Annotated in this window: 110 protein-coding genes and 1 pseudogene (1 of these 111 cut by a window edge); 68 read left to right on the top strand and 43 right to left on the bottom strand. The window is 63.8% G+C overall.

Going from position 1 to position 113,098, the window contains the following annotated elements; all coding sequences use genetic code 11:
* Positions 1 to 307 precede the first annotated feature (307 nt).
* The gene (locus tag FN976_RS23880; protein WP_255440785.1) at positions 308 to 1,024 is read right to left on the bottom strand and encodes a LysR substrate-binding domain-containing protein; all 717 of its coding nucleotides are present in this window, start codon (positions 1,022 to 1,024) and stop codon (positions 308 to 310) included.
* Between the two features lie 291 nt (positions 1,025 to 1,315).
* Here FN976_RS23880 and FN976_RS29020 point away from each other — a divergent pair, with 291 nt between their 5' ends.
* From FN976_RS29020 to FN976_RS23925, 10 genes are all read left to right on the top strand, one after another.
* The gene (locus FN976_RS29020) at positions 1,316 to 1,657 is read left to right on the top strand and encodes a hypothetical protein (protein WP_186511132.1); all 342 of its coding nucleotides are present in this window, start codon (positions 1,316 to 1,318) and stop codon (positions 1,655 to 1,657) included.
* A gap of 279 nt (positions 1,658 to 1,936) precedes the next feature.
* Positions 1,937 to 2,578 (top strand): DsbA family protein, encoded by a 642-nt coding sequence (locus FN976_RS23885; protein ID WP_145895641.1) that lies wholly within the window; start codon positions 1,937 to 1,939, stop codon positions 2,576 to 2,578.
* Complete coding sequence (locus tag FN976_RS23890; RefSeq protein WP_222432876.1) at positions 2,575 to 3,162, top strand: hypothetical protein; 588 nt, start codon at positions 2,575 to 2,577, stop codon at positions 3,160 to 3,162. The genes FN976_RS23885 and FN976_RS23890 overlap by 4 nt, the downstream gene beginning before the upstream one ends.
* Positions 3,163 to 3,348: 186 nt before the next feature.
* Entirely contained in the window at positions 3,349 to 3,744 is a 396-nt protein-coding gene (locus FN976_RS23895; protein ID WP_145895645.1) for a cobalt-zinc-cadmium resistance protein, read from the top strand.
* A gap of 57 nt (positions 3,745 to 3,801) precedes the next feature.
* Positions 3,802 to 5,076 (top strand): TolC family protein, encoded by a 1,275-nt coding sequence (locus FN976_RS23900; RefSeq protein WP_145895647.1) that lies wholly within the window; start codon positions 3,802 to 3,804, stop codon positions 5,074 to 5,076.
* 35 nt (positions 5,077 to 5,111) lie between these two features.
* The gene (locus FN976_RS23905; protein ID WP_222432877.1) at positions 5,112 to 6,263 is read left to right on the top strand and encodes an efflux RND transporter periplasmic adaptor subunit; all 1,152 of its coding nucleotides are present in this window, start codon (positions 5,112 to 5,114) and stop codon (positions 6,261 to 6,263) included.
* A 13-nt stretch (positions 6,264 to 6,276) separates the two neighbouring features.
* Positions 6,277 to 9,426, top strand: coding sequence for an efflux RND transporter permease subunit (locus FN976_RS23910; protein ID WP_145895650.1), 3,150 nt, complete (start codon positions 6,277 to 6,279; stop codon positions 9,424 to 9,426).
* Entirely contained in the window at positions 9,423 to 9,761 is a 339-nt protein-coding gene (locus FN976_RS23915) for a P-II family nitrogen regulator (RefSeq protein ID WP_145895652.1), read from the top strand. Before FN976_RS23910 ends, FN976_RS23915 begins: the two co-directional genes overlap by 4 nt.
* A 46-nt stretch (positions 9,762 to 9,807) precedes the next feature.
* Positions 9,808 to 10,179 (top strand): hypothetical protein, encoded by a 372-nt coding sequence (locus tag FN976_RS23920; RefSeq protein WP_145895654.1) that lies wholly within the window; start codon positions 9,808 to 9,810, stop codon positions 10,177 to 10,179.
* Between the two features lie 82 nt (positions 10,180 to 10,261).
* Positions 10,262 to 10,630 (top strand): hypothetical protein, encoded by a 369-nt coding sequence (locus FN976_RS23925; RefSeq protein ID WP_186511134.1) that lies wholly within the window; start codon positions 10,262 to 10,264, stop codon positions 10,628 to 10,630.
* A 259-nt stretch (positions 10,631 to 10,889) separates the two neighbouring features.
* Here the strand turns inward: FN976_RS23925 and cadR are convergent, their stop codons facing one another.
* Positions 10,890 to 11,384 (bottom strand): Cd(II)/Pb(II)-responsive transcriptional regulator, encoded by a 495-nt coding sequence (gene cadR / locus FN976_RS23930; protein WP_145895658.1) that lies wholly within the window; start codon positions 11,382 to 11,384, stop codon positions 10,890 to 10,892.
* A gap of 73 nt (positions 11,385 to 11,457) precedes the next feature.
* On the opposite strand from cadR, the gene FN976_RS23935 reads away from it, so the two are divergent.
* From FN976_RS23935 to FN976_RS23945, 3 genes are read left to right on the top strand one after another with little or no spacing between them, the layout of a single operon-like run.
* A complete protein-coding gene (locus FN976_RS23935; RefSeq protein WP_255440789.1) occupies positions 11,458 to 13,749 on the top strand; it encodes a heavy metal translocating P-type ATPase in 2,292 nt (763 codons plus the stop codon).
* 1 nt (position 13,750) lies between these two features.
* The gene (locus tag FN976_RS23940) at positions 13,751 to 14,365 is read left to right on the top strand and encodes an SIS domain-containing protein (protein WP_145895660.1); all 615 of its coding nucleotides are present in this window, start codon (positions 13,751 to 13,753) and stop codon (positions 14,363 to 14,365) included.
* Positions 14,362 to 15,297 (top strand): cation diffusion facilitator family transporter, encoded by a 936-nt coding sequence (locus FN976_RS23945; RefSeq protein WP_145895662.1) that lies wholly within the window; start codon positions 14,362 to 14,364, stop codon positions 15,295 to 15,297. The genes FN976_RS23940 and FN976_RS23945 overlap by 4 nt, the downstream gene beginning before the upstream one ends.
* A 25-nt stretch (positions 15,298 to 15,322) precedes the next feature.
* On the opposite strand, the gene FN976_RS23950 is transcribed toward FN976_RS23945, so the two are convergent.
* Positions 15,323 to 15,652 carry a DUF4148 domain-containing protein gene (locus FN976_RS23950; RefSeq protein ID WP_145895665.1) on the bottom strand — a complete coding sequence of 110 codons (330 nt, stop codon included), beginning with the start codon at positions 15,650 to 15,652 and terminating at the stop codon, positions 15,323 to 15,325.
* Between the two features lie 170 nt (positions 15,653 to 15,822).
* Between FN976_RS23950 and FN976_RS23955 the strand changes: the two genes are divergently transcribed.
* The 15 genes from FN976_RS23955 to FN976_RS24025 all read left to right on the top strand — a co-directional run bounded on the left by FN976_RS23955 (position 15,823) and on the right by FN976_RS24025 (position 26,769).
* Positions 15,823 to 16,500 carry a heavy metal response regulator transcription factor gene (locus FN976_RS23955; protein WP_145895667.1) on the top strand — a complete coding sequence of 226 codons (678 nt, stop codon included), beginning with the start codon at positions 15,823 to 15,825 and terminating at the stop codon, positions 16,498 to 16,500.
* Complete coding sequence (locus tag FN976_RS23960; RefSeq protein WP_222432878.1) at positions 16,497 to 17,843, top strand: heavy metal sensor histidine kinase; 1,347 nt, start codon at positions 16,497 to 16,499, stop codon at positions 17,841 to 17,843. Before FN976_RS23955 ends, FN976_RS23960 begins: the two co-directional genes overlap by 4 nt.
* Before the next feature lie 50 nt (positions 17,844 to 17,893).
* The gene (locus tag FN976_RS23965) at positions 17,894 to 18,304 is read left to right on the top strand and encodes a DUF3703 domain-containing protein (RefSeq protein WP_145895669.1); all 411 of its coding nucleotides are present in this window, start codon (positions 17,894 to 17,896) and stop codon (positions 18,302 to 18,304) included.
* Between the two features lie 373 nt (positions 18,305 to 18,677).
* A complete protein-coding gene (locus FN976_RS23970; RefSeq protein WP_145895671.1) occupies positions 18,678 to 19,037 on the top strand; it encodes a DUF4148 domain-containing protein in 360 nt (119 codons plus the stop codon).
* 86 nt (positions 19,038 to 19,123) lie between these two features.
* On the top strand, positions 19,124 to 19,537 hold the full coding sequence (locus FN976_RS23975; RefSeq protein ID WP_145895673.1) for a hypothetical protein: 414 nt from the start codon (positions 19,124 to 19,126) through the stop codon (positions 19,535 to 19,537).
* A 36-nt stretch (positions 19,538 to 19,573) separates the two neighbouring features.
* Positions 19,574 to 19,993 carry a hypothetical protein gene (locus FN976_RS23980; protein WP_145895675.1) on the top strand — a complete coding sequence of 140 codons (420 nt, stop codon included), beginning with the start codon at positions 19,574 to 19,576 and terminating at the stop codon, positions 19,991 to 19,993.
* A gap of 12 nt (positions 19,994 to 20,005) precedes the next feature.
* Positions 20,006 to 21,430 carry a TolC family protein gene (locus FN976_RS23985; protein WP_145895677.1) on the top strand — a complete coding sequence of 475 codons (1,425 nt, stop codon included), beginning with the start codon at positions 20,006 to 20,008 and terminating at the stop codon, positions 21,428 to 21,430.
* A 34-nt stretch (positions 21,431 to 21,464) separates the two neighbouring features.
* Entirely contained in the window at positions 21,465 to 22,880 is a 1,416-nt protein-coding gene (locus FN976_RS23990) for a multicopper oxidase family protein (RefSeq protein ID WP_145895679.1), read from the top strand.
* Positions 22,881 to 22,922: 42 nt separating this feature from the next.
* Positions 22,923 to 23,420, top strand: coding sequence for a cupredoxin domain-containing protein (locus FN976_RS23995; RefSeq protein WP_145895681.1), 498 nt, complete (start codon positions 22,923 to 22,925; stop codon positions 23,418 to 23,420).
* Positions 23,421 to 23,425: 5 nt separating this feature from the next.
* On the top strand, positions 23,426 to 23,917 hold the full coding sequence (locus FN976_RS24000) for a DUF411 domain-containing protein (RefSeq protein ID WP_145895683.1): 492 nt from the start codon (positions 23,426 to 23,428) through the stop codon (positions 23,915 to 23,917).
* Positions 23,914 to 24,258, top strand: a complete 345-nt coding sequence (locus tag FN976_RS24005; protein WP_145895685.1) for a copper-binding protein — start codon at positions 23,914 to 23,916, stop codon at positions 24,256 to 24,258. Before FN976_RS24000 ends, FN976_RS24005 begins: the two co-directional genes overlap by 4 nt.
* 366 nt (positions 24,259 to 24,624) lie before the next feature.
* On the top strand, positions 24,625 to 24,960 hold the full coding sequence (locus tag FN976_RS24010) for a four-helix bundle copper-binding protein (protein ID WP_145895876.1): 336 nt from the start codon (positions 24,625 to 24,627) through the stop codon (positions 24,958 to 24,960).
* Positions 24,961 to 25,012: 52 nt separating this feature from the next.
* A complete protein-coding gene (locus FN976_RS24015; RefSeq protein ID WP_349291411.1) occupies positions 25,013 to 25,423 on the top strand; it encodes a DUF305 domain-containing protein in 411 nt (136 codons plus the stop codon).
* 7 nt (positions 25,424 to 25,430) lie between these two features.
* A complete protein-coding gene (locus FN976_RS24020) occupies positions 25,431 to 26,156 on the top strand; it encodes a HupE/UreJ family protein (RefSeq protein ID WP_145895687.1) in 726 nt (241 codons plus the stop codon).
* Between the two features lie 34 nt (positions 26,157 to 26,190).
* Positions 26,191 to 26,769, top strand: coding sequence for a transmembrane anchor protein (locus FN976_RS24025; RefSeq protein WP_255440791.1), 579 nt, complete (start codon positions 26,191 to 26,193; stop codon positions 26,767 to 26,769).
* Between the two features lie 10 nt (positions 26,770 to 26,779).
* Here FN976_RS24025 and FN976_RS24030 read toward each other — a convergent pair whose 3' ends face one another.
* Together FN976_RS24030 and FN976_RS24035 are read right to left on the bottom strand one after the other, a co-directional pair.
* Complete coding sequence (locus tag FN976_RS24030) at positions 26,780 to 28,162, bottom strand: heavy metal sensor histidine kinase (protein ID WP_255440793.1); 1,383 nt, start codon at positions 28,160 to 28,162, stop codon at positions 26,780 to 26,782.
* Positions 28,163 to 28,208: 46 nt separating this feature from the next.
* Entirely contained in the window at positions 28,209 to 28,883 is a 675-nt protein-coding gene (locus FN976_RS24035; protein WP_145895692.1) for a heavy metal response regulator transcription factor, read from the bottom strand.
* A 147-nt stretch (positions 28,884 to 29,030) separates the two neighbouring features.
* Here FN976_RS24035 and FN976_RS24040 point away from each other — a divergent pair, with 147 nt between their 5' ends.
* From FN976_RS24040 to FN976_RS24070, 7 genes are all read left to right on the top strand, one after another.
* Positions 29,031 to 29,384, top strand: coding sequence for a copper-binding protein (locus FN976_RS24040; RefSeq protein ID WP_255440795.1), 354 nt, complete (start codon positions 29,031 to 29,033; stop codon positions 29,382 to 29,384).
* Positions 29,385 to 30,189: 805 nt separating this feature from the next.
* Positions 30,190 to 31,311, top strand: a complete 1,122-nt coding sequence (locus tag FN976_RS24045; RefSeq protein WP_186511136.1) for an efflux RND transporter periplasmic adaptor subunit — start codon at positions 30,190 to 30,192, stop codon at positions 31,309 to 31,311.
* Positions 31,311 to 34,409, top strand: a complete 3,099-nt coding sequence (locus FN976_RS24050; RefSeq protein ID WP_145895695.1) for an efflux RND transporter permease subunit — start codon at positions 31,311 to 31,313, stop codon at positions 34,407 to 34,409. Before FN976_RS24045 ends, FN976_RS24050 begins: the two co-directional genes overlap by 1 nt.
* Positions 34,402 to 34,716, top strand: coding sequence for a DUF3240 family protein (locus FN976_RS24055; RefSeq protein ID WP_255440797.1), 315 nt, complete (start codon positions 34,402 to 34,404; stop codon positions 34,714 to 34,716). The genes FN976_RS24050 and FN976_RS24055 overlap by 8 nt, the downstream gene beginning before the upstream one ends.
* An 8-nt stretch (positions 34,717 to 34,724) precedes the next feature.
* Positions 34,725 to 36,005 carry a TolC family protein gene (locus tag FN976_RS24060; protein WP_186511138.1) on the top strand — a complete coding sequence of 427 codons (1,281 nt, stop codon included), beginning with the start codon at positions 34,725 to 34,727 and terminating at the stop codon, positions 36,003 to 36,005.
* Between the two features lie 55 nt (positions 36,006 to 36,060).
* On the top strand, positions 36,061 to 36,456 hold the full coding sequence (locus FN976_RS24065; protein WP_145895699.1) for a hypothetical protein: 396 nt from the start codon (positions 36,061 to 36,063) through the stop codon (positions 36,454 to 36,456).
* The gene (locus FN976_RS24070; protein WP_145895701.1) at positions 36,449 to 37,762 is read left to right on the top strand and encodes an MFS transporter; all 1,314 of its coding nucleotides are present in this window, start codon (positions 36,449 to 36,451) and stop codon (positions 37,760 to 37,762) included. Before FN976_RS24065 ends, FN976_RS24070 begins: the two co-directional genes overlap by 8 nt.
* 236 nt (positions 37,763 to 37,998) lie before the next feature.
* Here FN976_RS24070 and FN976_RS24075 read toward each other — a convergent pair whose 3' ends face one another.
* The 3 genes from FN976_RS24075 to FN976_RS24085 are packed head-to-tail and all read right to left on the bottom strand — an operon-like array spanning position 37,999 to position 39,200.
* Positions 37,999 to 38,436 (bottom strand): YeeE/YedE family protein, encoded by a 438-nt coding sequence (locus FN976_RS24075; protein ID WP_145895702.1) that lies wholly within the window; start codon positions 38,434 to 38,436, stop codon positions 37,999 to 38,001.
* Positions 38,437 to 38,444: 8 nt separating this feature from the next.
* Positions 38,445 to 38,879, bottom strand: coding sequence for a YeeE/YedE family protein (locus tag FN976_RS24080; RefSeq protein ID WP_186511167.1), 435 nt, complete (start codon positions 38,877 to 38,879; stop codon positions 38,445 to 38,447).
* 3 nt (positions 38,880 to 38,882) lie between these two features.
* Positions 38,883 to 39,200: an ArsR/SmtB family transcription factor gene (locus FN976_RS24085; RefSeq protein ID WP_145895706.1), complete on the bottom strand. Its 318-nt coding sequence runs from the start codon at positions 39,198 to 39,200 to the stop codon at positions 38,883 to 38,885.
* A gap of 74 nt (positions 39,201 to 39,274) precedes the next feature.
* Here FN976_RS24085 and FN976_RS24090 point away from each other — a divergent pair, with 74 nt between their 5' ends.
* Both FN976_RS24090 and FN976_RS24095 read left to right on the top strand, forming a co-directional pair.
* On the top strand, positions 39,275 to 40,153 hold the full coding sequence (locus FN976_RS24090) for an MBL fold metallo-hydrolase (RefSeq protein WP_145895708.1): 879 nt from the start codon (positions 39,275 to 39,277) through the stop codon (positions 40,151 to 40,153).
* 5 nt (positions 40,154 to 40,158) lie between these two features.
* Positions 40,159 to 40,962 (top strand): TlpA disulfide reductase family protein, encoded by an 804-nt coding sequence (locus FN976_RS24095; protein WP_186511140.1) that lies wholly within the window; start codon positions 40,159 to 40,161, stop codon positions 40,960 to 40,962.
* 135 nt (positions 40,963 to 41,097) lie between these two features.
* Here the strand turns inward: FN976_RS24095 and FN976_RS24100 are convergent, their stop codons facing one another.
* Positions 41,098 to 41,694: a Crp/Fnr family transcriptional regulator gene (locus FN976_RS24100; protein ID WP_186511142.1), complete on the bottom strand. Its 597-nt coding sequence runs from the start codon at positions 41,692 to 41,694 to the stop codon at positions 41,098 to 41,100.
* A gap of 54 nt (positions 41,695 to 41,748) precedes the next feature.
* On the opposite strand from FN976_RS24100, the gene FN976_RS24105 reads away from it, so the two are divergent.
* Together FN976_RS24105 and FN976_RS24110 are read left to right on the top strand one after the other, a co-directional pair.
* Entirely contained in the window at positions 41,749 to 42,285 is a 537-nt protein-coding gene (locus tag FN976_RS24105) for a Spy/CpxP family protein refolding chaperone (protein ID WP_186511144.1), read from the top strand.
* 243 nt (positions 42,286 to 42,528) lie between these two features.
* A complete protein-coding gene (locus tag FN976_RS24110) occupies positions 42,529 to 45,441 on the top strand; it encodes a Tn3 family transposase (RefSeq protein WP_145895716.1) in 2,913 nt (970 codons plus the stop codon).
* 199 nt (positions 45,442 to 45,640) lie between these two features.
* Here the strand turns inward: FN976_RS24110 and FN976_RS24115 are convergent, their stop codons facing one another.
* Positions 45,641 to 46,132: a MerR family DNA-binding protein gene (locus FN976_RS24115; protein ID WP_186511146.1), complete on the bottom strand. Its 492-nt coding sequence runs from the start codon at positions 46,130 to 46,132 to the stop codon at positions 45,641 to 45,643.
* Positions 46,133 to 46,731: 599 nt separating this feature from the next.
* Positions 46,732 to 47,844 carry a helix-turn-helix domain-containing protein gene (locus FN976_RS24120; protein WP_186511148.1) on the bottom strand — a complete coding sequence of 371 codons (1,113 nt, stop codon included), beginning with the start codon at positions 47,842 to 47,844 and terminating at the stop codon, positions 46,732 to 46,734.
* Positions 47,845 to 48,000: 156 nt separating this feature from the next.
* Between FN976_RS24120 and FN976_RS24125 the strand changes: the two genes are divergently transcribed.
* Complete coding sequence (locus tag FN976_RS24125) at positions 48,001 to 49,338, top strand: sterol desaturase family protein (RefSeq protein ID WP_145895720.1); 1,338 nt, start codon at positions 48,001 to 48,003, stop codon at positions 49,336 to 49,338.
* Positions 49,335 to 49,796, top strand: coding sequence for a methyltransferase family protein (locus tag FN976_RS24130; RefSeq protein ID WP_145895722.1), 462 nt, complete (start codon positions 49,335 to 49,337; stop codon positions 49,794 to 49,796). The genes FN976_RS24125 and FN976_RS24130 overlap by 4 nt, the downstream gene beginning before the upstream one ends.
* On the opposite strand, the gene senB is transcribed toward FN976_RS24130, so the two are convergent.
* On the bottom strand, positions 49,766 to 50,791 hold the full coding sequence (gene senB / locus FN976_RS24135) for a selenoneine biosynthesis selenosugar synthase SenB (protein ID WP_145895724.1): 1,026 nt from the start codon (positions 50,789 to 50,791) through the stop codon (positions 49,766 to 49,768). The genes FN976_RS24130 and senB overlap by 31 nt on opposite strands.
* Here senB and senA point away from each other — a divergent pair.
* A complete protein-coding gene (senA, locus tag FN976_RS24140; protein ID WP_145895726.1) occupies positions 50,779 to 51,954 on the top strand; it encodes a selenoneine synthase SenA in 1,176 nt (391 codons plus the stop codon). The two genes, senB and senA, sit on opposite strands and share 13 nt — an antisense overlap.
* Before the next feature lie 19 nt (positions 51,955 to 51,973).
* On the opposite strand, the gene FN976_RS24145 is transcribed toward senA, so the two are convergent.
* The 14 genes from FN976_RS24145 to FN976_RS24210 form a co-directional block, all read right to left on the bottom strand.
* Positions 51,974 to 53,113 (bottom strand): cysteine desulfurase family protein, encoded by a 1,140-nt coding sequence (locus FN976_RS24145; RefSeq protein WP_145895728.1) that lies wholly within the window; start codon positions 53,111 to 53,113, stop codon positions 51,974 to 51,976.
* 82 nt (positions 53,114 to 53,195) lie between these two features.
* Positions 53,196 to 53,780 (bottom strand): NHL domain-containing protein, encoded by a 585-nt coding sequence (locus FN976_RS24150; RefSeq protein WP_145895730.1) that lies wholly within the window; start codon positions 53,778 to 53,780, stop codon positions 53,196 to 53,198.
* 103 nt (positions 53,781 to 53,883) lie between these two features.
* Positions 53,884 to 55,065, bottom strand: a complete 1,182-nt coding sequence (locus tag FN976_RS24155; RefSeq protein ID WP_145895732.1) for an MFS transporter — start codon at positions 55,063 to 55,065, stop codon at positions 53,884 to 53,886.
* A gap of 2 nt (positions 55,066 to 55,067) precedes the next feature.
* A complete protein-coding gene (locus FN976_RS24160; protein WP_145895734.1) occupies positions 55,068 to 56,402 on the bottom strand; it encodes an MFS transporter in 1,335 nt (444 codons plus the stop codon).
* Positions 56,377 to 57,120: an MBL fold metallo-hydrolase gene (locus FN976_RS24165; protein WP_145895736.1), complete on the bottom strand. Its 744-nt coding sequence runs from the start codon at positions 57,118 to 57,120 to the stop codon at positions 56,377 to 56,379. The genes FN976_RS24160 and FN976_RS24165 overlap by 26 nt, the downstream gene beginning before the upstream one ends.
* 27 nt (positions 57,121 to 57,147) lie before the next feature.
* Positions 57,148 to 57,819: an ArsR/SmtB family transcription factor gene (locus tag FN976_RS24170; protein WP_145895738.1), complete on the bottom strand. Its 672-nt coding sequence runs from the start codon at positions 57,817 to 57,819 to the stop codon at positions 57,148 to 57,150.
* Between the two features lie 87 nt (positions 57,820 to 57,906).
* Positions 57,907 to 58,128: a GDCCVxC domain-containing (seleno)protein gene (locus FN976_RS29570; protein ID WP_145895740.1), complete on the bottom strand. Its 222-nt coding sequence runs from the start codon at positions 58,126 to 58,128 to the stop codon at positions 57,907 to 57,909.
* Positions 58,125 to 58,403, bottom strand: a complete 279-nt coding sequence (merP, locus tag FN976_RS24180) for a mercury resistance system periplasmic binding protein MerP (RefSeq protein WP_145895742.1) — start codon at positions 58,401 to 58,403, stop codon at positions 58,125 to 58,127. Before merP ends, FN976_RS29570 begins: the two co-directional genes overlap by 4 nt.
* Before the next feature lie 8 nt (positions 58,404 to 58,411).
* On the bottom strand, positions 58,412 to 58,783 hold the full coding sequence (locus FN976_RS24185) for a mercuric transporter MerT family protein (protein ID WP_145895744.1): 372 nt from the start codon (positions 58,781 to 58,783) through the stop codon (positions 58,412 to 58,414).
* 52 nt (positions 58,784 to 58,835) lie between these two features.
* A complete protein-coding gene (gene merR, locus FN976_RS24190) occupies positions 58,836 to 59,243 on the bottom strand; it encodes a mercury resistance transcriptional regulator MerR (RefSeq protein WP_145895746.1) in 408 nt (135 codons plus the stop codon).
* A gap of 5 nt (positions 59,244 to 59,248) precedes the next feature.
* Positions 59,249 to 62,434 (bottom strand): efflux RND transporter permease subunit, encoded by a 3,186-nt coding sequence (locus FN976_RS24195; RefSeq protein ID WP_145895748.1) that lies wholly within the window; start codon positions 62,432 to 62,434, stop codon positions 59,249 to 59,251.
* Positions 62,431 to 64,053, bottom strand: coding sequence for an efflux RND transporter periplasmic adaptor subunit (locus FN976_RS24200; protein WP_145895750.1), 1,623 nt, complete (start codon positions 64,051 to 64,053; stop codon positions 62,431 to 62,433). The genes FN976_RS24195 and FN976_RS24200 overlap by 4 nt, the downstream gene beginning before the upstream one ends.
* Positions 64,050 to 65,336: a TolC family protein gene (locus tag FN976_RS24205; protein WP_145895752.1), complete on the bottom strand. Its 1,287-nt coding sequence runs from the start codon at positions 65,334 to 65,336 to the stop codon at positions 64,050 to 64,052. The genes FN976_RS24200 and FN976_RS24205 overlap by 4 nt, the downstream gene beginning before the upstream one ends.
* A gap of 69 nt (positions 65,337 to 65,405) precedes the next feature.
* A complete protein-coding gene (locus tag FN976_RS24210; protein ID WP_145895754.1) occupies positions 65,406 to 65,801 on the bottom strand; it encodes a hypothetical protein in 396 nt (131 codons plus the stop codon).
* An 892-nt stretch (positions 65,802 to 66,693) separates the two neighbouring features.
* Between FN976_RS24210 and FN976_RS24215 the strand changes: the two genes are divergently transcribed.
* Positions 66,694 to 67,008 (top strand): heavy-metal-associated domain-containing protein, encoded by a 315-nt coding sequence (locus FN976_RS24215; protein WP_186511150.1) that lies wholly within the window; start codon positions 66,694 to 66,696, stop codon positions 67,006 to 67,008.
* A 67-nt stretch (positions 67,009 to 67,075) separates the two neighbouring features.
* Positions 67,076 to 67,429, top strand: coding sequence for a hypothetical protein (locus tag FN976_RS24220; RefSeq protein WP_145895756.1), 354 nt, complete (start codon positions 67,076 to 67,078; stop codon positions 67,427 to 67,429).
* Positions 67,430 to 67,478: 49 nt separating this feature from the next.
* Here FN976_RS24220 and cueR read toward each other — a convergent pair whose 3' ends face one another.
* Together cueR and FN976_RS24230 are read right to left on the bottom strand one after the other, a co-directional pair.
* Positions 67,479 to 67,949 carry a Cu(I)-responsive transcriptional regulator gene (gene cueR, locus FN976_RS24225; protein ID WP_145895759.1) on the bottom strand — a complete coding sequence of 157 codons (471 nt, stop codon included), beginning with the start codon at positions 67,947 to 67,949 and terminating at the stop codon, positions 67,479 to 67,481.
* Positions 67,946 to 70,399 (bottom strand): heavy metal translocating P-type ATPase, encoded by a 2,454-nt coding sequence (locus tag FN976_RS24230; RefSeq protein ID WP_145895761.1) that lies wholly within the window; start codon positions 70,397 to 70,399, stop codon positions 67,946 to 67,948. The genes cueR and FN976_RS24230 overlap by 4 nt, the downstream gene beginning before the upstream one ends.
* A gap of 166 nt (positions 70,400 to 70,565) precedes the next feature.
* Here FN976_RS24230 and FN976_RS24235 point away from each other — a divergent pair, with 166 nt between their 5' ends.
* The 5 genes from FN976_RS24235 to FN976_RS24255 all read left to right on the top strand — a co-directional run bounded on the left by FN976_RS24235 (position 70,566) and on the right by FN976_RS24255 (position 72,481).
* Positions 70,566 to 70,760 (top strand): heavy-metal-associated domain-containing protein, encoded by a 195-nt coding sequence (locus FN976_RS24235; RefSeq protein WP_145895763.1) that lies wholly within the window; start codon positions 70,566 to 70,568, stop codon positions 70,758 to 70,760.
* 15 nt (positions 70,761 to 70,775) lie between these two features.
* Positions 70,776 to 71,111: a hypothetical protein gene (locus FN976_RS24240; protein WP_145895766.1), complete on the top strand. Its 336-nt coding sequence runs from the start codon at positions 70,776 to 70,778 to the stop codon at positions 71,109 to 71,111.
* A 146-nt stretch (positions 71,112 to 71,257) separates the two neighbouring features.
* The gene (locus FN976_RS24245; protein WP_145895768.1) at positions 71,258 to 71,593 is read left to right on the top strand and encodes a hypothetical protein; all 336 of its coding nucleotides are present in this window, start codon (positions 71,258 to 71,260) and stop codon (positions 71,591 to 71,593) included.
* A gap of 126 nt (positions 71,594 to 71,719) precedes the next feature.
* Positions 71,720 to 71,998, top strand: a complete 279-nt coding sequence (locus FN976_RS24250) for a hypothetical protein (RefSeq protein WP_145895770.1) — start codon at positions 71,720 to 71,722, stop codon at positions 71,996 to 71,998.
* Positions 71,999 to 72,073: 75 nt separating this feature from the next.
* Entirely contained in the window at positions 72,074 to 72,481 is a 408-nt protein-coding gene (locus FN976_RS24255; RefSeq protein WP_255440808.1) for a YkvA family protein, read from the top strand.
* Positions 72,482 to 72,970: 489 nt separating this feature from the next.
* Here FN976_RS24255 and FN976_RS24260 read toward each other — a convergent pair.
* The 4 genes and pseudogenes from FN976_RS24260 to FN976_RS24275 all read right to left on the bottom strand — a co-directional run bounded on the left by FN976_RS24260 (position 72,971) and on the right by FN976_RS24275 (position 75,822).
* A protein-coding gene (locus tag FN976_RS24260; RefSeq protein WP_145895772.1) for an IS3 family transposase occupies positions 72,971 to 74,118 on the bottom strand; the annotation gives its coding sequence in 2 pieces (ribosomal slippage) (positions 72,971 to 73,857 and positions 73,857 to 74,118; 1,149 coding nt in all).
* 194 nt (positions 74,119 to 74,312) lie between these two features.
* Positions 74,313 to 74,645: pseudogene (locus FN976_RS24265) on the bottom strand (EamA family transporter); the annotation flags it as partial.
* A 4-nt stretch (positions 74,646 to 74,649) separates the two neighbouring features.
* Positions 74,650 to 75,000 carry a DUF6488 family protein gene (locus tag FN976_RS24270; protein WP_145895774.1) on the bottom strand — a complete coding sequence of 117 codons (351 nt, stop codon included), beginning with the start codon at positions 74,998 to 75,000 and terminating at the stop codon, positions 74,650 to 74,652.
* 24 nt (positions 75,001 to 75,024) lie between these two features.
* Positions 75,025 to 75,822: a HupE/UreJ family protein gene (locus FN976_RS24275; protein ID WP_255440809.1), complete on the bottom strand. Its 798-nt coding sequence runs from the start codon at positions 75,820 to 75,822 to the stop codon at positions 75,025 to 75,027.
* A gap of 515 nt (positions 75,823 to 76,337) precedes the next feature.
* On the opposite strand from FN976_RS24275, the gene FN976_RS24280 reads away from it, so the two are divergent.
* Positions 76,338 to 77,474: a VWA domain-containing protein gene (locus tag FN976_RS24280; protein WP_349291414.1), complete on the top strand. Its 1,137-nt coding sequence runs from the start codon at positions 76,338 to 76,340 to the stop codon at positions 77,472 to 77,474.
* A 31-nt stretch (positions 77,475 to 77,505) separates the two neighbouring features.
* Here the strand turns inward: FN976_RS24280 and FN976_RS24285 are convergent, their stop codons facing one another.
* From FN976_RS24285 to FN976_RS24295, 4 genes are all read right to left on the bottom strand, one after another.
* Positions 77,506 to 77,898 (bottom strand): DUF202 domain-containing protein, encoded by a 393-nt coding sequence (locus tag FN976_RS24285; RefSeq protein WP_145895776.1) that lies wholly within the window; start codon positions 77,896 to 77,898, stop codon positions 77,506 to 77,508.
* 181 nt (positions 77,899 to 78,079) lie between these two features.
* On the bottom strand, positions 78,080 to 78,256 hold the full coding sequence (locus FN976_RS29025) for a hypothetical protein (RefSeq protein ID WP_186511155.1): 177 nt from the start codon (positions 78,254 to 78,256) through the stop codon (positions 78,080 to 78,082).
* Positions 78,253 to 79,596: an ATP-binding protein gene (locus FN976_RS24290; protein ID WP_145895779.1), complete on the bottom strand. Its 1,344-nt coding sequence runs from the start codon at positions 79,594 to 79,596 to the stop codon at positions 78,253 to 78,255. The genes FN976_RS29025 and FN976_RS24290 overlap by 4 nt, the downstream gene beginning before the upstream one ends.
* The gene (locus FN976_RS24295; RefSeq protein ID WP_145895781.1) at positions 79,593 to 80,282 is read right to left on the bottom strand and encodes a response regulator; all 690 of its coding nucleotides are present in this window, start codon (positions 80,280 to 80,282) and stop codon (positions 79,593 to 79,595) included. The genes FN976_RS24290 and FN976_RS24295 overlap by 4 nt, the downstream gene beginning before the upstream one ends.
* A 62-nt stretch (positions 80,283 to 80,344) precedes the next feature.
* On the opposite strand from FN976_RS24295, the gene FN976_RS24300 reads away from it, so the two are divergent.
* The 3 genes from FN976_RS24300 (at position 80,345) to FN976_RS29030 (ending at position 83,264) form a co-directional block, all read left to right on the top strand.
* Positions 80,345 to 81,034, top strand: coding sequence for a phosphatase PAP2 family protein (locus FN976_RS24300; protein WP_145895783.1), 690 nt, complete (start codon positions 80,345 to 80,347; stop codon positions 81,032 to 81,034).
* A complete protein-coding gene (locus FN976_RS24305; protein WP_145895785.1) occupies positions 81,031 to 82,731 on the top strand; it encodes a phosphoethanolamine transferase in 1,701 nt (566 codons plus the stop codon). The genes FN976_RS24300 and FN976_RS24305 overlap by 4 nt, the downstream gene beginning before the upstream one ends.
* Positions 82,732 to 82,943: 212 nt before the next feature.
* On the top strand, positions 82,944 to 83,264 hold the full coding sequence (locus FN976_RS29030; protein WP_349291415.1) for a phosphatase PAP2 family protein: 321 nt from the start codon (positions 82,944 to 82,946) through the stop codon (positions 83,262 to 83,264).
* Positions 83,265 to 83,275: 11 nt separating this feature from the next.
* Here FN976_RS29030 and FN976_RS24315 read toward each other — a convergent pair whose 3' ends face one another.
* A complete protein-coding gene (locus FN976_RS24315) occupies positions 83,276 to 84,172 on the bottom strand; it encodes a WYL domain-containing protein (protein ID WP_145895787.1) in 897 nt (298 codons plus the stop codon).
* A gap of 78 nt (positions 84,173 to 84,250) precedes the next feature.
* Between FN976_RS24315 and mblB the strand changes: the two genes are divergently transcribed.
* From mblB to FN976_RS24355, 8 genes are read left to right on the top strand one after another with little or no spacing between them, the layout of a single operon-like run.
* Positions 84,251 to 85,429, top strand: a complete 1,179-nt coding sequence (mblB, locus tag FN976_RS24320) for an anti-phage 6A-MBL system MBL-fold protein (RefSeq protein ID WP_145895789.1) — start codon at positions 84,251 to 84,253, stop codon at positions 85,427 to 85,429.
* 6 nt (positions 85,430 to 85,435) lie between these two features.
* Complete coding sequence (gene cap2-3 / locus FN976_RS24325; protein WP_145895791.1) at positions 85,436 to 87,700, top strand: anti-phage 6A-MBL system cap2_3 protein; 2,265 nt, start codon at positions 85,436 to 85,438, stop codon at positions 87,698 to 87,700.
* Positions 87,697 to 88,509, top strand: a complete 813-nt coding sequence (locus FN976_RS24330) for a ComEC/Rec2 family competence protein (protein ID WP_186511159.1) — start codon at positions 87,697 to 87,699, stop codon at positions 88,507 to 88,509. Before cap2-3 ends, FN976_RS24330 begins: the two co-directional genes overlap by 4 nt.
* 32 nt (positions 88,510 to 88,541) lie before the next feature.
* Entirely contained in the window at positions 88,542 to 89,201 is a 660-nt protein-coding gene (locus FN976_RS24335) for a hypothetical protein (protein ID WP_145895796.1), read from the top strand.
* A gap of 29 nt (positions 89,202 to 89,230) precedes the next feature.
* A complete protein-coding gene (locus tag FN976_RS24340) occupies positions 89,231 to 90,157 on the top strand; it encodes a zinc dependent phospholipase C family protein (RefSeq protein ID WP_145895798.1) in 927 nt (308 codons plus the stop codon).
* Positions 90,154 to 90,570 carry a hypothetical protein gene (locus tag FN976_RS24345; RefSeq protein WP_145895800.1) on the top strand — a complete coding sequence of 139 codons (417 nt, stop codon included), beginning with the start codon at positions 90,154 to 90,156 and terminating at the stop codon, positions 90,568 to 90,570. The genes FN976_RS24340 and FN976_RS24345 overlap by 4 nt, the downstream gene beginning before the upstream one ends.
* A gap of 20 nt (positions 90,571 to 90,590) precedes the next feature.
* A complete protein-coding gene (locus tag FN976_RS24350) occupies positions 90,591 to 92,069 on the top strand; it encodes a T6SS phospholipase effector Tle1-like catalytic domain-containing protein (RefSeq protein ID WP_145895802.1) in 1,479 nt (492 codons plus the stop codon).
* Positions 92,070 to 92,082: 13 nt separating this feature from the next.
* Positions 92,083 to 92,940: a hypothetical protein gene (locus tag FN976_RS24355; RefSeq protein ID WP_145895804.1), complete on the top strand. Its 858-nt coding sequence runs from the start codon at positions 92,083 to 92,085 to the stop codon at positions 92,938 to 92,940.
* A 395-nt stretch (positions 92,941 to 93,335) separates the two neighbouring features.
* On the opposite strand, the gene FN976_RS24360 is transcribed toward FN976_RS24355, so the two are convergent.
* Both FN976_RS24360 and FN976_RS24365 read right to left on the bottom strand, forming a co-directional pair.
* A complete protein-coding gene (locus FN976_RS24360; protein WP_145895806.1) occupies positions 93,336 to 93,926 on the bottom strand; it encodes a hypothetical protein in 591 nt (196 codons plus the stop codon).
* Complete coding sequence (locus FN976_RS24365; RefSeq protein WP_186511161.1) at positions 93,923 to 94,264, bottom strand: hypothetical protein; 342 nt, start codon at positions 94,262 to 94,264, stop codon at positions 93,923 to 93,925. The genes FN976_RS24360 and FN976_RS24365 overlap by 4 nt, the downstream gene beginning before the upstream one ends.
* A gap of 387 nt (positions 94,265 to 94,651) precedes the next feature.
* Between FN976_RS24365 and FN976_RS24370 the strand changes: the two genes are divergently transcribed.
* From FN976_RS24370 to FN976_RS24390, 5 genes are all read left to right on the top strand, one after another.
* Positions 94,652 to 95,503 (top strand): nucleotidyl transferase AbiEii/AbiGii toxin family protein, encoded by an 852-nt coding sequence (locus tag FN976_RS24370; protein ID WP_145895810.1) that lies wholly within the window; start codon positions 94,652 to 94,654, stop codon positions 95,501 to 95,503.
* Positions 95,500 to 96,219 (top strand): hypothetical protein, encoded by a 720-nt coding sequence (locus FN976_RS24375; protein ID WP_145895812.1) that lies wholly within the window; start codon positions 95,500 to 95,502, stop codon positions 96,217 to 96,219. Before FN976_RS24370 ends, FN976_RS24375 begins: the two co-directional genes overlap by 4 nt.
* Positions 96,220 to 96,272: 53 nt before the next feature.
* Positions 96,273 to 97,019 carry a hypothetical protein gene (locus FN976_RS24380; RefSeq protein ID WP_145895815.1) on the top strand — a complete coding sequence of 249 codons (747 nt, stop codon included), beginning with the start codon at positions 96,273 to 96,275 and terminating at the stop codon, positions 97,017 to 97,019.
* 210 nt (positions 97,020 to 97,229) lie between these two features.
* On the top strand, positions 97,230 to 97,649 hold the full coding sequence (locus FN976_RS24385) for a hypothetical protein (RefSeq protein WP_145895817.1): 420 nt from the start codon (positions 97,230 to 97,232) through the stop codon (positions 97,647 to 97,649).
* Between the two features lie 146 nt (positions 97,650 to 97,795).
* Positions 97,796 to 99,328: a hypothetical protein gene (locus FN976_RS24390; RefSeq protein ID WP_145895819.1), complete on the top strand. Its 1,533-nt coding sequence runs from the start codon at positions 97,796 to 97,798 to the stop codon at positions 99,326 to 99,328.
* Between the two features lie 1,182 nt (positions 99,329 to 100,510).
* On the opposite strand, the gene FN976_RS24395 is transcribed toward FN976_RS24390, so the two are convergent.
* Positions 100,511 to 101,821, bottom strand: coding sequence for a Fic family protein (locus FN976_RS24395; protein WP_145895821.1), 1,311 nt, complete (start codon positions 101,819 to 101,821; stop codon positions 100,511 to 100,513).
* A gap of 173 nt (positions 101,822 to 101,994) precedes the next feature.
* On the opposite strand from FN976_RS24395, the gene FN976_RS24400 reads away from it, so the two are divergent.
* The gene (locus FN976_RS24400) at positions 101,995 to 106,521 is read left to right on the top strand and encodes a tetratricopeptide repeat protein (RefSeq protein WP_145895823.1); all 4,527 of its coding nucleotides are present in this window, start codon (positions 101,995 to 101,997) and stop codon (positions 106,519 to 106,521) included.
* Positions 106,522 to 106,634: 113 nt separating this feature from the next.
* Here the strand turns inward: FN976_RS24400 and FN976_RS29035 are convergent, their stop codons facing one another.
* On the bottom strand, positions 106,635 to 109,868 hold the full coding sequence (locus tag FN976_RS29035; protein WP_186511163.1) for a tetratricopeptide repeat protein: 3,234 nt from the start codon (positions 109,866 to 109,868) through the stop codon (positions 106,635 to 106,637).
* A gap of 489 nt (positions 109,869 to 110,357) precedes the next feature.
* Positions 110,358 to 111,038 carry a hypothetical protein gene (locus FN976_RS24410; protein WP_145895826.1) on the bottom strand — a complete coding sequence of 227 codons (681 nt, stop codon included), beginning with the start codon at positions 111,036 to 111,038 and terminating at the stop codon, positions 110,358 to 110,360.
* Between the two features lie 164 nt (positions 111,039 to 111,202).
* On the opposite strand from FN976_RS24410, the gene FN976_RS24415 reads away from it, so the two are divergent.
* On the top strand, positions 111,203 to 112,882 hold the full coding sequence (locus FN976_RS24415) for a site-specific integrase (protein ID WP_145895828.1): 1,680 nt from the start codon (positions 111,203 to 111,205) through the stop codon (positions 112,880 to 112,882).
* Positions 112,883 to 112,951: 69 nt separating this feature from the next.
* Here FN976_RS24415 and FN976_RS24420 read toward each other — a convergent pair whose 3' ends face one another.
* Positions 112,952 to 113,098, bottom strand: partial view of a competence protein CoiA family protein gene (locus FN976_RS24420; RefSeq protein WP_145895829.1) — the 3' end only. The gene runs 951 nt beyond the window's last position; only the last 147 of its 1,098 coding nucleotides appear in the window; the start codon falls outside the window, past its right edge; its stop codon occupies positions 112,952 to 112,954.

The raw sequence follows: 113,098 nt of genomic DNA on the forward strand, positions 1-113,098 counted from the left end.
AACTTATCCACAACCGTCGGGCCGCGCGGGGTTATTCACAGTTGAAAGACCGTCTGAGGGTGATCAGCACGCCGAACATGGAAGTCAGAACATCCGAACAGCCTGATCAGATTGGTCGAATTCCGCAAAAACGGCCAATGCGCCACACCATCCAACCGAACTCGTGATGTGGGCGGTGAGCATCAGCGTGCGAATGCGAGGCGACATGTTCATGGCGGATCCTTCTTGATCAGGCGGCAGTCAACTATATCGATGGGGCCGCGGTTGCCAATCATTGTCCGGGCGATGCCTTCCAGCCTAGCCCGTTTCACGCGGCCTTCAGGTACTCCCGCAGCTTCTGATTGTCCGCCTGCAACTGCGCCCGCATGATCGCCAAGAAGTTTTTCGCGGTGCCTGACAAGACTTGGCCAGCGGGTATCGCCAGGAAACACGAGAACGTCACCTCCACGCTCAACTTGCGAACCACCAGGCCGCGGTCGGCGTAGTCGAGGGCGGTGATGGGATTGATGACGCCCACGCCAAGACCGTGCAGCGCCATCTCGCAGACACTGACGGCGTACGGCGTGTGGATCGACACCGACAAGGTGACGCCGTGTTCGGCGAGCTTGGCGTCCAGCCTGCGCCTGGATGCGTCTTCCGGGTTCAGCGCCAGAAAGGGCAGTTCTGCAAGCTGCTCCGGCCGGATCTGCTTGTGCCTTGCAAGGGGGTGCCCCTTCATCATCACGACCACGCCCGGGAACGTCGCGAATGTGGTCGGCTCCAAGCCGTCGACGGAGACCTCATCGGCCATCAGTCCGAAGTCAGCCAAGCCAGATACGACTCGATCCTTCACTTCCTTGGAGCTGAGAACCTGCAGTGAAACATGGGGCCGGGGGCCCTGCGCGGACGACGCCATCAGTTGCTTCAGGCACCGGGGCATGAACCCAAGCCCGAAGGCGGGGTAGCACGCCACTTGCAATTGATCGACACCAAATTCCCGCAGGCTCTTGACCCGATGCTCGATGGCACCCAGGCCGACGAACATGCGCTCGACCTCCACCAGTAAGGGGGGATCTCGGTTTCGGTGTAAATCACCGCGCTTTGACGCAGGGGTAAACCCTTGCATCGCAGCTCGACCCTGCACGCGCCTGACGGTCCTGACGCATGCAATAGCGTGACACTGATCCCTTAGAGCCCGTTCATCGACATTGCTGGCGACCGAACCTGCGAGCTTGACGCAGTCGCTGCACATCGGCTGTGGTGTCACATCGAAATCGGCTGTGGCCGCGACAGATATCATCCCGCTGCGAACGAGCTCAATCTCACGTAAGTTTCCATGAAGCCATCCACGAAAGCACCGCCCCGCAGCGACGTTCAGATCACCCTGGGAGACGGCTGGCAACGATTCGCGTTTAGGACGCCTGGCTTGGCCTTTCTGGGCACGATCAGGCGTGGCATGGAGATTGGAGCTCTGGCCAGGGATGAAGCCGGCGGCTACCTGCAAGTCAACGGCGACGTCCAGCAGGTATTGAACAAAAGCCGGGTGGCGGCGCACTTACGCAAGGCGGGCGTCCGGACCGATCCGATTGCGGCGACTTTTCAGCCAACGCAGACGCCACGCCCCCCGATTCCAGTGGTATTCAAGCGACGACGCCGCATGTTGGTGCCACAGGTTTAGCTCGCCCCCGCCAATCGCAGCCTTGTCGAAACACATTCTCAAGTCTCGCGGTTACGCCGAAGTCCACATCTGACTTCCGGATTACTCAATGCATTGGTATTTCGCAAGCACCGTGGCCCAACGGCTGGGATATGTTGCCGTCGCCAGCAACACTTCCGTGCCGCATGCATCGCGCATGCGGGGAACAGCCCGTTGGAATGGGGAGTCAAGATCGCATTCAACGATAGGGCCGCAACCGTCATTGTTGCTGGTCCCCGCGAAGCAGATTCGGAGGCAGAAATGACTCGCCAAAAGACCTGGCTGATCTCCATGGCCGTTGGAGCCGTGGTCGCCGCAGTTCTCGCGTATCTTTTCTGGCCCGCTACCCAGGATCCGTCAACGCAGCCTGTCCAGGCTTCCCTCGTGCGGCCACATTCTCCTGTTCTGGGTGCGGCTCATGCGCCGGTCACCGTCGTGGAGTTTTTCGACCCGTCCTGCGAGGCCTGCCGCGCCTTCCATCCGTTCGTCAAGAGGCTCCTCCTCGACCATGACGGAAAGGTCCGGGTCGTGATCCGCTATGCGCCCTTTCACAAGGGCTCCGACGAGGCTGTGGCAATCCTGGAGGCGGCGAGGGAGCAGGGCCGGTACGAAGCAGTGCTGTCGGCCCTTCTGGAGCGCCAACCGGAGTGGGCTGCTCATGGTGCGCCGGATCTTGCCCTGGCGTGGCAGATCGCGACAGAAGCCGGCCTGGATACGTCGCCGGAACGTCGGCAGTCGGCGACCGCCCGAGCGCGCATCGTGCTCGAGCAGGATGTGGCGGACCTGAATACGCTTGGCATCGAGAAGACTCCGACTTTCTTTGTGAACGGACAGCCTCTCGCACGCTTCCATCCGGACGAGTTGCGCGCGCAGGTCGAGCGCGAGTTGAAGGCGCAACGATGAATGCTTCGCGCCTGATGGATCCGGGCAAAGGTCGTGATTTTGCCGGCGGGCTCGTTCTGGCGCTGGGGTATCTGCTGCTCGGGATCGTGCCCACCGCGCTCTTCGCCACGGGCTACGTCGGCGGCTTCCTCCTGTGGGTCTGTACGCGCGGTAGAGAATTTGGTTTCGTGGCGGTGCGCGGTCCCTATTGGCTGACCATGGCGCTTTTCGTCGCTCACAAGGTTGAGGAAAGTCAGACTGACTTCTTCCCTGCGCTGTCCCAGTTGACTGGGCACCCGGTGCCTCAGGAGATCACGCCGGCAGGCGCGCTGCTTTACGCCTTGGCGGGCGCTTGGCTGTTGGTTCCGGTCCTGATGCCTCGGCGTATGCCGTTTGGGTCGTTCCTGGCGTGGTCCTTCTTCTGTGCGATGGGTATCACTGAGCTGGCGCATTTTGTGTTCCCGCTGTTCATGGCTGGGCCCTATGCGTACTTTCCAGGGATGGCCACAGTGGCTCTTCTTGCACCTTCTGCATGGTGGGGGCTATTCCGGATGGTGCGCCCCGTACCGGGATCGTCGAGTGGCGAAACGGGGAAGGCCACATGACCTCCGCGCCGCGGATGCGCTCATCCAGGCATGCCGTCTGAACGGCCGCGGAAGCGTCGCCTTGGCGATCGAGCCGCCGAAGATTGCGATCCCTTGGGCAGCCAGCATTACAGCGCCGTCATGGAGCAGGTCAAAATTGACAGACCCCTCCCGGGTTGACTGCGACTTGCCCTAGAATCCGCCCCAATGCGTCGTTGGCTCCTGATCCTGCTGCTGTGCTTGCTGCCATACCAGATGGTCTGGGCGGCTGCCGCGCCGTACTGCGCGCACGAGCCCGAGGTGAAGGTGCAGCATCTCGGCCACCACGAACACAAGCATCAAGCCGCGGATGCCCAGGCCGAGGGGGACGATGGGCCGGCCGGCAGTTTTCATGCGGACTGCGAAAGTTGCCACTTGGCGAATCCCGGCTGGGTTGTTGAGGATTTGCTGACGTTCAACCAATCAACGATGAGCGTGCAGATGTACGCCGCGCCGCGCTATTCATCGTGCGTTCCACCCGGGCCGGAGCGCCCGCAGAGGCTCCTCGCTTGCTCAGCCGTGCGATTCGGCAGCGTTGGCGTGCTCGACTCCTCTCCCATCTAGAGTCCTCCTCCTTCGCATTCCGAATCGCTTCTGTCTCGTGACAAGAAGGATGGTTCGATGCGATTCCCTTTGTTGGCGCTGGCCTCTGTGCTTTGCGCCGCGGTTGCCCAAGGGCAGACCCTTGGTGCCCCGACCTCAACGCCATTGACGCTGGGCGATGCCATTCGGCTGGCGGAAGTGGCCAGCCCGGCGTTGCGCGCGCGTGAGGCTCAGTTGGCCTCCGGTGAGGGCTTGCGCCAGGAAGCAGCGTCGCTGCTGGCCAACAACCCGGAACTGGGTTTCGAGCAATCGCGCAAGCGCCCGAGCAATACCGGTGAGTCGAGCTACTCCGAGCGCACCTTTCGCATCGCCCAACCGTTCGAAACCGGCGGGCAGCAGGGGCGGCGCCGTGAGGCCGCGGCGGCCACGCTGGAAGCGATCCGGGCCGAGATCGACGACGCCCGCAACCAGGCGCGCACCGACGCGGCGCTACGGTTCAACGGCGTGCTCGTCGCGCAACGGCGCGTGCTGATCGAACAACGTTCCCTCGCGCTCTTCGATAGTTCGTCGCAGGCCGTTGCCCGACGTCGCGCTGCGGGGGAGGACACCCGCCTGGATGCCAATGTCGCGCTGATCGAGGCCGAGCGTGCGCGCAATGCCCTGGCCCAGGCGCGCGAGCAATTGCTGGACGCGCGCACCGAATTGGCGACCGTCCTGCAGCTGCCGCCTGCCCAATTACCCGAAGTCGCTGGCGACCTCGGTCACGCCGGCGCCGTGCCCTATTCGCTCGACCAGTTGCTGCTCGCAGTCCAGACGCTGCCCCGCCAGAAGGCGCTCGCTGCACGTGAAGCCGCGGCCCGTGCTCGACTTGGCGTTGAACAGGCCAGCCGCTCGCCCGATCTCACCGTGGGTCTCGATGTTGGCCGCGAAGGTCCTCCCAATGGGCGGGAACAGGTCGCCACCCTCTCGTTGTCCCTGCCGCTGCCGATCTTCAAGCGCAACTCCGCCGCCATCGGCCAGGCGATGACCGACCTGACCCAGGCGGAGATCGAGCGAGCCACCGCGATTCGCGACGGCGAAGCGCAGGTTCGTCGCCTGTGGCTGCGGCTGGCCAGCCAGCGCGATCGGGTGCAGCGCCTTCAGCAAGCCATGGTGCCAGCCTCCGCGGACAACCAGCAACTGGCCACGCGCTCCCGCCAGGCCGGACAGATCGGCCTGCTGGACCAGCTCCTCGTCAACCGCCAGGCGCTGGACGCTGAGCGCGAACTGAATGACGCGCTGAACGATTTCCATACAACCCGAATTGAACTTGAACGTGCGGCTGGCTGGCCGCCGGAAGGAACTCCCCGATGACGACGAATAAATTCCGGCACGGTCGGCTGCCCCGGTTGACCTTGGCGATCCTGATGGCACTTGCGGTCTCGCTGACTTCCTGTGGGAAGTCAGGCGACAAGGCCGCAGGCAAGGACGAACATGGCGAGAAGGGCCACAAGGAAGAAGAAAAGGAACTCACGCTCACGACTGAGGAAGCAACCCGCGCGGGCGTGAAGGTGGAAGCGCTCAATGCGCAGAAGCTGGCGACCACCATCGTGGTGACCGCGACCATCCAGGCCGATCAAGACCGCATCGCGCGGGTTTCTCCGCGCACCGAAGGGAGGATCACTTCCGCGCCGGCGCGCCTGGGCGACCGGGTGGGGGCCGGCCAAGTTCTCGCGTCGCTGGACAGCGTGGGCGTTGGCGAGGCCCATGCCGCGCTGCTGCAAGCGCAGTCGGAGCTGAGGATTGCAGAGGCCGACTTCAAGCGAGCCGAAGCGCTGGTGGCCGACGAGATCATTCCGCGCAAGGATTTCCTGCGGGCACAGTCCGATCGGGAAAAGGCAGCCTCCAGTGTGCGTGCTGCCACTGACCGTCTGCGGCTGCTGGGTGGCAATCCCGCCGCGTCGGGCCGCGGCATCTCCGGCTTCGCGGTGAGTGCGCCGTTTGCGGGCACCATCATCGAAAAGAAGGCGACGCTCGGCGACCTCGCCAGCCCCAGCCAACCGCTGTTCACCATCGCGGACCTGAGCCGCGTATGGATCGTGGCCGACCTCCCCGAGGCCGCCTTGTCCCAGGTCCGTATCGGCGCAAACGCCAAGATCAGTGTTCCCAGCTACCCGAATGACGTCTTCGCGGGACGCGTCAGTCACATTGGTGCGGTCCTGAACAAAGAGACCCGGACGGTGGCCGCCCGCATCGAAGTCGGGAACAGCGATGGCCGGCTGAAGCCGGACATGTTTGCCACGGCAACGATCGAAGTTGCCGGCGACACGCGCGAGCTGATGACGCTGCCCGATCCGGCCATCGTGCTGATGGATGGCCAGCCGACCGTGTTCGTCTACGAACAGGGCGCCTACGTCGCCCGCGCGATCCAGCCGGGGGAACGAATGGGCGGACGCACCGTTGTGACCGGCGGCATCAAGCCCGGCGAACAGGTGGTCACCGCGGGTGCCTACGAGCTGAAGGCTCGCAAGCAGAAGTCCCAACTCGGCCACGGCCACTAGAGGGCCGCACGACATGCTCAACGCAATCGTAGACGCCTCGCTGCGCTACAAGGTGCTGGTGCTGGTGGCCTTCGGGGTTCTGGTGGGCCTGGGGATCATGGCGTTCCGGGCCGTCCCGGTCGACGCCTTCCCAGACGTCACACCGGCCCAGGTCAATATCTACACCGAATCGCCAGGCGTGGCCGCCGAGGACATCGAGCGCCTGCTCACAGTCCCGATCGAAGGCGCAATGGCGGGCCTGGCCAACGTGGAAGTCGTCCGCTCGGTTTCCCTGTTCGGTCTTTCCTACGTCGGCGTGTATTTCACCGACGACGTCGATATCTACTTCGCGCGCCGACTGGTTGGCGAGAAGCTGCAGGAGGTCAAGGAGCGCCTGCCGCAAGGCTATGGCGAGCCGGTGCTGGGGCCCAACAGTTCCGGTCTGGGGCAGGTCTTCTGGTACACGATCGAAGACGCCGACAAGAAGCTGAGCGCCATGGACCTGCGCACGCTGCACGACTGGACCGTGCGGCTGATCCTGCGAACAGCTCCCGGCGTAGACGACGTGACCACGTGGGGTGGGCACGAGAAACAGTACCAAGTGCAGATCGATCCGCGGCGCCTGGTGAAGTACGGCCTCTCATTCAAACAGGTGATGGAGGCCCTGGCCGCCAACAACAAGCAGGTTGGGGGTCAGTATCTCAACATTGGAGTTGAGCAGTACCTGGTGCGCGGGCTGGGGCTGGTCGCCAATTCGGCCGACATCGGGTCCATCGTGGTCGCCGAGCGCGCGGGCGCGCCGATCTACATCCGCGACGTCGCCGACGTGAAGGAGGCTCCGGCCGTGCGATTCGGCGCGGTGACCCGGGACGGCCGCGAAACCGTGCTGGGCATCGCTTTGGCTCGCATCAACGAGAACGCGGCCACGGTCGTTGAGGGCGTGAAGGCCAAACTCAAGATCGCTCAGGCGGCCCTTCCCAAAGGCATCGAGCTGAAGGCGGTCTACGACCGCACCGAGATCGTCGACAAGGCCATGAAGACCGCGTCGAGCGCGTTGCTGGAAGGCTCCATTCTGGTGGCGGTCGTGCTGTTCCTCTTCCTCGGGGAATTCCGCTCGGCGATCGTGGTGATCGTCACGTTGCCGCTTGCAATGTTGTTCGCCTTCATCATGATGTATCGGTTCGGCCTATCGGCCAACCTGATGTCGCTGGCAGGGCTGGCGATCGGCATCGGAATGATGGTCGATGGTGCGGTGGTGATGGTGGAGAACGCCTTCCGGCTGCTGTCGCACGCCCGGGAGTCGGGACGGCCCATCAACAGGACCCATGTGGTCCTGGAAGCCGCCCGCGAAGTGGCGAACCCCATTGCCTTCGCCATCATGATCATCATCGTGGTGTTCCTGCCCCTGTTCTCGCTGACCGGGCTGGAAGGCAAGCTGTTCAAGCCAATGGCGTTGACCATCACGTTCGCGATGGCGGGCTCGCTCCTGCTATCCCTCACGCTGGTGCCGGTGTTGGCGGCCATGATCCTCAAGCCCAAGGAAGAGAAGGACACCTGGCTGGTCGCTAAAGCCAAGGGCATCTACCTGCCCCTGCTGGACTGGGCGCTCGACCGCAAGAAGGTCGTGATCGGTGCCGCGGTGGGGCTCTTGCTCTTCTCGCTTGCGTTGTTCCCGTTCCTTGGCAAGGAGTTCATGCCGCAGCTTCAAGAGGGCGCGATCATGTTCCGGGTCGTCGGAATTCCGTCGACTTCGCTGGACGAGTCGATCCGGGTGGCCAATGTGATGGACGCCAGCCTGCGCAAGAAGTACCCGCAGGTGCGTTCTGTGCTGGCCACCATCGGCCGCGCGGAAAAAGGCGAGACCGCCGACGTCAACTACATGGAGGTGCTGCTCGATCTGAAACCGCAGGACGAGTGGCCGACCAAGCAGTCGTACTCGGCGCTGGGCAAGGAAATGCAGGAGTTCCTGGAAGGCGAGGTCCAGACGGCCGTCTTCGGAGCCACCCAGCCGATCCAGATGCGCGTGGAAGAACTGATCTCCGGCGTGCGCGCGACGCTCGCTTTGAAGGTCTACGGCGAGGATCTCGACCGGCTGGAAGAGCTGTCGGCGCAGCTGAAAGGGGTGATCGGTGCCGTCCCCGGCGTTGCCGACCTGTCCGCGGAGGCCAACAAGGGCAAGCCGCAGATGGTCATCAAGGTAGACCGGGCAGCAGCCGCGCGCTACGGGCTGAATGCCGATGACATCCTGGAGATCGTGCAGTCAGGCATCGGCGGCTCCACCGTGTCCACGCTGATCGACGGCACCCGCCGATTCGACATCGCGGTGCGGCTGGCAGACGAATTCCGCAGCAGCCCCTCGGCGATCGCGGCGATCCCGATCCGGACCAGCGAAGGGGCCCTCGTGCCGTTTTCGCAAGTGGCGAAGATCGAGCTCGCCGAGGGCTACACCTTCGTGCGCCGCGAAGCGCTGCAGCGGTATGCCGTACTGCAGATGGACGTGCAGGGACGCGACGTGGACAGCTTCGTGAAGGATGCGAATGCCGCGATCCAGGCGAAGGTCAAACTGCCGCAGGGGTACTGGGTGGAGTGGGGTGGGGCCTTCGAGAACCAGCAGCGCGCGATGGCCAGGCTGGCCCTGATCGTTCCGCTGACCATCGGCCTGATTTTCATCCTGCTTTACACGGCGTTCAACTCCGTGCGGCATGCGACCCTGATTATTGCCAACGTGCCGTTCGCCATCATCGGCGGGATCATCGGACTCTTCATCACGGGGCAGTACCTTTCCGTCCCATCGGCCATCGGGTTCATCGCGGTCTTCGGGGTGGCGATGCTCAACGGCATCGTGCTGGTGACCTTCCTGAACGAGCAACGAAAGCACGGCCTGTCGATCCGGGACGCGGTTCGGCAGGGCGCAGCGCTGCGATTGCGCCCTGTGCTCATGACCGCGTCCGTGGCCATCCTGGGCTTGGTTCCAATGCTGCTGTCATCCGGCGTTGGGGCCGAGACCCAGCGGCCGCTGGCAACCGTCGTGGTGGGGGGCCTCATCACTTCGACCTTGCTGACGCTTCTGTTGCTGCCTTTGATCTACGAATGGTCGGAGACCCGCGCCGAAGCCAAGCGCGTTCGCGATGACCCACCTGAGGAATCCGATCCACCTCTGCTCGCAGCCAAGGAGATGCCATGAAGGAAATCAAAGCCTATGTCCACCGTGACCGGGTTGCCGACGTGATCGCGGGCTTGAAGGATTCGACCATTTGGGGCGGACACAAGGGCGACGCCCGACACAACCTGGCGGTCTACCTGATCCGCGCCATGGTCGGGACCGCCAGTGCAGAAGACCGCCACTACTCCACCGAGCTCGGCGACGAGGTCGTCAACGAATACAAGCTCGAGCTCATCTGCCAGGACGCAGAGGCGGATGAGATCGTGCAATTGATCGTCGCCACGGCACGTACCGGAACCGCACTCGGCGGCTGGATCACCGTGAACGACTTGGTGCGCGTCGAACGCATTCACTGACTTCCCTCCCATCCCTACCCATTCATTCCAACCGAAAGGACACACCATGAAACGCTTCGTTCTGACCGCCCTTGCCGCCGTCGCCCTCGCGGGCCCCGCCTTTGCTGCCGGAGAGGATCACAAACCCAAGTTCGGCGGCGTCGTCGTTGAAACCAAAGCTGGGGATTTCGAGCTGGTCGCCAAGCCGGAGCAAGTCACCATCCACGTGAGTGACCACGGCAAGGCCATGAAGCTCACCAGCGCAACGGGCAAGGTGACCGTCTTCAACGGCACCGAGTCCAAGGAAGCGCCGATCGCCCTTGTGGGTGACAAGCTGGAAGCCAAGGGCCCGTTCAAGATCGCTGCCGGCACCAAGGTGCTGGCGGAGGTATCCGTGAACGGGAAGCCCGCCGTGGCCGCCCGCTTCACGCTGAAGTAGTCCTCGCCGCACTCGTTGCCCGAGGCCGCGAGGCCAGGGCGACGGCGGCGCCCATCCATCCACGTTTCTTGAGAGAGCTGCCATGACTACGCTAACAAGGGCTGCCGCAATTTTCCTGGGAATCTCGACTTCGCTGCTGTCTGGGTGCGCGACCGTCGACGAACACGGCCACAGATTCTCTGAGGGGTGGCGCAATGCCACCGTGGTGCGCCTGCTCAAGGGGTCAGAGATCGAGCGTCCGCGGTTCTGGACGTGTACCCGCGATGTACCCGAGGCGCAGCGTCTGGGCCGGGACTACGTCGTGGTGTCCTACCGGGGCGTCAACCGGCAGCAGCAACACCTGGCCGCCGTGGCACCGGACTTGTCCCTGCAGCCCGGAGAAAAGGTGCATGTGAACGTCACGGCCTGCGAGCAGGCCGTAGCCAAGCACAGTCCTGGCAAGCAAGGTTAGAAGGCGTATAGCGGATCGGGGGCTGGCTTGCACCTGCGCATTCCGGAAATGAGCATCGGTCTCACGATGCTGGTGATCTGGCTCGTCTTCGTCTTGGTGGCCGTCATCGTCTACAAGGTGGCTCAGCGCAGAAACAAGAAGGCCACCAAGGCGCAGACACATCAGCCTGGCTCTTCGACTCGCGCAACCCGAAAATCCAAGAAGACCGTCAGCCGGAACGCACGCAGCCGCGGTCGACGCCCGGGTCGGGCTGGGCGATTCAGCGCTTCTTCCTCGCCGACGCTTTCTTCCGTCCAGGACCCGCTCCATGGGCTCCTGCGATATGACGATGGGAAACCTTCGCCGCGTGGTCATGCCTCTGCGCGTCGCGCTCAAGGCCTCCAATCACGCCGCAGCTGGCGGGGTCGCTGTTCGGCGTGCATTCCGAACGTAGTGACCGCAGCTGCTTTTCCAGCGCCTTGAGCTCGCGAATGCGAACAACCACATGCTCAATGTGCTCGTCCAGGATCCTGTCCACGTCGCCGCAGTCACTTTGGGGATCGTCTTTGAACTGCAGCAGCAGCCCAATCTCCTCCAGTGTCATGTCCAGGCAGCGGCAGTGCCTGATGAATGCGAGCCTCTGGACGTGACTCTTCTCATAGACGCGGTAGTTGCCATCCGTGCGCAAGGGCTCCGGAAGCAGGCCTGCCCGCTCGTAGTAGCGGATGGTTTCAACCTGTGTGCCGGTGGCCTTCGCCAATTCGCCAATCTTCATGCGCAGGCCCATCCTTTGGGCCTGAACATACACCCTTGACTCTGAAGCCGCTACGGGGTTTCCAATCGACGCCATGGAACCGAAAAACTCACAACCCGGCCAGGACAACTGCGGCTCTGCCGCATGCGCAACGCCAGTGCTGCCCGCGGCGGCCGCGCCGGCGCCTCCCGGCGCCCAGCTCTACCGCATTTCGACGATGGACTGCAGCGTCGAAGAGTCGGAAATCCGGCGCGCCTTGGAGCCTATTGTGGGCATCCGGTCGCTGAGCTTTCAGCTCCGGGCACGCACTCTGGGCATCGATGCGCCCCTCGAGGTGTTGCCCGCCGCACTCGACGCCATCCGCAAGGCTGGCTTCGATCCCCAGGCCGTTCCAGCTCAGGCGAAGGTCGATGCGCAAGGCGGAGGTGTCCACACCGATGCCGACGGGCATGACCACGAGATAGGCGGCGGCATCGGGCGCATGGCCCTGGCGCTCGCCTTCGCGGTTGCCGCCGAGGCCACATCGTTCCTTGCGCCGGAAACACTGCCATGGAAGGTTGCAGGGATGGCTGTGGCCGCCGTTGCCATCTGGCTGGCCGGCCTGGATGTGTACAAAAAGGGGATGGCGGCCTTGCTTCGCGGCAAGCTGAACATCAACGCGCTGATGGCGGTGGCCGTGACCGGGGCGTTCGCGATCGGCGAATGGCCGGAGGCCGCCATGGTGATGGCCTTGTACGGCATCGCGGAGCTGATCGAAGCCCGTGCCGTCGATCGAGCCCGCAACGCGATCAAGGGCCTTCTTGAACTGGCGCCGGAAACCGCGCTCATCCAGACGGTTGATGGCAGCTGGGTCGAGACACCGGTGGCCGAAGTGCCGCTGGAAGCCGTCGTTCGCATCCGCCCCGGTGAGCGCTTTGCCCTGGATGGCATCATCGTTCGCGGCAACAGTGCCGTGAACCAGGCACCGGTCACAGGCGAGAGCATCCCGGTCGACAAGGCGCCTGGCGATCAGGTCTTCGCCGGCACCATCAACGAGACCGGCGAGCTGGAGTTCCGGGTCACCGCCGCCGCCAGCAACACCACGCTGGCCCGAATCATCGCAGCGGTCGAGCAAGCGCAAGGCACGCGCGCACCCACGCAGCGGTTCGTGGACAAGTTCGCTTCGATCTACACCCCCACCGTGTTCCTCATCGCCGTGGTTGTGGCCATCGCCGCGCCATTCCTGCTGGATCTCACCTGGCCGCAGGCGCTGTACAAGGCATTGGTGCTGCTGGTGATCGCCTGCCCGTGCGCGCTGGTGATCTCCACGCCGGTGACCGTCGTCAGCGGGCTGGCTGCCGCGGCGCGCCGCGGCATGCTGATCAAGGGCGGCATCTACCTGGAGTCGGCGCGCCTGCTGAAGGCGGTGGCCTTCGACAAGACGGGAACCGTGACCGAAGGAAAGCCCAAGCTGGTGGACTGGAAGACCTGGGGAGACGCTGACCAAGGCCAGGCGCATCAGCTGGCTGCCAGCCTGGCCGCGCGGTCGGATCATCCGGTTTCCAAGGCCATCGCTGCCGGACTCGACGGCGAGCGCCTGCCGGTCGAGGACTTTGTCGCCCTGCCGGGCCGGGGCGTGGAGGCCACGATCCAGGGTCGAAAGCTGCTGCTGTGCAATCACCGCCTGGTGCACGAACGTGGCCTTTGCGGTCCCGAACTGGAAGCACTCCTCAAGTCGCATGAGGAGCAAGGGCGCACTGTCACCTTGCTTGCGGAAGCGGACCGGGTCCTGGCCCTGTTCGCCGTGGCGGACACCATTCGGGAGACCTCCCGTCAGGCGATCGTCGATTTGAAGGCGCTCGGGGTGGTCCCCGTGATGCTGACTGGCGACAACGCTGCGACGGCCAAGGCCATCGCAGCCGACGCAGGCATTCCAGACGCACGCGGCGACCTGCTGCCGGAGGACAAGCTCGAAGCCATCAAGGAGATGCAAAAGCGGTACGGCGCCACCGGCATGGCCGGTGACGGCATCAATGATGCACCGGCGCTGGCGCAGTCCGATATCGGTTTCGCCATGGGTGGCGCCGGAACCGACACGGCCATGGAGTCGGCCGATGTCGTCATCATGAACGACAACCTCCAACGGGTCGCCGAGACCGTGAGGCTATCGCGTCGCACGCATGCGATCCTCTGGCAGAACATCGTTCTGGCCTTGGGCATCAAGGGGGTGTTCTTCGTGCTTGCTGTCTTCGGATCGGCAACCATGTGGATGGCTGTTTTTGCCGACATGGGAGCCAGTCTCCTCGTCGTGGCCAACGGCCTGCGGTTGCTGCGCGGCGCCCCGCTTCCAGCGGCCAGCGCCGGCGCCTCCAAGCATCCCGCCGGCGACCATGGTCATGCGCACTGACATGACCGACATTCCACGGCAGCACATCGACGCCGCGCTGCGCGAGGCGCGCGCCGCACTTGACAGCCTGATGGGCGATGAGGTGCTGCTTGCCGACATCGAACGGGCGGCCACTTTGCTCATTCATGCATTCGAACAGGGCGGGCGGGTCTACTCCTGCGGCAACGGCGGCTCGATGAGTGATGCCATGCATTTCGCCGAGGAACTGACCGGCCGCTACCGTGGCAACCGCGCCGGCTTGCCGGCACAGGCCATCAGCGATGTGGGGCACCTCACCTGCGTTGCCAACGATTTCGGCTATGACCAGGTGTTCGCCCGGTATGTGCTCAGTCACGGGAGAGCTGGCGACTGCCTGCTCGGAATCAGCACCAGCGGCGGCAGTGCCAATGTCGTGAACGCGGCAGTTGCGGCCAAGGATCGCGGCATGACCGTCCTGGCGCTGACGGGCAAGCCCACGTCGGCTCTGGGAGCGCTGGCGGACGTCTGCATCGCAACGCCGGGTGGCGCGTTTGCCGACCGGGCCCAGGAACTGCACATCAAAGTTATCCACATCCTGATTGAACTGGTCGAGCGGCACTTCTTCCCCGACAACTACGACCTGCCGGAGGCTTCATGAGCGGCTCGCACAACCACGCGCTGCCGAGTACGGGCAACGAAAGGTCACTCTGGATCGCGCTCGCGCTGACGACCGCGTTCATGATCACCGAAGTGGTCGCGGGCGTGATCACGAACAGCCTGGCATTGATCTCTGATGCGGCGCACATGCTGACCGACTCCGCGGCCCTTGCCATCGCCCTGGCAGCAGTGCGGGTAGCCAAGCGGCCCGCGGACGCCGCCCGCACCTATGGCTATCACCGGTTCGAGATCCTGGCCGCAGCGTTCAATGCGCTCATGTTGTTTGGCGTGGCCATCTACATCCTCGTCGAAGCGTACGGCCGCTTCAAGACGCCATCCGACGTGCAGACCGGCACCATGATGGTGGTGGCGATCGCTGGCCTCATCGTCAACCTGATCAGCATGAAATTGCTGCGTGCCGGCAAAGACTCCAGCCTCAACGTCAAGGGGGCCTATCTGGAAGTCTGGAGCGACATGCTCGGATCACTGGGAGTGATCGGCGGCGCGGTCCTGATGAGATTCACGGGGTGGACTTGGGTCGATCCCCTGATCGCGGTGGCCATCGCGCTGTGGGTGCTGCCGCGCACCTGGATTCTGTTGAAGGAGAGCCTGAACATCCTGCTGGAAGGCGTGCCATCCGGGATCGAAGTCGCGAAGGTCACGCAGGCGTTGCAGCGGGTTCCGGGCGTCACCGGCATCCATGACTTGCACATTTGGGCGCTGACCAGCGGCAAAGTTAGCCTGACGGCCCATGTCGTGCATGACCCCGTGCTTGCGCACGACGCGTTGCTTGAGCCGTTGAAGGCCGTGCTGGCAAAGGAATTCTCGATCTTTCACACAACGCTGCAGTTGGAGATCGAGGCGTGCCGGCACACGATCGACGGGGACAACTACGTCGGCCCCGTCAGCCCGCCGGAGCAACACGCGCACTGAGCGAATCGCAGTGCGGCGCGCTTCCTCAGTTCATCGTCACCGCTCCGCCAACGCGGCGGGTGCTCCAGCTCGGATGCTGTTGGGCGCGCAGCAGATCGGCCTCGACCTGCTCCCGCGTCAGCTGACTCGCGAAAGGCGTCGGCGTGACGCCGACGCGGATCGAGGCCCAGCTCGGGGACTGGCGGGCCTGCTCGAGTTCGGACTCCACCTGGGCCCGGGTCTTGCCGGGTCGTGCGTGATCGGGATGAACGGTGTAGCCCATTTCGTTGGTGGCCGGATGGACCACGTCGCCTGCGAGCGCGGGTGCGCTGACAGCGGCCATTGCCAACAGAGCGGCGAACATTCGAAGTGCCATTGCTTTCTCCTGGATCAAGTACGTGTGCGGCGTCCGGGGCCGATGGCCTCTGGCGACAACGCGACACAGGAGGTAGTGTGCGAACCACGCCCCAACAGAATCGGGACTGTTTCATTACATCTCGGTCATGTTGTCCTTGGAGGCAGACATCGCAGGTACGCTGCGCGACCATGAGGATTCTGGTTGTGGAAGATGAAGTGAAGCTGGCGGAGTACCTGCGCAAGGGCTTGAGCGAGCAGGGCTTCATCGTGGACCTTGCGCGAAATGGAATCGACGGCAGGCACCTGGCGACCGAAGGGCAATACGACCTGATCGTGCTGGATGTGATGCTGCCTGGCATGGACGGCTTCGCGGTGCTCGCCGCACTGCGCCTGACGCATCGGACGCCCGTGCTGATGCTGACAGCGCGCGATCGCGTCGAAGACAGGGTGCGTGGCCTCCATGGCGGCGCGGACGACTACCTGCTCAAGCCGTTTGCCTTCACGGAGCTGCTGGCCCGCATTCGCGCCTTGCTGCGGCGAAGCGGGCAGCCGCAAAGTGAAGCGACCACGCTGCGCCTGGCGGATCTGGAATTGGACCTGTTGCGCCGAAAGGCGACGCGGGCGGGACAACGGCTTGCGCTGACGGCCAAGGAATTCAGCTTGTTGTCGCTGCTGCTGCAACGCAGCGGTGAAGTGCTGGCCCGCACGACACTGGCCGAGCAGGTGTGGGACATGAATTTCGACAGCGATACCAACGTGGTCGATGTCGCGGTTCGCCGCCTCAGGGCCAAGCTCGACGACCCCTTCCCCACCAAGCTGCTGCATACAGTGCGCGGCATGGGCTACGTCCTGGAGCATCGGGATTGATCACCGCAGGCTCGCCCGGCGCGTATTCGCTAGGCAGGCGTCTGTCGTGGTTCTTTGCAGCTCTCACCGTGGCCGGATTCGGCGTTCTCAGCCTGGCGATCTATGTCGCGGCCGCCTGGAGCCTGGAGGCCAAAGCGGATGCCGAACTGGCGCGCAAGACCGATTTGGTGAAGCGCTTGGTGGCGGAGGCCGCCGGCAACGGCGACGTGCCAGCCATGCGGCACAAGCTGGACGAATTCTTCCTCGGGCACGAAGACCTGCACGTTGTCCTGCTTGATGCCCGTGGCGCGGTGCGCTATGAGGGGCCAGGTCGCGTGAACGCTGCCGTGCTCCGCCGGCGCTTTGAGTTTCCGCTCCCTCCGAGCCTGGCCACGGCCGACCTGTCGATGGCTCACATCACCATGGACCGCTCGGACGACGCGACGTTGTTGGCCGGGCTGGCCGCGGTACTGGCAACAGCCACCTTGTTGGGAGCCTTGGCCGTCTCGCTCTCCGGGTTCTGGCTGGTGCGCCGATCCATGGCACCGCTTCGCGGGCTGGCGGAGCGCACGCGAGCCCTTCGAGCAGACCGGCTGGACCAGCGACTAACCTTGGAGCCCCCAGTAGAGGAACTCCAGCCGTGGATTGACCAGTTCAATGCCCTCCTGGACCGCCTGGGGTACGCGTATGGACAGTTGGAGGGATTCAACGCCGACGTCGCGCACGAACTGCGCACGCCGCTCGCCACGCTGATCGGTCAAACCGAGGTCGAACTCTCGAGGGACCGCAGCGCCGCGGAACTGCGGGCGACCCTGGAATCGAACCTGGAGGAGGTGCGGCGGCTCGCATCCATCGTCAACGACATGTTGTTCCTGGCGCGAGCAGATCGGGGAGCGCAAGTGGCGGACGAGCCCCTGGCCAGCCTGCGGGAACAGGTCCGGCAAGCCCTGGACTTCCAGGAAGGCCCGATGGCGGAGCGCGAGGTGACCGCGCGGATTGCCGGCGACGCCCTGGCATCCTTCGACGCCGGGCTGGTCCGCCGGGCCGTTTCCAACTTGGTAGGAAACGCAGCACGCTACGCAACCCGGGGTAGCGAGGTGGTCGTGGTTTTGCGGGAGGAAGGTTCGCTGGCCTGGATCGAAGTATGCAATCAAGGCGAGGAACTTCCCTCGGCGGCGTTGCCGCGCCTGTTCGATCGCTTTTTCCGCTTGCAGACCGCGCGCGAGGGCAGCGCGGAGAATCACGGCTTGGGGCTGGCGATCGTGGCGGCCATCGCACGCATGCACGGAGGCACGACCCGGGCAACCAGCGTCGGCGGGTCCACAACAATTGGGTTCTCCATCTCCAACGCGCCAAAAGCTTGACTCTGAACTCGCTACAGGGTTTTCAATTGGGTTTTCAGTGGGAAAGCACCATGAAACTTGAGAAAACCGCGGCGACGGATGTTTATCTTCAACTCATTCGTGAGTTCGACGCCAGGACCTCTGAAAGTGTCGAAGCGCGATGGGAATACCTGACCGCGGCGCACATCGTCGGGCAGCACCATTTTGGCCTTCACCTTGCCAGTCATGGTGTGATGCTCGCCTTCGCGGCCAGAAACGGTGACTGGCCCGAAGTGGTCGGGCAACTGTTCAGACTGGCCTTGGTCCCGATCGGGCACCTCACGGGGAAGCTGCCGATCGGGAATATTGGGCGGGCTACTGTGAGCGCATTCGCTCCGATGCCGCTGGATGAGCGGTCCCGCGGACTTCTTGCGGAGACGTTCCGAACGAAGGCGGAACGCGGCGAACTTCAGCCTGCCAGCGGCCTGTCGAACGACGTGTAGGCGACGCTCGCGCGAAGTCCTGTGATGGCGCGCCCGGGAAGCGGCGCTAGCCGTCCTCGCTGAACCACCCAGCCACGCGCGAGCGCCTCAACACCATAGGCATCGACCTGAAGGGCTCGACCCGAGATGAGCTGCGCAGCTTCATGCGCAATGAGGTCGACCGGTGGGCGCAAGCGAAAGAAGGCGGGCGTGAATCCAGAATGAGGTGCGTGACAGGGGAGCTCCATGAAGACAAGGCGCACGGATAACCAATCTGTAATGTGTCTGTCGGGTTGCCGTGCGCTGGTTCTTCCTAGACTTTGTTCCGTGATGCAACGCCGTTGCCTCACCTGGCAGTGGCTACTGTGGTCCGCCAGAGTCTTAGGAGACCATCATGAAATTCCGCCATGTTCTGTTCGCCGTCAGTCTGGGTGCTGTCGCCTCCACGTCGTTCGCCACCCAGCTTTACCATCCCAGCAACGCCGAGGAGGGCGTGACCTTCTTGCCGCTGCACCAGGCCGGCGGCCTCACTCGCGATCAAGTGCGCACGAACGTGATGGGCGCCCAGCGCGACGGCACGCTCAGTTGGATCAGTCGCGGCTATCCGGGTACGTACCCACTGGTCCAGGGCCCCAAATTGGGCAACTCGAGGGACCAGGTCGAGGCGGAACTGCGCGCTTGGCAGAAGAGCCCCGTGACGCCGGACGGCATCCGGTTCATCCCCGGGGAAATCGGTTGGGTGGAAGCGCGCTAGTCGTCGCCGCCGAAAGACCGCAGCAAGTGTGCGCAAACGTGTCCCCTGACCACAAGCCCGACAAGTCTCAGTAGAATCCTCCGACCATGTCGCGTTTCCGTCTGTTCCTCGCCTGGCTCATCATGGCCGCTATCCCCCTGCAGGGACTGGCGGCCGCGTCGATGCTGTTCTGCGGGCCAAACCATGGTCCGGCCCCCGTGGCCGCGCAGCAGGAACGGCACGGACAGGACCGCGCCGATGCAGTGCACCACGATGAGCATACGAAGCACGTGGATGCTGGCGAGGTCGAGGCCAAGAAGGCCGACGACAACACAGGCAAGAAGTTGACGGACGCGTCGCGCAAGTGCGGCGTCTGCGCTTCCTGCTGCAACAGTGTGGCGGTCGCCGCATTCCACGAACTGGTCGCCTTCGGGCCAGTGCCTCAGGCTGAATTGGCCGAGCCCTTCGTGCTGATTCACGCCCGACCTTCCCAGGTCCCCGACAAACCACCTCGCGCCTGATTGCATCCAGGAGCGCCAGCTTGACTGGCGCCGTGGGTGCATTCGTTCGTCCGCCATGCCGTTTCGGCGATGGCGGTACATCCCCATGAACAACGCGAGGTTCCTATGTTTCAACCCATGCTGGCCCGGTGGCTGGCAGTCTCAGCGAGTCTGTTGACGCTGGCAGCGGTAGCCCAGACTCCCGCAGCTCCCCCGGCGCGTGCCGCCGCCTCCGCGCCCGTTTCGCAAACCCAGGCTGCGCCCGGCGAGTACCGATCGGCCCTGGAGGGCTACCAGCCCTATAGCGAGGGGAAGATGGTGCCTTGGAAAGAAGCCAACGACACGGTCGGCAAGATCGGCGGCTGGCGCGCCTATGCAAAAGAAGCGGCTGAACGGCAGGCAGAGCAAGGGCATGCCGGCCACACCGCGCCCGCGGCAACTGCGCCGAAGCCCGCCGCCAGCCAGACCAAACCCTAGAGGGCGAAAGAAATGCACAGAAACTTTCGAGTCTCCGGTTTGGGCGCGGCCGTGCTCCTGCTGGCCGGATGCGCGAGCGTCAACATCGATCAGGCGCTGCAGGAAACAAATCAATCGACCCAGGACTTCACCCAGGGCAAGCTGGAGCTCAGTCGAACCGAGCAGCAGCGCCAGTCGCGAGGCCAGCTCAGCGAACGGCTGTTGGCCAAGCCCTTGACCATGGACGACGCCGTGCAACTGGCGCTGGCGAACAGTTCGTCCATGCAAGCCCTGGTGGCGCAGAGCTGGGCCGACATGGCTGCCGCCAACCAGGCGGGGCGAATCAGCAATCCCGTCTTCACGTTCGAACGCATCCGCGCTGGGGACGAACTGGAGCTGGGGCGCTTGCTGTCCATCGGCCTGCTGGACCTCCTCACGCTCCCCCAGCGCCTGGTGATTTCCCGCAACCAGGTCGCCCAAGCCAAGGTCCAACTGAGCGGCACCGTGGTCGAGCAAGTGAGCCAAGTCAGGCAGGCCTGGGTTCGGGCCGTCGCCGCCCACCAGTTGCTGCAGTACGCCGACCAGGTCAACCGGTCGGCCCAAGCCAGCGCGGAGCTGGCCAAGCGCATGCAGGCGGTGGGGAACTTCACCAAGTTGCAGCGCATGCGCCAGCATGTCTTCTATGCCGATGCAGCGGCGCAGCTGGCTTCGGCGCAGCATGCGGTCACGGCCGCGCGTGAGGAACTGGTGCGTCTGCTCGGTTTGACGGACGCGCAGGCGATACAGCTGAAGCTGCCGGATCGCCTGCCGGATCTGCCGAAGGAACCCAAGGCGGCCGCCGACGTCAGCGCGTCGGCGCTCCAGCAACGGATCGACGTGCAGCTGGCCCGCCTGCAACTTGACGTGGCCGGGAAATCGCAGAACCTGTCCCTCCTGAACAGCCTGCTTGACGTCGAGGCTGGGGTCCGCCGCGACACCGTCTTTGACAACCACTCCGGCGAGAAAAGCCATCGCAGGGGCTATGAGCTGGCGATCCGGCTTCCGATCTTCGACTGGGGCGGGGCCCAGCGCGCCGGCATGAACGCGCAGTCCCTTGCAGCAGCCAATCGGTATGAGTCCGTGGTGCGCTCGGCGGCGTCGCAACTGCGAGAGAGCTACTCGGCCTACCGCACCGCCTACGACCTGGCCAGGCACTACCGCGACGAGATCGTGCCGCTTCGCCAAGTGATGGCCGAGGAGAACGTGCTTCGCTACAACGGCATGTTGATTGGCGTCTTCGAGTTGCTGGCCGACAGCCGGGACCAGGTCACAAGCGTCATGCAGGCCATCAATGCACAGCAGCAGTTCTGGCTGGCCGACGCCGGACTCGCCGCTTCGATCATCGGCAAGCCAGTGGCCATGGGCGCGACGCCAGTCTCCGCCAGCACCGCAGGCGGCTCGGAAGGGCCGGGCCATTGATGGCTCGCCGCGGACCACATACGGAATCAAATCAATGACTAGCAGACGCAATTTTTTATCCGGCGCCGGTGCGATCACGGGTGCCATCGCTGCAGCCTCGGTCAGCAAAGTCGCCATGGCGGCGTTGCCCGAGCCGGTGCTGCAGACCAAAGCGGACACCATGCCGCCCCTGGTGCCCAACACCGGGCGGCACTACAACCCCATCGTCACGCTCAACGGCTGGACGCTGCCTTGGCGCATGAACAACGGCATCAAGGAATTTCACCTGGTCGCCGAGCCGGTGGTGCGCGAGATGTCCCCTGGATTCAAGGCGCACCTGTGGGGATACAACGGCCAATCACCGGGACCCACGATCGAGGTGGTCGAGGGGGATCGGGTGCGGATATTCGTCACCAACAAGCTGCCCGAGCACACCAGCATCCACTGGCATGGCCAGCGGCTGCCAAACGGCATGGATGGCGTGGGGGGGTTGAACCAGAAAGCAATCGATCCGGGCAAGACCTATGTGTACGAGTTCGTGGCACGGCGCCCCGGCACCTTCATGTACCACCCACATGCGGACGAAATGACGCAGATGGCGATGGGGATGATGGGGTTCTGGGTGACCCACCCGAAAGCCAGGCATCCGCTCATCGACGAGGTGGACCGCGATTTCGTCTTCCTGCTCAACGCCTACGACGTGGAGCCGGGCGCCTACACGCCCAAGATCATGACGATGCTGGACTTCAACCTGTGGACGTTCAACAGCCGCATCTTTCCGGGCATCGATTCGATGAACGTTCGCAAGAACGACAAGGTGCGCATCCGCATCGGCAACCTGACGATGACCAACCACCCCATCCACCTGCACGGGCACGAGTTCCTGGTCACCGGCACCGATGGCGGCCCAACGCCCAAGAGCACACGCTGGTACGAGGTGACGACGGACGTGGCCGTGGGCCAGATGCGCCAGATCGAGTTCCTGGCCGACGAGGAGGGCGATTGGGCGTTCCATTGCCACAAGAGCCACCACACCATGAATGCGATGGGCCATGACGTGCCGACCATGATCGGTGTGGACCACCGCAAGGTGGTCAAGGACATCACCAACCTGGTACCGGATTACATGGTGATGGGGGAGCGCGGCATGGCCGACATGGCGGAGATGACGATGCCCTTGCCCGACAACACCGAACCCATGATGGGCGGACAGGGTCCGTTCGGTTCCGTCGAAATGGGCGGCATGTTCACCGTGGTCAAGGTCCGGGCCGACCAGAAGCCTCGCGACTACAAGAACACCGGATGGTTCAAGCACCCGCCCGGCACCGTGGCCTATGAGTTCAAAGGCGCACTTCCCGATCCTGCGCGCTTCCAGTCGGAAGGCAGCGGCTCAATGCCCCCCAAGGGCCGCTCAAGGAAAGACGTGGAAGTCCAGATCCGTAAACCCTCGTCCGGCCACTCCGGCCACTAACCCGGCGAATCCGCCAACCGTGTCATTGAAAGGACATTTGAGATGAAACTACTGAACGCACTGCTGGCAGCAGCGCTGATGGGCGTGTCGCTGGGAGCCGTGGCTCACGAAGGCGAAGATCACAAGAAGAAGGCCGGGCCGGTCAAGAAGGAACAGAAGGACTGGGGCATCGCAGGTGATGCGAAAGCCGTGAAGCGCACGATCGAGGTCGCGATGACCGACAACATGCGCTTCACGCCTGACAAGATCGAGGTCAAACAGGGCGAGACGATCAAGTTCGTCATCAAGAACAACGGCAAGTTGATGCACGAGATGGTCATCGGTACCAAGAAGGTGTTGGAGGAACACGCGGCTCTGATGGTCAAGTTTCCGACCATGGAGCACGAAGAGCCCTACATGACTCACGTGGCGCAGGGAAAGACCGGCCAGATGATCTGGAACTTCAATCGCCCCGGCGATTTCGACTTCGCCTGCTTGATCGCGGGTCACTACCAGGCCGGCATGGTCGGCAAGATCAAGGTGGTTGCGGGGGGAAAGTGACGAACATGGAACTGGTCACGAGCACTGAGCCCGCCGTCAGCCGGCGAGCGCTACTGACCGCGGCCGCCATGTTGCTCGCGGTGTGTTCCCCAGCCTCGGCGAAGTCCCTCTTCGCCGAGGTCTGGAAAGACCCGAACTGCGGGTGCTGCAAGGACTGGATAGCACACCTGGAGGCCGGCGGCTTCAGGGTCAAGGTCAACGACACCGGCAACGAGCGCATCCGCGAGCGGCTGGGCGTGGACCGCAAGTACGGGTCATGCCACACCGCCCTCATTGGTGGCTATGCCATCGAAGGTCACGTTCCGGTCAACGAGATTCAGCGACTTCTCAAAGAGAAGCCGACCGCCTTGGGACTGGCCGTGCCAGGCATGCCGGTCGGGTCTCCTGGCATGGATGGAGGCCTCTACGGGAACCGCAAGGATCCCTACAGCGTGATGCTGCTGACCAAGGACGGCGGCGCCACGGTTTATCAACGCTACGAAGGAAGCAAATCATGAAAGCCATCCAACACACACTGCTGGCCGCGGCCATCGTCGCTGCTGCTGCTTTGCCGCTGACGGTTCTGGCGCAGGCCGCTGCAACTGGCGCAGCCGCGGCAGCAAAGCCGGCGACGGGCGAAATGACCGAGGCCGAAGTGCGAAAGGTCGACAAGGACAGCAAGAAGATCACGTTGAAACACGGCGCGATCAAGAACCTCGACATGCCGCCCATGACCATGGTGTTCGGTGTCAGCGATGCCGCGCTCCTGGACAAGGTCAACGTGGGCGACAAGGTTCGCTTCACCGCCACCGGGGAAGGTGGCAAGTTCACTGTGACGGAGCTTCAGCCGGCCAAGTAGAAAGCGCGGCCGATGTCCCACGAAATGTTCAAGATTGCCAGCGCCTCGCGTGAGACGTTGAGCATCATCTTGGTGGGCGGCGGATTGACAGCGCTTTGCCTGGTGGCTCTGACAGGGTTTCTTTTCTGGCGCGACAAGCGCCGCAGCTTGGGACGCCCCAAGCAGCGCGGACTTCGCACACGCAAGTCTCGAAGACGGTGACAACGCCGCGGGGACTTGGCGACGAGTGAGTGACGAACGCCCGTCAGGGGCGCCTTCGTTCGAAGGGAGTTGGGGCAGCAGTCAGCGCCAAGTGGCGCTGGAACAGTCGCGGCGCCGTGCCGCGCAAGCCGCTTTACGGCGGTCTAACCTTTCTTGGAGAAAATCATGCCCCACCAAAAGCACCTCTCGTGCATCGAAGCCTGTCACGCATGCGCCGTCGCGTGCAATCATTGCGCCGCATCCTGCCTACAGGAGCAGGATGTGAAGATGATGGCGCGCTGCATCGCGCTCGACACGGATTGCGCCGCGATCTGCCAGCTGGCCGCTGCGGCGATGGCGCGTGGCAGCGAACATGCGAAGGCCATCTGCGGCTTGTGCGCCGATATCTGCCAATCGTGCGGCGACGAGTGCGCCCAGCACGACATGGAGCATTGCCAGCAGTGCGCGAAGGCCTGTCATCAGTGCGCCCAGGAGTGCCGCAAGATGGCGGCGATGGCCTAGAAGTCCCGAACAACCAACACACACCAGGAAAACCGAAATGACCCAACAACGCATGCACATCATGGCCACGGCCGCAGCGGTGGTCGCCCTGACCGCCGGCTTATTGCAAACGGCCGTTCAGGCGCAGCCGAGCAAGCCCGCTCACGCCGGCGGACACAGCACCGCTGCGAGCGCTGCACCAATGCCCTCTGGCGGCATGGACATGAAGGCGATGATGAAGGAGAGCAACGAGAAGATGGCGGGCATGTCCATGACGGGCAAGCCGGACGTCGACTTCGCGATGATGATGCGCATCCACCACCAAGGCGCGATCCAGATGTCCGAGGCCGAGCTCAAGGACGGGAAGGATCCGGAGATGAAGAAAATGGCCCGCAAGATCATCTCCGACCAGAAGAAGGAGATTGCGCAGCTCGACAAGTTCCTGGCGAAGCAGGGACATTCGATGGACATGATGAAGAAGTAGCAGACCCGTGTCGGCAGTCCCAAGCGTTTCAGTGGCATGCACCTGGCTGGCACGGCTTCTGGCCGGGTGCCTGGCTCTCGTTGCTTGCGCGACCGCGCTCGCGCATGGGGTTGCCAGCGGAGACAAGGGCTACATCCAGGAGATCAGCGGGGTTCACGTCATCCCGTTCGTCTACCTGGGCGCCAAGCACATGGTCACTGGCTACGATCATCTGCTCTTCCTGTTCGGCGTCGTCTTCTTCCTTTACCGGCTGCGCCATATCGCCTTGTACGTCAGTCTGTTCGCATTGGGACATTCGGCCACCTTGCTGATCGGTGTGTACTTCAACATCGGTGTCAGTGCCTACCTGATCGATGCGATCATTGGACTGTCGGTGGTCTACAAGGCTCTGGACAACCTCGGCGCATTTCAACGTTGGTTCGGGGTCCAACCCGACACCAAAGCCGCAACACTCATCTTCGGCTTGTTTCATGGCTTCGGCCTTGCCACCAAGATCCAGGAGCTTGAACTTGCACGCGATGGCCTCCTTGCCAACCTGGTGGCCTTCAATGTTGGAGTCGAACTGGGGCAGCTGCTCGCGCTGAGTGCCATCCTGATTGCGATGGGCTTGTGGAGACGCACCGAAGGCTTTTCCCGTCATGCCTACACCGCCAACGTGGCGCTCATGAGCGCCGGTTTCCTGCTCATGGGCTACCAGCTGACCGGCTGGTTCGTCTCCGGTCAAGGCGCCTGAAAGGTAACGCATGTACAACAGTGAAGTCCCTCCAATGTCCGAGCTGCCCAGCGCCTCCAGGCTTCTTCGGTCAACCGTCATCGCATTGCTTGTCGCGGTGGCCCTGCTTGTGACCGTCGTCATGCCGGCGGAATACGGGATCGACCCGACAGGCATCGGGCGGGTCCTGGGGCTCAAGTCGATGGGGGAGATCAAGATGGCCGCGCAGGCGAGCGCCAGCACCGTCCCACCTACGTCGCCAGCGGGTGCCTCAGCAGCGCCCGCTTCGTCCGTTGCTGCGGCGACGCAGGATCGCCGGACCGACCAGACGTCTGTGAAGCTGATGCCTGGCGAAGGCGTCGAGGTCAAGATGCAGATGGAGAAGGGCGCGACGGTGAAATACCGGTGGGTGGCCAGCGGCGGTGCGGTCACCTTCGATGCCCACGGCGAAGGGTCCGAGGTGAAGTTTTCCGTCAGCTACAAGAAAGGGCAGGAGGCGCTAAAGGACGAAGGAATTCTCGAGGCCGCATTCAAAGGCCAACACGGTTGGTACTGGAAGAATCGAGGCAAGGAGCCTGTCACGGTGGGCCTGACCACGGTGGGCCAGTACACCTCGATCAGGCGGGTGGAGTGAGCGGCGCTCTTCAGGCTGCGTCGGTGGGGATCGAGGGGAATTCCAGTTTGAAGATTGTCTCCCCGCCTGGCTCGCTCTGAGCCGTCACGTGTCCGCCGTGCGCGGTCATGATCGAGCGCACGATGGCCAAGCCGAGTCCGGTTCCTCCGTCGGTCCGGGCCCGACCCGAATCGACGCGATAGAAGCGGTCGAAGACGCGTTCCAGATGGGCCCGAGCAATGCCTTCACCGAGATTTGTCACGACAAGCAGAGTTCGCTCCGCCTCGCATTTGACGCTAACGTGAATCACTGAGCCGGCACGGGCGTGTCGGATGGCGTTGCTGACCAGGTTCGTTATCGCGCGCTCAACAAGGTTGCGATCCGCGCTGACCGGGGCAGTGCCGGCGACCTCAACGGAAACACCGCGGTCTTCTGCCACCAGCGACAGGTAGTCAGCGATCTTGCTCGCCTCGTACCCGAGGTCGATGGTTTCCAGCTGCATCGGGTTTTCCTGGCCGTCTGCTCTGGCAATGAACAACATGTCGGAGATGAGCCGTGACAGGCGTTCCAGCTCATCGACGTTGCCCTCCAGAACTTGCTGGAGATCGGCGACCGTGCGTGTATGGGACAACGCGACCTGTGTGCGGCCAAGCAAAGTCGCGACGGGGGTCCGCATCTCATGGGCCAGATCCCCGGAGAATTCCTGGAGACGGCGATACCCGGTATCGATGCGTTCCAGCATCGCGTTGAGTTCGTTGGCCAGATCAACCAACTCCGCCGGGAGGCCGGCTGTGGACACGCGTTGGCTGAGCGTCTGCGCTCCGATCGAGGCCGCGAGCCGATGGAAGCGGCGCAAGGGCGCCAGGCTGGTCCTCGCAATTAACCAAGCACCAAGCGCAATTACGATCAGCAGCAAGGGCAGACCGATCAAGGTCGCGTTGATGAACCCGGCCAGTAGCCGGCTGTCATGGCGCCTGTCGAGGGAGATGTAGTAGCGAATCGACTGCCCGTTCGCGACCCGGCCCATGCCCCTGATCGCGTTGAGGCGTGATCCGGCGAGAGCCGTCCACGACAGCATCGAGTTGGCGTCGTCGGGCGTGGACTCCAGGGCAGCCAGCGATAGCCGCGCAGTTTCGGAGAAGGCCAGCGTTGTGCCGGCCGCAGGATCGATCAGCATCAGGTGCAGTTCGTCGTGCCCGATCAGCAGGTCACCGAACCGGTGGCGGTTGTCCCGGATCGCGGCAGGCGACGGGATTTCGGACAGGACGTGCAGCAGCAGGTCCCTCTTCCCCCGTAGTTCGGCCGACGACCGCGCGTCCAGCTGCTGCGAGAGCGCGACGTATCCGACCACGATCGCCCCGCCCACCACAACCAAACCGAACAGGGCGCTGGCCAGCGCGATCCGCAGTGCCAACGAGGCCTGACGAAATGGGGCGAGCGAGGGTCTCTGACTCAAACGGTCACCCCCGCCGCTCCAGTACGTACCCGACCCCGCGCACCGTGTGGATCAGTTTCTCCTCGAACGGATCATCGATCTTGGCACGCAGCCGCCGGATGGCAACTTCGACGACGTTGGTGTCGGAGTCGAAGTGGATGTCCCAGACCAGGGACGCGATCTGGGTTCTGGACAGGACTTCGCCGGTTTTCTGCACCAGAAGCGTAAGCAGGGAGAATTCCTTGGCTGACAGATCGATGCGTTGGCCGGCGCGGGTGGCCCGGTGCCGCACGGGATCAATCTCAAGGTCTTCCACCCGCAAAACCGGGTCGACAGCCGCTGGCTGCCCGCGCTTGAGCAATGCCTTGACGCGGGCCAGCAGCTCCGGAAACTGGAAAGGCTTGACGAGGTAGTCGTCGGCCCCGAGGTCGAAGCCGCGTACCTTGTCGTCCGTTTTCCCCCTTGCCGTGAGCATCAAGACGGGGACCTCCCTGGATGTACGCAGGGCGGAAAGCACCGCAAAGCCGTCAATGCCCGGCAGCATGACGTCCAGCACGATCAGGTCATGGTCACCATTCGCCGCCGCGTGCAGCCCATCCGTGCCATTGTGGGCAACCTCAACCGCGTAGCCACTTTCGGCGAGGCCCTGCCGCAGGTAGTCGGCAGCCTTGGGTTCATCCTCGATGACCAAAATTTTCAATTTCGTTCTCAGTCCAAGATAACGGTTTTGTAATCTGGGGGTCAGCGCGCGGTTGTGTAGCGCCCACTAAAGTAGGAACCGTGATGCAGCTATTGCGTCCCGCTGTCCTCTTGGGCAGCTCTTGCAATCGATGTTAAAGGACTTTGAATGATGTCATTCCGTCAATTCCCATTCGCACCCGCGCTGTTCGCAGCCGCGGTCTTCTCGGTCGCCTCCGGTGTGGCGACGGCCGCTGCTGACACGCAGGCCAGCGCGTCTGCTTCGACGGCCACAGCGGCAAAGCTGACCTCAGGCGAGGTCCGCAAGGTCGACGTCGAGCAAGGCAAGCTGACGATCAAGCATGAAGCCATCGCCAACCTCGACATGCCCGCCATGACGATGGTGTTCAAGGCGGGCAAGCCTGATCTGTTGAAGAATATCCAGGCGGGGGACAAGATCGAATTCCGCGCCGAGTCGGTGGCCGGCGCGTTCGTGGTGACCGAGATCAAACCGGCCAAGTAACTTCAGGGCCTTGGTAAAGGGGTTCCGGCGTCCAGAGAGAGCGTCGGAGCTTTCCCCCTCTTTCTTGAGGGCGCTCATATCGGAATTGGCTGGGCAGCTTTGCTTGAAGCGAAGTCTTGCGGTCGATTGCGGCGCGTCCTGAATTTCAGCTGCGGTCCACGCCGGCTCAAATGCCGAGTACTTCCCGGGTAGGATAGGCAACTCCAGTGATGACATCTCCACCATCCACGCGACTCATCCGCAGTTCCGTGACCGGCTCAGGCCTGTGACGGCTGCCTCCTGACCGGACCAATGCCCGCTAGCGCCATCCAAGCCAGACAGCCCGCTGCAGTGGCCGCGCGGGCGCTTTGGCTTCTGCGCTGGATGTTCGTTCTGGTGTTGGTCTGGGACCAAGTCAGCTCGCCGCTGCATCACCACCGGCACGACTCAGGGGTTGACGCGCAATGGCTGAGCGCGCCCGCGCACGACGCACACGCGTCCGTGGTGGCCCACCTGGAACACGACGATCACGATCTGCGGGCCTCGCATTCCGTGCTCGCTGTGCGCCCCCAACTGGACCTGAGTCCGATTGCCCTGGGCGATGACGCTGACCACAGCTTGGCGTCTGGCCGGATTGCCGCTCCGGAAGAGCCCGTGCGGTCAGGAGCACACGGCGCGGGCATCGCCGCGCTTGCGCGACCACATTTCGTTCACCGAAGTTTGCCGCCCGCCGGCCGCGCTCCCCCTCTCCACACCTGAACCTCGCCCCCGGTTTGGTCCGGCCGCGTTGCCTGTGCGCAATGCGTGCCCTTTGTGGAGCTTTCGAATGCATGTCCGTCTTTCCTGGCGCGCGCTATGGCGCTGCGCTTTCGCTCTGGTTGCTGCGAGCCAGGCCTTGCCGCCCGCTCAGGCCGCCGATGAATTTGCGGTAACTCCCGCGCAGATGCAATCCCTGGGGGTGCAGCTGCAGCGGCTGGAACCGGGCGGCGGGACGGAGGGCCCGACCTATCCGGCGCGCGTCATGCTGCCGCCGCGCCAGGAGCAGGTGGTGAGCGCGCCGTTGGCCGGCGTTATCGACCAATTGCTGGTCGCCGAAAACGACCCGGTGCGGGCTGGCCAGCCGCTGGCTCGTCTGGCCAGCCCTGAGCTGGGGGAGCTGCAACTCAAGCTGATGGAAGCAGCCTCGCAGAACCGCCTTTCGGGCAAGACACTTCAGCGGGAACGCCAGCTCTTCGCCGAGGGAATCATTGCGCAGCGGCGTGTTCAGGAAGCCGAAGCCGCCACCGCGCAACACCAGGCTCGCCAGCATCAGAGCGAGGCGGCCCTGCGGCTGGCGGGAATGGACAACGCCACGATTCGCCGCGTTGCTGATGGTGGCACGGTGGACAGTGTCCTCGTCCTGCGGGCGCGTTCTGCGGGGCAGGTGTCCCAGTTGGCCGTCAAGCCCGGCCAGCGCGTCCAGCCCGCCGATGCTCTGGTGCGCATCGCGGACGCGAGCCGACTGTGGCTGGACGTTCAGGTCCCCGTCGATTGGCAAGGTGGGATCGCATCGGTCAAGGGATTGCCGATGACCGTCGTCGGACGGGAGAGCGTCGCAGCAGGTCAAAGCCTGGGGGCTACGGTGAGCGACAGCCAAACAGTGACGTTGCGAGCCGAGGTCACGCGTGGCGCGCAGCTCCTGCGTCCCGGCGAGTTCGTCCAGGTGCGCCTCCCCATGGCCGCGGCCAAAGGCTGGACGGTACCGTTGGCCTCGGTGGTTCGCCAGAACGACAAGGCATTTGTCTTCGTACGTACGCCCAAGGGCTTCGTGGCCATGCCCGTCACGGTCCTGGCGAGTGCGGGCCAGACCTTGCGGGTGGCCGGCGATCTGCAGGCCGGCCAGGAGATCGCAGCGACTTCGGTGATCGCCCTGAAGTCGGCCTGGCAGGGCAAGGGTGGGAGCAACTAATGCTCACGCGCCTCGTGCAATTCGCACTCGCTCAGCGCCTGTTCGTGCTTCTGGCCGGCGCACTGCTCGCCGGCGCCGGCTGGTACGCCTTCACCAACCTGCCAATCGATGCCTTCCCGGACGTCTCGAGCACCCAGGTCAAGATCATCATGAAGGCGCCCGGCATGACGCCCGAGGAAGTCGAGAGCCGCATCGCGGTTCCCATCGAAGTCGAGATGCTGGGCATTCCGAACCAGCGGATGCTGCGCTCAGTCTCCAAGTACGGCCTGGTCGACGTGACGGTGGATTTCCAGGACGGGACCGACATCTTCTGGGCGCGCCAACAGGTCGGTGAGCGCCTGAGCAACATCGCGGCCGACCTGCCCCAGGGCATCAGCGGCGGGATGGCGCCCATCACGACGCCGCTGGGTGAGATGTTCATGTTCACGATCGAGGCGCCGGCGATGTCGCTGGAAGATCGCCGTACCCTGCTGGACTGGGTGATCCGTCCAGCCTTGCGCTCGGTGCCCGGCGTGGCCGACGTCAATGCGCTTGGCGGCAAGGTACGAAGCTTCGAAGTAGTGGCCGACCCGACCAAACTGGCAGCCGTCGGGCTGTCCACGGCGCAGCTGAAAGCGGCCATTGAAGCCAACAACCGCAACGACGGAGCGGGGCGCCTGGGCGAAGGCGACGAGGTCCTGCTGGTGCGCAGCGAAGGCAGCATCAAGAGCCAGGATGACCTGCGCGCCATCGTCGTCAAGCGCGGCAACGGCGCCAGCGTGCGGCTGGGGGATGTCGCAGTCGTGCGTGACGGCAGCCTGACGCGCTACGGTGTCGTCACCCAGGATGGGAAGGCCGAAGCCGTCGAGGGCCTGGTGTTGGGCCTCGCCGGCGCCAACGCACAGCGTGTGGTCGAGGGCGTCACGCGCAAGCTCGAAGAGATCAAGCCGACCTTGCCTAAAGGCGTGGAGATCAAGGTTTTCTACAACCGCGCGGACCTGGTGAAGAAAGCCGTTGGCACGGTTTCGAAGGCCTTGCTCGAAGCGACCCTCGTGGTGCTGGTGCTGCTCGGAGCGTTTCTCGGCAATGTGCGCGCAGCTGTGACGGTGGCCGCGGTGCTGCCGCTTGCGGCACTTGCGACTTTTCTGCTGATGCGCATGGCTGGCATGTCGGCCAACCTGATGAGCCTGGGCGGCCTGGCGATCGCGCTTGGCATGCTGGTCGATGCGGCGGTCGTCGTGGTGGAGAACATCGTGCAGCACCTGGGCCATGACCGCTCCAAAGGGAAGCTGCCCAAGCTGCATGTGGTGTTTCGCGCGGTGCGCGAGGTGGCCGCGCCGGTGGCAGCGGGCATCCTCATCATCGTGGTGGTGTTTCTGCCACTGCTGACGCTGCAGGACCTGGAGGGCAAGTTCTTCGTGCCGGTGGCGATGACCATCGTCTTCGCGCTGGCCAGCTCGCTGCTGCTGTCCTTGACGGTGATCCCGGTGCTCTCGTCCTTCCTGTTGAAGAAGGTGGCCCACGAGGACCCGTGGCTGCCGCGCAAACTGCTGCGGGCCTACGAACCCGCACTTTCGTTCGCCATGCGCCGCGAGAAGGTCGTGTACGGCGTGGCCGCGGCGATACTTGTCGTCGCTGCCGTCGTCTACACCCTGGTGGGCAAGACCTTCATGCCGACCATGGACGAGGGCGACATCATCGTCGGCATCGAGAAGCTGCCTTCGGTGAGCCTGGAGGAAACCGCGGCGCTGGATCTGAAGATCCATCAGGCACTGATGCGCAATATCCCCGAGATCACCGGCGTGGTGGCGCGCGCCGGCTCCGACGAGATCGGACTCGACCCCATGGGCCTGAACCAGACCGACACCTTCCTCGTGCTCAAACCGCGCGAGGACTGGCAGCTTGCGGACAAGGAGGCCCTGATCGACAAGATCCGCAAGGTGCTCGATGACATGCCGGGCGTGAAGTACAGCTTCACCCAGCCGATCGACATGCGGGTCTCAGAGATGATCATCGGCGTGCGCGGAGACGTGGCGATCAAAGTGTTTGGTCCCGAGCTCGACAAGCTCAACGAGCTGGCCACGCAAATCGAAGCGTTGATCAAACAGGTTCCGGGCAATCAGGACGTGTACACCGTCGAGAACGATGGCGTGCAGTACCTACGCGTCGCGGTGGACCGTCTTGCGGCGGGACGCTACGGCCTGTCGGTGGAAGACGTGCAGGACGCGTTGCGTGTACAGATTGAGGGCCAGCGCGCCGGCACCGTGATCGACGGCAACCGCCGCATCCCCATCGTGCTGCGCGGTCCGGACAGCGTGAAGATTTCGCCCTCCGAATTCTCCGCGATGCGCCTGATGGCGCCCGACGGCCAGAGCGTTCCGCTGCAGGAGCTCGCGCAGCTCACGCGCGATAGTGGGCCGGTAAAGATCGACCGGGAGATGGGCAGCCGCTACAGCGTGGTGATCGCCAACGTGACAGGCCGCGACCTGGTCGGTTTCGTTGATGAGGCCAGGGCCAAGGTGGGCGAAGCGGTGAAGCTGCCTACTGGCTACCGCATCGCCTGGGGTGGCCAGTTCGAAAACCAGCAGCGGGCGGCGGCGCGTCTCGGCCTGGTCGTTCCTCTGTCGCTCGGGGTGATCTTCCTGATCCTGTTCTCGACCTTCGGATCGGTCCGCCAGGCGCTATTGGTGTTGAGCAACATTCCGTTCGCGTTGGTGGGCGGGATCGTGGCGTTGTGGGTCTCCGGCGAGTACCTGTCGGTCCCGGCCTCGGTCGGTTTCATTGCGCTACTTGGCATTGCCGTGCTCAACGGTGTGGTGCTGGTGAGCTATTTCAACCAGCTGCATGCTGAAGGCTTGTCTCTTGTGGAGTCGGTCCGGCAAGGCGCGATGCGCCGCCTGCGGCCGGTGCTCATGACGGCCTCGATCACCGCGTTCGGCCTGGTTCCGCTGTTGTTCGCCACCGGTCCGGGCTCCGAGATCCAGCGCCCGCTGGCCATCGTGGTCATCGGCGGATTGATCACGGCCACGGCGCTGACCCTGATCCTGTTGCCCCTGCTTTACCTGCGATTCGCCCACGCGAAGCCGGCCGCAAGCGCCAAGGAGTTGAGCCATGTCTAGCGTGATTCCCAAGGTGTGCCTGACCCTGCTGGCCGCGCCGTCGGTCGAAGAAAAACTACTGGACGTCCTGCTGGAAATGGTGGGCGACGAGGTTTTCACCAGCGTACCCACATTCAGCCATGGGACGTCGCATGGCCGTTTGAGCAGCGTCGAACAGGTGCTCGGCCGAAGCGCCGCGGTGCAGGTCCAGATCCTGGTGACGGAGGAAGGAATGAATCCACTGTTGGAGCGCCTGCGCGCGGAATTTCGCTGTACGGGCCTGCGCTACTGGGCCAGCGCGCTCACAACCGAGGGAGAGATGGCATGAGAGGACGGATGACTGTTGTGGGTGCGGCGATCGCGGTCAGCGCCTGGATGGCGCCGGCGCATGCTGCGGAAGCTGCGGGTGTCCCGCCTGTGACCTTCACATCGCAGGCGGCGCCGGCGGACCTGCCCTCCAACGACCGGGCCATGGCGCTGATCGACGCAGACCCCCGCGTGGTCCAGGCCCGCAGCTCCTTGGAGGCGGCGCGGCACCGAGCCGACATGCTCCGGGCCGGTCCGTATGAATGGACGGCGAGCGCTTCCACGCAGCGACGCCGCTACAGGACCGGCGCGCAGGATGCGAACGAGTGGTCAATCGGATTGGAGCGAGCAGTGCGGATCGGCGGCAAGGCGGCGCTGGATCGGCAGCTCGGTGAGACGCAGCTTCGGCTGGCCGAATCCCGGTTGGGCGAAGCGCGACACGAAGCCGCGCGGGAACTTCTTGATCTTTGGTTGAACGTGCTCGCAGCCGATCGCACAGGGCAGCTCTGGAGCGAGCAACTCGGTTTCGCGCAGACCAATTTCAACGCCGCTGGCGCCCGCCGCCGGGCGGGCGACGCCTCGATGCTGGAACAGAACGCCGCCCGTGCCGATCTCGCCGAGGTGCAGCGCCAGCTTGCCGGTGCCGCCAACGAGGAAGCGAAGGCCCGCGCGAAGCTGCGCGCACGCTTTGCGCCACTTCCCCTGTCTGGTCAGATCGCCACGCTTGGCGAGCCCGTCGCCATGGTGCCCGACGGCGCTCAGTGGCGCGAGCGGATCCTGGCCGTAAGCCGTGACCTGCGCATTGCGAAGGTTGAACTTCAACAGGCGGAATTGACCGCCGCCCGGGCGGGCGCTGACCGGCTGGCGGACCCGACCCTAGGAGTACACGCCACTTCGGAAGCCGGCGGGGCGGAGCGCATTGTGGGGTTGACCTTGAGCATCCCACTGGGCGGCACCTATCGCACTGCGCAATCGCGCGAAGCGCTGGCGCAGGTCGATGTGGCCCGCGCGGCCGTGGAGCGCGCCTTGCGCGAGCTCGAATCCGAAATTGCCGAGAGCCTGACCGATGCCCGCGGCAGCCTGGAGCGCTGGAAGTTCGCCGAGCAGGCACGCACCGCGGCCCAGGAGAACGCCCAGCTGACACAACGCGCCTACACGCTGGGGGAGGTCGACCTGCAGGGTGTGCTACTCGCGCGCCGCCAGTTGCTGGACGCCGCCCTGGGTGCCACGCAGGCCCGCGTCGATGCGTTGAAGGCGCGGTATCGGCTGCTGGTCGACGCGCATCTCATCTGGGGCATGCAGGAAGACTGAGTGTGTACGCATTTTTTGACAACGGCACCTCGCATTGAGCGAAAGGAGAATTGAGATGGACTATTCCCCGATGAAGTTGGCTGCACTGTTGACAGCGGGTTTCATTTCTGGATGTGCAAGCAACTCTGTCTACGAGGGACGCTATCCGTGGGACGCGGGCTGGCGCAAGGGTTCGGTGGATGCGGTGGGAGAGGATGATCAGATGAGAGCCAGGTACGCCCAGCGCTGCAAGGTCGAGGCGGCGCAGGCAGCCCGATTCGCGCGAATTCGGTACATCGAGATGGGCAAGGCGAGAATGCAGACAGTCGCCGTCCCGAAGGACTCCACCCTCACGGTTGGCGATCTGGTCTACGTGAAAGTGTTTGATTGCGCCGGTCAGGCCCTGCCCAGAGATGCACCGACTAAATCCGGCGTCCGCGCCGTAGCCGGAATGGCGAGACGCCATGCTTGATGTTCTGCGCAATCGCACCTACCGGCACCTGTTCTTCGCGCAGGTCATCGCGCTGCTAGGGACAGGCTTGGCCACCGTCGCGCTCGGATTGCTGGCGTACGACATCGCCGGGGCCGATGCCGGCGCCGTGCTGGGCACCGCGCTTGCGATCAAGATGGTGGCGTACATCGGCGTCGCCCCGATCGCGGCCGCTTTCGCAGAACGCCTACCCCGCCGGGTCATGCTCGTAGCCCTCGATCTGGTGCGCGCGGGCGTGGCCTTGTCGCTGCCGTTCATCACCCAGATCTGGCAGATCTATGTCTTGATCTTCTTGCTGCAGTCGGCCTCCGCAGGTTTCACCCCGACCTTCCAGGCCACGATCCCGGACGTGCTGCCGGCGGAAGAGGAGTACACCAAGGCACTATCCCTGTCGCGCTTGGCCTACGACATGGAAAGCCTGATCAGCCCGGCCCTGGCGGCGGCGTTGCTGACCGTGACTAGTTTTCACAGCCTGTTTTACGGCACGGTGGTCGGCTTCATCGGCTCGGCGCTGCTGGTGGTCTCGGCTGTACTGCCCAAGGCCAAGGCGCCACCGAAACGCGGCATTTACGAGCGCACCACACGCGGCACGCGGATCTATCTGGCGACACCGCGGCTGCGCGGCCTGCTCGCGCTGAACCTCACGGTGGCGGCGGCCAGTGCCATGGTCATTGTCAACACCGTCGTGCTGGTTCAAGGGCAGCTGAAGCTCTCTCAAAACGCGACGGCGATGGCCTTGGCTGCGTTCGGCGCAGGCTCGATGGTGGTGGCATTTAGCCTGCCGAAACTACTGAAGCGTCTGGCAGATCGCAGTGTGATGCTGGCCGGCGCAGCCATGTTGGTCGCCGGCTTAGCACTCGGCCCCCTGGCGACGGCGCAGCTGGCCAGTCTGCTGGCGCTGTGGTTTTTCCTGGGGGTGGGTTATTCGATGGTGCAGACCCCTTCGGGTCGCTTGTTGCGCCGCTCGTCGACTCCGGAAGATCGGCCGGCCCTCTTCGCGGCCCAATTTGCTTTGTCGCACAGCTGCTGGCTGGTGACATACCCGATGGCCGGATGGCTGGGCGCGAAAGCAGGGCTCAACATCAGTTTCCTCGCACTCGCCGCGCTCGGCGGAGTTTCCGCGATCGTCGCGACCCGGTTGTGGCCGCATTCGGACCCTGTGGAGCTCGAACACTCGCATCAGGACCTGGATGCGGACCATCCTCATGTCAGCGATGCCGTTCCGGCTGGGACACGCCATTCGCACGCGTACGTCATCGACGATGAACACCGCCGCTGGCCGCATTGAATCAACCTTGCAGTCGACGAAAAAACGAATCGTGACGCGCACGGATTGAGCTCTCGATACTGCCCCGCGCGGCGCGTGCGGGGGCTGTGGTCGCTGGTTCGAGCTTTTGACGAACGCTTCTGCTCGCAGCGCACTCGGCGGCGACGCGCTCGCTCTTCCTCGTGCGCTGCGAGCCGAAGGCAATTCAGACCTGCGACGCCTGTCGGGCGAGGCTCTTCACTTCTCGTGCATCGCTTTCACGTCGGACTCGGTTCAGCGGAGTGCTTCCGGCGCTCGATCCGCTCGAAGGCGGCCATACCGGCAAGCATGGCCGCTACAAAAACGGCGGCCTTGCTTTCGCCCATGCCAAGCGCAACGAGTGCGGGCCCTGGGCAAAAGCCGACGATGCCCCAGCCGATTCCGAACAGGAGGCCTCCCACAATCAGGTGGCGGTCGATGTGACGCGCCGAAGGCAACTTCATCTCTGCACCAAGGAAAGACAGGGTCCTCGTGCGGGCGACGGCAAAAGCGAAGAACCCGACAGCGATGGCTCCCGCCATCACAAGGGCCAGCGAAGGGTCCCATCGGCCGGCAAGGTCCAGAAAGCCGAGTACCTTGGCCGGGTTGGCCATGCCGGACAGGATCAGCCCGAAGCCAAACACAAGGCCAGCAAGCAGGGAGGTGACAACGTACATGGCGGGCCTCAGACTCCGAAAAGGTGACGGGTCACGTACACCGTCAGAAAGCCCGCGCCCATGAACGATGCCGTTGCGGCGAGCGACCGGGGAGAAAGACGCGACAGGCCGCAGACCCCATGGCCGCTGGTGCAGCCCGACCCGTAGCGCGTTCCAACGCCGACCAGCAGGCCAGCCAGAACAAGGGCCACGTAGCCCGCATCAATCTGCGCGCGCGGCACCTCGGCAAGAAGGAGGTACAGCAGGGGCGCGACCAGCAAGCCGGCCACAAAGGCGACGCGCCAGCCGATGTCACCCCTGACCGGCGTCAAGAGCCCGCCGAGCACGCCACTGATTCCGGCAATGCGGCCGTTCAACAAAGCCAACATGGCGGCCGCTATTCCGATGAGCGCGCCGCCGGCCAAAGAGGACCAAGGTGTAAAGGCGTTCCAGTCGACAGTCATCATCTATTCCTTGGGGCAGTAGAGGCGGTACAGCACGGAAAGCATTTCGAGCAGGCGCTGATCCGCGACGCTGTAGTAAATGTTCTTTCCCTCCCGACGGGTACTCACCACTTCCTCATTGCGCAGAACTGCCAGTTGCTGCGACAGGGTGGGTTGCCGGATGTCGAGGGCTTCTTCCAGCTCACTGACGCACATCTCTCCCTGCGAGAGCTGGCACAGAAGTAGCAGCCGATCCGTGTTGGCGAGCACCTTCAAAGCTATGACGGCGTCCGCAGCGCCGCCCCGCAGGAGCTCTGGAGTAATGACAGTTCGCTTCGGCATGGCTTTTTGAAAACTTGATTTTCATTATATCTAGACATATAATCAATGTCAATGAAGTAAAGCCGAGGTACCGCATGCCTTCCCGCACCCAGATACAAGCGTTCTTCGACCCAAAGACCTGGACTGTCTCCTATGTTGTCAATGACATCGCGACGAGGGAAGCGGCAGTCATCGACCCGGTACTGGACTACGACTTCAAGTCGGGCCACACGGACACCAACGCCGCTGACGCATTGCTTGAGTACGTGAGGGCCGAGGGGCTCACCGTCCAGTGGATTCTCGAAACGCATGCGCATGCTGACCATCTGTCAGGCGCTCGCTATCTGCACGAGCGAGTCGGCGGGCGAATCGCCATCGGCGAGCACATCCGCGAGGTGCAGGCGACCTTCAAGAAGCTCTATAACCTCGAGCGAACGTTTCTGCCGGATGGCAGCCAGTTCGACCATCTGTTCAAGGACGGTGAGGTGTTCAGGATTGGTGAAGTTGAAGCGACTGCATTGCTGGTGCCCGGCCACACGCCGGCGGACATGGCCTACCTGGTGGACGGCGCCGTCTTTGTCGGGGACACCTTGTTCATGCCCGATGTCGGCACCGCGCGCGCCGACTTCCCAGGTGGGGACGCGCACACGCTGTACCGGTCAATGCGCCGGCTTCTGACCCTGCCACCGGAAACCCGGGTCTTCGTCTGCCACGACTACCCGCCAAGTGGAAGGGAGCCACGATGGGAGACGACCGTCGCGGAGCAGAAGGTCAACAACATCCATGTGCGCGACGGCATCAGCGAAGAGGAATTCGTCGAGATGCGCAAAGCGCGGGACGCGACGCTGGAGGTGCCGACGCTCATCCTGCCTTCGATCCAGGTGAATGTCCGGGCGGGGCAGCTGCCTCCGGCGGACGAGAACGGGGTCGCGTACCTGCGAATCCCGCTGAACGCCTTGCCGACGCGGAAGTAGCTCTGGTGCCGAATGCGATTCAGATTGGGCCGCTCGCTCTGCCGGTGTCCCTGCTCTTCATGCTCGTGGCGGTGGCCGCGGCCACGTCCATTGGAAAATGGAGCGGCCGCAGAGTCGGCGTCGACGTTGAACCGATCCTGTTTTGGACTCTCGTCGTAGGCGTCGTCGTCGCGCGGCTCGCGTTCGTCCTTCAGTTCAGCACGACCTACCAAGCATCACCGCTTGCGGTCCTTGATATCCGAGACGGCGGATGGAGGCCCCTGGCTGGATTTGCAGCTGCATGGCTATTCGCTCTTGGCCGGCAATTCAAGAAGCCGATGCTGCGCAAACCCCTGCTGGCCGCCGTGATCGTAGCCACCGCAATCTGGGGCGGCGGCATCCTTGCTTTGTCTCTTCCAAGCGAGGAACAGAAGCTTCCGACGCTGGAGCTAGCCAGCCTCGAAGGGGCGCCCGTGGATCTTGCGCAGTTCGAAGGACGGCCGACGGTGGTCAACCTCTGGGCAACCTGGTGCCCGCCGTGCGTGCGTGAAATGCCGGTTTTGCGAGAGGCCCAGGCCGCGCACCCAGCGATGAACTTCGTTTTCATCAATCAGGGAGAGTCCGCGCAGCGCGTCGGCGGCTGGCTGGCGGCGCGCAACCTGCTACTACGCAACGTGCTTTTGGACACCAAGGGCCAGGCGCTCACAGCGTTCAATCAACGGGGACTCCCGACGACGCTGTTCTTCGATGCCAAGGGACGGCTGGTGAGCACTCGAACCGGCGAGCTTTCCGCTGCGTCGCTGGCGGAAAAGCTTGAGTCCATCGATTGACTTCGATCGCATCGGGCGAAGCACGTGACGGGTTCGCCATCCATCTTGCGTGCTGCGCCTGATCCAAGGGGCTGCGCGCAGCAGCGATGACCAACAGAATGTTGATTGCCCCCGCGCGTCATGCGGCGTGCCATCTCAAGCGGCCGCCTCGATGGACAGCTGGCCTTGGGCCTGCAGGTCAGCAAGACACCGGTAAAGAGCCTCAGGTGTGACCCCCAATTCGGCGGCAAGCTGAATCCTTGTCCCGGGAATTCGGTATCCGTTCTTTTCAGAGCCCTCGGCCAGGATCAGGTGCGCCAGGCGCTGGCGGATGGTTTTCAGGGATTGGCGCTCGATGCGCGCCCGCTGTGCGCGTGCCTGCGCGCTCAGCAGGCCGATCCAGGCCCAACGCGTTCCCTCGTCCTGGTCGATGGCCTCCCGCAGCGCACTCAGTGGAAAGGCGAGCAGGTCGCATTCGCTGCGACAGACGCCCTCACAGTGGTAGCGAGCACTGGCGAGGCTGGCCTCCGCGATGAAGCCCTGACTCGCGCGCTGGAGAATGACCGGCGCGCCCGCAGACGTGACACGCTGCATCACCGCCTCGCCGGCGCGCACGTAGTACATCCAGGCCGGTCGTTGGCCACTGCGAAATAGAACAGCGCCGGCGGCTCGGTGCGTGCCCTTCGCCGCACCCAGTAGTTGGTCGCTGAAACCCGCCAGATCCGCGTCCTGAGACAACATGATCAAGATCATAGGAGAAATCCCTGTGCGGTCGCAAACTGGCCGATCAACTTCTGGAACCAACCCATGCACAAGATGCTCGTCCTGGCGGCTATTGGATTCGCCATCGGCACCGCTTTCGCCCAGACTGCTCCATATGCAGGTGAGCAGCATCGGGAGATCAAGTCGCTGTCCTCATCGGAGGTCGCCGACTTGTTGGCGGGGCAGGGCACGGGCCTGGCCAAAGCGGCCGAACTCAATGGATACCCCGGCCCCGCCCATGTTCTCGAGCACGCGGATGCGCTTGCCCTCACCGCGGACCAGAAGCAGGGCAGCAAGGCTCTGATGGACCGGCACAAGGAACGCGCGCGACACATCGGTGCGGCGCTGGTGGCTTCAGAGCGAGCGCTGGACCAGACGTTTGCAACTCGAACGATTGAACCCGGCCGCCTGTCCCAGCTCACTGCGGAGATCGGCGAATTGCAGGCGCAACTGCGCGCGGAGCACCTTCGCACGCACCTGGCCCAAACCGCGCTCCTGAGCGCCGACCAAGTTAAGCGCTATGGTACGTTGCGCGGCTATGGTGGGGATGCCGCGCCCGCAGCGCACCAACGCCGGCATTGAAGCGTCCAGTGCCGGGCAATCATCAGCAGGTCTGTCTTGAGGCGAGAGGCGCTTCCATGGTCTGCTGCTGTCCGCGGCGCGAGCCTCGCCGGGGTCCATTTGATTTCAGTGTCAAAAGTGACGGTTCGCATCGCCAGCAACGGCGCGGACCTCGCGGCGTAAGTTGTTGATTTCGCGAGGATTGCTGTTCGGTCTGGCGCGGCGTATCTTTGACTGCTTTCCGAGTGACGAGGAGCGGCGGAGATGCAAGGCTGGCAGACACCGTACCTGGGCTTGCGCGACCTGCCGCGTGAACTCACTGAGTTCGAATTGCAGGCCTTCTTCAGCTTCAGTCATGCCGAGTTCGAACTGATCGCGCGCCGGCGAGGCGACAACCACAAGCTGGGCCTGGCACTGCACATCGGTTTCGTGCGCATGAGTGGCCGACCGTTGAACAGTGTGCGTGCGGTCCCGCCCGTGTTGCTGCGTCACCTGGGCCAGATGCTGGGCATCACCACACCCGACCTGGCGTCGCTGCGTGCGCTGTACGCCCGTGGCCGAACCCTGTTCGATCACCAGCAGCAGGCCTGCGAGGCGTTGGGCTTTGCTTGGATGACCGAGCACCAGCGCCGAGCGTTGGTGCGAGTCCTGCGCGATGAAGTGACCCACAGCGCTGATCGCGAGCGGCTGCTGCTGCATGCCCGGCATTGGTTGTACGAACACCGGCTACTCATCGTGCACGACCGCGTCATCCGCAGCCTGGTGGCGGTTGCACTGACCGAACTCGAGGCCGCCACTGCCCAGGCGATCCGAGCCGCAGTGCCGCCCGCCCTGCTCAAACGTTGGGCGTCGGCGCTGGACAGTGCGCGCCCGGATGGCCAGCACAGCCAGAGCTGGCTGTGGAGCGCACCGGCCAAGCACTCGACGCGCCAGATCACCGAGGTGCTCGAACGCATTGCCTTCCTGACGGATTTGGGCATCGATCAACACATGGGCAACCTCAACGACGTGCTGGTGCGCCGCTATGCGCGGCGCATGGCCAGCAGGCCGCCCTCGGTCAGCGCCCGGATCAAGGAGCCGGCGCGCACGCTCGAGATGGCCTGCTTCCTGCGCTATTGCCTGCTGACGGCCACAGATCAGCTCATCCTCATGTTCCAGCGTCGTGTGGCCGACCTCTGGCGCCAGTGCGCCGACGGCGTGACGGCAACCGTCGACTGGGCGCAGCAGTACCAGCAGTTGCTTCAGGAACTGACCGATCTTGCGGCCCAGGAGACGGTGCCGGATGCCGAACTGCGGTCGCGCTTGGTCAGTCTGGTCGCAGCCAAGCGTGCCCGGCGGCCACCCAGTCGGGCGTCGATCATCCGCCAGCACCTCATCGACGCCATTGCCCCGGTGCGCTCGCTGCTGGTGGCAGTGAGCGGGCTGGCCTGGCAAGCCACGGGCGAGCATCCGGCGATCGATGCGTTGGACAGGCTGCGCACCCTGTACGCTGCCGGCACCAAGAGCCTGCCGGGCGAGGTCACGGCAGCGCGCCTGGGCCCGGCATGGCGTCAAGCCATCGCTGACGTCGACCGTGAGCGGGCGTTCCGGGCATTGGAGGTGGCCACCCTGTTCGCCTTGCGCCGAGCGCTGCGCAACGGCTCGGTCTGGATTGAGCACTCCTTGAGCTTCCGCGGCCGCGAGCGGCTGTTCATCCCGGATGAGCGCTGGAAGACCGAAGCCCGGCGCCACTACGCCCGGCTGCAGCTGCCGGCCAAGGCCAGTGACTTCCTCACACCGTTGCTTGCACGCGTTCGCGCTGGTATCGATGCGGTGGCTGCTGCCACGCGCGCCGGATCGCTGCGCGTGGATGACGAGTTGCACTTGGCACCACTGGCCGCCGATGAAGAAGATCCCGAAGTCACCAAACTGCGCAGCCGGCTTGACCAGCGCATCGGCGAGGTGCAACTGCCCGAGGTCATCCTGGCCGTGGACGCCCAGGTGCGCTTCAGCTGGATCATGCTCGGGCGTGAGCCCAGATCGGGCCATGAGCTGCTGATGGCCTATGCCGGCATCCTGGCCCACGGCACCAGTCTGAGCGCCGCCGAGTGCGCGCGCATGATCCCGCAGCTGTCGGCCACCAGCATCCGCCTGGCCATGCGCTGGGCCGGCGATGAGCGGCGTCTGGCCCTGGCCTGCCAGGCGGTGCTGGAGTTCATGCAGCGCCATGCCATCGCAGCGACATGGGGCCGAGCCGATCTGGCCTCGTCGGACATGATGAGCCTGGAGACCAGCCGGCGGGTATGGCAGGCACGCCAGGATCCACGGCGCCAGACGGCCTCCATCGGCGTGTACAGCCATGTGCGCGACCGCTGGGGGATCTTCCACGCCCAGCCGATCGTGCTCAATGAGCGCCAGGCCGGCGCCGCCATCGAAGGGGTCGTGAGACAGGAGCGGGTGGAGGTGTCGCAGTTGGCTGTCGACACGCACGGCTACACCGACTTCGCCATGGCGCTATCGCGTCTGCTGGGCTTCGATCTGTGCCCGCGGCTGCGCGAACTGCGGCAACGCCACCTGTTCGTGCCGCGAGGAATGACAATCCCTGTGGAGATCGCCGCCGTGTGTGAGGCCAGCGTGGACACGACACTGATCGAAGCTCATTGGGACCAGCTGGTGCATCTGGCGGCCTCGGTGCAGACAGGTCACGCCAGCGCGGTGACGGCGCTGGCCAGGTTCGGGTCGGCCGCCAGAGGAGACCCGATCTACGACGCCGGTGTGCAGCTGGGCAAGCTGCTCAGGACGGCCTTCCTGGCGGACTACTTCGTCAATGCCGGCTTCCGCAGGGAGCTGCGCCGGGTACTCAACAGGGGTGAGGCGGTGAACGCACTCAAGCGTGCGATTTACACGGGCCGTGTAGGGCCGGCCCAGGCCCGGCGTGCGGACGAGATGCAAGCCGTGGCCGACGCCTTGAGCCTGCTGGCCAACATCGTGATGGCATGGAACACGGCGCAGATGCAGGCGGTACTGGACCGGTGGGCCAACAGGCGACAAATCGTGCCGCCGGAGCTGACCGGGCGCATCGCACCGACGCGGCTGGAGGGCATCAACCTGCGCGGGGTCTTCCGCTTCCCGCTGGAGCGCTACGCAGGCCAGATCCTGCCGTCACAAACTACAGCGAAAACGAGTGCTGGCGGCTGAAATCGACCACGCAAACAGGCCCTCAGCGGCCGATCGGGAGACCAACAGAAACTCAAGGCATGACAAGCACTTGCGCGTACTACTGGAGCAGACCCCGCGCCAATCCTCGCTCTCCAGGGAGGCACGAACCGTCACTTTCTGCACTGAAATCAAAAGGACCCCTCGCCGCGCCCGCCTTGCCTTCCAGCCCTGCAGAGGGTCAGCCGCAGCAGCCGTCCCTCGTGCGCGTCGGCTTCAAGGTTGGCCTGGCCGCAGGCCGGGCGTCCGCCGCCCCCAGGTCGCGCAGAATGCAGCACTCGGGGGCGGGGCCACCCGCGCACCCTTCATCGCACGCGGTGACAAAGGCCGAAAGGCTGCGTTCCAATGCATTGAGTTCCGAGAGCTTGGTGCGGACCGCGTCCAGGTGCGACTGGGCTAGGTCGCGCGCCTCCACGCAATCGCGCTCACTGCTGGAAGCGAGCGACGCCAGGGCCTTGGTGTCGTCGAGGGTGAAGCCGAAGTCCCGGCATCGGCGGATCAGCGTGAGGAGATCTTGCGAAGCCGCCAAGTAGACGCGGTGGCCGCTGGGTCGGCGCGTCGCTTTCGGGATCAGGCCGATCTCCTCGTAGTAGCGGATGGCAGAGACGGCCAGCCCGGTGCGGCTGGCCAAGTCACCGATGGCGAGCATTTCGGGGGCCTGGGTTGAACTCATCGCAAAAATCCTTGCATCTCAAGTGACTTGAGGTCCTAGAGTGAGTTTATGTCCACAACAGCCCAAGGCAAGACACTCGTGAAAAAAACCATTTATGGAGCTCTGGGCTTAGCCGGGGCGTGTGCCGCCTGCTGCGCGATCCCCATCGCCTTTCCAATGCTCGCCGGCGCGTCCCTGGCCGGGGCCGCCGGCTGGGTAGGCGCAGACTCGATGCTGATCGCCGGCACCGCCGCAGCGGTTGTTGGTGCAGCGATCTTCTGGAGGCGCAAGGCGCGCCAGGCGAGCGCGAATGCGGGCGCGAGCTGCCCGACGCCGACGACTCCGGTCGGTACGGGGCGCTGTGGCTGTTCAGGCGCAAGCGGCTCCGCGGGAGCTTGCCAAGTTTGAGCACGAGATCTCTCGTCTGGGAACAGTCTCGGCCACGACGTGAGGGCGACGGTCAACGCCGTCCTCCTGTCCTGGCAAGGGCCGTCGGCAGCACATGAGCAGGCAGGGCCTTGCGGAGATCGGACTGGCAGGCGCAGCTGCACCTGGAGCACCTTCGTGTCCGAAACCGCCCTCCTTGGCGCCGCCGCTTGAACTACCCGTCACTTCTGGGTTCATCCCAGTAGGTTCTCCTTTGGATTTGGAGGGGCCACTCCCGTGCCGCGTCGATCGCGAAACTCGGTAGGGGTCATGCCGTAGCGCTCCCGAAAAGCCCGGTTGAACGGTCCGATTGACCCGAAGCCCGCCTCCAGCGCCAGAGTAAGAATCGGACGGCGGTCGAGCGCAGGGTCCATCATCCGCGCGGTGACCTCGCGCAGCCGGTAGTCGTTGACGAAGGATGCGAAGTGGCGGTGGCCCAGGCGTACGAGGATCAGCCGCCGCAGCACGTATTCAGGTACGTTCAGAGCCGTGGCCAGCAGTTTGACCGAGAGCGCGGCGTCCCGGTAGAGATGCTTGTCCTGCATGAGGGCGGCCAGCCGGTCGATCAGCGCCGAGTCGCCTTCCGTTGAATCGCCCGGTGGCGCTTCTGGCGCTGCCGGCGCGTCTGGCTTGCTGGGCACTGCGGGCGGCTCGAAGAGTGCCTCCTGGGCTTGCGTCCTGACTCCGAGCAGAAACACCGCGCTGGACAGCAACGCCAGGTCGATCACCGTGACATTGAGCAGATCCACCCATGCGGGGGGTGCTGAGCGCTGCAGGTAGATCTCGACCAGCAATATCCCCAGGCTGTAGAACCCCAGCGCGCCAACCACGATCCAGCGCAGGCGACGGCGCGCGTCGACCAGATCGCCTTCGCGACTGCGCCAGGCCCTGACACCAGCGGCCCCCAGAAAACCGATTGCCACCAGCTTGTGCACGCCGCCCCATGCGCCCCGCCATGATTGCGACACTTGCAGGTAGTCCATCGCGGCCAGCAGGCCGCTGGCGATCATGATTGCCGCTCCAATCCAGGCTACACGGGGAACGTGTCGGTCGTCCTCCAGCACGATCGATGCAAGCCGCCAGAACGCGAATGGAAATGCCAGCGCCGCCAGCACCAGCGGAAGCAGGCCAGCTTCGGCACGGCACTGCAGTGCGGGAGAAGAGCACGCCAAATAGGCGGTCACACACGAGAGCACAACCACCAAGGCGGCTCGAAGGCGCCAGCCTCCGCGCGCTGCGGTCACCAGCAGCAGCAGGATCGCAATGGCGATGCCTGCACCGCGAAGAAGGGGCTCGATCGAATTCATGGCCGTCAGAAGCATGTCACGAGACGCGCGGGCGATCTCGCCATAACTTGCAAATTCTGGCCCTTTTGACGAAAGGGCAAGCATTCGCGGGAATCAGGGAGACGCCCGAACGTGCTTTTCCTAGATTGGCGCTCTTCAACGCCAAGGGACTTCTCCATGACCTGTTTCCAAGACTACTGGACAACCGCAGTCGCGGCTTGGCCAGGCATCTGGCTGTCCGATCTGTTGCGCTACCTGATCGTGGCCGGCGGTTTTGCTGTCGCCCTGGCCTGGGTGCCGGCCGCCTGGCGGGCACGCCGCACTGTTCGCATCCGCCAGGTCGCCGGAGGTCAGCAATTGCGCGAGTTCGGCCATTCCATGCTCACCGTGCTGGTCTTCTCGCTGGTGGGTACCAGCGTTCTGCTGGGTTACCACGCGGGCCTGATGAAGATTTACTCCGACCCGGAAGCCTTCGGCTGGCCCTGGCTGCTGGCCAGCTTCTTCGTCATGGTCGTGCTGCATGACACCTGGTTCTACTGGACGCACAGGCTGATGCATCACCGCATGCTGCTCCGCTGGACGCATCGCACCCATCACCAATCGCTGGCACCCACTCCCTGGGCTGCTTACTCGTTCGCTCCGGCCGAAGCGCTGGTGCAGGCCCTCTTCCTGCCGCTGTTCCTGCTGGCCGTGCCGGCACACCCTGTCGTCGCGTTCCTGTGGATGGCGCACATGATCGTGCGCAATGTGGCAGGCCATACGGGGGTGGAACTGGTGCCCCGGTCCTGGCTGGCGGGCTGGTGGGGCCGCTGGCTGACCACCACGCTGCACCATGAAATGCATCACGCCCATGGGCACGCCAACTACGGCCTTTACTTTACCTGGTGGGACCGCTGGTGCGACACCGAACATCCCCAATACGGCGACCAGCTATGGGCGCTCGCGGGTCGGCTGCACCAGCCGACTGCCGGCGCTGGCCCGGCGCAATCGCCACGAGAAGTGCTGGGCAAGACACCAACGGTGTTGCTGGCCCTGGTTGTCGCAGGTATGGGCGCATTGGCAACTCCAGAGGCACTGGCTTCCAGCGTGCACGGCGAGTGGGCGACCCAGGGCTACTCGGCCCGGGTGGACATCCGGCCTTGCCAGGCCGCGCCAGGGAAGCTGTGCGGGGCCATCACCTGGTTGTGGGAGCCGGTGGACGGACAAGGCAAGCCCATTCTCGACGCGAAACACCCCGATGCTTCGCGCCGCGGGCAGCCGCTGCTCGGCATGGAAATGCTCAGCGGCTTCAAGCCTGGACTTGTTGCCGGCTCCTGGGCGGATGGCCAGATCTACAACCCGGAAGACGGGCGGACCTACAGTGCGAGGATGAAGCTGCGTTCGCCCGAAGTGTTGGAAGTCGAAGGCTGCGTGCTCGTCTTGTGTTCCAGGCAGATCTGGCGCCGGGTGCCACGGCGTTGCGACAGCGAGTCCAAAGGCATCGGCCACGAGAAAGTTTCGGCTCAAACCCCATGAACGCACTCGAACTCAAGATTCCCCCACCGGCGTTGGCAGTGGGCCTCGCGCTTCTCATGTGGCTCACGTCCTTGCTGGTCGAGCCATTGCCGATGTCGTTCGGGGCTCGGCTGGGCGCGGCGCTGGCTCTTGCCGCCATCGGCCAGAGTATCAGCATCTCCGGCATGCTCGCATTTCGGCGAGCGAAAACAACCGTCAATCCGTTCAAGCCAGACACCGCGTCGGCGTTGGTCACCAACAGCGTCTATCGCTTCACGCGCAATCCCATGTACGTCGGGCTGCTGTTGACGCTCCTCGGTTGGGCGGCATTCCTGTCGAGCCCTGCAGCCTTGCTCTTCCTGATTGCTTTCGTGTTGTACATGAACCGGTTCCAGATTGAACCGGAAGAGCGCGTGCTTTCATCGCTCTTCGGTACCGACTTCACAGCCTACAAGGCGCGGGTGCGTCGTTGGGTCTGAGGCCCAGCCTGTAGGTCATCGACGAGGTGCATCAACGCCTGACGCTCTGCCCCAGGATCGAACAAGCCTGTCCGCAGGGCGCATTGCGCGCGCAGGCGCGCAAGCAGCGTGGCTGGCTGGTCCTGTGTCGCGGCTCGCTGGCCGGCGCGGCAGCACTCCAGCAACGTCGCCAGACCTGCCGCATCGCCGTGCTCGAAATACCCTTCATATTCCTTGCCAAGCATGCCGACGTTGCCGCCCACCCTCGAAGCGAGCACGGGTGTGCCGCTGCGGATGGCTTCCATGATCACGTGGGCACCGCCTTCCATGGCGCTGGTATGCACGAGCACGTGGGCGCGCTGGATCGCCTGGCGCGTCGCCGCGTGTGGCAGGGCGCCCAGCCAGTGGTAGTGCAGGCATTCACGCGCGGTCCGGCGCGCCAGCTCACCCAGAGCGGCCTCACTGGCTTCACCGATGTGGCAAATCTGGATGCCGCTACATGGGCCTAGCAGCCGTGCCGCGTCGAACAGTGTCTGTGGGCTCTTCACTTGGCGCAGGTGCCCGACCATGACGGCGCGCAGCGACCGGGTGGTTTTTGGCAGTGTCTGGCGCAGGGCAGCGGACTGATAAATCACGCGGGCCTTGGCTCGAGCCTGCGCCGGCAGCGCGTCCAGCCCCAGTTCCTGCAGTACGACAAGCAGCTGCGCAACGTCCAACGAGCGCTGAGCCGCCTGGTCGATCGTGATGTCGCGGTACAGATCAGTGCCGGTCAAAATCACGGCCAGTCCCCGAGGGCCATGTGCGTTGGCCCACGCCTGCACGGCTTCAGCTGACCGCCGGGCGTGTAGCGCCAGCATGATTTCATCGCTTTCGGCTCGGGCGTCGGGCCACTGTTGGGTGATCCGCACCGGATGCGTGGCACCCAGCAGCTGCCGCCAGCGTCTGGCGGTCTGCCAGTTGCCGTTGTTGGCGTCAGCCAGCGCCGGGCTTACGATGACGATCGATGGATACCGCATTCTCAGGTTATAGCGTGGCGCAGGCCTTGCGCAACGGCGGACGCGAGCCAGTGCGCGAGGCTTTGCTCGCGGCCCGGCAGCGCACGCTGGTACAAGCCGACGCTTTCGCCACGGCGCTGGAATCCAGCAGCATGTGCGTGCCCTATGACGCCACCCTCAATCCGCCGCTGTGGGAGCTAGGCCACATCGCCTGGTTTCAAGAGTATTGGATTGCACGCAACCGGGAGCGCTCCCGTGGGCTGCTCTGCGACCCCGATCATGTGCGGGCAGCATCGCTGCTGCCGCAAGCAGACGCTTGGTATGACTCAAGCCAAGTCGCCCACCGCAGCCGCTGGGAACTTCCTTTGCCCAGTGCAGGTGCGACGCGGGCCTATTTGGCGAGCACACTGGCGCAGACCCTTGAACTGCTCGACCGGCTTCCGATCGATGCCGCAGATAGCGAACTCTATTTTTTCCGGCTGGTGGCGTTGCACGAAGAGATGCATGCCGAGGCTGGGGCCTACATGGCCAGGACATTGGGCATTGCTTTGCCGATGCCAGTGCAATCGAAAGCCCGCGCCTCTGGCGAAACGGCACTGGCAGTTCCTGGACAGGTTTTTCGATTGGGCTACGACGGCCCGGGCTTTGCATTTGACAATGAACTGGGCGCGCACGACGTGGTGATCAACGCCTTTGAGATCGATGCAGCGCCAGTCTCCTGGTCGCGTTTCCAGAGCTTCATCGACGCCGGTGGGTACGAGCAGCCGCGATGGTGGAGCGACGATGGTTGGCGCTGGCTGCAACAGGCGCGGCTGACGCCGCCGGCCGGTTCGACGACGGCCACCGATGCGCCGGCCCTCCACCTGAGTGCCCATGAAGCCGAAGCCTGGTGCCGCTGGGCCGGGCGCCGCCTGCCGACGGAGGCGGAATGGGAGTGCGCAGCGCTCTCCGCACGGGGCTTTCTCTGGGGCAAGGCGTGGGAGTGGACCGCCACGCCGTTCCAGGCCTATCCCGGCTTCGTGCCCCATCCGTACCGCGATTACTCCGCGCCCTGGTTCGGCAGTCGCCGCGTTCTTCGAGGGGCATGTGAGGCCACTGCGGCGTCTCTGGCGCATCCACGCTACCGGAATTTCTTCGAGCCGCACCGCAACGATATTTTTGCGGGGTTTCGCAGCTGTTCTTGACGCGACATCCGATCAGATTTCAGGCCTCGCGCAGCTGCCGCCAAGCCTGAACAAGGCCTTGGGCTGCCCGCTGAACGTCTTCATCGGTAGTGTCGCGTCCGACCGACAGCCGCACGGCCCCACGGGCGGCCTCGTAACTCTTTCCCATGGCCGCGAGCACGCCGCTGGCTTCGCGCCGGCCCGAATGACAAGCCGAGCCCGTGGAGGCGGCCACCTGTGGCGCCCTGGCCAGTAGGTCCGCACCGTCAACGCCGGGGAAGGAAACGTTGAGCGTGTTGGGAAGGCGTTCGGCGAAGTGGCCATTGAGCTGCAATCCGGGAACCTGGGCAGTCAGCTGCTCGTGCAAAGCGTCGCGCTTCCTGCGCATCGCCCCTACCTGCGGCAGAAGCTTGTGCGCCAATTCAGCCGCGACACCCAAGCCGACGGACAGTGCAACGTTCTCGGTGCCGGGGCGCAGGCCCCATTCCTGGTCGGCACCGAAAAGGATCCTGCGCAGGGGCGTGCCCCGGCGCACATACAGCGCGCCGATACCCTTGGGTGCATAGAACTTGTGACCCGCCATGGTCAGCAGATCCACGCCGAGTGCATCAACGTTGACACCGATCTTGCCGATCGACTGCGCCGCGTCCGTGTGCACGAGAATTCCGAGGGCGCGGGCCCGGCGGGCAATCTCGGCGAGCGGCTGGATCGTGCCCACCTCATTGTTCGCGTGCATGATCGAAACCAAGGCGGTGTCTGGTCGCAAAGCCTCGTCAATCGCGGACATCAGAACGCAGCCGGCGCTGTCCACAGGCACAAGCGACACGTCCCAGCCTTGCGAGCGCAAATGCAGAACCGGTTGCATGACGGCGGGATGCTCGACGGCGCTGACCACGATGTGCCGCCTCGCGGTGTCGGCCAAGGCCGACGCGGCGCCGAGCAGGGCAGTATTGTTCGCCTCGGTCGCGGTGCCGGTGAAGACAATCTCGTCATCCTCGGCACCGATCAGGCGTGCAACCTGGTGCTTCGCGCCGGCCATCGCGTCCGCGGCTGCACGACCGTAGCTGTGCGACGACGACGGGTTGCCGAACAGGCCGTAAAGGAACGGCTGGATCGCCTCGGCGACTTCGGGTGCCACTGGCGTGGTTGCGTTGTAGTCCAGGTAGATCGAGGCGCTCATTGACACTATTTCAAGTATCGGCAAACGGGTTCAGGGTACTCGGCGTGTTGACAGCGCCGTATATGGTTCACTTGGTCCATCGTCAAATCAGAGTGATCTTGCGGATTTTCCGATTGCCCATGTCCGCCACGTAGAGAACCCCGTGCACATCGAAAGCCAGCCCCGCAGGGAGACTGAAAGTCGCTGTGGACGCGTCACCGTCCACGCCACCGGAGTGCCCCGTGCCGGCAAACACCGTGGTGTCTCCCGCCGGCGTCGTCTTCAGAATCCTGTTGCCGTACGTGTCAGCCACATACCGATTGCCACTAGCGTCGGTCGCGACATTCGCGGGGTGAGGGAACGAGATCGAGTCCTCTGACGGCGTCGAGACGCCGCCCTTCGAGATGAGGCGGGTGAGATTGTTGTTCCCGTAGTCGGCGACATGGACGTTGGATTCGGCGTCGATCGCCACCGAGTGCGGCATCCAGAACTGCGCGTCGTGTGTCGAACCATCGACATTTCCGGATTCGCCCGTTCCCGCCACTGTGGTGACGCAGGCGCTACCTGCGACGCAGGCCTTGGTGGCCTGCGGGGGCGACACGTTGTCGCCTCCGCCGCCGCAGCTGGACACCAACAGCGCGGACAGACCGGCGCCCGCGGCGTAAACAATGAACTTCCGCTTGACCATCGCTCATCCTTTTCTGCCCTGAACCTGGTTGTTGCTAGGAGACCGTCTCCAGGGGTAACGGCCTCCAGGAACTGCACACGTCGAATCGATTGAGAGCGGGCGTTCAGCGTGGTGCCAGACGGGCACGCACGATGCCGAATCCTGAAAGCGCGGCCGCGGCCACCGCGAGCCAGGGCAGCAACAGCAGATTCAAGGACTGCCAACCGAGCAGTTGCAAGAGCGGAGCCGCGACCAGCGAGGCCAGTAAACCGACGGCGAAGATCGTCATGTCGTTCGCCGCCTGGGCCCGGCCCTTTTCGGCGGGCGTGTAGGTGGTCGTGAGCAGGGTCGTTCCGCCGATGTAGAGGAAGTTCCAACCCACGCCCAGCAGCACCAAGGCGCCGGCGAAGGAGTGGAAGCCGGTTCCCGTGAGGCTGATCAGCACATGGCCTGCCAACAATGCCACGCCGGCGAGCATGATCCGCAGCACACCGAAGCGAGCGATCAGGGAGCCGGTGAAGAAGGACGGAACAAACATCCCCAGCACGTGCAATTGGATCACCATCGTCGCGTCGGAAAGATGGTGCTGGTGGTGAACCATGGCCAGCGGCGTGGCCGTCATGGCCAGGATCATCACGCCATAGCCGGTTGCCGCGCCGAACAGCGCCACCCCATAGGCCGGTTGGCGGACGATGTCGAGCAACGGCCGCCCGCCCTGGGCTGTCGCAGCCGGCGCGGGCGGGATCTTCAGCCCGAGAAGGACGCCTGCGGCAAGCAGCGAAGCGACTGACAGAAGCAGGAACGACCCCATGTATGTCGCGTTCAACAGAGGACCACCCCAGCGTCCAAGCAGCGGCCCCAGCAGTGCCGCCACCACCCCGCCGGCCAGCACCAGGGAAATCGCGCGGGGGCGGAATGCTTCATCGGCAACTTCGCCGGCGGCGAATCGGTAGAACTGGGCGAATGCTTGGTATGCGCCCACCAGGAACGTACCGGCGGACAGCAGCCAAAGCGATCCGAGCCAAAGTCCGAGTGCTGCCAGGAGCCCAGCCAGCACGCCGAGCAGGGAGCCGGCCAGGAAACCCGACCTGCGTCCCACCTTGGCCATCCAGGTCGACGCCGGCACCGTGGTCACAGCGGTTCCCAGGAACATCGCAGCAATGGGAAGCGTCGCCAGTTCCGGCGACGGCGCCACCAACGCTCCGGCCAGTCCGCCGATCGTCATCACCAGAACGGAGGCGGTCTGAAATAAGGCTTGGGCGGTGGCCAACACGAGGACCTGCCGGTGCATGGGTTTTGCAAGCATCTTCAGTTCTCGATCAGATTGGAAGGGTTCAGCGGGTCGGGCGTCGCGGGGTTGAGACGTGGATGGGTCTCTTCTCCGAACGCGAAGAGCAAGCCGCCGGAGAGCGCCATCGACACTGCAACGAAAGCGAATGCGGTTTCGATGCGGCCCGAGAAGTGGCTGGCCAGACCCAGCCCGAGAGCGCCGATGCCGTAGCCCAGATCACGCCAGAACCGATAGATGCCGATGGCGCTGCCGCGCCACGACGGATGGGAAATATCCGCCACGGCAGCGGAAAGATTCGGGTAGAGCAAAGCCATGCCGAAGCCGGTGAGCGCCGCTGAGGCCAGCCACCAGGTCACCCCCTCGCCGAGCATCATCATCGCTACCCCCGCGCCGCATAGCCACATCCCCCAGACGTTGGGCATGTGGCGACCCACCCGGTCGGACAGCCGGCCCGTGAACAGCTGCGAGCCTCCCCAGACGAAGCCATAGACCCCGATGATCCAGCCGATGTTGGGTAAGCTCACTCCCTTCTGGTACAGGAAGACCGGATAGAACACCCAGACCAGTGCATCCACGAACTTCTCGACCAGACCGGCCTGGCTGATCGCGGCCAATCGGCGGTCGCGCCAAGAGACCAACGCGAAGACCTCCCAGGTGGTGGGCTGTGCGGGCACATTGCGCGGATAGCGTGGCAAGAGGCGACTGGGATCGGCCCGCAGGTGAGCTGCGGTTTCGGCCTTCGCCCACGGCAAGGTCTCGCGCACCGCAAAGATGGCCAGCAGCAAAGCCGCACCCACCACAGTCAAACCGAATACCAACAGGCCGATGCGCGGACCCATGGCGGCAGCGAGGTAGGCCGTCGCGATCCCCGCGGCAGCCACGCCCACATACCCGGAGAACTCGTTCAAGCCCAGCGTCAGGCCACGCTCTTCCGGGCGGGTGATGTCGAGCTGGGCGGTCTGAGTCATCGACCAGCACAGGCCCTGGTTCACCCCCAGCAACACGGTGGCGAAGACGATCCAGTCCCAGCTGGGCGCGAGCCAGACGATCACGGGGATCGGTACGGCCACCACCCAGCCCATTAGCAGCACCTTCTTGCGTCCGATGCGCTCCGACAGTCTTCCAGCCACGAAATTCAGAACCCCCTTGACCAGCCCGAATGCCAGCACGAAGGCCGACAGCAGGACGAATGAATCGCGGGGCACGCCATACTCGGTTTCGGCCAAAGCCGGTACGACGGTGCGCATCATGCCAATCGTCAGGCCCACCAGCAGCACCTGAAGCAGCAGCTGTACGAACTGGGGGGCGTTGCCCCGGATGCCGTGTTCAAGAGGCATGCTGTAGGCCGGCATTGACGGCCGCGATCGCGGTCATTTCATCCGAGCGCGCAGGAAGATCGGCCAGGAGGTGCTCAATGAATTCGCCGCGGGGCAGCGACAGTGCCGTGTTCGACCGCTTCTCGAAGCCGATGGTCGAAGAGGGTTTTCCCGACAGGCCTGCCCCACAGGCACTGCCGGCCTGGTGGCCCGGGAAGATTTCCACCGCATCGGACAGGGACAGCAGCTTGCCGTGGATGCTGTCGAAGAGCAGGCCTGCCATCGCCCGTTCGTTGCCCAGCAAGTCAGGCCGGCCCACGGAGCCTACGAACAGGGTGTCACCGGTCACCAGGAACCATGGCGTCTCGCCGCGTCGGAAGTCGCTGACCATGAGACAAATGCTTTCCGGCGTATGACCGGGGGTATGCAAGACCGTGACCTTCACGTTTCCAATATCGAGCAGTTGCCCGTCGTGCAGCGGCTCGAACTCAAATCCGACGACGTCCTTTGTGCTTTCGTGGAGGCAATAGGGAGCGCCTGCCATCCCGGCGAGAGCGCGTCCTCCCGAGTAGTGGTCTGCGTGCAGATGCGTGTCGATGACGTGCGTGATCGTGACGCCGGCGCTCGCCGCCTCGCGAACGAACCAATCTTCGTCACCGGCCACCACGTCGACGGCGATCGCCTTGCCATGGCCAGCGCAGCCGAAAAAGTATGAAAGCGACGCTTCACGGGTGGGAAGTTGCTTGAAAAACATAGGGCCTCCAGTACTTGCCCAGCGCGCTCAGGCGCCGGCCCGGCGCTCCAGTGGGAGGCCGGCGGACTCCCACTCGCTGACGCCATCCAGAATCTTGCGGGCCTTGTAGCCCTTGGCATTGAGCAGCTTGAGCGCCTCGTCCGACAGCATGCAAAACGGACCGCGGCAGTAAGCGACGATTTCGCGCTTGCGGGGAAGCTCGGCCAGCCTGCGCTCGATTTCGGCCACCGGCATGGAACGGGCAAATGGGAGGTGGGCGGTGTCGTACTCCGCCTCGGGGCGAACGTCGATCACGATGACATCGCCGCGCCGGGCCTGCTCGAGCAAGTCCGCGCGGTTGACCTTGGACAGCTTGGCCGGGTCCGCCACCAGCTGGTCGATGGCCAGGCGCAGTTCGACCAGGTGCTCCTCCGCAACTTGGCGAAGCGTGACCCACAGCCCGGCCACATCCGTGCCACTCAGGCGATAGACGATGTACTTGCCGTCCCGGCGGCTATCCACCAGACGCGCCGCGCGCAGCGCCTTGAGGTGGGCGCTGGCAAGCTTGACGTCAATTGACAGTTCGGCGCTCAGGGCCTCGACGGTTTTCTCGCTCTGGGCCAGGACCTCAAGAAGCTCCAGCCGCTTCGGGCTTGCCACGGCCTTGCCGATGCGTGCCACCTGCTCATAGAGCAAATCCTTGATGTTGCGCTTGTCCATCCGAACATTCTAACGATAATTAGAATAATAGAGCAAGTTCGGACGAAGTCCCTCCATGGACCTCTTGGTCAGCCGAGCGTCAGCGAATCATCCGCAACAGCTGTTGAAGCCGGAGGCCTGGACTGGCGGACAGGGAACCGTTCCATACGAGCAGTAGACGCAGCAATCCCCCGGCTTGGGCTTCAACACGGCGCCGCAGCCCTCGCAGTCGTAGAACCACTGGCAGGCGTCCGTGGGCATCGTCTCACCCTTCGAGTGCCCGCACGCGGGGCAGGTCAGGGTCGAGGCGAGCTGGGGCTCGGCGATCATTTCGAGGCCGTCACAGGCGCGGACGGAAATCCGGCGTTGGCGGTCGCCCTGGACAAAGCCGCGAGGTCTGTCTTCGCATCGTCGTAGACAACCGTGGTCTGCCGCTTGGCCAGGTCGCTCTTGACGGTGGAGACGCCGGCGACCTTCGAAAGGGCGGCTTTGACCGTCACGGGACAAGAGGCGCAGCTCATCGTCGGCACCGACAGCGTCACCGTTTGCAGGGCGGCGAACGCATTGCTGGCGAGGAGCGCAAAGATCAGAAAGGCAGTTTTCATGTTTTTCCTCAATAGAACAACGGGGCTGCGAACGGAAAACCCAGCACGATGGCCAGCAAGCCGGCAACGAGCAGGAACGTGAACTTCTGAGCCCGCTTTCCCGCAGGTGCCGCGCACAGTCGGCCGTCGCCGCAATCCTGGGCGCGCCAGATCTTCCGCCACGCCAGGATCAACGCGAGGGCGGCTACCGCAAGGAAGATGGGCTGGTACGGCTCGAACGCGGCCAGCTGCCCGATCCACGCGCCGGAAACCCCCACCAAGACAAACGCGAGCGGCGCAACACAGCAGGCCGATGCGAGAAACGATGCGACTGCGGCGGCGCCGAGCGCGATCGAGCTCGAGCGCGGGGCGTCCTCGGAAGGCGGCGTTTGAACATTCATGTGCCAAGGCTAAGGCCGTACTCGACTACGGAGTCAAGCGAAACCAGTGGGGTCAGTTGGCGGAATGGAAGGCGCCGATGAGCGGACAGGACACCTTGCCCCGGCCGACGTGGCAGGCGTTGACCAAGCTGGACAAGACCGCTTCCATCCTCGAGAGTTCGGACAGCTTTTTGCGGATGCCGACCAGCTTGGCCTCGGCCAGGGAACTCGCCTCTTTGCAATGCGCACCGTCCTCCAGTTTCAGCAACTCGGCGACTTCGTCCAAGCTGAACCCGAGGTTCTGGGCCGACTTGACGAATCGCAGACGCTCGACGTCCGCCGACCCGTAACGGCGAATGCTCCCACCTCGCCGGGGGGGCTCGGGAAGCAGGCCCTTGCGCTGGTAGAACCGGATGGTCTCTACGCTGACTGCGGCCAAGGCAGCGAATTGCCCGATGGTAAGTTTGTCCGTTTGATCCATTCCGCTCAGACCTCTTTGCTTTTCATTGCCGCTTCGCGCTCGGAAGCAATTCCGCCAACGGCATTCTGCCGCCGCCGCCGCCGCCGCATGAGCAGGTACGCTGCCGGCACCACGAACATCGACAACAGGGGCGCCGTGATCATGCCGCCGACCATGGGCGCCGCGATGCGCTGCATCACTTCGGAACCGGTGCCGCTGCCCCACATGATCGGAAACAGACCGGCCAGGATGACTGCAACGGTCATGGCCTTCGGGCGGACGCGCAGCACCGCGCCTTCGCGGATCGCGTCGAGCAGGTCCTCATGGCTGGTCTTGCCTTCGGCCTGCCGATCGTTCCAGGCGTTCTTCAGGTACAGCAGCATGATGACCCCGAACTCGGCTGAGACACCGGCCAGGGCGATGAAGCCCACCGCGCCCGCAACCGAGAGGTTGTAGTCGAGCAGGTACAGCAGCCAGATACCGCCCACCAGGGCGAAGGGCAGGGTGGTCATGATCAGCAACGCTTCTCCAAACCGGCTGAAGGTCAGGTACAGCAGCACGAAGATGATCAGCAGCGTGAACGGCACTACCACTTTGAGTTTGGCTGTCGCCCGTTCCAGAAACTCGAACTGTCCCGACCAGGAGACGGAATACCCAGGCGGCAGTTTCACTTTCTCCGCCACCACGCGTTGCATGTCCTGCACGGCGGAGCGCAGGTCGCGCCCGCGGATATCGACATACACCCAGCCCGATAGCCTGGCGTTCTCGCTGCGCAGCATCGGCGGTCCGTCGGTGATCCGAATCTCGGCAACGTCGCCAAGCACCAGGCGCGCGCCGCGTTCCGTGACGATCGGCAGCCGGCGCAGCTCCTCCAGCGAGTCGCGAACCTCGCGGGGGTAGCGGACGTTGATCGGGAAGCGTTGCAGGCCTTCCACGGTCTCGCCGATGTTCTCCCCGCCCACCGCGGAGCTGATCACCGATTGAACGTCCGAAATGTTCAGGCCGAAGCGCGCCGCGGCATCGCGCCGGATGTTGACGTCCACATAGCGGCCGCCGGTCAGGCGCTCCGCCAGTGCGCTCGATACGCCGGGCACGTCCTTGAGCACGCGCTCGATCTCGGCCGTCGCCTTGTCGATCTCGGCCAGGTCCGTGCCGGCAACCTTGACGCCGACCGGGCTCTTGATTCCCGTGGCCAGCATGTCGATGCGGTTGCGGATCGGCGGCACCCAGATGTTGGAGAGGCCCGGGACCTTCACGATTTTGTCCAGCTCTTCAACCAGTTTGTCGGTGGTCATGCCGGCTCGCCATTGCTCGCGCGGCTTGAACTGGATGGTGGTCTCGAACATCTCCAGCGGCGCTGGATCCGTGGCCGTTTCAGCCCGGCCCGCCTTGCCGTAGACGCTGGCGACCTCGGGCACCGTCTTGATCAACCGGTCGGTCTGCTGCAGCAATTCGGCCGCCTTGCCCGCCGACAAGCCTGGCAATGCGGACGGCATGTACAGCAGGTCGCCCTCGTCCAGGTGCGGCATGAACTCGCCGCCGACGCGCATCAAAGGCCACAGGGCGGTGGCCAGCACCAGGCCGGCGATCACCAGGGTCAGCTTGGGCGCGCGCAGCACGGCATCCAGCAGCGGCCGGTAGCCGGCAATGAGAAGGCGGTTGAGCGGATTGCTCTTCTCGTCGGGGATGCGGCCCCGGATCAGGTAGCCCATCAGCACCGGGATCAGCGTGACCGAAAGGCCGGCAGCCGCGGCCATGGCATAGGTCTTGGTGAAGGCGAGGGGAGAGAACAGCCGCCCCTCCTGCGCCTCCAGCGTGAACACCGGGATGAACGACAGCGTGATGATCAGCAAAGAGAAAAACAGCGCCGGCCCCACCTCGGCCGCGGAGTCTCCGATCACCCGCCATCGCGCTTCTCCCTCCAGCTTCTCGTCGGGATGGTCGTGTTTCCAATGTTCCAGATGCTTGTGGGCGTTCTCGATCATCACCACCGCCGCATCGACCATCGCACCGATGGCGATCGCGATGCCGCCCAGCGACATGATGTTGGCATTGACGCCCTGGTAGTACATGACGATGAACGCCGCCAGGATGCCCAAGGGCAGTGAGACGATCGCGACGAAGGCCGAACGCAGGTGGAACAGGAAGACGAAGCACACCAGGGCGACCACCAGGAATTCCTCGAACAGCTTGAACCCGAGGTTTTCCACTGCGCGCTCGATCAGGCTGGAGCGGTCATAGACCGGCACGATCTCCACCCCCTTGGGCAGTCCGGCCTGCAGTAACTTCAGCTTCTCCTTCACGGCCGCAATGGTCTCCAGGGCATTCTTGCCCGAGCGCATCACGATCACACCGCCGGCCGCCTCACCCTGGCCGTCCAGCTCGCCAATGCCCCGGCGCATTTCAGGGCCGATCTGGATACGGGCCACATCACCGAGGCGCACGGACACGCCTGCAGGCGTGGTCATCAACGGCACCTGCCGGAAGTCGTCCAACGTCTTGAGGTAGCCGGAGGCCCGCACCATGTATTCGGCTTCTCCCAGTTCCAGCACCGAACCGCCGCTCTCCTGGTTGGCCTTCTGCAAGGCCTCGACGATCCTGGTGTGCGGGATGGAATAGGCGGCCAGCTTGTCAGGGTCGAGCACCACCTGGTACTGGCGAACCATGCCGCCAACCGAAGCGACTTCGGCCACATTGGCGACGCTCTTCAGTTCGTATTTCAGGAACCAGTCCTGCAGCGCGCGCAGCTGGCCGGCGTCCATCGAATTGCTGCGGTCGACCAGCGCGTACTGGTAGATCCAGCCTACGCCCGTGGCGTCGGGGCCCAGCGAAGGCTTGGCCGCGGCGGGCAGGCGCGACTGAACCTGGTTCAGGTACTCGAGCACTCGCGAACGGGCCCAGTACATGTCGGTGCCGTCCTCGAACAGCACGTAGACGAAGGAGTCGCCGAAGAAGGAATAGCCACGCACCGTCTTCGCACCAGGAACCGAGAGCATGGTCGTGGTCAGCGGGTAGGTGACCTGGTTCTCGACGATCTGCGGCGCCTGGCCGGGATAGGTGGTGCGGATGATGACCTGCACGTCCGAGAGGTCCGGCAAGGCATCGAGCGGCGTCTTGAGCAGCGCATAGACGCCCCAGGCGGCGATCATCACCGTGGCCAGCAGCACCAGGAAGCGGTTGACGATCGACCAGCGAATGAGCCGGGCGATCATTTCTTGCTCCCTGGGGCCTGCGCCGGCATGGGCGACACCCGCGTGAGCTGCGGCAGTCCATCCTTGTCCATGAAGAACTCGAAGGTGATGCGGTCGCCCGCCTGCAGGTTGCGGGGGATGTCCTTGGGCGGCGGGAGCTTGAAGTCCATCGTCATGGGCCCCCACTTGATCGAAGGGATCGGCCCGTGCGACAGGGTCACCGCCTCCCGGTTGAGGGCCTCGACCTTTGCTTCACCTTCATGCCGCGGCTGCGCAGCGGCCTGGCTGGGTTTGGGTGTCTCGTTCAACCGCGCCTCGACGCCTTTGAGGCTGGCTTCGGAGTCGATCAGGAATTGCGAGGACACCACCACCCGCTGGCCGGGCTGCAGGCCGCTCTTGATTTCCGTCTGGCCGCCGCTTTCGATGCCGGCCTGAACGTCCACCGGCCGGAACCTGCCGTTCTCTTCGGCCACCATCACCACGGTGCGCCGGCCCGTCTGGATCACGGCCTCCGTGGGGACCAGGATGGATTTTTCGGCCCGCGTGTCCATGAACTGCATGGACACGAACATGCCCGGGACCAGCAGGCCGCGGGCATTGGCAAGCTCGACCCGCGCCTTCAAGGTTCTGGTGGTCGCGCTCACGTCCGGCAACAGCGCCTGGACTTGGCCGTCGAATGTTGTTCCAGGGATAGCCGTGGTCTGCGCCTGGACTTTTGCGCCAGGCCTCACCAACGCTGCCTGACTCTCCGGGACTTCGGCGTTCGCCCAGACGGTCGAGAACCCGCTGATGCGAAACAGCGTGGCGCCCGGCATCACGGCCATTCCTTCGCGCACGGCCAATTCGGTCACCAGGCCACCGATGGGCGCGGTGATGCCGATGCGCGCGTCGGGCTTCCCGCTGGCTTCCACCTTCCTGATCTGCTCCTCGCTCATGCCCGCCTGTCGCATGCGGGCGCGAGCCCCGTCGATCACTGTGCCCAGGTTCGTGCCCTGCATCCGGCGAACTGCCAGGAATTCCTCTTGCGCCGCCACCCAGTCGGGCACATGGAGCTCAGCCAGCACCTGCCCTCTGGCAACCCGGTCCAAGGTGGCGCGCACGTGCAGCCGCTCCACGTAACCGGCGGCCCTGGCCTGCACCACCACCTGATCGCGCTCATTGAAGGCGATGCTTCCGACGGCGGAGACCTGGGGCGACAACATTCCCTCGGTCACCAGCGCCGTGCGCACGCCCAGGTTCTGCTGGATGCGCGGGCTCACGGTGATGTTGCCCTGGTCGCTGCCTCCATCCGCATAGACGGGCACCAGCATCATGTTCATGAAGGGCGATTTGGCGGGCTTGTCGAACTTGTTGCCCGGCACCATGGGGTCGTGGTAGTAGAGCACTTTCTTGCCAGTCGCCGGATCGACATCGCCGGCCTTGATGCCGGCGCTGATGTGGCGCCGGGTTGCGTCTTCCCCCTCGGCGATGCTCTGCGGCACCGCCGCCTGTGGCGCGGGTGCGGTTGGCCCGGCTGGCCCGGCCGGCGTGGTGGGCGCTGCGGCCATGCCGCGCCGCTCACCCAGCGCATAGAGGCCCCAACCGCTCGCCAGCAGTGCGGCGGCGATCAGCGCCACGCCAATGCGTTGTCTCTTGGTCATGGTTGCTCCTTCGAACCGGTTGCCGTGCCGCCGTCGGCGGTGAGGTAGTTCAATTGGGCCCAGAGCCGCGCGGTCTCCATCTCCAGTGAGAGCACCTGCATGCGGGCGTCGATTTCCTCGCGACGCGCGGAAAGCAGTGCGGCCAGGTCGCCTTGGCCCGTCCGGTAGCTCGTCGCGGCCGCTTCGGCACGCTGCCGCGCCGCCGGCAGGAGGTCGGCTGTCAGGCGGGCCACTCGGCCCTTGCCGGCCTCCCAGTCGTTGGTCAGGACCCGCACTTCTGCGTCGTGCGCGGCCAGTGCATCCTCGAACCTGGCGCGGGCCTCCGCGAGCGACGCGACCTTGGCGGCCACTTCGCGATCCTGCCGGTTCGCGCGATCCAGTTGCAGCGGGATGGACACTCCAATCGAGACCATGTCGGAGTAAGCCGATCCGCGCTGGCTGACCATCGCTTCAACCGTCCAGTCGGAGCGGGTGTTGGCCTGGGCCTGCCTCACCTCGATCTCGGCGGCCTCCACCTGCGCGGCGAGCACGCCCAACTGGGGCAATCGCTTGAGCTGGTCGATGTTGAGCAGGTGGGCTTGTGTGGTCTCCTTCCACGGGACGGCGCCGGCCAGGGGTCGCGTCGCTCCGTCAGGGCCGATCCAGCGGCCCAGCATCAGCGCAGCACTGCGAGACTGGCGCTCCGCCTGCTGCACCTTGTCTTGCAGATTGGCCACGGCGGCTCGGGCGCCGAAGATATCGGCCTGGCTTCCCTTGCCGGTGCGGTAGGTGACTTCGGCCCCTTGCACCTGCAGCTCGGTCTCCTGGACCTGCTGGCGCAGCAGATCCAGAATCGCCTGTGTGTAGTAGCGCTCGATCCAGGCAATGGCGGTATCGCGCTGGATATTGGTGACCACCAGTGCCCGCTCGGCCTGGACGCGCTGGGCGTCCCGCTGCAGGCGCTCCACCCTGAGTTGGCGCTTCTCGGCCCGCGGCAGCTCCTGCATGACGCCGACACGGCGCATGGTCATGAAATCGCGCGACAGGCTCAGGCGATCCGGCCCATTGATCGGGACGTTTTCGACGCCGAGCTTCAACACCGGGTCGGGCAACCGGCCCGCAGCGGCGGCCATCTCTTGCACGGCAGCAGCGGCCGCGTCCTGGGCCGTGAGTTGATTGGACCGGGCCAAGGCGATGCGCTGGGCATCGGGCAGGGACAGGCCTTGCTGAGCCAAGGCCGGCGCGGCCTGGAATGCGAGGAAAGAGGCGGCGAAAAGCCAGCAGCGAGCGAGAGACGAAGACATGGAACCTCCAGACAGCAAGACGAGCTGCCCGCGCGAAGCGCTCAGGCAGCGGCGACGCGGTCTAGGAGGTCAGATGCGGAAGCAGCAGTTGCGAACGGCCAAGGGTGGGGCCGTGGCACGCCGCAACAGAGAGGCCTGCAACAGGGGCTCGTCGCCGTTCACCGACGCGACAGTCACGGTCAGCACCGCACCGAGCTCGGCCAGGTTGGCCAGCGTCGGAAGCTGGTAGTTGTCGGCGCTTTGCTGGGCGGCCTGGCAATGCGCGTGACACAGCCCGGGTTGCTCGTCGTCCATGGCGCGCGACATCGACTCGGCGCAGGGCATGCCGGCCTGCATCATCTCCGCGACTTGCACTGCCTTGGCCGCGCCCGGGCAGACATACCCGGCCAACGCGGTTTGCGCAAACAACAATGCCCACAGTGAGAGCATCACGGTGAACAGGCGAGAGCGGCGGGTGAGAGTCATATCGGGCTGGAACTAGCCAGAGTTTAAAGGCAGCTGGAGATTTTCCGTTGCAATAGTCAGGTCAGCACGGCCGTACCGGCCTACGCCGCGCACGGCTAGCGCTGCCGGTCCTCAATTTCGAGGGGCAAGCTGCTCCAAAAGCTGGCCCAATCGACAGGTAGCCCCCGTGACAGGAATCATGGGTACAGCGTAAAGCATCCCGGCGCTTGCAAAAGGCAGTTCCAGGCCAGACGGCTTTGGTTGTCCGAAACTGTGCGGATCACGACAGTCCTGACCGCTACGACGGCGCCAGGGTTTCGCGAGCACGCCCGACAGCGCGTGAGCATCCCATCGCACTTAAAAATTCAGTACCTCTCCGGCGCTCGCCTGCAGCCCGTGCCAAACCCGCGCGGCCCTCAATCACTATTTCGCGCTATGCACGGTTGAGGGCAGACGCACCTCACGATTGGGTGCACCGTAAGGAGATGCCTACAGACTCCCAGCAGCTTGCCAGCGCTTACGCCGCCGAAACGCAGGCATGGGCGGCTCTGAAAGGACATATCCCCGGCCAGCTTGGGCACGATCAGGCAGCTTGGGAGACGTGGCTGCATGCGTTGCGCGCGGCAATCGCGCTCCAAGGTCCCATCGCAGACACCGCCCCAACACCGCCGCAGACTGGTCGTGACAGCGGTCCTCAGTGCTAGGACTGTGGCTTCCTGCCTGACGTTGGGAGTTGAGTACGGCTTGACAGCGGTGAGTTCCTGAGTCCCGATACGCTGCCTCTGACGGCTCGGCTCGTGGTCGCATCAGCAAGGCGACCAAATTGAACGCTGACGGGTTTGAAGAAAGTACTTGACCTTGTCACGATAGCAAGGTTGATGCTCGGTTCATCAACCCAGAATGGCACCATCCAATGATCAACTTTTCTATCCCTGACATGACGTGCGGACACTGCGCGAGCGCCATCGCCAGGGCCGTGGCGAGCGTCGACAAGGAAGCCCGCCTTGAAGTCGACATCCCGCAGAAACGGGTCTCCGTGCTCAGCACCGCCCCGGAAAGCGAGCTGGCCGAAGCCATCCAGGAGGCGGGCTACACCCCGGAAAAGTTCACCGCACCCGCGCTCCGCTCGGCACCCGCTGCTGGCGGATGCTGCTGCGGCACCCGGCAGCCACGTTCGCCGGATGCCGGTGTTGCTGGCCCGGCGCGCCGTAGCTCATGCTGTAGCTGACGGGTGAGGCCTTCAGGGTCCGCGAGCAAGCGCGACCAAGACGGCGAAGAGTTGACGAATCGTCAAGGTGGCGGAGCACGCCGCACTTTGCAGCCATCATGCCGCTGGCAATCCTGTTGCCGCTTGGGTTCGCGAACCTGCCTCGGCCTCCGTGATGCGGCTGCTTGCCGTCTTCGCAGTGGTGAACAGTGCCCTGTTCATCCTCAAGGGGTGCCAGAGTGAATGGGTCGGCCGGTTTGAAATCTCATGCTGGGTGCCGGCTGCGGGCACCCTCATCTGCCTGGTATTGATCGGCGTCCGGGTATACAGCAGTGACTTGCAAGCCCCCGTTTTGGCGGGGAGCCTCCTGTTGGGGATTCTGGCCCTGTATGCGTTGCTTCGCCCGTCGGGAGAACTTGCCCCGATAGCCGAAGCGACCTGAGGCGCAACCCTCGTCATGGACGGGCGTCTTCTACTCGCCGTTCCGCTGCTCACTTTGGCCGAGCCCTCGGTTCCTGCGGTCTCGACTTCGGCTTCTTCAGGGCAGGGGCGGCGAAGCGCTCCAGGTCTTCCAGGATCGGGCAGTCGGGCCGATCGTCGCCGTGGCAGCAGTGGATCAGGTGGCCGAGCGTCTTGCGCATTGACTGCAAGTCTTCGATCTTGCGGTCAAGCTCCTGCAGGTGCGCGGAGGCGACCTCCTTCACGCTGCTGCTTGGGCGCCTCCGGTTTTGCCAGAGCTTCACCAGTTCGCTGATCTCCGGAATCGAGAAGCCAAGGTCGCGCGACCTCTTGATGAAGCGCAGCGTGTGAACCTCGGACGCGCCATAGACGCGGTACCCTGACTCCGTACGCCGGACCTTGGGCAGCAGCCCTAGTGACTCGTAGTGACGCACCATTTTCGGAGTCACGCCCGCCTTCTCGGCAGCCTCTCCAATATTCATTCCCTCGGTAACCGTCCTCATGAGGCCCTGCCTTTCCAGCGGCGCAGCGTCAATGCGTTGGCGACCACGCTCACCGAGGAGAACGCCATGGCGGCGCCGGCGAGCATGGGATTGAGCAACCCGAACGCTGCGAGCGGGATGCCAACCACGTTGTAGATGAAAGCCCAGAAGAGGCCTTGGCGAATCTTCGCGTAAGTCATGCGCGAGATCTCGATCGCGTCTGCCACGAGGCGTGGATCACCGCGCATCAAAGTGACTCCTGCCGCGTGCATGGCGACTTCGGTACCGGTGGACATCGAAAAGCCCACGTCCGCAGCAGCCAGGGCCGGCGCATCGTTGATGCCGTCGCCGACCATGGCGACGGCTTGGCCGCCCGCTTTCAGCTCGGAGACGACCTGCGCTTTGTCCGCCGGCAGAACTTCGGCGCGCACCTCGTCGATGCCCAACGCCTGCGCGGCCACGCGTGCGGCGCCTTTGTTGTCGCCGGTGACCATGACGACCCTGATCCCCTGCTCTCGCAGGCTCTCCACCGCCTCCTTGGCGGTGGCCTTCGCCGCGTCGCCGAACGCAAGCAGGCCGATCAGCCGCGCGGGCCGCGCGCCCTCGGCCAGCCACGAGACGGTGCGCCCTTCGTCTTCCAGCTCTCGCGCGCGCAACGCCAGGGGCGCAAGATCGACGCCCAGCTCTTGCATCCAGCGAGAGCTTCCGAGGCTGAGCGCCTGGCCCTTCACATGGGCCGACATACCGCGGCCTGCGACGGCCTTGGCGTCCTGCACCGGAGCGACGCTCACCAGGTTCTCCTTGGCGGCGTCCATCACTGCGCGGGCCAAGGGATGTTCGCTTCCGGTTTGGACGCTCGCTGCAAGGCGCAGAAGGCCCGAGTGGTCTCCATCGGCCGCCTCGAAAGCGACCAGGTGCGGTTTGCCTTCCGTGAGGGTGCCCGTCTTGTCGAAGGCGACGACCTTCACGTTGTGGGCGACTTCCAGCGCCTCGGCGTCCTTGATCAGGATGCCGCGCCGCGCGGCAACGCCAGTGCCGGCCATGATGGCCGTCGGCGTGGCGAGCCCCAACGCGCAAGGGCAGGCGATGACCAGAACCGCGACGGCGTTGAGGATCGCGCTCTGCCAGTCTCCCGTGGCGAAGCCCCAGCTAAGGAGGGTGAGGAGGGCGATTCCCAGGACCACCGGCACGAAGACCTCGCTTACCTGGTCGACCAGGCGCTGGATGGGAGCCTTCTTGGCCTGCGCGGATTCCACCATTCGAGCGATCCGCGAGAGCGTCGACTCGGCGCCCACGGCGGTGGCGGTGGCTGTGAACAACCCTTCTGCGTTCACCGAGCCGCCGACGACCTTCGCACCGGGAGATTTCGCTACCGGAAGGCTCTCGCCGGTGATGAGCGATTCGTCGACGTGCGTGGACCCTTCCAGGATCTGGCCGTCCACCGGTACGCGCTCGCCCGGGCGCACAACGACCACGTCGCCCACCTTGACCTGGCCGGCGGGCACCTCGAATTCCTCGTCTCCCCGCCGCACGCGCGCGGTGTCGGGCCGCAGCGCGTTGAGGGCTCGGATCGCTTCGGTGGTTTGGCGCTTGGCCCGGTGCTCAAGCCACTTGCCCAGCAGGACCAGCGTGATGACGACTGCGGAGGCCTCGAAGTAGAGATGGGGTGCCTCGCCGTGACCCTCGTGGCCGATGCGGGCGATGAGCAGGTAGAGCGAGAGGCCATACCCGGCCGACGTTCCTAGCGCGACGAGCAGGTCCATGTTGCCCGCACGCGCCTTCACAGCCTTCCAGGCGGAGCGGTAGAAGCGTGCGCCCAGCCAGAACTGCACGGGCGTGGCCAGGGCCAACTGCCACCAGCCGGGGAGCCCCCAGTCGGCGCCGAACAACATGCCCAGCATGGGAAGGACAAGAGGCAGTGAGAGGGTGGCTGCAACTGCAACGGGCCACCAATCAGGCAGCGCCGCTGTTTCCCCACCCGCTTGCGCCGCCGCTTCCGCCGACTGCGCAAGCTTCGCCTGGTAGCCCGCCTTCTCCACCGCCGTGACGAGCCGAGGCAGCACCTCGTCGAGGTGGCCGACGAACTTGACTTCTGCCTTCTCAGTGGCGAGATTGACTTCTGCCGAAACGACCTCGGGGAGCTTGCGCAACGCCTTTTCCACGCGAGCGACGCAAGAGGCGCAGGTCATGCCCTCGATAGAGAGGCTCACTTGCTCCTCGCGCACCGAGTAGCCTGCATTTTCGACCGCTTTGCGCAGCGCGCCGAGATCCACCTGAGGCGAGGCCGCGACGCTGGCTCTCTCGGTGGCCAGATTCACGCTTGCGCTCTCCACCCCAGGCACCTTGGTCAGCGCCTTCTCCACACGGGCCACGCACGAGGCGCAGGTCATGCCCTCGATGGGCAGCTCAATGCCCAACTTCTCCAGATTCAAGTTCGCCAGCTTCACTGGCAATGTCGTTGTGTTCTGCATATCGGCTCCTTGCGCCCAAACTCGGGCGACAGAGGAATGTTCAAGCTTGACATCATGGCAGGGTCAAGTCCCTAAATCTTGTAGGGCTGTACCGCGCAATCGGGTTGACCTTGACACGGAGGCAAGCTCGACGATGCAGCCCTTCATCAAATTTCAAGGAGAAGGCGTGATTGAACTGAACCTGCCCGACATGAGCTGCGGCCACTGCGCGAGCACCGTTGCCCAGACCTGCAAGCTCGTCGATCCGGCCGCAAAGGTCGAGGTCGACCTGAACACCAAGATCATCAAGATCGACTCGAACGAAGACCGCAACGACTTCGCCGAGGCCCTGACCGAAGCCGGCTACCCGCCGGCCCGATGATCTGCGAGCGCGACGATGGACTTCGCATTTCCGCAGCGCCTGCCAATCGTCATCAAGCCGGCAGCGCGGTGTGACCTGATGCTCGGCGTTGCAGGGCATGCTCGTCCGCGCACACGGCTGGTTGGCTTGGCCACCAGTGCCGTTCTCGCGGCGATCCTGGCGGCATGGCTGGTCAACTCAATGGACTGGAGCTTCGGCAACCTTCGGCTACTGATCGCCGTTTGCTTGGGGAGTCTGGTGGCCGCCCTGGTACTGGCCGTGGGATGGGGGTTGGAGCCTCACAATATGGACAGTTGGATCCTGCGGGCCCTGGCTGCGACAGTGACATCCGTCCTTCCGCTTATCGCGTAGGCCTAGGCAACTCCATCGCCTTCACCGACCATCTGCTGGCCAGGTCGATCGCCGGCTCATCGGGGATTTCTCGGCGGCATTGTGCAGCAACGCTCGGGTACCCCGCTGGCGTTTGAGAGAATAGGGTGCATACCCAACGACGACCCATGGAACTCAAAACCAGACGCGCCAGAGACGACGTGCAGATTGTCCTCGGCGAAAGTTGGCAACGATTTGCTTTTGCGACGACCGGCCTCGTGTTTCTTGGGACGATCAGGCGCGGAATGGAGATCGGCGCATTGGCCGTAGACGAAAACGGGGCCTACAACCAAGTGAACGGAGATGTTCACCAGTCGCTCAACCTGAGCCGAGTCGCGGCGCATCTGCGCAAGGTCGGCGCTCTAGCCGGGCATACCCATGGGCTTTGGACAGCGGAGCAAGTGCGTTCCTCGGTTCCGGTGACTGTGAAGCGACGGCGCGTCTGGACTCGGGAGCCCACATAGCCAAGAGGTCCCGATTCGACGATGGTGCGGACCTCTTACAAGCGCACTACAGTTAAGTTGATGTTCGCGGGCGCCAAGGCGACCAAGCGGTTTGGCAAAGCGGGCTTGCGCGCGCAGAATTGCTGAATGGAACCGAAGGCTGTTCAAGCTTACAAGGGGTACTTCATCACCGCTTATGCACGGGAGATGATGCCGAAGACCTTCGTAGGATTCTGCGACATCAGCAACGAGCGGCCCAGCGATCAAGGCGCTGTCAACGTGCTTGAACGCGTTCAGAGCGTCGGCGCTTATGAATTGGAGCAGCGAGCGGTGCAGGCCGCGGAGTTCCAAGCGCGCCAGGTGATCGACCAGCTGAAGCCGAACTGGGATCCCTTCACTGCGCCAGGCGGCTTGACCTCCCGCTGAAGGCTGGCGGCCGCGGGAGAAAGTATCCCTCGTCCGTGTCAACTCCAACATCCCTGCGACGGGTAGACTGATAAGGTGTCAAATAGTGGCTTCATCGCGCGCACCAAGCAGTGGGCAAAAAAAGTCAAACGCGACGGCGTGACACTCTGGTTCGCCCGCAAGCATCCCGAAACGCCCTTGCTTGCCAAGGCTCTGGCAGTGGTTGTGGTCGCATATGCGCTGAGTCCTATCGATCTCATACCCGACTTTATCCCTGTGTTGGGTTACTTGGATGACGTGATCTTGTTGCCAATTCTCATTTGGCTCACTGTCCGCCTCATTCCGGAGCGAGTGATGGCCGAGTCCCGCATCCAAGCCGACGATTGGCTGACCACTCAGGGTTCAAAGCCACGTAGCTACGTGGGCGCGGTCGTCATCCTAGCGTTGTGGATTGCCACTGCTGTTTCAGCAGCATGGTGGGCGCGGCAACGGGGTTGGATCTAGGCTCGCGCTCGACGTAGTTGAACTCGAGTGTTCGCCAAGGTCGAGCGCGGACGGCAATGAGGAGCATCAAGCCGCTACGCCCAGCGCGGGATCAGAACCGATGCCCAGACGGAGCCGAAGGCCTACGGTCATTCGGCTGATTGCCCTGGGGCAGTGGGATTAGTCTTGAAGGCGCTGGTGCATATTTCGGTATTTCGGTTACACCGGACGCCCGGTTCGGTTCCAGGTGGACAACTGGTTCGGTCGCTGGTGGACGCTGAGATCAGCGCTCGCAGACGCGGCCACTGCCCGGCAAAGCAGTCAGCGATCTCGGCCACGTAGACACGGGCGCCAAGGCTCGGCCTCAATCACGGGTGACATACTCCAAGGCGAACATTGCCAACACGCCTGCACCCGCGAGAGTCGCTGCAATCACTGCTACGATGACGGCCCATCTCCTGCATCGGGTTTTTGTCATTCTGGGCTGCTGCCGGTTCCGTGGACACCGGCCTAAGCTTCTTGAGCTTTCTCAAAGTCTATCGGACTGACGTAGCCCACCGTCGAATGACGTCTCCTCGGGTTGTAGAACCGCTCGATGTAGTCGAACACGTCGGCACGGGCCTGCTCTCTGGATCGATAGACTTTTCTGGCAATTCTTTCTGTCTTCAGTGAACTGAAGAAGCTCTCCATCGCCGAGTTGTCCCAGACCTCGCCGGCGCGGCTCATGCTGCAGGTGATGCCTTGCTCCTTGAGCAATTCCTGGAAGTGCTCGCTGGTGTATTGACTGCCCTGATCCGAGTGATGCAGCAGTGCGGCCGGTTTGCCGCGGCGCCACACGGCCATCATCAATGCATCGGCCACCAACTGCGAGGTCATGCTGTCATGCATCGACCAGCCCACGATCCGGCGCGAGTACAGGTCCATCACTGCAGCCGCATACAGCCAGCCTTCGGCCGTCCAGATGTAGGTGAAGTCGGCCACCCACTTCTGGTTGGGCGCACTTGCCACGAACTGGCGGTCAAGGATGTTGTCGGCGATGGCGCTGCGTGCGCCACTGTCTTTGGGCAATCCCCGGCGGCGCGGCCTGGCGCGCAAGGCCTGCTCACGCATCAGCCGCTCGATACGGTGCAGTCCACAGCGATGGCCCAGGGCCAGCACGTCGTGCCAGACCCGGCGCGATCCGTAGGTGCGATCACTGCCCACAAAGCTTTGACGAACATGCGTTCCCAATACCTCGTCTTCCCGGCTGCGCCGGCTTCTGGGCCGCACCAACCAGGCGTAGAAGCCGCTTCGCGAGACACCGAGCGCCTCGCACATCAGATTGACCGGCCAGGCCACCCGGTGCTTCGCCACGAACTCGAACTTCACAGTGAGTCCTTGGCAAAGTAGGCCGCGGCTTTTTTCAGGATGTCGCGCTCCATCCGCAGCTTGGCAACTTCCTTCTTCAGCCTTTCGATCTCAGCCTGCTCGGGCTTCATCACCCCTTTGCCAGGGAAGGCCTGCTGCGGATCGACCTCCAGCTCGCGAACCCATTTGCGCAGCACGTTCTCGTGAACGTCCAGATCCTTGGCCGCCTGGGGCACCGATACCCCTCTGTCCTTGACCAGCCTCACGGCCTCAAGCTTGAACTCCCGGCTGAATTGCCTTCTCGTTCCCATGAACAACCTCCAGTTTCATTTTCCACCTTAACAAGGTGTCTATGAAACCGGCAGCAGCCCATTCGAAGGACTCCTTGGTTAAGGTTGAACGTCAATCAATATTCAGGAGTGCCGGTGCTGGTGATGCACATCGGGCACGTGACCGTGAGCACGCTGCACAGGGTCGTGTCGGAGCCGGTGACTGAGGGATCCGACACCGCCTCCAGAGTCAGCATCAGAGACGCTCTGGCGCCGCTGGTGTGCTGCAACCCCCAGGCCAGTGCGACCGGGCCCACGGCTGCGCCCATTGCGGCCATGGCCAGGAGCCGGGGAAGTCCGATCGTTGCAACCGGGCCTCCCGGGAACTTCGGCGGCGCAACAGCAACGCGACCACCGCGGCGCGGCCGTGGAGCCGCGCCGCTGTCGTAGAGGGGCCAAGGCCCTGCCCGAGACGTTGGACCGGCGGCGTGCTCAGCCCAAAGAGCGGCGGCCACCAATGCCAGCACGCCGCCCTGCAGCGCTGGCGGCATGCTTGGCCCGCTCAGCATGACATCACTGGCCGGTGTGGTTCGCCGCCACGAAGTTGCCTGGCAGGGTGTAGAACATGTAGAGCGTCTCCTTCGCCTTGTCCGTGGCGGCCGGGTTCTTGAAGGTGAGCTTCCACTCCTTGCCTTTCTTGCCATCGACCTGCTCGGGCTTGCCTGGCTTGACGTCCTTCCACGACGTCTCGAGCTTTCCTTGCTTGATCAAGGTGGCCTTGCGCTCGTTCGCGCACCCGAGCACCTGGGTTTCCGCCGCAGGCTTGGCGCCATGGAAGTGGCACTTTGAGCCATCGTCGGCAAGTGCGGTAGTGGCGCCAACGGTGGCGCACAGGAGCGAGGCGGTGATGAGGTATGTTTTCATGATGGTCCTTTCGAGGGATGAGAGTTAGAGCTTGTTGCGGGTGGGGTCGGTCGAGTTCTTGATGTCCATGTCCTCATGGATGTGCTTGTGCTCCTCCGTCGGGAAGCGGAAGCCGTCTGGATTCACGTCGTGCTGGTAGCCGTGCAGTTGCATGAACAGCAGGTACACGCCGGCGTAGATCAGCGCGAGGTTGGCCGCATAGCTGAAGCGAGTGAACGACGGCCGCTTGCGCCAGGCAGCCAGCAACGCCACCATGACCGCGAGCGCCGCGATCTGGCCGAGTTCGACGCCCACGTTGAAGCTGAGGATGCGGCCGAGCATGGCCACCGGGTCGTCGCCGAGCGGCAGCTGCTGCAGCCTGGTGGACAGCCCGAAGCCATGCAGGAGGCCGAAGATGAACACCGCTCCCAGCAGATTCGGTGAGGCCATCGCAAAGTGCTTCTGGAAGCCGCCGTTGTTGTCGAAACCCTTGTAGATCACGCTGGCGGCGATGATGGCGTCCACTAGGTAGTAGTTCCAGGTGATCTTCAGGTAGGTAGCGAAAATGAGCGTGATGCAGTGCCCTACGGTGAACACCGTGACGAACTTGGCCACGTCCTTGAAGGTGGTCAGGAAGAACACCACGCCGAAGAGGAAGAGCAGATGGTCGTAGCCGGTAAGCATGTGGGTGGCACCCAGGCCCACGTACTGCAGGTAGCCGCCTTCCAGCATCCGCTGCTTGTCTTCGTCGGAGATGCCATGCGCGGCGGCAACCGCGCACATGAGAGTGAGAGTCGCGGCCGCCGCCGCTCGAAAGGGGATTTTGAGGATTTTGAGGTTCATTCAGGCCTGGCTTTTCTGTCGGGCACGCGCTCGGACACGAGCGCAAACAGTGCAGCAATAAGTCACTTCTGGCACTCTCGGCGCCGCCAGTGACTCGTGCTTGCGTGACTTCCAGAGACGAGCTCTGGACGTTTGCCTAGGCGAGGACTTGAGGAGGACGCAATGGCGCCCTGAGGAAGACCGACGGGGGTTCCTGGGCGATCAAGGTCAAGCGCCGTGAAGACGGGGCATTCGACATGAGCGCGCTCACCGACCGCAAGATGGCCGATGGCTGTGCGCCGTCGTGAGAGTGGTCATGGGTGGCTTGTCCGTCACGATCTTCGAGGTGCAGCGAAGAGTCCGCGTGATGGTGGTGGTCCGACTCCTGCCAATGACCAACTGCATGCGCGATCAGTGTTGACCGAGCTTCGACCTGCACCGGCAGCAACATCGCAAGCGTTTGCCACAGCAGAGCAAGCGCAAGCAAGATGGCACGATGGGGTCTGGACACGTGCAAATTCTAGGGCAATCCACACTTGCTTGGCGGCCCGGCCCGGCCGTTCGAACGAGGGGCCATCTCTACACTGTCGATCATCCGCCGCGGGAATGGTTGCAGCGATGGCGGCATTGGACTAATGTTTGGTGTGATGATGCGCTTCCTTTCGCCTGCCCAGCTCTGGTTCCTGGTGCTACTGCCCGTGGTGGCTGTACTTTACGTGTGGCTGCAGGGCCGACGGAAACGGTCTGCATTGAGCTATCCGCAGCTCGCCCTGGTTCGTCAGGCGTTGGCGTCCACCGGCTGGCGCCGTCACGTCCCGCCAGCCTTCATGCTCATGGCGATTGCCACAATGATCTTGGCTGGTGCACGCCCGGTGGTGGACATGATGGTCCCGACGGCCAGAAAGACCATTGTCCTGGCCATGGATGTTTCCGGCAGCATGCAGGCGACCGACGTACACCCCTCGCGACTCGCAGCCGCGCAGGCTGCTGCGAAGGAGTTCATTTCGAAGCTGCCGGAGGGTGTGCGCGTGGCCTTGGTCGCGTACGCAGGCTCCGCCCATTTGGTCCAGGCACCTACGCGCAACCGCTCCCAAATCGTTGCTGCGATTGATGCATTCAAGCTGGAGCGGGCCACCGCAATTGGCAACGCGATCATCGTTTCGCTCGGAGCGATCTTCCCCGCCGAAGGAATCGACGTCTGGAACTTTGGCACGAATCAAGGCAAGCGCGCTGACCTGGGCGATGACGACCTTCTTCGCCGCCCGGTGCCTGTCGGTTCGTATGACGCGGCCGCCATCGTCCTTCTGAGCGATGGTCAAAACACGTCTGGCATTGATCCGATCGAAGCCGCCAAATTTGCTGCGGAGCGAGGCGTCCGGGTCTATACGGTCGGCTTCGGAACCCATCAGGGCGCGGTCATCTCGGCGTTCGGCTTGAACGTGCGAGTTCAGCTGGACGAAGAAGCGTTGAAAAGCGTCGCCGGTTTGACCGGCGCGACCTATCACCGTGCCGCCGATCAACTTGAGCTGGAGGCCGTCTATGAGGCACTGAAAGCAGAGATCACCATGGAGCGAGCCGAAAGGGAAATCACCAATCTTTTTGCAAACGCGGCGACTCTACTGACGCTTTTCGCGTTGGCGCTCTCGGTACTCTGGTTCGGCAGGGTTATCTGAAGGGCCAGCAGGCCGGAGTTCCGAACAGGAGTTATCGCATCACGAGCGCGAGACCGGCGCACGCGGCGACCAATGTCCCCAGACAGACCCAGCTGATCGAGGCCATGGCCAGGTCGAACGACTCGGCAAGTTGGTGATGCCGGCGGATGCTGACACCGGCCGCGAGAATGGCCGCCAGCGCGATCCCCGTACCTGCAATGATCATCGCTGCATCGCCTTCCAGAAAACCGAAGCGTAGTACCAAGATTGCATTGACCGCGAAAGCCAATGCTGTTCGCGACCATACGAGTGATGTGCGTTGTGCCTGCAGCCCGGCGTCGGTCGGTCTCAGCTCCACAGGAACAGCAGCAGTGCCGCCGCGGACAGCAAGACCGAGCGAACTTCGCGGATCCGCTCGCAGCGCAGTGCGACTGTCGTGAGCCACTGTTCAGGCCTGAGACCGAGCGACTACTGGCGCGTGATCGCTCTTTGATCTGTTCTGCGAGGCGAGGCCCATGGAGTGAGGGTAGGGGCGGAGCGCATATTTCGAGTCTCACGTGAACAGGTCTTTCCGCAAGACGATCAGCAGCAGGGCAATCGCGCGCTGCACGCCAGCCGGTCTTTTCTCATCGAAGCCGGCAAAGCAGGTTTGCAGCATGGCCATCGAAGGGCACTTTGAGTTTCCTTGAACCGGCGCCGGCCCAAAAAAGCGTGAGCGACAGGGTCCAGCCGCGCGCATCCGCAGGGTTGTCGTCCTTGGATACGAGGTCGAGTTCAACCATGGCGTCCAGGGCGCGGCTCATGCTGCTCCTGCGACGGCTTCGCCTGATCCAAGCTCAATGCGGTACACCCGCCAACCGCCGCTTGCATCTACGACATCGAACCGGCCGTCGTGGACGACCGCGATGCGCCGCACCACCTGGTGGCCCAGCCCAAGACGAATGCCCGTAGTTTCTACAGGCTTAGAGTCCAACCCGACGCCGTTGTCCCGAACCTCCAGTTGCAGCGGCGCGGCCGATACGCGCACCTCGATGACCGTGCCGCGCGGCGTGTGATGGAGCGCGTTTTCGATCAGATTGCGCAACGCGATCTGCAAGAGGATGGGATGCCCCCTCATCGGGCAGGTGTCGGGTGCTTCCAGGCCGATTTCATGATCGGCGTCGAGCGCGGTCTGAGCGTATTCAGCCACCACTTCGCGCGCCAGGCTGGCGAGATCCACGTCCTGCCGCCCCTCGGCCAGCTCGGTGCGGCTGGTGCGGGCCAGTGACAGCAGGTCGGCCATCACCGCGCCGGCACGGCTCGCGTCGAGCACCACCCGCTTCATGGCGTCCGTCCGTTCTGAGTCTGAAAGCTCCTGCTGCAGCGCCGCGGCATTCAGGACCAGCGACGCCAGGGGGGTTCGCAACTCGTGCGCGATCTCGCTGGCCAACTGCCGCTCGCGCGTGAGCGCGGCGTTGTAACGCTGGATCAGGGTATTGATCGAATCCACGATGGCCTTGAACTCAGTGTGCGGCGGCGCTTTCAGTTCGGTGTCGCGGTGGATGTCCAGGCGGTGCACCTGGCGGCTCAGTTCCCACAGCGGACGCAGGCCACGGTGAACGGCGAAACCCAGCATCAGCGCCACTACCGGCAGCAACCAGATGCCGGGTTCGGCCACCTGGTCGGCAATGTCTTCGGCCAGTGCGTCGCGCTCGGCGATGCTGAGCAATACGGAGATCTTGCGTTGGTGCGCCTGGCCATCCCAGCGCGAAAAGGAACGCCAACGCTGCCCATTGGCGCCCATGGCCACCGTCTCGAATCCCTCCGTGTCGGTAAAAAGCGGCGTCGGCGCCTCGCCGGTGCTGGCCTGAAGCTTCCCCGACGCGTCCCAAATGAAGACGCTCATAGACTGCTGGTAGTCATGCGCCTTCAAGTCGGTGAGATTGCCCAGCGTCGCGGCGTCTGGGGCCGGTGCGAACTCGGTGACCCGCTGCGTGAGCAGAAGCGAAGCGACGCTTGCGAGGTGGCCGTCGGTGAGCTCGTCCGCCTCGTGAATTCCGGTGCGATAGCCGAACAGCATGAACGCCGCCCAGGTGACGACCAGCGCGCCAAGTGTCCACGCCATCAAATGACGGAACAGGGAAGGGTGCAGATGCAGGCTCATGGCTTGGGAGATTCTGTCGGGACGAAGTAGCCCACGCCACGCATGGTGCGGATGACACCCTCGCCGAGCTTGCGGCGCAGGTGATGGACGTGGACTTCCACTGCGTTGCTGCCCAACGCCGCGTCCCAGGTGTAGAGACTGGCCTCGATCTGTGAGCGGCTCAGAACGCGGGGCCGCGCCTCCATCAGAACCAGCAGGGCGCCGAATTCGCGGCTGGACAGCTCGACCTCCACACCGTCGCGGCGAACCGTGCGGGTAGCAGGATCGATCTCGAGTTCACCCCACACGAGGGTCGGACGGGACCGTCCGGCCATCCGGCGCCGCAAGGCGCGCATGCGGGCGGCGAGCTCGCCCGGGTCGAAGGGCTTCACGATGTAGTCGTCGGCGCCCATGTCGAGCCCGGAAATGCGCGAGGGGATCTGGTCCCTGGCCGTCATGATGACCAAGGGGGTTTCCGGGTCGGGCAGGCCGCCGGCGGGCGCGTTGCGCACCGCCTGGAGCACGCTCATGCCATCGCCATCGGCCAGACCCAAATCCAGCAGCACCATCTGGAACGGCTCCACGCGCAGCGCGGCCAGGGCCGCCGACACGGTTGGCGTCACATCGGCCGCCCAGCCTTCCTGACGTAAGGCCAACACCAATCCCTGGGCGATGCCCTCATCGTCTTCGACCACCAGAACACGCATTTCCGCATTGTCACCGGCCCGCTTAAGAAACCCTTAAGCAGCTCGGCCGATCCTCGCGGCCCATGTCTGTATCGAATGTTCGCGTCGCCTGGGCGTCCGCGGGTGCACTTGCCGCCTTGATCGCCTGGGATGTCTCGGGCCTTGACCTCGAACTCGCGCACGCCTTCGGAACCGCCCAGGGGTTTCCGCTACGAGAGCACTGGTTCCTGACCCAGGTCATGCACTCCGGCGCCAAGACGCTGGCTTGGTTGGCCATCCTGGCGCTCTGCATCGCCGTGACCTGGCCGACGCGGTGGCTGGAAGCGTTGCCACAGCGCCGGCGCGTGCAGTTGGCTGCCACTGCGCTTGTGGCGTCCGGTCTGGTCACCTTGATCAAAGCCGGCAGCCACACAAGCTGCCCCTGGGACTTGCACGAATTCGGCGGTATCGCACGACACGTGTCCCATTGGGCCGGCTGGCTGTCCAGCGATGGTGGGGCAGGTCGTTGCTTCCCGGCGGGCCACGCGACCACGGGATTCGCCTTCATCGGCGGTTACTTTGCCCTGCGGCACGACATACCGCGCCTGGCCATTGCGTGGCTGGCGGGCGCACTGGTGCTCGGCCTGCTGCTGGGTGGCGGCCAGCAGATGCGCGGTGCGCACTTCATGAGCCACACCCTGTGGACCGGCTGGATCTGCTGGATGACGGCCTGGCTCACCGATCCCCTGTTCGCGCGTGACCGTGGCACCCCGCTCGGGGAGGCCACTGCATGAAGCTCACTCCCACCACACCCGTTTGGGCGGTTTTCGCCACTAGCGGGTGGCTGGCCCTCGCGGGCAACGCCGCCCTGTGGAAGCGCCTTTCCGCCGAAGGCACCCTGAGTAATGTTCAGGGTTGGTTGCTGCTCGTGGCGATGGTTCTAATCGTCTGGGCGAGTCTGGGGGCGCTTCTGAGCATTTTTGCTTGGCGCCGCACGTTCAAGCCGGTGGCGACGCTCCTGCTGCTCATCGCGGCGTTCGCCAGCTACTTCTCGCTCGCCTACGGCGTGGTGATCGATCCGGGCATGGTGATCAATGCGGTGCAGACGGATTTCCACGAGGCGACTGCGCTGGCGAGCTGGCCGATGGCGTTCACCGTGCTTCTGCTGGGGGTCCTGCCCACTGTTCTGCTCTGGGCGAAGCCTGTTGCCTATGCGCCCTGGCCGCGGCAATTGTTGACCAATCTGTTGTTCGTCGTGGGCGCCCTGGGCATGGTCATCTCTGCCGGCTTGGCCAGTTTCCAGCCGCTCGCCTCCGTGATGCGCAACCACAAGGAAGTGCGCTACCTGATCAACCCATGGGCGAGCCTCTACTCGGCCGGCCGCGTAGCGGCTCGCCCCTGGCAGCGGGGCGAGGGCAAGTTGCAGCCAATCGGCATGGACTCGCGGCTTCGCTCGGCGAATTCAGATCGTCCAGTGCTCCTGCTGCTAGTTCTGGGCGAGACGGCACGCAGCGCCAACTTCTCGCTCAATGGCTACGAACGTACGACCGCCCCACAGCTCGCAACAGAAGGCGTGGTGAGCTTTCGCAACGCCTGGTCCTGCGGCACCAGCACCGCTGCTTCCGTCCCCTGCATGTTCTCGCACCTGACGCGCGAAGGCTTCGACGCCCGCGAAGGGAATCACGAGGGCCTGCTGGACGTGATCCAGCGCGCCGGCCTGGCCGTCCTTTGGCTAGACAACCAATCCGGCTGCAAGGGCGTGTGTGACCGCGTGCCAAACGTCAACGTGATCAAAGAGGCGGCCGCGCGCGGCTGCGACGGTGCGGGCTGCCTGGACGAAGTGATGCTCGATGGCCTGGACAACCGCATCCAGGCGCTGGATCCGGTGCGCGCGGCTCGAGGGGTGGTGTTGGTCATGCACCAGATGGGAAGCCATGGCCCGGCGTACTACCTGCGCTCGCCCGCAGCCATGAAGTCCTTCCTGCCGGAGTGCACCAGCGCCGCGCTGCAGGACTGCAGCCGGCAGTCGGTGGTCAACGCCTACGACAATTCGATCGCGTACACCGACCACTTCCTGGCCAAGGCGATCGCCTGGCTGAAGACCCGGGAAGGCCGCGCCGACACCGCGATGGTCTATGTCTCAGACCACGGCGAATCGCTAGGCGAGAACAACCTCTACCTGCACGGTCTGCCGTACTCCGTGGCGCCCGACTTCCAGAAGCACGTGCCCTGGGTTACCTGGACGTCCGCCAGTTTCCAGAACCGAGCCGGCATGTCCAGCAGCTGCTTGACTGCGTTGCAAGACCGCAAGATCAGCCACGACCACTACTTCCACTCGGTCCTCGGCCTGCTCGAGATCGAGACCAGCGTTTACAAGAAGGAGCTTGACGTCTATGCCTCCTGCCGCAGCCACCCCGGCGACATTTCGCAGGCAAACCCCGCGCCCGATCTTCGCCGGGCCGCAATGCTGGCCGATGCGCCCAGGTTGTAGGTTGTAACGCACAGCGCTTCAGGTTTTCTCATGGCTCACACACCTGGGCGACGCCAAGACATTGACCCTGGTCTGCCTGGGGGTCGCGTTGGTCCTGATCCGGCGACGCGAGCACCTCCTGGCCACCGCATGGGTTGTCGCCCTCGCGGGCAATGGCCTCCTGAACAACCTGCTCAAGCAATTCTTCGCGCGTGAGCGGCCGGTGCATGACCATGTGCTGGACGTGTCAGGCGAAGGCTGGAGCTTTCCAAGCGGGCACAGCTCCGGTGCAGGGTGCAGTAGTCGCCTACGGGATGCTCGCCTACTTGGCCATCCGCGTGACGACTGCCCGGTGGCATGCGCCGGCGGTCCTCGCCGCCGTGCCCATCGCGCTCACCATCGGGGCGAGCCGCATCCTGTTGCAGGTCCACTACACCAGCGACGTCGTCGCCCGCTTCTCTTCCGGCTTGTCTTGGCTCGTACTGTGCATTGCCTGGTGCGAGTCGCGGCGGCATCCGTGTGGCAAGCACGCTCCAGTTAGCGCCGCCGCCTGATCGAGGAAGCGTCACGCATGGCCAGGCTGCATGAACGGCGCGAGTTCGTCGCGATTGAGCAAGACGATTTGTTGCTCTTCGGGGGAACGCCCTTCCTCCCGATGCAGCCCTAGTCGCCGGAGGGCGTAGAAAAGAAGCGCGTGCCGGCAGCTCAACGAAAGAATGCCGTCAATCATTCCATAGTCCAAGCGGATCGCGCGCTTCGCACCAGCAGGCAATAAAGGGTGGGGGGCGATCACGAGTTGCAAGACGCGATGCCAGGACTCGTCCTGCCCGCTGCCCTTCTCGCTTGCGCCGGCTAGTGACACATCGGTCATTCGTCCGATGACGAAATCTTTGTACTTCTCGCTGGAATGGCAATACGCGCGCACGTGCCATCGAAAGCCGTCATACCCGAGGGCGTGTGGCGATAGAACACGCGCCTCGGGACCGGGCTTCTTCATGCCTTGATAGGCGAGGGCCACCATCCGCTTGTCGCGGATGGCTTGCACGAGCAGTGACAACGACCTGCCATCCAACTGCCGCGAGGGGATCGGCGCCACGCCCACCTCCGGATGCCAGCCGATGAAGCTGGTCCGCGAATCGATCACATCCGTGACCAGGGCGAGCAGCTCATTCAAGTACGCGCGAGACGAACTTCGGGGATAGAGGGGGGCGTATCCCTCCGTACGCATGAAAGCCTTCTGCTTGAGGTCATAGGCAAGGTTGAAAGGCGCCGCCTCTGTGTATTTCCCCAGGTCTGCCGTCGCCTGCGGTGCTGAGATATCAAAGTGCTCAATCAAGTCCGTGCGGTTGAGCCGCCCCTCCCAGCGAAGCCTGTAGTCGATGAATTTCAGGCGCCGATCCTGGCTCCAGCTGGCTGGGTGGGGAACGGCCTCCGAGTACTTGGTTTCGGGATGATCTTCCATACAGTGCAATGGCCTAACTGGCCTTCCTGGGCCTACTGGCTACATAGAGTAAACTAAGTGTACACGTAAGGAGCTTGTATGCCAGCAATGATTACCTTCTTCCCTGTGGGCTGCGGTGACATGACGCTCGTCGAACTGGCGGATGCCGACCGTACCAAGATTCTGATCGACATCAACATCCGGCAGGGTGAAGACTGCCGCGACGTTGCCAAGGACTTGCGCGGGCTTCTCGAGAAGGACGGCAAGGGCCGCCCCTTCGTCCATGCCTTCCTGATGACGCACCCGGATTCGGACCACATCCGCGGGCTGGAGACCCACTTCCATCTCGGGGCGCCCGCGGACTATCCGGACGACGAGAAACCCGAAGGCGAGAAGCGCATCTTCATGCGCGAGATCTGGTCGTCGCCCCTGGTCTACCGGCGCGCGTCGGCCGAGCATCCGTTGTGCAGCGATGCCAAGGCGTTCAACTGCGAGGCCAAGCGGCGGGTTCAGGTCAACCGCGACAAGAAGTTCGTCGGCGTGGAGGAGGGGGACCGGATCCTCATCATGGGCGCGGACGAGAACGGCAAGACCGACGACCTCAGCTCCATCCTGGTCAAGGTGGACCAGACATTCACCCAGGTGAACAAGGTCAACAAGGCCGGCTACTTCACCGCACGGCTGCTCGCGCCGCTGCCCAAGCAGGCGACGGAAGACGAAGAGGAGAAGCTGCGCAAGAATCACTCGAGCGTGATCTTGAACATGCAAGTCGGCGCCGACGCCAAGACGCCTGATGGCTGCAAGTTCATGGTCGGGGGCGATGCCGAGGTCCTGATCTGGCAGCGCCTGTGGGGCAAACACAAGAACAGCAAGAGCGTGCTCGAGTACGACCTCTTGCTGGCTCCTCACCACTGCTCCTGGCACTCGCTGTCCGAGGACAGCTGGTCCAAGCTACGGGAAAAGGCCAAGGTCGACCCGGATGCGCGTGCAGCGCTGTCGGTCACCCGCCAGGGCGCCGTGGTGGTGGCGAGCTCCAAGCCGATCAAGGACGACGACAAGGATCCGCCCTGCATCCGTGCCAAGCGCGAGTACGAGGCGATCGTGAAGGACGTCAACGGCGCCTTCCACTGTGTCGGCGAAATCCCGAACGAAAAGAACCCAGAGCCGCTCACCTTCAACGTCACCGGCGAGGGCGTGCAGATCGCCGCCAAGCAGGACGCTCCGCGCCGCGTCGCCGCCGTTGCCGCCTCCACCACCGTGCCCCGCGGACACGGCTGAGCCTCCATGGCCGACACCTTCGCCTTCGCCTTACAGGACGCGATCGAGGAGATCGCGCGCCACCCTGCGGTGCGAGCGGTCGGCTCGTGCGAGCAGGTCGAGGGCGGCGTCGTTGTGCCCGCGCAGGTGTCGGTGAACCTGCCCAGTCGTGCGCGTGACGGGGTATCCGCCACCGGCGTGCGCGAGGTGGAACAGGTACTTTTCAAGTTCCCGCGCGAGTATCCGCTGAAGGGGCCGTGGCTGTACCTGCGGGAGGATTTCCCCACGGACATGCCGCACATCAACCCGCACACGCGGGGCAGCTTTGTACCGCCTTGCGTCTATGAAGGGACATTGAACGACCTTGTCCAGACCGACGGCATCGTGGCTGTGGTCGACCAGCTGGTCACCTGGTTGGAGCGCGCGGCGTCCGGTCAGCTGATGAATCTCGACCAGGGCTGGGAGCCCACGCGACGGGGGGAGGCGCACGCCACCCTGGAGTTCGATGCCGACGCGATGGTGCGCGCGTTGCCCCAGGACGGCCTGCCCACGGTGTATGGCGGAACATTTGCGCAGTCCGGCAAAGGCGTGTTCATGGGCGTGCAGATCGGGCAAACCGACACGCACGGATTTCGGTCTGAGCTGATCACTGGAATCAGCGGACGGCGGATATTTCGCGGCCGGCTCTCGGTGGTGGTGGCGATGGCGGCCTGGCAAGAGGGCAAGGGCCGCGTCGACGACGTCTACCGGCCCGACATGGTCGTCGATATTCCTTCGCTCGCTCAGCGAGCGGTCGAGACGGGGATCGACGGTACAGCCCTGATCGGCAAGCTCGAGTCCTTGCTCCTGCAGGCCAATCTGGCGGCGCAGGTCAAGGCGCCGTGGCCCTGGGTCGGGGACTTCCTGGTCGCCGTCGTGCTTGCCGTGAAGCGCCCTGTCGCCCTGTTGCGAAGCGGTCGCGACATCGAGTTCGTCCCGTATGTCGTGCGGATCCCGCGCGACGAGACCGGCCCCGCCCTGGCAAAGGCGCGCGTGGAAGCGGCTTTCCATCTGCACGGCGCGAATGCGCAGCTCCTGGCGCGCACGTCGGGCTACGAGACCGTCGACCTGGACCATGCGCTGGCCTTCATCGGATGCGGCAGCCTCGGCTCCAAGATTTCGCTGCATCTGGGCCGCGCGGGGTTCGGCAACCAACTCCTCGTGGACAACGAGGCCTTGGTCGGCCATAACCTGGCGCGGCATGCATCCTACGGCGGCACGTGCTCGAACAAGGCCGAGAACCTGGCCACCACCCTCCGTTCACTGGGCCATGCCGGCGCGAGGGCGGCGCCGGTTGACGCGGCAGCGCTTTTCACCACCGGCACCGACTTCGCTGAGCTCCTCCCGCCTGGAAAGCGGTTGATCCTGGATTCGACGGCCTCGCCTCAAGTCGCGGCAGCGGCAACCCACAGTCCCTACCTGACTCCGGAAGTGGGACGGCTGGCCCGCGCTCAAATCTACAACCGCGGGGGCGTGGCGGTTCTGCTGCTCGAAGGCGACAAGCGCACACCGCGGTGCGATGACCTGACCGCAGAGCTCTTCCGCCGCTGCCGCAGCAATCCGGGCTTGCGCGGGCAGATCAAGGGAAACGCGGCCGATCTGACGCAGGTCATGATCGGCGACAACTGCCGCTCGCTCACCATGCAGATGGCCGACAGCATGGTGTCGCGGGCCGCAGCCGCCATGGCGATGCAGGTCGAGCAATGGCTCGTCCAGGGCATTCCTGATGCTGGATTCCTGTGCGTCGGATATCAAGACGCGGCTGGCATTGGTTTCAGTTGGGCAACCAACGCCGTTCTGCCAAGCCTGGAGCTGATCGCCGCGAACGACCCGTCTTGGCGTGTTCGGGTGGCATCGACGGTGACCAAGCGCATCGCGCAAGACGTTCAGAAGTGGGGCCCTGTCGAGACGGGGGGCGCGGTACTCGGACATATCGACACCCACGCCCGCACGATCGTGGTCGCGGACATCGTGGACGCGCCGCCTGACAGCATCAGGCAGCGCGACCGGTTCGTCCTGGGCACTCAAGGTCTTCAGGATGCGGTCCTCCAGGCAAACACCGAGAGCCTCCACTATCTGCGCTTCATCGGGACCTGGCACAGCCACCCGGCCGGAGGGCCGCATTCCCAGATCGACAAGGACACGTTGGCGGCCATCTCGCGGTTTGCTCCTGGCCTGCCGGTGGTGTCACTGGTGTGGCGGCCCGAGGGCTTCGCATGCGAGGTGCGTGTCGACCAGGGGAGGTCTTCATGAAACTGGAAATCTTCGACGTGGGGCACGGCGCTTGCGCGCTCCTGAGCGCCGCTGGCTATCACGTGATGATCGACTGCGCATCCAGCGTGGATCTCGGGTTCGACCCTGGAGGGCTGCTGGTTTCGCGTGGGATCACGACGCTGGATCTGCTGATCGTGACCAACTACGACGAGGACCACGTCAGGGGCCTGCCGAAGCTCCTGCAGAAGGTGGACGTCGACCGGATTCGTCGCAACAGGAAGGTGACACCCGACACGATCGACGAGTTGAAGGGGTTGGAGCCCGGCCCCGGCATCGCCGCCTTGATCGACATGGCGAAGGAGTACACGGTGTCGGTCAACCACCTGGAGATCCCGGACGTCACCATCCGTACCTTCAGCCACGCCTACCCCGACTTCGAGGACGAGAACAATCTCAGCTTGGTCACCGTGCTGGAACTCGGCGCCGCGGTCTTCGTGTTCCCTGGTGACATGGAGTGCGACGGGTGGGAAGCCTTGCTGGATGCCGAGCCCGACCTGTGCGGCCTTTTGAAGCGGGCGTCGGTGTATGTGGCGTCGCATCACGGGCGAGTCAGTGGCATCTGCGAGCGCATTTTTGACGAAGTGGGTTGCAGTCCTCATCTGGTGGTCATTTCGGACAAGGGCTATTTGTACGACACACAGGAGACCGTGCCGTACTACCGAACCAAGGCGGGGGGGTGGACCTTCCGCAATACCGACCGTTGGGTTCTGACGACGCGAAGCGACGGAATGATCGAGTTCGAAGTCGGCCGAAACCCGAATGGGCGGTGGTACCTGGTCGCGCGATGAACAGGCAAGGCGCACACACCTGAAAGGCAACCATGAAAGAGTTCCCCTTCGACCCCTACGACTTCTTCGGCTATCTGGCCACGGGACTGCTCGCGCTTTTCGCGCTCCAGATCATCATCGGGGTGCCTGAAATCTTGGGCAAGGACCTCAAGGCGTTGGAGATTGCCGCAGTGACCTTGGCTGCTTATGTGGTGGGCCAAATCTTGGCGACGCCCGCCAAGTTCTTCCTCGAGGACCTTCTTGCCAGGGCGATCCTGAAGGCGCCCAGCATGAATCTCATGCGTGCTCGGCGCCCGTGGTACGGCTACGTGTTCTACCAGTACTGCACGCCACTCGCGCCGTCCGCGCGCGAAAGGGTTCTGGCGAAGGTCAAGCAGGAAGCGACAAAGACCCTCGGCGGAGAAGACCTCTTCGTGCACGTGCGCTTTCGCGAGTATGTCTGCACGAACGAGAAGCTGATCGCGCGCATCAACGCCTTCTTGAACAAGTACGGGTTCGCGCGAAACCTCTCCTTCGCGTGCCTCGCCGCCGGGATCGCCATTCTGGCGACCCGGCCGATGGACTGGAATGATGTCACTGTGCGCTACGGCGTTCTGGCGCTCGCCGCTGGGATCGGTCTCTTGTTCAGGTTCTTGAAGTTCTACCGCCAGTACACGTACGAGCTATTCAACGTCTACGCCGGTCGCCCGTAGCCGCATCAAAAAAAAACCAAGGAGTGCCCATGCCCGGTGCCTATGCACATCTTTCCGTCGTCAACGACGCGCAGAAGCTTGCTGAATCGGCGGGCTTGCGCGACGACACGCTCTATCACCTCGGCGTCAACCTGAAGTTTGTCGAGCTCGGGGCCGTCAGTCCCGACTACCCCTACCTGGCGCTGAAGTCGGGCCAGAAGAAGTGGGCCGACAACATGCACTACACGAACACGGCCAAGCTGATGCAGGCTGCGGTGGCGGCGATTCCGCGCCTGCCGCAGCAGGATCAGGGCCGCGCGACCGCCTGGCTGTTGGGGTTCGCCGCCCACATCGCGACCGACATGACGATCCACCCAGTGGTGGAACTTCGGGTTGGACCCTACCAAGGCAACGAGTCGGAGCACCGGCGCTGCGAGATGCACCAGGACGCCTTCATCTTCCCGCGCGTGATGGACGTGGGCGAGACCGGCCTGAGCGAACACCTGGCCAGCGGCATCGCCACCTGCCACGCGTTCGACGACAAAGACGCGCTGGATTTCGCTGTGCGGCAGGTGTGGATGGAGATGCTGGAGGCAGCCTATCCCGACCAAGGCGCGGCGCAGGACGCGTCGCCTGATGCTTGGCACAGCGGTTTTCGTGGCGTGCTCAAGGCGATGGCGGGAATCAACCATCTATTCCCGATCGCCCGGCACGTGAGCACCAAGCTCAACCTGACCTACCCCACCGAGGCCGAGATCGACGACAGCTTCATCTCGCAACTGAGGACGCCGGAAGGTCCGATGGACTACGAAGCGATTTACGAGCGCGCCCACGCGAATGTGTTGATGGTCTGGAAGGGCCTGGACGATGCGCTGGAGCAGGGCGGCTCCGACGCCCTGGACCGCCTTGAGAACTGGAACCTCGACACCGGCCGCAGCGTCCGGACCGGCAAACTCGTCTTCTGGGCCGAAGCATGAAACGCAAGATCCACCTGCTCGTTTACCTCGCCCTGGCATCGCTGGTGGGGGCATGCGCGCTACGTCCGAGCGAGCGCGAGATGAACTACCTGGCCTCGGCCCTGACCAAGGTGTCGGCGGGCGTAGACGCCACGGTGCGGTTTCGCCCACCGCCGGCAGGAGCCTCGGAAGCCGAGGTGTTGCAGATGTCGACAGCACATGACCCGGGCTTGCTCAAGCCGTTTGCTGACTACACCGTGCGAGTGCAGCGGTCCGGTCGCGCCTCGGCAGTGCTGGTGTGCGACCGCGGCGGTAGCACGGCACTGTTAGAAGACGCGGGCTGCACCGCCAAGCTGGACGAGCACCGCTGGTCGGCCAGCACGCCGCAGCGCTGCGAATTCACGCTGGATCTGAGCACGGTCTGCGGACGTTGAATTGAGGAAGGGAGAGCCACATGCCCAAGAACATCGTCATCTTCTCGGACGGCACTGGCCAGGCTGGTGGCCTGAAGCCGGACCAGAACCTCAGCAACATCTACAAGCTCTATCGCGCTTGCCGCTCCGACCACGAGAGCGACATCGACCCCGCGCAGCAGGTGGCGTTCTATGACGCTGGCCTCGGCACTGAAGCGGACGGCGGACCCATTCCGTTCAAGCCATTGCAGACGATCCGAAAGCTCTACGCAGGTGCCACAGGGACGGGCCTAATGCGCAACGTGGCCGATTGCTATGGAGCAATCGTGAAGCACTACGAGCCGGGCGACCGCATCTACCTGTTCGGGTTCAGCCGCGGCGCCTACACCGCGCGCTGCGTGGGTGGTGTCCTGGGTCTGTGCGGCGTGCCCTCGCGCGGGCTGGACGGGGGCCCGGTTCCCCGCTATGGCGAGGCGCTACGCAAGATCGCTGATGAGGCGGTCCAAAAGATCTACGAGCACGGAGCAGGGCGGGGCAAGGATGAGCACACCCTGCAGCGCAAGGAAAAGGCACGTCGCTTCCGCGATAAATACGCCAGCAACGATTCGGACGGCAACGCCAACGTGGTTCCGTATTTCATCGGCGTTTTTGACACCGTCGCCTCCCTTGGGGCGCCGCTGCCGCGCCGCCTACTTATGCTGGCGGGTTTGGCCTCCGTGACGGCAGTCGGAGCGTACATCGCCGCCAGCATCGGCACCGCGCTCTTCGGCTTGCCGACCAAAGTAACGACTTGGACGCTGCTGGGGCTGGGCGCCCTCATGATGGGCGTAGACCACATCCGGTCGCATTTCAAGTGGATCAGCGACTATCCACGGCACGGCAAGTTCGACTGGCACTTCAGCAAGTGGCGGTTCAAGTTCTACGACGAGAACCTGAACCCGCGTGTCCAGTTCGCCCGCCATGCTCTGGCGATTGACGAGACCCGGAAGGACTTCGACCGCGTTCGCTGGGCCTCGTTCAAGGACCGGCCGGAGCGCCCCGGGGAGCCGGAGTGGCTGCGCCAGGTCTGGTTTGCCGGCAACCATTCCGACATCGGCGGCAGCTACGCCCAGGACGAGTCGCGCCTCTCGGACATCGCCTTGGACTGGATGGTCCAACAGACCCAGGAGCCCTCGAACAAGCTACTCATTGACTTCAGCCGCCTCAAACTGTTCCCGGATCCCCTGGGCATGCAGCACTGCGAAGTGAATTCCATGCGCGATTCGGTTCTGACTTGGCTGCCTCGAGAGCGGCGTCCGGTCTGGTCGCAGAAGCTGCGGGAGATCAACCCCGAGGCGCCACTGCATCCCTCGGTGCTGGAGCGCTTCAACGCGGTCGATGGCGCGCCGTTCTACGGGCTGCAGACACGGTACCGCCCGGCGAACCTGACCTTCCACCACAAGGTGGCGGGGTTCTACGAAGTAGCACCGGGAGTCGCGGTCGCCGCCCTTAATATCGTGTCGCCAGAATCGGTGGCATAAGGAGGGAGAACCCGTGGCCCTCATCGAAGCATGCGCCGCCATGGCGCTTCTCTATGCTCTGTTGTCCATCGTCGCATCGGCAGCGAAAGAAGCGGTCGAAACCTGGGTACAGAAACGCAAAGACGATTTCCGCGGCGCAATGCGTGACCTCCTGCAGGAAGAGGGCGCCAAGCGCTTCCTCGGGCATGCGCGCATCCGGGCGCTCACCTCCACCATCGGCCCGCCCGACCCGGACAACAAGAACCACTGGCCCAGCTACGTTGATCCCAAGGTGTTCGCGGTTGTCGCCGCCGACTTGGCCAAGGAGTTCCCCAATAGCCGCATCGGGGAAGTCGTCACTTGGGCGGCCACGACTAAGGACGAGGCTCTGGATGTGCTGCAGCAGGTCTACTCGGAACGCATGGAGCGTCTGAGCGGAAGCTTCAAGCGCCACGCGCAGAAATCGCTCCTCCTCATCGGGCTGGTTGTGGCGGTCCTAGTTGATGCCGACACGATCCAGATGGCGCGCCGGCTAAGCAGCGATGCGCCGGCCCGCACGGCGTTGGCGCAGCTGTCGATGCAGGCCTCGACGCAGCAGGATCTGGAGCGGTCCTGCGGGGTCATAGCGAGCGACGATTCCCAAACCAAGTCGTCCAAATTGATCGCATGCGTGCAGACCCGCGCGCCAGACCTGCTCGGATGGAACGGGAGGAAGGTCGCAGAAATCGCGGCGACGGGGTGGCCGATGCTCCCGTTCGTGCTGCTCGGCAAGTTTTTCGGCTACGTGCTGACAGCGGTCGCCATCTCCCTGGGCGCCGCGTTCTGGTTCGACCTGATCAGCAAGGTCGCCAACATCCGATCCACCAGCAAACCCAAAAGGGACGACCGATAACAAGGGACGCGTTTATTGCGCAGGCGGTTGATGACGATGCAGGGAGCAGTGCGTCCGACGACAGCGTGAGAACGAATTTCGGCGGCCAAACTCAGTGCGAAACGGCCTTGGAACGATCCCAACAAGAGGAAGCCGTGCTTCGCCGGCCCGAAAACATCCCACAAATGGATGAAAAGCGCAGGCGGCTTCCCAGTCAGAGGGGCATTTCCCTCGTTATTGCAGTATTCGGCCTGGGCGCGGCACTTGCGCCGGCCGCGCGCACTGCAAGCGCGTGGGCGCGGCAACCAGAGCCTGGCATCGCATCATCGGACGGTCGACTCTTTGCATTGCTCGCGCATGCGTGGCTGCAGCGCGGCAGGCTTCCCTGGTCAACGACTTCCGCGCGCCGGCGCCGGCTAGCGCTCTCGCATCCTGAAAACTGAGCTGCCAGAACCCGCAGGGGCGTCGATCTCCTGCGGGTTCGGCTCTCGGTGCAAGCGCGGATCCGAGGAATGGCTCTTGGAGACGATCTCGCTCCAGGTTTCATCGAAGGATGTGATGATTCCCTCGGCTTCAAGCTTGCGCAGATACGCCGCAGTGGTGATGAAGTGGGTGTTGGCGGAGTACTGCTCCAAGGTCCGCAACCGACCAAGCTTCTTGTCCTCGAAGATGACCAGTGCGGGCGCGTTGCCGACGGCCTCGTCGATGAAGTTCATGATGAAGTCGGCGATTGCGAGATCGCCGCGTCCTTTCCCGATCGGCAGGCCCCTTGCTGCCTTGTCGCGGTCGTCCACACACACCGAAGTGGCGACTCTCTTGATCCGAGCCGCGTGCTGCTCAAAGAAGGCCTGCAGTTCGGGGGCGCGGACGAGGATCTCGTTCACGACGCTTTCGATCATGACGACATCGGTATTCGATGGGGCGAGCAACAGCTCCAACTTCCCGGCCGCGGCCAACGTGTTGATAGGCCCCGCATCAGGGACAACAATCTTGATGCGGTTGCTCATGACGAAAGATGGATGTCTTTGATTTCGTCGAGCATCCGGTCTTCTTCCTCTTGACTTGCCCTGGGCGGGGGAAAGCCTGCCTGGCGCAGCATGGCGGTGAGCGTCGGATCGTCGACTCCGAGAAAGCTCTTGGCCCTGTGCCTCCCGATGCGGCCTACCGAATAGTCGAAGAGAGTTTGCAGGTTGCCGTTCATGCTTTCGCTGTCTTGCACGCCACTTTCGATGAGGTGCGCGAAGTAGCTCCGCACGAGGGCGTTGACAGAAGTGTTGCGCTTTGCCGCGATCACCTTCACCTCGCGAAGCATCGCGTCATCGATCCCGAAAGTAACGTTCGTCATGGCGGCTCCTTTGAGCGTCATATTTACACATAATTATGTGTAGCACAAGTTTATGCGTAGGATGTCAGGGATGCGTCGTCGGCCGGCGCATGCTTCTGGAGCCCTGCGCTTTTTTCGCCCATGCCGGTACGCCTCCCGGCGCGCGAGCAGGGCGATTGACGACATCACGGACCTGCCGTTCGATGGGCCAGGAAACATTTGCCTTCAGGGTTAACGTCTACTTTTAGATACGCTGAGCCAAAGCTCGCGCTTCACAGCCAAGGGAGATACTGGCTCATCAAGACTAAGCATGAATTGATCAGATTATGATTGACCCATACTACATTATTTGACATTTTTCGACTCTAAGTATAGTATCTACCAGTCAAATTATGATCTTTCAATACTATGGCTGCACTGTATACCCCCACAGAGAAGGGATTCGACGCCCGACTAGAAGCCATAGACCGCTGCCAGGTGGGGCTGCTGCGTGAGCTGGCCGGCGATCTGGGCAGCCGGCTGACGCTCAAGGGCGGCATGGCAATGCGGGCCTCGTTTGGAAGCCTTCGCCTTACCAAGGACATCGACTTCGACCGCGACGAGTCGATCCAGCAGGCCACCCTGAAGAAAAACCTGGAACGCCTCCTCGTGCGGGCCGCCGGGCCCGCTGGGATCCGCGATCCCAAGGTGGAGATCACCAAGGACACGAACACCACCGTGCGTGCGCGGCTGCAGGGCGCATTGCCGGACGGCACGGACGTGCGCTTCGACGTGGAGGTCTCTGGTCGCAGGGCCCCGGACAAGGCCAATGTCCGCGCCGAGATCGTCACGCCGCCGGCGCGTTATTCCATGGCGCCCTTTCCGGTCCAGACCTACACGAACGACGCCTTGGCGGCCATGAAGATCGCAGCGGCACTGTCCGAGCAGCGCAATGCCCCTCGCGACCTCTATGACCTGCGAGATCTGGCGAGGGCAAATGCCGACCCCACCCTGATCTTGAGCAGGCAGCGGTCGGAGCTGATCGGCACCTGGGCAAACAATGCCCTGGGGAAACTGGAGATGCTCAGCTACGGCCTTGCCCAGCAGGAGCTTCTCCCGTATTTGCCCCCCGGCGATCGGGGCGAACTGACGGAAGACGCTTGGGTCGACGCGACCCTCGCCGTCGCCGAAAGCATCCAGACCTGGTGCGCCGGTGCGCTGCGCCTCCAGGAGGTTCAGGATGCCGCGCAACAGCACCAGGTCCGGGAGCAACGGTCATGACCGCTTCATGGAAAGTCGAAGCCGAACGGGCCCTGATGGAGGCCAGCAGCCCATCGGTCATGACCACCGCGATGGTTCATACGCTGGTGACCGCGGGACGTGATGATGGGCCGTCGCCGGCCACGTTCACCCGCTGGATTTCCGCCATGGCGGCGGCGGGCAAGCTGCGCGAGGTCATCAAAGGGGTCTACCTGAATCGCCTCGGTCACCGGGACGTCAGCCCGGCCGCCGCAGCTTGTTGGGTGCGCACCCGCAGCGTGGTCAGTCTTTCCTGGGTGCTCGAGCAAGCTCATATCACCAACAATTTCGGCGACACGATCACCTGTGTGATTCCGACGGAATCGGGGCTGGCGAACCCTCGGATCGGCGATCGCCTCACCTCGGCGGGGACCTTCCGCTTCTTCGCGATGCCCGCGCGATTGGTGGATGAGAGGGCAGGCTTGTTGGAGGACATCCGGGACCTTCGCTTCGACTATGCGCGCGCAACGCCCGAGAAGGCCTTGCTGGACTGGATTTACCTCGGAGCCTCGGGACACAGCCGCATGACGCGCCCACCGATGGATCTGGACATCGCGTCGTTGAATCAGCCGCGGCTCAAGCGCCTGATCAAGCGCATGCATCTCGCATCCCAGTACGAGACCTGGATGGATCGCTACCGCGCCTACCGGGCCGACGCCGACGTCCGCGAAAACTCCTCGGCGGATCTTCGCCTTTGAACAACGCTGGCACTGACTTGGCGCGAGCTGGGAGAAACATGCACCCTGCCTCAATGGACGAGGCGGACCTCGTCCTGCTCGAGGTTCACGATCGCATGACCGGGATCACGAGCCAGCCGATAGCTTGGCTCCTCGTATCGCGTTCTGAAGAGGTCGAGAGACGACATGTCGACGGCCGAATCAGGGAGGCATCGATCACCCTCCGCTTCGAACGACTGGGCTACGTGACGCCCGGAGTAAGCAAATCCGGTTGGTTCGAAGGGGGCCTGGATACGACCGATGCCGAGTCGGATGTGTCCCTGACTTCGCGAAGTCTACGCACCAACGGCGGGGTGTTTCTCGATCTGCGTGGCCTCGAAGGCCATCGCATCGGAACCTATCTCATGAACCAGATCGTGCTCTGGGCCAAGCAATGGCCCGAGGCTCAGGTCGCTCGCATCACATTGCAAGAAAGCGACGCTAGGCACGAGGACAATCGGCGGCGGCGGAATCGGTTTTACGAACAGTTCAATATCGGGTTTGACTATGGCGCCGACACCGCCATGCGTGCCGGCCACTCGTTGCCGATGCTGGCCAAAGACTTGGAGCCGGTGACGACGTGGCAAGACAACATCGTGGTGCACCAGGTGGCTGCCTGGGCGAGCGAGTCGCTCGACAAGCAAGCTCACCTTCAAGGCGAGCTTGAGCATGCGCGTCGGGTGATCAAGGAGCGAAACGGCCAGATCCTCGCCGCTGAAAAGCAGCCGGTGCGGTGGGCTTTGACGCGGCTGTGGCGCCAGGTGGCGTGGCGGTTGTCGTAGAGCCGGCGGCGAGCCCAGCCCTCTTCACGGATCACCAGCGCGTGCCCGCAGACAAGGTAAGATTCCCTCCTCGGCGCACGTCGGCGCCTGCTGCTCACCATGGCCAATTCGCTTCGGCGGACGACGCATTTTTTTCTTCGCATGTACCCCAAGTCGCTCGGGGTTCGGCAGTGAGCACCGAATCGTTCCGGGCCAACTTGAGGAACCGTCATGCAAAAGTTCATCCGGACGACGTCGACTGCCTTTGCGAAGCTGAAGTTGGCAGGCAAAGCGCATGCCCGTGCTGAAGGATTTTCCCACCGCGCTGCATTGGATGTCGTCGCTCGTGGGAACGGCTACGATCATTGGAAGCATGTCAGTCTCTGCCGCGACTTGACCCGCAGCGCAGGCGAACAACCAATGGAGCAGGCAGGAGCCACCGGACCAGCGTCCGGCGATCGCTCGGGAAGTCGATTGGAGCAGTGGGGGCACCTCCTTACTGACGGCGAACGAGCGCTTCTGGAGAAGATGACGCCCGTTGCCCGCGACACGTGGCTGCTCGAGGTCGCCAAGAGGTCACCCGAAGGGCGGGCGCGCTACCGGCGCCTCACGGCCTCGTTGAAGGCAAGTTGGGGAGCCTACAAGGTGTAGCGATAGGATCGCAGCCACGCTGTGGCGAGGCGTGTGTTTCTGGCGTTTGCCATTCGACGATCACCCCACGCCGTGCGATGGGCCAGGTCGCCCGCGTCCTCCCTCGATGAGCGCAAAATTGCCCTGTCAATCAAGGAGGACCCGGCATGGCCAATGAATTCGACCCATTGGAGGATCCGGCGAGGCGTGCGTTGCGCCTCGCATCGATGTCGCCCGCGTCCATCTTGTACCAGCGAGAGGCGGAGAAGGTCCTGGAAACCCAGCGCGCTCTTGACAAGTTGCGCGGCCAGACGCTGACAGCGTCTGCGATCAGTGCAACACAAAAGCTGTGGGATGACTTCGGCCGGGCCACCGGCTCCCGGCGCAACCTCGAGACCATGCAGCAGCGCATCGATGAACTCGCGCGCCGCGGCGCATTCGGGAAGGCGACGGATTTCATTGGTACACAGGCCGTCGAGCTGCTGCGGCTGCACGCCTCCTTGCGAGGCAACTCGATCGGCTCCTACGTCGAGCAACTGCGTGAGCAGATGCGAAACGCTGATCCTTACTGGGTCACGCTTCAGCAGCAGACGATGGCGTCGTTGGGCATGGCCGGGGTCGCGTCCGTGGCCGAGCGACTCCGCGGCTCGGATCTGGTCTCAGACTTCGTCGGCAGCTCCGCGGCCGCCAGCTACGCGGAGCAGGCGAAGAGCCTGTTGGACTCGGTCAGTGTGCAAAGCGCGGCCTACAAGCATGTTCTGCAGGACTTGCTCCCACCGGGTTCGGCAACCAGGGCGTACCAGGAAAGAATCCTGGAGGCACTCCGCTCCCCCAGCGAGGAGTTGAAGCGAGAGGTTGAGGAAGCTCGCAAGCAGGTCGCCGGTGAATCCATGACCGAGGGCACGCCGGAAGATGCTTGGCAGCGGTTCCTCGCCAAGATACGCGGACTCGACCCGGCCGTGGCCTTTCTCCTCATGGTTGTGGTGGGCCCACTCTTTGCCGGATTGGTCATGGCGGTGATCAATCCAGTGGCTGATCACCACATCAAGAAATGGCTGAGCGACAGCCCGCAGGGACAAGTGAAGCAGGCCAGCGAACGCGTCGTGCAGGAGATGGGCGGCACCAGCCTGCTCGCCAACTACCGCATGGTCAGAAGCAAGCTGCTGATCGTGCGAGCGTCACCCAAGGCAGCCGGCAAGCGATTTGCAACGCTCGCTTTCGGAACGGCGGTGCGTGTCACCAGGAAGGAAGGGGCGTCGGGGGGAAGGAGACGCTGTGCTCTCGGGCTGGGTCTTGAGCCGGCACCTCAGACCGTTCGAGTGAAACTTTCGCTCCTTCGCTCCAACGAGCACCGTTTTGCTCAGGATCGGTTGAAGTCGCGTGCAACTGGTGGCCTCGCGCTCAGCGGCGCACCACTCTCCTCAAATGGATGTTTGATGGCGAACCGCTCGAATCCGGACGGTCGAGCCAGGGCCCTTCGACGTGCCAGGGGCCAGCGCGTGCATCCGCAGCAGCATTTGGTACGCGAATCGCTGACAAGCCTCAACCCGCGCTGGTGGGGCAAAGGCGGGTTCCTCGCGGGCAACGCGTGGCCCACACTGTCTACGAGGCGCCTTCCTACAAGCCTCGCCAGCTCTTGCAAACGCCGCGGTAGCGACTTTCTGACATCGCCACCTGAGCCAGGCAACATGATGGCCTGAGCAATCAAGGAGCAGGCGTGCAGATATTCAGAACCAAGTGTGAGCCCGATAAGGCAGCGAACCCATTTGACTGGCAGCGCCACGTAGAGCCCGGAGCCCATCGGGCCAAAAGGCGAAAGACTCCAGCCCCTCGCTTGACGGCCTGGGCACTCACGGAGCGCATTCTGGCGCACCGCTGGGGCAATCCGTATTGCAAGCCAGGCGCACCCTGAAGATATCCTGAGATGCACTGCCCCGCTAGCACGCCGAAGCTTCGTGCTGGGCGGCGAATGCAGTTCACTAGAAGCGGTTCTCAATGGGCCGTGATCGCATGAGCATGCGATCTGGAGCGGGTCCCGCCTGAGCGCCTGAGCCGCAAAACGTGTCAAAGACCATCTGGCGGACGCATCACGCGCCTAAATCCCAGAATGAGGAATCACTTGAACGCCTTCACGACCGCAGCTATGGCTAGCAGGATCGTGGGGGTCATGATTAGGGCCAGTGCAATGATCTTCACTAGGGCCTTCTCCTTCCAGAAATCGAATCGCGGCATGTGGACTCCGACGCATCCGGGCAATTGTCGAACAGTCATCGGGGTTAAGCGACTATCAACCTTGATAGTCCGCCATCCGAAGCCGCGGCCGCTTAGCCGACTTCGAGCATTTCAGCGAACAAGAAGGACGCGTCAACCTTGGCGCGGGAGTGGATGGTCTAGCCGCACCGGCGCGATCAACAACGCTACTTGAGCCAGGCCGGAATCTCATGGAGAAAAGAAAACCCCGGACGAGGCCGGGGTTGCAAGCCATTTGCAGTCATGCATCTGGCCCCGCAGTGGGAGGAAAGCGGGAGGCGGTAACGCCTACGGGCATTCTATCTGCGGGGCAAAGACTCAATCGGCTGGGCCCTTAGAGTAGTCGCTGCAAAGCCCGGCGCCGGGTGATGGTTGTCAAGATCCGGCGTGCTTTTGGACAGAGGCGTCCTCAGTTGCGGATTGAAAAATCAGACATGGTGATCAAGTGAGCCGGACAGCGCAGGCCAGGGCATTCAAGTTGGCTGAATGAGTTAGTCCTCGACGGCGCCCATGAATTGCCTTAGTCTTAGTCGCGTTACAGAGGTTGAGTTTGGGGAAGAAGGTTAAGACTGCCAAGAATATTTTGGCTGCGCCACCATAGGAGGTGCCGCCCCAATTGACGGCAGCACGAATTAGGCCCGCGGACGATCCTTGTGGATCTGAGCGACGGGACGCTCGCGCATTTTTCCCTCATGCTGAGGCGCTGGGGCTGGCTTGAGCATGTCTACATCGCGCTCGGCTTCGGGCCAAAGATTCGGAAAGTAGAACCGCAAGGCGTGCCTGGGAACCGCAAACCGGACTTTGCCGTACGGACTGTCGGATGCCAGGTAGCCAGCCTTGAGCAGCGAAGACAGCAAGTCTGTGGCCACTCGATCGCCGAGCCCCGTCATGGACTTGAAATCTGAGCGCCCAAGCTCGAGTTGGGTTGCAAAAAGGTAGTGCAGGGCAGCCAGAGCCTCGATGCGAACGCCGGCGCTCTTGGTACTTGCATCGAAAAGCAATGCGGCTTCGATTCGCGACTGGATGTTGGTCACGTCCAATTGGGCGGCCATGAACTGCACTTGATCGATGCAGACTTCTAGCGTGTAGGAAATCCAGTCGATCAGACCCTGGGTGGTCAGGTTGCCCCGGCCATCCAGATCTCCGCGCCTGTGTTCATCCGCGCCACGCAGGAGGGCCCGGTAGCGATCCTCGCTGCGGGCAAAACCCCGGAGCGGTGACCACAGACCCTTGGTCAATCCCATTGCGTACATGACCAGGTGCGTATGCAGGCGCGACACACGGCCATTGCCGTCGCTAAACGGGTGAATCCACGCCAGTCGGTGATGGGAGGCAGCAGCTGCAACGATGGACATTTCCCCGCGGCGAGCGTTGCCGTAGACATCTGCCCAGCGGGCAATGAAGCCAGGCAGAGCTGAATGAAGAGGCGCTTCGTGTATGCCGATCGCAACTTGGGCTTGTCGCAGCTCACCAACCAGGAGATTCGAGCCATCGGCAAGCCGCAGGTCCTCGCCGTCGATTTGCTCGAATAGGCTGCGATGCAGCCACTGAAGCGATTTCAGCGAATAAAGATCCCGCACGACGTTCCCACCCTCGGCCAAAGACTGGTCAAGATGCTTTTCGCAACTCGTCTCCGTATGAATGTGAGCCAGCGCGAGACGCTGCTTGCGAGCCGTGTCGGCGTTCGCGGAGAACTCTTGCTGGAGCGCCCGTTCGATGTCGATCGGACGCGTGTGTTCTCCTTCGATCCTGTTCGTATAGTACGAATTCATTGCGCGAAGCAGGGCGCGCAATTCCTCTTGTGCAGCCGTGGCACCAACCGCTGCAACCGCCCGGATGAGATCGCTTGCCTGCTCCAACAAAGGTCCGAGAAGGCGCTCGCCCGGCATCAATGGTTCGAACTGATGCGGTGAATCGTAGTGCGCGACCTTCTGCGAATGCATCTGCGTGATTATACGCGTCAATATTCTCCAATGAAAGGCATTGCTATTTGCCAAAATATCCGCGTGATATTGCGCGAACTAGTTTGACTGTTACAATTACGGCACTTCGCGTCAGGCTGTACGTTCGGACAGTGCCAGGGGCGCTCGGGACGGGGACGGCGAAGTGACCTTGCATGGCCACAGACAGCACCAAAGAATCCAGGGACGGCAAGAGGGGGCGTAAGCGCGCCGCCGTTCTGCCGGGCCAGAAGCAGGTGGCGCCCTCTGCAGCCTCGGGGGGTGCTGGCGACGCCTTTCAGAACCGCGTTCAAGCACATCGCCTTCTTGCCATGTGCCTTGGACTCACGACTTGTCCGGGCATCCCCGAGGGATTTCGCATTGTTGGTCTGCGCTTCCAGGCGCGTGTGTTCGGCACGAACACCGACGACTTGGTTTGCGCCATCGCGGATCCCTATGGCAATTCGGGGCGTGTCCTTCTGCAGATCAAACGCAGCATCGCCCCCTCCAGCAAGAACGCGGCATTTCGGGAGGCCGTCGGCTTGGCTTGGCTGGACTACAACGACCTGACCTTTCGGCGCGACTTCGATTCGATCAACATCGTCTACGACGTTGACAGCCAATCGCCCATGCGGCCGATGGCGGACTTGCAAAGAGACGCGGTCCGCTCGAGCTCGGGCGAGGCCTGGCTCACCAAGGCGACGGCGGACCACTTCAGCAACGATGGCCGTCGAAGTGCACTTGCCGCCATTCAGGCGGTGGTGAACGAATTCAATGGCTCGCCAGTGGCGCCGCAGGACCTCCTGGGCTTCCTGCAGCGCGTCGAGTTCGTGAGCCAGGATCTTGACCACGACGACACGGCGCAGGCGAAGACGAATCAACAGTGGCTCGAATTCGCATCCCGTGCAGGCGGGCGTCCAACGCTGCCGGGCAAGATGGTCTGGGCGAGGCTGGTGACGGCCTGTGTCGAACTGAATGCCCGCTCGGGTGAGGTCGATGCGGCGGCCGTGCCGATGATCCTCGATCACGACCTGGACTACCGATTCAAGGCCTTCGCCCTCTCGCAGTTTCCTTCGAGCAGCTCGTTCGTCGCGGCTAGCGCAACGGTGACGCCGGCGCCGGAGATCCCATCCGCCGCGGCCGCCAACCGCTTGGCGCTAGCTTCCCCAGCCCCATCTGCAATTTCTCAGCCGGGCGCGTCCACGGGAGGGGCCGATCTCATCCCCGTTGCCAACGAGAGTTCCAGCAACAAGTTCCTCTCCCGTCACCTCGATCGGATCAACGATCAGATCAAGGCCTTCCAGTTCGAGGATGCGCTGGCCGCACTGAAGGCGATGCGGGAGGACCTTGGGGACGAGACGCTTGACCTGCACCAAGATGCGCGGTGGTATCTCATGCGAGCCACCTGCGTCTGGACGCTCCACGATGACGACGAAGCAGCTGCGCAGGACTTCTTGCGGGCTGCTGACCTCTACGCCGACGACGACAAGCTGGCGGCCGCACGTGTACGGGGCCTCATGCTGCTAAAGAAGGTGCCCGAAGCACTGGAGGCCGCGCGCCAGGCGCAGGACAGGTTCCCGGATTCGCTGGCCGTCTGGACTTCGCTGGCCAACGCGAGAATCCTGGCCGGCGAGAGGGTCACCGACGAAGACATCCCGGTCGCGCTGCGCACAAAGTCTGCCGCCTACCAGCTGGCTGCAGCCGGACTGCATCAGTCTGGCGACCTGACGAACGCCTATCGCGTGAGCTTGCTCGCCTTGCAGCAGACGGACGCGAGCTTCTTCGTGCGCGAAACGGTCTTGAGATACGCGCTGGAACTGGCCACCAAGAGCCCGCTGCACGTCGCCTACCGGATTGCGGACCAGGCGTCATTGCAGGCACTGGAGCAGGCCTGCAGCGAGTTCGAGCCGCGAAGCGAGCGGCTATGGGCTGTCCAGGATCCTGGCTTGGTCGTGATTGCGGCCACGCACTTGGCAATGGCGCTGATTCTGTTGGGCAGGCCCGAAGAAGCGCTGCTGGTGACTGAGGAGGCGCAGGCTCGCGGCCTGAAGCGGGAACCATTGCTGCGTCCGCGCCTGGATGCACTTCGGGCGCTGCGCCGACCTGCGGAGGCGCTTGAGTATGGGCGTTCCCATCTGGCCACTATGCCGATTGACGCCCTGGTCTCCTATGCGCAGATCGCCGCAGCCCATATGGACGAGGCGAGCCTTCTGGCGGCCATTTCTGCAGGGATTACACGCCAGGATGAAGCGCAAAATGGCCGTCTGCCAGATGTGCTGAAGGCCATGAAGTGGGACCTGATGATCGACCAGGGCCGCTTCGCCGATGTCGCGAGCGAAGCCAGGGGCGACGCGGTACTGCAGTCTCAGGAGGTCGCGTTGATCATCATGGCTGCACGAGCCATGACGGCAGCCAAAGACCCCGCAGCACAAGTCTTTGTTGCGCGTGCCGAACAGCTGGCCGACCAGTCGGGTGAGGAACGCGACGAGTACTTGGTGGCGCAAATGCTGATGCAGATGCGCAAGTACGAGCAGGCGTCTCGCCGATACGAGCGGTTCTTGCCGCGCGGCGTGTTTAGCGACCTGCACACCAACTTGCTCAGTTGCTACTTCCGGCTGGGGCAACGAAGGAAGGCGAGGGATCTTCTCGCAAGTTTTCCGGATGACTGGGTCAATGATCCGACCGCACGTCACATCGCCATCGACTTGGCAAATCAAGCCGGCGATTCTGCGCTCTTGGCCAGCTTGGTGGAGCCGCAGATTCGAGCCGAACCTCAGGCCGCCAGATCATGGCTGTTGGCAATGATGTCAGCCGCGCGGCTGTCCGCTGCCTTTCCTGACACCGTGGCGCGCATCCCGGAGATCGTGAGCGGGTCGTTCCGCGAGATCGCGCAGATTGCATCCATGGAGTTCAGGCAGGGTCAGGTGACCAGGGGCTTGCGACGCCTGTACCGCATGCGGAGAACGAATCTGGGGAGCACCGATGCCGCCGCGGCATACAACATGGCGATCCTTTTGGCGCCCCCTCTGGAGGAATTTGAGTACAGCCCAGAAGTTGTGGATGCCGGCACCGGGGTCCAGTTCGTCGGGCCGGACGGGACCTTGAGCTGGAAGACGATCGATCCTGCCGGATTCGACGATCTGCCCGGAACGGACGAATTCATCCACGCCGGTTCGCCCGAGGCAAAGGCTCTCCTGGGAAGGCGACTTGGGGAGGAATTTGATGTCCGCGACGGACTCGGCGAGGTCCATCGCTTCAAGGTCGTGCAGTTGGACACGTCGCATCGGCGCCTGCTCGGCCAAGCTGGGGATGCGATCCGGTCCCCGCTCGCACCATCCAAGCACATCACCCGCATCGAATTGGCGGAAACCGAGGATGGAGGCCTGGACCTGACGACGCTCACGCGCCAGGTTACCAGCAAGGCGCAGCGTGCCGAGAGGCTGCTTGGCGTATACGACAAGCAGCCAGTTACCTTGGGGATGCTGGCGAGAGTGCTGGGAATCGACGTCATTGACGTGGTGCGCGGCTGGCCTCATGACGGTCCGCTTCTGCAAGTGGGGGGCGCCACCCAGCAGGAGCGGGCGGCCGTGGTCGAGGCGCTGAAGACTGAGCAAGCGCTGCTCATTGACGTCACCGCGTTGACGGAACTTGCGCTTGTGCAGCAACTGGAACTGCTCAGGACCGTGCCCCGCGCTCTCGTCACGGGAGCGACCCGAAGTGTCGTCCTGGCCAAGATAACCGAGCTGCGCTCGGTCCACACCGCCGGGATGGCGGTCGCCCACGAGGGCAAGCTCGGCATGGTGGAAATATCACCTGAAGCGCGCGCGAGAGAGTTGAGCCTGCTCGGGGGCATGCTCGCCGCCATAGACAACCATTGTGAGGTGCTGCCCGCCTACGGGCCGGAACGGCCGCCAGCGTTCCTTGCGGAACTGGCCAGGGCGGTCTCACATGAGGAGCACGCGGTGCTTCTGGTGGCTCTCGAGCACGGGGTGCGGCTCTTTTCGCTCGACAATCGGCTTCGCGCGGCGGCCGCAACGATGGGAGTGCAGGGGTGCTGGCCACAGGCGTTCCTGCAGTCCCGGCTGCTGCATGGGCTGATGCCTCGTGAATATTCAGTCGCCGTGCTGAAGATGTTTGCATCCAGGCGGAATTTCATCTCGCTGGGCGCTGCGGACCTGATTGTGCTGGTGGACCAGGGAGCGCAATGGGCAGACGTGGGCCTGAATGCCTTGCGTGCTCACCTGGCGGATCCGATCCTGAACTTTGAGCAGGCCTGGAAGGTGGTCAGCGAGTTCTTGACCCAGCTCTATCGTCGCGGGAACTGTCAGGTGGGTGTTGTCCTCGAGCTCTACAGCTACTTGCTGGAAGGCCTGCTGCGGCATCCGCATAGACCCAAGGACTTCAGGGAGCAGACCGTTGCTGAACTCGCCGCCTCATTGGAAGAAGTGGGCGGCTCTGGCCAGCACTATGCCCCGATCATTGGTACGTTTGCCGGCTATGCCGCTCGGGCCATGCAGACTCGTTTGCGGCCGGTGTCGCTCAAGGCGAGGGTGGTCTACTGCAGCTCGCCTCCGACGATGCTGCACGGCTTGCTCCACGGCGATGATCCCATCACGACTGCCGCATCTCGCGCAACCCCTGCGTCGCCCTCGAGTCTCGCGGCACCTTCCACGACGCTGGATGCTCCCATCGAGGCGGATTAGTAGGGAGAAATAGCTTGTCTAGAGGAGTGCGGAGGGTTTTCACTGCACACCTTTGAAGTGAGGAGAGCCCGGAGCACGTGGAAGGTGGCCGCCGATCCCTCCTCGCTTGCGTATCAGGTTCCCGCAGCGCCACCAGCTCCATGCCGACGAGGGACGTTGATTCCGCGAAACTTGAGGAAACCCATCTCGGCATCTGCAGGGGCGACATCCATGGCTTCCTTCACGCCCAGGCCACGCTTGAGGATGTAGTGGGTCTTGAGGAAGGTGGGGTTGCCGCCACCGTTCCATATTGCGGGCATGAGCAGATAGGTTCCCGTCTTTCGATACACATCAAGAAAGCGGTCGAGGTTCGTGTCATCCACCGCCTCCATCGTCAGGCTCCGCGATGCGATAGTTGAAAGGTGATCCCCATCCAACGGCAGCTTGGACGTTACGACCATGCCGTAGTGCGCCGGATAGTCTGCGGAGAACCTTCGGACGATCCCAATGTAGATCTCATCATCTCTATCCACCGTGCCAAACCGCTGTCGCCAACGCTGGAAGATGGCCTCTGCTGCCTCCCGGTCCCTGAACATGAAGGCGAGCATCGGGGGCACATCAGGGCCCATATCTCCGAAGAGCGTGCCAGACCAGGCCGCACGGTCCCAGAGTTTGGCATCGATCACCGACCGGACCGCCATGCGTCGATGATCGTTGACGATTGGCTTTTCCGAAGACTCCGACACTTCAACTTCCGGAGCCGGTGGTCCATCGGACTTGGTCTCCATGGCAACAGGCTCTATGACAGGCAGTTCAGGCAGTGGAGGGTACTCATTGGGCGCATGCTCCTCCCAGCCTTTGAGGCGGGAAACGCCGCCAAAAATTCGACTCCGACTGAGGCACACGGAGGCCACCATGCTGGCACGATCAACCGCGGCGTCGTTCTTGAACAACCGCGATACGGCTTCCGCCATACTCTTGGCATAGCAGGTCGTCACGAACACGGAGCAGGCGACTTCCAGCAGCATGTTGTGGAACTCGCTGTAGCGATTGGCCGGGCTTGGCAACGAATCTCTGGGCCACCGCACGACCCCCGTGAGATTCTCCTCGTCGACCGTGACCTCAAATCGAGAGATGTCGGCCTCGACGACTCGGATGGAGAAGCGCTCGGTGTGAGCCGCTGCGTCAAGCTCAAATGCCGTCGCGAAAAAGGCCTCGATCACGCCGACGACAGCCTCCGCCAAGGTAACGGAAGTATCCGTCGTCTCATGGACCACATCCACGCGAACTCCGAGCACAGAGGTCGCGAAGGTCTGCTCGGTACCGGTGTTGAAGACGGCGGGACGCCAAGGTGCGTTTGATGCGGGCTGCCCCGCCAGCCTGTTGAACAATCCAGCGATATTCTCCGCGGGCTCATCGGCGGGGATCCAGCGCTCCGTCCGAAGGAGCGCCTCGTACCCCAGTGCATAGAGCAGGGCCGTGCGGCTCAAATGCAGCTCCAGCCGCCCCAAGATGTCCGGAATGCGCCGCAACTGCTCGCGTTCTTCGGGACTGATGTTGAGGAACTGACATGCCAAGGCCACATCGAATTCCTGCAGCGTTTCTCGGGCCCGCGTCAGGGACTCATCGTCGAAAGGCAAGGAGGAAAGGCACCCTCGCGCCACTCTGACGGCCTCGAGAACTTCCGGAAAGTGCTTCAGTTCGACGCCGATCCAACCTGCGGCCATCAGCGTCGGAAATATTGTGGGCGGCATTTCGCCGGCCTCGTCGGCAGCGACGAATTGGCTGGCCAAGGCAGACGTGCAGGCCGCCCTGGCAGCCCATAGCAGGCCGGCACTGCGATATGCCATGGCAAGCAGGGTCAAGGCATCGATCAGCGGCTCGACGTATTCCTTCTTCGTCAGCCGCCTCCCAGCCTTTCCGAGAAGGCGGATCATCTCCATGTTCTGGTCGAAATCGAGTTGTTGCGCACGCTTGAGCAGAATCAGCGCCCCTTCACCTTCGCTGGTTCGCTTGCTCACGAAATCGGCGGCTTGGTCGAGCAGGTCGCGGTAGCTCCTGTCAGCCCCCGCAAACTTTCCAAACAACTGGACCATGTCGACCAGGCGCGTGGCGTCGAACTCCCCAAGTCCCTCGGCCTTCTCCAGTACGTCTGAGAACTGGGGCCACAGAGAAGACAGGTCCGGCACTTCTTCCCCGATCATCGACTGGTTGACTTGGAGAATAAGGGCGGAGGTGCGCGCCTGCAGGGCGTTGTTGGGTCGATCAAGGTCGGTGGCAAGCTCCTCCAGACGAGCGCGCAGGCGCCCGACGCGGGCCTGGAGTTGCACCTTGTCTGCCGTCCACTGCTGGGTGCGGACCGCATTGAACAACAGCTGGGCCAGATTGCACAGGAACTCAAGGTTCTTGGCGTTCTCGTTGTCGATGACTCGGGCTTCAAAATCCTCGTATTCGTCGACCATGAACCGGATGTCATCGAACCACCAGAATGCAGTCCACAGCCACTCGTATCGGGCTTCGAGGCTCTGCCGCTCGGTTCCTCCATCGTCGGCCAGGCGGATCGCCCTGAGAAACCGACCATCGATCTCGGTCCGCGGCAAGCCGAGACCGCGAGCCAGCTGGACGGCAACGAGCGCTTCCGTCGCTCGGTGCATTGCCATTCCTTCGAACGCCGCCGGGTCCTCCAGGCCTCGCTCGATCTCCTCCAGTTGCTGCTTGCGTGAGAAGTCAGTCGGGCCGAGCTCGTCGCTGCGCGACTCTTGTCCGATACGCAGATAGTTGAAGGCCAGGTCGCGCCGGTTCTTGTCGATGATCTCATCGACGATCCACGAGCGGTCCAGGATGGTGACTTGCACGCTGTACTTGCGGGACAGCTCGTCCTCTATGCGGGACCGATCCTTGGCGCGGGCGCCTCGCGATGTCACGAAGAAGATCTTCTGGTAGCCCCGTCCAGTGTGGACGATGCCGGCCACGTCCGAACGCGCTTTGTCGGTCCATCTTTGCTTGGCGCTGAAGGCGAAGGCCCAGCGTTCATTGCCGCCGTTGGCATGACCGGCCACATAGCTGAGCCGGCTGATTTCGTCGGCGACGGGAATGGTTTCGGTGTCGGCCTTACTGTCGCCGCCGCCTTCGGGGCCAGTAGCAGGCTTCAGGTTCGGGCAGATCGTCCTCTCACACAGCTTGCGGCAGAAGATCTCGAACTCATGCGTTTGGTTGCGTTCGGTGATCGTCTCAAGGTGGTGCGAGAGGGTTTCTGCATTGAGCTGGTGGACAGTTCGTTTGGCCGTGTCCGAATAGAGTTCAGGCCTGAGCTTCCGCATGAACTGCGACGGGGTAGGGGGCGCTTCCTTGACCTTCTTGTTCATCATGGACCTCGTGGATCGGCTACCGGCGCACTCCGCCGTCGTGCCTTCTTCTCCCGAGAAGCTGCCGGCCGAGACACCCGGGGAACTGCTGGTTAGCGAATTACCTTCGCGCAAGCTGCCCAGTCAATTGCGGGCACCGTGCCTTGCGCCTGGAGCTTCGACAAGAGCCGAACAGGAAATAGATCAGGGCGCCTTCGACAGGGACCACTCGCAGCACCCCGTCGAAGCTGTCGAACGCGCCGTCCTGCAACGCGCAGCCGCAGTCGAGTGTCTCGTCGCCTGACGGCCTCGGCGCCTTGAACGACACCCCCAGGGAGTCCGCCCAACTTGCCTTGGGCGTCCACGATGCTGGCGATGATAATGGAGTTCAGATTAGCAACGAACGTACCGGTCCCGTCTGGGAAATGCTGCCAGATCAACTTCACCACTATGTGGAAGGCGCGCTCGGGCCTTGGCCAGGTGCGCCGGGCGTTGCTTCAATTGATCATCCAGCTAGCTGGGCCGCGGCCTGATCAAGGCAGCAAGGAGAAGGGGTTCAAGCCAGTCACACAGCTTCTCCACCTCTGTGATCGCATCGGACAGCTTTTCCTTCGGCACATGGACGGAAGGCTGCATCCAAAACTCCCCGGTGACCGGATCAGCCAGACTCGCTTCGAACTCCGACATGAAGAACGGCCGAGGGTGGCGGGCGATATCGGCTTCTGCGTGCGTCACTGCGAGCCTCGTGATGTGCTCGGGATGTTGCTCGCGGTTGCGGGCCAGAACGACTTGCTCCACCAGCGCGAGGTCCGCAGGACAAGTCCCCCAGTCGATGCCGACTTCGCGCGCGAGCAAATCACGGAATCCTGAGACATACCCATTGGCCTTGAAGGTGCTCACGTCCGCCTTGGTCAGTGCGAGGCACAGGTCACGCTTCCACGCAGCGAAGTACAGCTTTAGGGAGGCGGCGAGCATCGAAAGACAGACTCGACCGCTCACCTCGAGCAGCTCTACGTTGTCGTCGTACTCCGATTGGAAGGGAGGCTCTCCGGACTCGGCATCCTCAGGGCGGGGTACGAAGGGTTCCCGGCCAGCCCGGATGCTCTTGAGCGTCTGGGCAAAGGTTGCATCTGCACCCGCGTAGTAGAGCCGGATCAGGCGGGTGCGTTCCTTGAGGAAGTAGAGGATGTCCATCTTTCGACAAGCCACAGGTTGCTTGGGGCAATTTACCAGGCCCAGAATCCAAAGGCGTGCGCGTTCAAGATCAAGCTATTAGGATAATTCCTGTTAGCGAAACAGCCGGCATTCCGCTAAACTGCGCGTAGGAGGGCGCTCGGACGCGTCCACGGAAGCCGCAAATGCCTGCCTCGAAGCGCCCAGCCAATCCGCCATTCCCCGAGTCCGGGGAGATTCTGGCGCTGCGTGCCCGCATGCAGGGCGTCGCAGCCGGCGAGGCGATCTCGCGGTACGCTCCACAGCGCCGGCCGCGCGGCGGCTCCGCCAGGCAGGCGCTGGCGGACATCCGGACGGACCTGGTGCGATTCGCCGGCGTGCGCGGCCGGGTGGATCTGGCCCAGGCCATTGGCGAGTCCATCTCCCAGGGTATGGCGGGCCTGGCCAGGTTCGAGCGGGCGATCGAGCTGCTGCGCGCGCTGCCGCCCGCCGGCCCGGAGATCGGCGATGAGGTGGGCCGGTGGTTGCCGGCCCGCGTCGCAGCGGCCTTGCAGGCGCATGGGATTGGCACGCTGGCAGAGCTCACCCTGCGGGTGCCGCGCAACAAAGCCTGGTGGCGCGGTATCCCGGGCATGGGGCCCAGCGCTGCCCGGACCGTCGAGCGCTTCTTCGCGACCCATCCCGAACTGACCGCCAGGGCCCGGGCCCTGGCTGTGGCGGACGCAGTCACCGAGATCCAGCCGCTGGAACGGCAGCGCACGCCCGAGGACCTGGACGGTTCGCGCGGCCGCAATCGCGCCCCCAGGGAAACCTGTGTCCTGGCCGCCGACAACGACCTGGCGGCGATCCAAGCCTGGCTGCAATTGCACGAGTCGCCAGCCACCCGGCGCGCCTACCGCAAGGAGGCCGAGCGCCTGCTGCTGTGGGCTGTGGTCCAGCTGGGCAAGCCCTTGTCGTCGCTCACGACCGAGGACGCGAACGCCTACCGTGCATTCCTGCGCGATCTCAAGCCACGTGCCCGCTGGGTGGGACCGCACCGGCCGCGCAGCGCGCCGGACTGGCGGCCCTTCAACGGCGAGCTGTCGCCGGCCTCGGTCGCCTATGCCCTCACCGTCATCAACAACCTGTTCGGTTGGCTGGTCGACCAGCGCTATCTGCTGGCCAATCCTTTCTCCAAAGTGAAAGTCGCCGCCGCGCAGCGCAAGCGCGTGATCGACGTCTCTCATGCGTTCACGGAAGGCGAGTGGCTCCTCGTGCGAGCCATTGCCAACGACTTGGAGGGCAAGCATGGCTGGCAGGCGCCGGCCGCCGAGCGCGCGCGCTTCCTGCTCGATTTCAGCTACGCCACGGGCCTACGCGCCGGCGAACTCGTGGGCCTGCGGCTGAAACAGATCGTGCTGGAAGAGGACGACTGGTGGATTGACCTGGTCGGCAAAGGCCAAAAGGCAGGACGGGTCGCGCTTCCGCCGCTGGGGCGCAACGCGCTGGAGCGCTACCTGCGCCTGCGCGGCATCAGCGCAGACCCGCGCCGCTGGACCGCCGAGCTGGCCCTGGTGGCGAATATGCAGGATGAGACCCGTATCACCAGCACGCGACTCTGGGTGGTGATGAAACGAGCGTTCCGTAGCATCGCCGCGGCCGCGCGCGCTCTGGAGACGCCGCAGGAAGCGCTGGCCGAGAAGCTGGAGGCGGCCAGCCCGCACTGGATGCGGCACACGCACGCCCGTCACGCGCTGGCCCGGGGGGCGGAGTTGTTGTCCGTGCGGGACAACCTGAGGCATGCATCGATTGCAACCACCTCAATCTACCTGCAGGCGGAGGACGTCAAGCGGGCACGCCAGATGTCCACCGCCTTTCAGGGATGAGGAGCAGCCTCGGCGTCCACGACTTTGCGCGGCGATGCCAGGCTGTCGTGCAAGTTCACCACCCGCAAGCTAGCGGTCAACTACGGTCCATCGCCGAAGCCATTCGCGTTCGACACTCCCGAATTTCGGCTTCGGAAGGTCCTTCAGCTGAAGGGGCGCGGTGAGGGCACCCCATTTGTTGCCAAACATCTGAAATGGCGCTTCTTTCAGGGGAGC

This window comes from Caenimonas sedimenti (genome assembly GCF_007833165.1).
GTDB lineage: Bacteria > Pseudomonadota > Gammaproteobacteria > Burkholderiales > Burkholderiaceae_C > Ramlibacter > Ramlibacter sedimenti.

Coding starts and splice junctions, on each gene's coding strand:
- cadR (WP_145895658.1), bottom strand. CDS start 11,384: ATGAAGATTGGCGAATTGGCGAAGGCCACCGGCACACAGGTTGAAACC.
- FN976_RS24240 (WP_145895766.1), top strand. CDS start 70,776: ATGGACTTCGCATTTCCGCAGCGCCTGCCAATCGTCATCAAGCCGGCA.
- FN976_RS24170 (WP_145895738.1), bottom strand. CDS start 57,819: ATGGACAAGCGCAACATCAAGGATTTGCTCTATGAGCAGGTGGCACGC.
- FN976_RS24085 (WP_145895706.1), bottom strand. CDS start 39,200: ATGCCGAAGCGAACTGTCATTACTCCAGAGCTCCTGCGGGGCGGCGCT.
- FN976_RS24075 (WP_145895702.1), bottom strand. CDS start 38,436: ATGTACGTTGTCACCTCCCTGCTTGCTGGCCTTGTGTTTGGCTTCGGG.
- FN976_RS24290 (WP_145895779.1), bottom strand. CDS start 79,596: ATGAGCCTGCATCTGCACCCTTCCCTGTTCCGTCATTTGATGGCGTGG.
- FN976_RS23945 (WP_145895662.1), top strand. CDS start 14,362: ATGAGCGGCTCGCACAACCACGCGCTGCCGAGTACGGGCAACGAAAGG.
- senA (WP_145895726.1), top strand. CDS start 50,779: ATGGATACCGCATTCTCAGGTTATAGCGTGGCGCAGGCCTTGCGCAAC.
- FN976_RS24045 (WP_186511136.1), top strand. CDS start 30,190: ATGCATGTCCGTCTTTCCTGGCGCGCGCTATGGCGCTGCGCTTTCGCT.
- FN976_RS24380 (WP_145895815.1), top strand. CDS start 96,273: ATGGACGAGGCGGACCTCGTCCTGCTCGAGGTTCACGATCGCATGACC.
- merP (WP_145895742.1), bottom strand. CDS start 58,403: ATGAAAACTGCCTTTCTGATCTTTGCGCTCCTCGCCAGCAATGCGTTC.
- FN976_RS24370 (WP_145895810.1), top strand. CDS start 94,652: ATGGCTGCACTGTATACCCCCACAGAGAAGGGATTCGACGCCCGACTA.
- FN976_RS24015 (WP_349291411.1), top strand. CDS start 25,013: ATGCACATCATGGCCACGGCCGCAGCGGTGGTCGCCCTGACCGCCGGC.
- FN976_RS24415 (WP_145895828.1), top strand. CDS start 111,203: ATGCCTGCCTCGAAGCGCCCAGCCAATCCGCCATTCCCCGAGTCCGGG.
- FN976_RS29025 (WP_186511155.1), bottom strand. CDS start 78,256: ATGAGCCGCGCCCTGGACGCCATGGTTGAACTCGACCTCGTATCCAAG.
- FN976_RS23940 (WP_145895660.1), top strand. CDS start 13,751: ATGACCGACATTCCACGGCAGCACATCGACGCCGCGCTGCGCGAGGCG.
- FN976_RS23910 (WP_145895650.1), top strand. CDS start 6,277: ATGCTCAACGCAATCGTAGACGCCTCGCTGCGCTACAAGGTGCTGGTG.
- FN976_RS23890 (WP_222432876.1), top strand. CDS start 2,575: ATGAATGCTTCGCGCCTGATGGATCCGGGCAAAGGTCGTGATTTTGCC.
- FN976_RS24305 (WP_145895785.1), top strand. CDS start 81,031: ATGAAGCTCACTCCCACCACACCCGTTTGGGCGGTTTTCGCCACTAGC.
- FN976_RS24295 (WP_145895781.1), bottom strand. CDS start 80,282: ATGCGTGTTCTGGTGGTCGAAGACGATGAGGGCATCGCCCAGGGATTG.
- senB (WP_145895724.1), bottom strand. CDS start 50,791: ATGCGGTATCCATCGATCGTCATCGTAAGCCCGGCGCTGGCTGACGCC.
- FN976_RS23955 (WP_145895667.1), top strand. CDS start 15,823: ATGAGGATTCTGGTTGTGGAAGATGAAGTGAAGCTGGCGGAGTACCTG.
- mblB (WP_145895789.1), top strand. CDS start 84,251: ATGCCAGCAATGATTACCTTCTTCCCTGTGGGCTGCGGTGACATGACG.
- FN976_RS23880 (WP_255440785.1), bottom strand. CDS start 1,024: ATGTTCGTCGGCCTGGGTGCCATCGAGCATCGGGTCAAGAGCCTGCGG.
- FN976_RS24145 (WP_145895728.1), bottom strand. CDS start 53,113: ATGAGCGCCTCGATCTACCTGGACTACAACGCAACCACGCCAGTGGCA.
- FN976_RS24160 (WP_145895734.1), bottom strand. CDS start 56,402: ATGCCGGCCTACAGCATGCCTCTTGAACACGGCATCCGGGGCAACGCC.
- FN976_RS24300 (WP_145895783.1), top strand. CDS start 80,345: ATGTCTGTATCGAATGTTCGCGTCGCCTGGGCGTCCGCGGGTGCACTT.
- FN976_RS23900 (WP_145895647.1), top strand. CDS start 3,802: ATGCGATTCCCTTTGTTGGCGCTGGCCTCTGTGCTTTGCGCCGCGGTT.
- FN976_RS24120 (WP_186511148.1), bottom strand. CDS start 47,844: ATGAATTCGATCGAGCCCCTTCTTCGCGGTGCAGGCATCGCCATTGCG.
- FN976_RS24375 (WP_145895812.1), top strand. CDS start 95,500: ATGACCGCTTCATGGAAAGTCGAAGCCGAACGGGCCCTGATGGAGGCC.
- FN976_RS24340 (WP_145895798.1), top strand. CDS start 89,231: ATGCCCGGTGCCTATGCACATCTTTCCGTCGTCAACGACGCGCAGAAG.
- FN976_RS24350 (WP_145895802.1), top strand. CDS start 90,591: ATGCCCAAGAACATCGTCATCTTCTCGGACGGCACTGGCCAGGCTGGT.
- cueR (WP_145895759.1), bottom strand. CDS start 67,949: ATGAGGACGGTTACCGAGGGAATGAATATTGGAGAGGCTGCCGAGAAG.
- FN976_RS24040 (WP_255440795.1), top strand. CDS start 29,031: ATGATGTCATTCCGTCAATTCCCATTCGCACCCGCGCTGTTCGCAGCC.
- FN976_RS23995 (WP_145895681.1), top strand. CDS start 22,923: ATGAAACTACTGAACGCACTGCTGGCAGCAGCGCTGATGGGCGTGTCG.
- FN976_RS24400 (WP_145895823.1), top strand. CDS start 101,995: ATGGCCACAGACAGCACCAAAGAATCCAGGGACGGCAAGAGGGGGCGT.
- FN976_RS24365 (WP_186511161.1), bottom strand. CDS start 94,264: ATGACGAACGTTACTTTCGGGATCGATGACGCGATGCTTCGCGAGGTG.
- FN976_RS23925 (WP_186511134.1), top strand. CDS start 10,262: ATGACTACGCTAACAAGGGCTGCCGCAATTTTCCTGGGAATCTCGACT.
- FN976_RS24270 (WP_145895774.1), bottom strand. CDS start 75,000: ATGAAAACATACCTCATCACCGCCTCGCTCCTGTGCGCCACCGTTGGC.
- FN976_RS23970 (WP_145895671.1), top strand. CDS start 18,678: ATGAAATTCCGCCATGTTCTGTTCGCCGTCAGTCTGGGTGCTGTCGCC.
- FN976_RS24315 (WP_145895787.1), bottom strand. CDS start 84,172: ATGGAAGATCATCCCGAAACCAAGTACTCGGAGGCCGTTCCCCACCCA.
- FN976_RS24205 (WP_145895752.1), bottom strand. CDS start 65,336: ATGTCTTCGTCTCTCGCTCGCTGCTGGCTTTTCGCCGCCTCTTTCCTC.
- FN976_RS24055 (WP_255440797.1), top strand. CDS start 34,402: ATGTCTAGCGTGATTCCCAAGGTGTGCCTGACCCTGCTGGCCGCGCCG.
- FN976_RS29030 (WP_349291415.1), top strand. CDS start 82,944: ATGTGCTGGACGTGTCAGGCGAAGGCTGGAGCTTTCCAAGCGGGCACA.
- FN976_RS29035 (WP_186511163.1), bottom strand. CDS start 109,868: ATGATGAACAAGAAGGTCAAGGAAGCGCCCCCTACCCCGTCGCAGTTC.
- FN976_RS24080 (WP_186511167.1), bottom strand. CDS start 38,879: ATGACTGTCGACTGGAACGCCTTTACACCTTGGTCCTCTTTGGCCGGC.
- FN976_RS24360 (WP_145895806.1), bottom strand. CDS start 93,926: ATGAGCAACCGCATCAAGATTGTTGTCCCTGATGCGGGGCCTATCAAC.
- FN976_RS24395 (WP_145895821.1), bottom strand. CDS start 101,821: ATGCATTCGCAGAAGGTCGCGCACTACGATTCACCGCATCAGTTCGAA.
- FN976_RS24125 (WP_145895720.1), top strand. CDS start 48,001: ATGACCTGTTTCCAAGACTACTGGACAACCGCAGTCGCGGCTTGGCCA.
- FN976_RS24245 (WP_145895768.1), top strand. CDS start 71,258: ATGGAACTCAAAACCAGACGCGCCAGAGACGACGTGCAGATTGTCCTC.
- FN976_RS24335 (WP_145895796.1), top strand. CDS start 88,542: ATGAAAGAGTTCCCCTTCGACCCCTACGACTTCTTCGGCTATCTGGCC.
- FN976_RS24010 (WP_145895876.1), top strand. CDS start 24,625: ATGCCCCACCAAAAGCACCTCTCGTGCATCGAAGCCTGTCACGCATGC.
- FN976_RS24050 (WP_145895695.1), top strand. CDS start 31,311: ATGCTCACGCGCCTCGTGCAATTCGCACTCGCTCAGCGCCTGTTCGTG.
- FN976_RS24195 (WP_145895748.1), bottom strand. CDS start 62,434: ATGATCGCCCGGCTCATTCGCTGGTCGATCGTCAACCGCTTCCTGGTG.
- FN976_RS24070 (WP_145895701.1), top strand. CDS start 36,449: ATGCTTGATGTTCTGCGCAATCGCACCTACCGGCACCTGTTCTTCGCG.
- FN976_RS24200 (WP_145895750.1), bottom strand. CDS start 64,053: ATGACCAAGAGACAACGCATTGGCGTGGCGCTGATCGCCGCCGCACTG.
- FN976_RS24150 (WP_145895730.1), bottom strand. CDS start 53,780: ATGGTCAAGCGGAAGTTCATTGTTTACGCCGCGGGCGCCGGTCTGTCC.
- FN976_RS23895 (WP_145895645.1), top strand. CDS start 3,349: ATGCGTCGTTGGCTCCTGATCCTGCTGCTGTGCTTGCTGCCATACCAG.
- FN976_RS24130 (WP_145895722.1), top strand. CDS start 49,335: ATGAACGCACTCGAACTCAAGATTCCCCCACCGGCGTTGGCAGTGGGC.
- FN976_RS23920 (WP_145895654.1), top strand. CDS start 9,808: ATGAAACGCTTCGTTCTGACCGCCCTTGCCGCCGTCGCCCTCGCGGGC.
- FN976_RS23975 (WP_145895673.1), top strand. CDS start 19,124: ATGTCGCGTTTCCGTCTGTTCCTCGCCTGGCTCATCATGGCCGCTATC.
- FN976_RS24100 (WP_186511142.1), bottom strand. CDS start 41,694: ATGATCTTGATCATGTTGTCTCAGGACGCGGATCTGGCGGGTTTCAGC.
- FN976_RS24275 (WP_255440809.1), bottom strand. CDS start 75,822: ATGAACCTCAAAATCCTCAAAATCCCCTTTCGAGCGGCGGCGGCCGCG.
- FN976_RS24105 (WP_186511144.1), top strand. CDS start 41,749: ATGCACAAGATGCTCGTCCTGGCGGCTATTGGATTCGCCATCGGCACC.
- FN976_RS24060 (WP_186511138.1), top strand. CDS start 34,725: ATGACTGTTGTGGGTGCGGCGATCGCGGTCAGCGCCTGGATGGCGCCG.
- FN976_RS29020 (WP_186511132.1), top strand. CDS start 1,316: ATGAAGCCATCCACGAAAGCACCGCCCCGCAGCGACGTTCAGATCACC.
- FN976_RS23985 (WP_145895677.1), top strand. CDS start 20,006: ATGCACAGAAACTTTCGAGTCTCCGGTTTGGGCGCGGCCGTGCTCCTG.
- FN976_RS24155 (WP_145895732.1), bottom strand. CDS start 55,065: ATGCTTGCAAAACCCATGCACCGGCAGGTCCTCGTGTTGGCCACCGCC.
- FN976_RS24210 (WP_145895754.1), bottom strand. CDS start 65,801: ATGACTCTCACCCGCCGCTCTCGCCTGTTCACCGTGATGCTCTCACTG.
- FN976_RS23915 (WP_145895652.1), top strand. CDS start 9,423: ATGAAGGAAATCAAAGCCTATGTCCACCGTGACCGGGTTGCCGACGTG.
- FN976_RS23935 (WP_255440789.1), top strand. CDS start 11,458: ATGGAACCGAAAAACTCACAACCCGGCCAGGACAACTGCGGCTCTGCC.
- FN976_RS29570 (WP_145895740.1), bottom strand. CDS start 58,128: ATGATCGCCGAGCCCCAGCTCGCCTCGACCCTGACCTGCCCCGCGTGC.
- merR (WP_145895746.1), bottom strand. CDS start 59,243: ATGGATCAAACGGACAAACTTACCATCGGGCAATTCGCTGCCTTGGCC.
- FN976_RS24090 (WP_145895708.1), top strand. CDS start 39,275: ATGCCTTCCCGCACCCAGATACAAGCGTTCTTCGACCCAAAGACCTGG.
- FN976_RS24385 (WP_145895817.1), top strand. CDS start 97,230: ATGCAAAAGTTCATCCGGACGACGTCGACTGCCTTTGCGAAGCTGAAG.
- FN976_RS24005 (WP_145895685.1), top strand. CDS start 23,914: ATGAAAGCCATCCAACACACACTGCTGGCCGCGGCCATCGTCGCTGCT.
- FN976_RS23965 (WP_145895669.1), top strand. CDS start 17,894: ATGAAACTTGAGAAAACCGCGGCGACGGATGTTTATCTTCAACTCATT.
- FN976_RS23885 (WP_145895641.1), top strand. CDS start 1,937: ATGACTCGCCAAAAGACCTGGCTGATCTCCATGGCCGTTGGAGCCGTG.
- FN976_RS24110 (WP_145895716.1), top strand. CDS start 42,529: ATGCAAGGCTGGCAGACACCGTACCTGGGCTTGCGCGACCTGCCGCGT.
- FN976_RS24000 (WP_145895683.1), top strand. CDS start 23,426: ATGGAACTGGTCACGAGCACTGAGCCCGCCGTCAGCCGGCGAGCGCTA.
- FN976_RS24345 (WP_145895800.1), top strand. CDS start 90,154: ATGAAACGCAAGATCCACCTGCTCGTTTACCTCGCCCTGGCATCGCTG.
- FN976_RS24165 (WP_145895736.1), bottom strand. CDS start 57,120: ATGTTTTTCAAGCAACTTCCCACCCGTGAAGCGTCGCTTTCATACTTT.
- FN976_RS24115 (WP_186511146.1), bottom strand. CDS start 46,132: ATGAGTTCAACCCAGGCCCCCGAAATGCTCGCCATCGGTGACTTGGCC.
- FN976_RS23990 (WP_145895679.1), top strand. CDS start 21,465: ATGACTAGCAGACGCAATTTTTTATCCGGCGCCGGTGCGATCACGGGT.
- FN976_RS24215 (WP_186511150.1), top strand. CDS start 66,694: ATGATCAACTTTTCTATCCCTGACATGACGTGCGGACACTGCGCGAGC.
- FN976_RS24065 (WP_145895699.1), top strand. CDS start 36,061: ATGGACTATTCCCCGATGAAGTTGGCTGCACTGTTGACAGCGGGTTTC.
- FN976_RS24185 (WP_145895744.1), bottom strand. CDS start 58,783: ATGAATGTTCAAACGCCGCCTTCCGAGGACGCCCCGCGCTCGAGCTCG.
- cap2-3 (WP_145895791.1), top strand. CDS start 85,436: ATGGCCGACACCTTCGCCTTCGCCTTACAGGACGCGATCGAGGAGATC.
- FN976_RS24410 (WP_145895826.1), bottom strand. CDS start 111,038: ATGGACATCCTCTACTTCCTCAAGGAACGCACCCGCCTGATCCGGCTC.
- FN976_RS24230 (WP_145895761.1), bottom strand. CDS start 70,399: ATGCAGAACACAACGACATTGCCAGTGAAGCTGGCGAACTTGAATCTG.
- FN976_RS23950 (WP_145895665.1), bottom strand. CDS start 15,652: ATGGCACTTCGAATGTTCGCCGCTCTGTTGGCAATGGCCGCTGTCAGC.
- FN976_RS24250 (WP_145895770.1), top strand. CDS start 71,720: ATGGAACCGAAGGCTGTTCAAGCTTACAAGGGGTACTTCATCACCGCT.
- FN976_RS24025 (WP_255440791.1), top strand. CDS start 26,191: ATGTCCGAGCTGCCCAGCGCCTCCAGGCTTCTTCGGTCAACCGTCATC.
- FN976_RS24330 (WP_186511159.1), top strand. CDS start 87,697: ATGAAACTGGAAATCTTCGACGTGGGGCACGGCGCTTGCGCGCTCCTG.
- FN976_RS24390 (WP_145895819.1), top strand. CDS start 97,796: ATGGCCAATGAATTCGACCCATTGGAGGATCCGGCGAGGCGTGCGTTG.